The organism is Micromonospora sp. NPDC047465, assembly GCF_040643125.1.
GTDB lineage: Bacteria > Actinomycetota > Actinomycetes > Mycobacteriales > Micromonosporaceae > Micromonospora.
Genome location: NZ_JBEYTP010000021.1, coordinates 1 through 113254 on the forward strand (window position 1 = coordinate 1; position 113254 = coordinate 113254).

At 74.1% G+C, this 113254-nt stretch carries 101 protein-coding genes, 3 tRNA genes and 1 pseudogene; 51 read left to right on the forward strand and 54 right to left on the reverse strand.

Features of this window, described 5'->3' with window-relative positions; genetic code table 11:
- From ABZ793_RS19620 to ABZ793_RS19640, 5 genes are all read right to left on the reverse strand, one after another.
- On the reverse strand, window positions 1-1043 hold a 1043-nt coding region (locus ABZ793_RS19620), incomplete at its 3' end, for a polyketide synthase (protein ID WP_357459069.1).
- Complete coding sequence (locus ABZ793_RS19625; protein ID WP_357459072.1) at window positions 1040-4510, reverse strand: amino acid adenylation domain-containing protein; 3471 nt, start codon at window positions 4508-4510, stop codon at window positions 1040-1042. The genes ABZ793_RS19620 and ABZ793_RS19625, both read right to left, overlap by 4 nt.
- A 32-nt stretch (window positions 4511-4542) precedes the next feature.
- On the reverse strand, window positions 4543-6177 hold the full coding sequence (locus ABZ793_RS19630) for a PhpK family radical SAM P-methyltransferase (RefSeq protein ID WP_357459074.1): 1635 nt from the start codon (window positions 6175-6177) through the stop codon (window positions 4543-4545).
- A 78-nt stretch (window positions 6178-6255) separates the two neighbouring features.
- Window positions 6256-7011, reverse strand: a complete 756-nt coding sequence (locus tag ABZ793_RS19635; protein ID WP_357459077.1) for an alpha/beta fold hydrolase — start codon at window positions 7009-7011, stop codon at window positions 6256-6258.
- A 21-nt stretch (window positions 7012-7032) separates the two neighbouring features.
- Complete coding sequence (locus ABZ793_RS19640; RefSeq protein ID WP_357459080.1) at window positions 7033-7836, reverse strand: SDR family oxidoreductase; 804 nt, start codon at window positions 7834-7836, stop codon at window positions 7033-7035.
- A gap of 986 nt (window positions 7837-8822) precedes the next feature.
- Between ABZ793_RS19640 and ABZ793_RS19645 the strand changes: the two genes are divergently transcribed.
- Genes ABZ793_RS19645 through ABZ793_RS19660 form a run of 4 tightly spaced genes read left to right on the forward strand, consistent with a single transcriptional unit; the run spans window position 8823 to window position 16125 of the window.
- Window positions 8823-13658 (forward strand): SDR family NAD(P)-dependent oxidoreductase, encoded by a 4836-nt coding sequence (locus tag ABZ793_RS19645; RefSeq protein ID WP_357459083.1) that lies wholly within the window; start codon window positions 8823-8825, stop codon window positions 13656-13658.
- Window positions 13651-15003 (forward strand): acyltransferase domain-containing protein, encoded by a 1353-nt coding sequence (locus tag ABZ793_RS19650; protein WP_357459085.1) that lies wholly within the window; start codon window positions 13651-13653, stop codon window positions 15001-15003. Before ABZ793_RS19645 ends, ABZ793_RS19650 begins: the two co-directional genes overlap by 8 nt.
- Window positions 15000-15299 (forward strand): hypothetical protein, encoded by a 300-nt coding sequence (locus ABZ793_RS19655; RefSeq protein ID WP_350702778.1) that lies wholly within the window; start codon window positions 15000-15002, stop codon window positions 15297-15299. Before ABZ793_RS19650 ends, ABZ793_RS19655 begins: the two co-directional genes overlap by 4 nt.
- Window positions 15300-15324: 25 nt before the next feature.
- Window positions 15325-16125 carry an SDR family oxidoreductase gene (locus tag ABZ793_RS19660; protein WP_357459088.1) on the forward strand — a complete coding sequence of 267 codons (801 nt, stop codon included), beginning with the start codon at window positions 15325-15327 and terminating at the stop codon, window positions 16123-16125.
- Between the two features lie 156 nt (window positions 16126-16281).
- Here ABZ793_RS19660 and ABZ793_RS19665 read toward each other — a convergent pair whose 3' ends face one another.
- From ABZ793_RS19665 to ABZ793_RS19675, 3 genes are all read right to left on the reverse strand, one after another.
- Window positions 16282-16929, reverse strand: a complete 648-nt coding sequence (locus tag ABZ793_RS19665; protein ID WP_357459090.1) for an ATP-dependent Clp protease proteolytic subunit — start codon at window positions 16927-16929, stop codon at window positions 16282-16284.
- 513 nt (window positions 16930-17442) lie between these two features.
- Window positions 17443-18111: an NPCBM/NEW2 domain-containing protein gene (locus tag ABZ793_RS19670; RefSeq protein WP_357459092.1), complete on the reverse strand. Its 669-nt coding sequence runs from the start codon at window positions 18109-18111 to the stop codon at window positions 17443-17445.
- A 124-nt stretch (window positions 18112-18235) separates the two neighbouring features.
- Complete coding sequence (locus ABZ793_RS19675; RefSeq protein ID WP_357459095.1) at window positions 18236-18982, reverse strand: hypothetical protein; 747 nt, start codon at window positions 18980-18982, stop codon at window positions 18236-18238.
- Between the two features lie 298 nt (window positions 18983-19280).
- Here ABZ793_RS19675 and ABZ793_RS19680 point away from each other — a divergent pair, with 298 nt between their 5' ends.
- Window positions 19281-20567 carry a low temperature requirement protein A gene (locus ABZ793_RS19680; RefSeq protein WP_357459097.1) on the forward strand — a complete coding sequence of 429 codons (1287 nt, stop codon included), beginning with the start codon at window positions 19281-19283 and terminating at the stop codon, window positions 20565-20567.
- 225 nt (window positions 20568-20792) lie between these two features.
- Here the strand turns inward: ABZ793_RS19680 and ABZ793_RS19685 are convergent.
- Window positions 20793-20868, reverse strand: a tRNA-Lys gene (locus ABZ793_RS19685).
- Window positions 20869-21055: 187 nt separating this feature from the next.
- Between ABZ793_RS19685 and ABZ793_RS19690 the strand changes: the two genes are divergently transcribed.
- Window positions 21056-22312 (forward strand): Ig-like domain-containing protein, encoded by a 1257-nt coding sequence (locus ABZ793_RS19690; RefSeq protein ID WP_357459100.1) that lies wholly within the window; start codon window positions 21056-21058, stop codon window positions 22310-22312.
- Window positions 22313-22648: 336 nt separating this feature from the next.
- Window positions 22649-23941 (forward strand): Ig-like domain-containing protein, encoded by a 1293-nt coding sequence (locus ABZ793_RS19695; RefSeq protein WP_357459103.1) that lies wholly within the window; start codon window positions 22649-22651, stop codon window positions 23939-23941.
- 52 nt (window positions 23942-23993) lie between these two features.
- Here ABZ793_RS19695 and ABZ793_RS19700 read toward each other — a convergent pair.
- Window positions 23994-24066: transfer RNA gene (locus ABZ793_RS19700), tRNA-His, on the reverse strand.
- 97 nt (window positions 24067-24163) lie between these two features.
- On the reverse strand, window positions 24164-24754 hold the full coding sequence (gene orn / locus ABZ793_RS19705) for an oligoribonuclease (RefSeq protein ID WP_357459106.1): 591 nt from the start codon (window positions 24752-24754) through the stop codon (window positions 24164-24166).
- A 75-nt stretch (window positions 24755-24829) separates the two neighbouring features.
- On the opposite strand from orn, the gene ABZ793_RS19710 reads away from it, so the two are divergent.
- Window positions 24830-26098, forward strand: a complete 1269-nt coding sequence (locus ABZ793_RS19710) for a glycosyltransferase 87 family protein (RefSeq protein ID WP_357459109.1) — start codon at window positions 24830-24832, stop codon at window positions 26096-26098.
- A gap of 510 nt (window positions 26099-26608) precedes the next feature.
- Here the strand turns inward: ABZ793_RS19710 and ABZ793_RS19715 are convergent.
- The 4 genes and pseudogenes from ABZ793_RS19715 to ABZ793_RS19730 all read right to left on the reverse strand — a co-directional run.
- Window positions 26609-26824: pseudogene (locus ABZ793_RS19715) on the reverse strand (hypothetical protein); the annotation flags it as partial.
- Between the two features lie 683 nt (window positions 26825-27507).
- Window positions 27508-28230 (reverse strand): YcnI family protein, encoded by a 723-nt coding sequence (locus ABZ793_RS19720; protein WP_357459113.1) that lies wholly within the window; start codon window positions 28228-28230, stop codon window positions 27508-27510.
- A gap of 15 nt (window positions 28231-28245) precedes the next feature.
- Window positions 28246-29907, reverse strand: coding sequence for a copper resistance protein CopC (locus ABZ793_RS19725; protein WP_357459115.1), 1662 nt, complete (start codon window positions 29905-29907; stop codon window positions 28246-28248).
- A gap of 109 nt (window positions 29908-30016) precedes the next feature.
- Window positions 30017-30661: a zf-HC2 domain-containing protein gene (locus ABZ793_RS19730; RefSeq protein ID WP_357459119.1), complete on the reverse strand. Its 645-nt coding sequence runs from the start codon at window positions 30659-30661 to the stop codon at window positions 30017-30019.
- A 107-nt stretch (window positions 30662-30768) separates the two neighbouring features.
- Between ABZ793_RS19730 and ABZ793_RS19735 the strand changes: the two genes are divergently transcribed.
- The 7 genes from ABZ793_RS19735 (at window position 30769) to ABZ793_RS19765 (ending at window position 35298) form a co-directional block, all read left to right on the forward strand.
- The gene (locus tag ABZ793_RS19735) at window positions 30769-31353 is read left to right on the forward strand and encodes a sigma-70 family RNA polymerase sigma factor (protein ID WP_357459122.1); all 585 of its coding nucleotides are present in this window, start codon (window positions 30769-30771) and stop codon (window positions 31351-31353) included.
- Between the two features lie 49 nt (window positions 31354-31402).
- The gene (locus ABZ793_RS19740) at window positions 31403-31921 is read left to right on the forward strand and encodes a MauE/DoxX family redox-associated membrane protein (RefSeq protein ID WP_357459125.1); all 519 of its coding nucleotides are present in this window, start codon (window positions 31403-31405) and stop codon (window positions 31919-31921) included.
- Complete coding sequence (locus tag ABZ793_RS19745) at window positions 31914-32630, forward strand: thioredoxin domain-containing protein (protein ID WP_357459128.1); 717 nt, start codon at window positions 31914-31916, stop codon at window positions 32628-32630. The genes ABZ793_RS19740 and ABZ793_RS19745 overlap by 8 nt, the downstream gene beginning before the upstream one ends.
- Complete coding sequence (locus ABZ793_RS19750; RefSeq protein ID WP_357459131.1) at window positions 32627-33727, forward strand: hypothetical protein; 1101 nt, start codon at window positions 32627-32629, stop codon at window positions 33725-33727. The genes ABZ793_RS19745 and ABZ793_RS19750 overlap by 4 nt, the downstream gene beginning before the upstream one ends.
- A gap of 279 nt (window positions 33728-34006) precedes the next feature.
- Window positions 34007-34483, forward strand: coding sequence for a thioredoxin-dependent thiol peroxidase (gene bcp / locus ABZ793_RS19755; RefSeq protein WP_350702826.1), 477 nt, complete (start codon window positions 34007-34009; stop codon window positions 34481-34483).
- A 99-nt stretch (window positions 34484-34582) separates the two neighbouring features.
- Window positions 34583-34665 (forward strand) — tRNA-Leu (locus tag ABZ793_RS19760).
- A gap of 93 nt (window positions 34666-34758) precedes the next feature.
- Complete coding sequence (locus tag ABZ793_RS19765; protein ID WP_357459135.1) at window positions 34759-35298, forward strand: GNAT family N-acetyltransferase; 540 nt, start codon at window positions 34759-34761, stop codon at window positions 35296-35298.
- A gap of 53 nt (window positions 35299-35351) precedes the next feature.
- Here the strand turns inward: ABZ793_RS19765 and ABZ793_RS19770 are convergent, their stop codons facing one another.
- A complete protein-coding gene (locus tag ABZ793_RS19770) occupies window positions 35352-36185 on the reverse strand; it encodes a class I SAM-dependent methyltransferase (RefSeq protein WP_357459138.1) in 834 nt (277 codons plus the stop codon).
- Between the two features lie 176 nt (window positions 36186-36361).
- On the opposite strand from ABZ793_RS19770, the gene ABZ793_RS19775 reads away from it, so the two are divergent.
- The 6 genes from ABZ793_RS19775 (at window position 36362) to ABZ793_RS19800 (ending at window position 43891) form a co-directional block, all read left to right on the forward strand.
- A complete protein-coding gene (locus tag ABZ793_RS19775; RefSeq protein WP_357459141.1) occupies window positions 36362-37411 on the forward strand; it encodes an LCP family protein in 1050 nt (349 codons plus the stop codon).
- Between the two features lie 112 nt (window positions 37412-37523).
- Window positions 37524-39062, forward strand: coding sequence for a sugar transferase (locus ABZ793_RS19780; protein ID WP_357459144.1), 1539 nt, complete (start codon window positions 37524-37526; stop codon window positions 39060-39062).
- A 126-nt stretch (window positions 39063-39188) separates the two neighbouring features.
- Entirely contained in the window at window positions 39189-40145 is a 957-nt protein-coding gene (locus tag ABZ793_RS19785) for a glycosyltransferase (RefSeq protein ID WP_357459147.1), read from the forward strand.
- Entirely contained in the window at window positions 40145-41212 is a 1068-nt protein-coding gene (locus ABZ793_RS19790; RefSeq protein WP_357459149.1) for a glycosyltransferase, read from the forward strand. Before ABZ793_RS19785 ends, ABZ793_RS19790 begins: the two co-directional genes overlap by 1 nt.
- Window positions 41209-42573 (forward strand): oligosaccharide flippase family protein, encoded by a 1365-nt coding sequence (locus ABZ793_RS19795; protein WP_357459151.1) that lies wholly within the window; start codon window positions 41209-41211, stop codon window positions 42571-42573. The genes ABZ793_RS19790 and ABZ793_RS19795 overlap by 4 nt, the downstream gene beginning before the upstream one ends.
- Before the next feature lie 46 nt (window positions 42574-42619).
- The gene (locus tag ABZ793_RS19800) at window positions 42620-43891 is read left to right on the forward strand and encodes an O-antigen ligase family protein (RefSeq protein ID WP_357459154.1); all 1272 of its coding nucleotides are present in this window, start codon (window positions 42620-42622) and stop codon (window positions 43889-43891) included.
- Between the two features lie 119 nt (window positions 43892-44010).
- On the opposite strand, the gene ABZ793_RS19805 is transcribed toward ABZ793_RS19800, so the two are convergent.
- Window positions 44011-46221 carry a sialate O-acetylesterase gene (locus ABZ793_RS19805; RefSeq protein ID WP_357459157.1) on the reverse strand — a complete coding sequence of 737 codons (2211 nt, stop codon included), beginning with the start codon at window positions 46219-46221 and terminating at the stop codon, window positions 44011-44013.
- Window positions 46222-46408: 187 nt separating this feature from the next.
- Here ABZ793_RS19805 and ABZ793_RS19810 point away from each other — a divergent pair, with 187 nt between their 5' ends.
- Window positions 46409-47386 carry an acyltransferase gene (locus tag ABZ793_RS19810; protein WP_357459159.1) on the forward strand — a complete coding sequence of 326 codons (978 nt, stop codon included), beginning with the start codon at window positions 46409-46411 and terminating at the stop codon, window positions 47384-47386.
- A 60-nt stretch (window positions 47387-47446) separates the two neighbouring features.
- On the opposite strand, the gene ABZ793_RS19815 is transcribed toward ABZ793_RS19810, so the two are convergent.
- The gene (locus ABZ793_RS19815; RefSeq protein WP_357459162.1) at window positions 47447-49393 is read right to left on the reverse strand and encodes a trypsin-like peptidase domain-containing protein; all 1947 of its coding nucleotides are present in this window, start codon (window positions 49391-49393) and stop codon (window positions 47447-47449) included.
- Window positions 49394-49552: 159 nt separating this feature from the next.
- On the opposite strand from ABZ793_RS19815, the gene ABZ793_RS19820 reads away from it, so the two are divergent.
- The 6 genes from ABZ793_RS19820 to hutH all read left to right on the forward strand — a co-directional run bounded on the left by ABZ793_RS19820 (window position 49553) and on the right by hutH (window position 57575).
- On the forward strand, window positions 49553-50404 hold the full coding sequence (locus tag ABZ793_RS19820) for a MurR/RpiR family transcriptional regulator (protein WP_350702850.1): 852 nt from the start codon (window positions 49553-49555) through the stop codon (window positions 50402-50404).
- A gap of 13 nt (window positions 50405-50417) precedes the next feature.
- Window positions 50418-52073 carry a urocanate hydratase gene (hutU, locus tag ABZ793_RS19825; RefSeq protein WP_357459165.1) on the forward strand — a complete coding sequence of 552 codons (1656 nt, stop codon included), beginning with the start codon at window positions 50418-50420 and terminating at the stop codon, window positions 52071-52073.
- A 61-nt stretch (window positions 52074-52134) separates the two neighbouring features.
- Complete coding sequence (locus ABZ793_RS19830; RefSeq protein WP_357459342.1) at window positions 52135-53376, forward strand: allantoate amidohydrolase; 1242 nt, start codon at window positions 52135-52137, stop codon at window positions 53374-53376.
- A 106-nt stretch (window positions 53377-53482) separates the two neighbouring features.
- Complete coding sequence (locus tag ABZ793_RS19835) at window positions 53483-54841, forward strand: formimidoylglutamate deiminase (protein ID WP_357459168.1); 1359 nt, start codon at window positions 53483-53485, stop codon at window positions 54839-54841.
- The gene (hutI, locus tag ABZ793_RS19840) at window positions 54838-56040 is read left to right on the forward strand and encodes an imidazolonepropionase (RefSeq protein WP_357459170.1); all 1203 of its coding nucleotides are present in this window, start codon (window positions 54838-54840) and stop codon (window positions 56038-56040) included. The genes ABZ793_RS19835 and hutI overlap by 4 nt, the downstream gene beginning before the upstream one ends.
- Window positions 56037-57575 (forward strand): histidine ammonia-lyase, encoded by a 1539-nt coding sequence (gene hutH / locus ABZ793_RS19845; protein WP_357459172.1) that lies wholly within the window; start codon window positions 56037-56039, stop codon window positions 57573-57575. The genes hutI and hutH overlap by 4 nt, the downstream gene beginning before the upstream one ends.
- 49 nt (window positions 57576-57624) lie before the next feature.
- Here the strand turns inward: hutH and rdgB are convergent, their stop codons facing one another.
- The 10 genes from rdgB to ABZ793_RS19895 all read right to left on the reverse strand — a co-directional run bounded on the left by rdgB (window position 57625) and on the right by ABZ793_RS19895 (window position 65472).
- Entirely contained in the window at window positions 57625-58245 is a 621-nt protein-coding gene (gene rdgB / locus ABZ793_RS19850; RefSeq protein ID WP_357459175.1) for an RdgB/HAM1 family non-canonical purine NTP pyrophosphatase, read from the reverse strand.
- A 52-nt stretch (window positions 58246-58297) separates the two neighbouring features.
- Complete coding sequence (rph, locus tag ABZ793_RS19855; protein ID WP_357459177.1) at window positions 58298-59026, reverse strand: ribonuclease PH; 729 nt, start codon at window positions 59024-59026, stop codon at window positions 58298-58300.
- A 73-nt stretch (window positions 59027-59099) separates the two neighbouring features.
- Complete coding sequence (locus ABZ793_RS19860) at window positions 59100-59933, reverse strand: hypothetical protein (RefSeq protein ID WP_357459179.1); 834 nt, start codon at window positions 59931-59933, stop codon at window positions 59100-59102.
- A gap of 83 nt (window positions 59934-60016) precedes the next feature.
- Window positions 60017-60763, reverse strand: coding sequence for an MBL fold metallo-hydrolase (locus tag ABZ793_RS19865; RefSeq protein WP_357459182.1), 747 nt, complete (start codon window positions 60761-60763; stop codon window positions 60017-60019).
- 292 nt (window positions 60764-61055) lie between these two features.
- Window positions 61056-62021: a pyridoxal-phosphate dependent enzyme gene (locus tag ABZ793_RS19870; protein ID WP_350702866.1), complete on the reverse strand. Its 966-nt coding sequence runs from the start codon at window positions 62019-62021 to the stop codon at window positions 61056-61058.
- A 10-nt stretch (window positions 62022-62031) separates the two neighbouring features.
- Window positions 62032-62367, reverse strand: a complete 336-nt coding sequence (locus ABZ793_RS19875; protein ID WP_350702868.1) for a MoaD family protein — start codon at window positions 62365-62367, stop codon at window positions 62032-62034.
- A 73-nt stretch (window positions 62368-62440) separates the two neighbouring features.
- Window positions 62441-62929, reverse strand: coding sequence for a M67 family metallopeptidase (locus ABZ793_RS19880; protein ID WP_350676806.1), 489 nt, complete (start codon window positions 62927-62929; stop codon window positions 62441-62443).
- A 53-nt stretch (window positions 62930-62982) separates the two neighbouring features.
- Window positions 62983-63477 (reverse strand): DUF2017 domain-containing protein, encoded by a 495-nt coding sequence (locus ABZ793_RS19885; RefSeq protein ID WP_176737528.1) that lies wholly within the window; start codon window positions 63475-63477, stop codon window positions 62983-62985.
- Window positions 63478-63479: 2 nt separating this feature from the next.
- On the reverse strand, window positions 63480-63770 hold the full coding sequence (gene clpS / locus ABZ793_RS19890; RefSeq protein ID WP_350702872.1) for an ATP-dependent Clp protease adapter ClpS: 291 nt from the start codon (window positions 63768-63770) through the stop codon (window positions 63480-63482).
- A 148-nt stretch (window positions 63771-63918) separates the two neighbouring features.
- Window positions 63919-65472 carry a hypothetical protein gene (locus tag ABZ793_RS19895; protein WP_357459187.1) on the reverse strand — a complete coding sequence of 518 codons (1554 nt, stop codon included), beginning with the start codon at window positions 65470-65472 and terminating at the stop codon, window positions 63919-63921.
- 204 nt (window positions 65473-65676) lie between these two features.
- Between ABZ793_RS19895 and ABZ793_RS19900 the strand changes: the two genes are divergently transcribed.
- The 4 genes from ABZ793_RS19900 (at window position 65677) to ABZ793_RS19915 (ending at window position 71539) form a co-directional block, all read left to right on the forward strand.
- Window positions 65677-68352: a LuxR C-terminal-related transcriptional regulator gene (locus ABZ793_RS19900; protein ID WP_357459190.1), complete on the forward strand. Its 2676-nt coding sequence runs from the start codon at window positions 65677-65679 to the stop codon at window positions 68350-68352.
- Between the two features lie 16 nt (window positions 68353-68368).
- Window positions 68369-69655 carry a nicotinate phosphoribosyltransferase gene (locus tag ABZ793_RS19905; protein ID WP_357459193.1) on the forward strand — a complete coding sequence of 429 codons (1287 nt, stop codon included), beginning with the start codon at window positions 68369-68371 and terminating at the stop codon, window positions 69653-69655.
- A 13-nt stretch (window positions 69656-69668) separates the two neighbouring features.
- Complete coding sequence (locus tag ABZ793_RS19910; protein WP_357459195.1) at window positions 69669-70250, forward strand: isochorismatase family protein; 582 nt, start codon at window positions 69669-69671, stop codon at window positions 70248-70250.
- A 65-nt stretch (window positions 70251-70315) separates the two neighbouring features.
- Window positions 70316-71539 (forward strand): MFS transporter, encoded by a 1224-nt coding sequence (locus tag ABZ793_RS19915; protein WP_357459198.1) that lies wholly within the window; start codon window positions 70316-70318, stop codon window positions 71537-71539.
- A 469-nt stretch (window positions 71540-72008) separates the two neighbouring features.
- Here the strand turns inward: ABZ793_RS19915 and ctaD are convergent, their stop codons facing one another.
- From ctaD to ABZ793_RS19940, 5 genes are all read right to left on the reverse strand, one after another.
- Window positions 72009-73766, reverse strand: coding sequence for a cytochrome c oxidase subunit I (gene ctaD / locus ABZ793_RS19920; protein ID WP_357459202.1), 1758 nt, complete (start codon window positions 73764-73766; stop codon window positions 72009-72011).
- Window positions 73767-73919: 153 nt separating this feature from the next.
- On the reverse strand, window positions 73920-75026 hold the full coding sequence (locus tag ABZ793_RS19925) for an FAD-dependent monooxygenase (protein ID WP_357459205.1): 1107 nt from the start codon (window positions 75024-75026) through the stop codon (window positions 73920-73922).
- A gap of 353 nt (window positions 75027-75379) precedes the next feature.
- Window positions 75380-76342: an N-acetylmuramoyl-L-alanine amidase gene (locus tag ABZ793_RS19930; RefSeq protein ID WP_357459208.1), complete on the reverse strand. Its 963-nt coding sequence runs from the start codon at window positions 76340-76342 to the stop codon at window positions 75380-75382.
- Window positions 76342-76506 (reverse strand): hypothetical protein, encoded by a 165-nt coding sequence (locus tag ABZ793_RS19935; protein ID WP_357459210.1) that lies wholly within the window; start codon window positions 76504-76506, stop codon window positions 76342-76344. Before ABZ793_RS19935 ends, ABZ793_RS19930 begins: the two co-directional genes overlap by 1 nt.
- 186 nt (window positions 76507-76692) lie before the next feature.
- Window positions 76693-77481: an aldo/keto reductase gene (locus ABZ793_RS19940; protein ID WP_357459213.1), complete on the reverse strand. Its 789-nt coding sequence runs from the start codon at window positions 77479-77481 to the stop codon at window positions 76693-76695.
- Between the two features lie 96 nt (window positions 77482-77577).
- Here ABZ793_RS19940 and ABZ793_RS19945 point away from each other — a divergent pair, with 96 nt between their 5' ends.
- Window positions 77578-78627, forward strand: coding sequence for a DNA polymerase ligase N-terminal domain-containing protein (locus tag ABZ793_RS19945; protein ID WP_357459215.1), 1050 nt, complete (start codon window positions 77578-77580; stop codon window positions 78625-78627).
- 75 nt (window positions 78628-78702) lie between these two features.
- Complete coding sequence (locus ABZ793_RS19950) at window positions 78703-79896, forward strand: threonine synthase (RefSeq protein WP_357459218.1); 1194 nt, start codon at window positions 78703-78705, stop codon at window positions 79894-79896.
- A gap of 24 nt (window positions 79897-79920) precedes the next feature.
- On the opposite strand, the gene ABZ793_RS19955 is transcribed toward ABZ793_RS19950, so the two are convergent.
- The 3 genes from ABZ793_RS19955 to ABZ793_RS19965 form a co-directional block, all read right to left on the reverse strand.
- Window positions 79921-81717, reverse strand: coding sequence for a glycoside hydrolase family 15 protein (locus ABZ793_RS19955; protein ID WP_357459221.1), 1797 nt, complete (start codon window positions 81715-81717; stop codon window positions 79921-79923).
- 54 nt (window positions 81718-81771) lie between these two features.
- Window positions 81772-82176 carry a cupin domain-containing protein gene (locus tag ABZ793_RS19960; RefSeq protein WP_357459225.1) on the reverse strand — a complete coding sequence of 135 codons (405 nt, stop codon included), beginning with the start codon at window positions 82174-82176 and terminating at the stop codon, window positions 81772-81774.
- Window positions 82177-82459: 283 nt separating this feature from the next.
- Entirely contained in the window at window positions 82460-82948 is a 489-nt protein-coding gene (locus ABZ793_RS19965) for a septum formation initiator (RefSeq protein ID WP_357459227.1), read from the reverse strand.
- Between the two features lie 103 nt (window positions 82949-83051).
- Here ABZ793_RS19965 and ABZ793_RS19970 point away from each other — a divergent pair, with 103 nt between their 5' ends.
- The 4 genes from ABZ793_RS19970 (at window position 83052) to ABZ793_RS19985 (ending at window position 87019) form a co-directional block, all read left to right on the forward strand.
- Entirely contained in the window at window positions 83052-83744 is a 693-nt protein-coding gene (locus tag ABZ793_RS19970; protein ID WP_350676845.1) for a response regulator transcription factor, read from the forward strand.
- Window positions 83741-85015, forward strand: a complete 1275-nt coding sequence (locus ABZ793_RS19975) for a HAMP domain-containing sensor histidine kinase (RefSeq protein WP_357459230.1) — start codon at window positions 83741-83743, stop codon at window positions 85013-85015. The genes ABZ793_RS19970 and ABZ793_RS19975 overlap by 4 nt, the downstream gene beginning before the upstream one ends.
- Window positions 85016-85177: 162 nt before the next feature.
- Complete coding sequence (locus ABZ793_RS19980; protein ID WP_357459233.1) at window positions 85178-85672, forward strand: PepSY domain-containing protein; 495 nt, start codon at window positions 85178-85180, stop codon at window positions 85670-85672.
- A gap of 243 nt (window positions 85673-85915) precedes the next feature.
- Window positions 85916-87019 carry a hypothetical protein gene (locus ABZ793_RS19985; RefSeq protein WP_357459236.1) on the forward strand — a complete coding sequence of 368 codons (1104 nt, stop codon included), beginning with the start codon at window positions 85916-85918 and terminating at the stop codon, window positions 87017-87019.
- A 38-nt stretch (window positions 87020-87057) separates the two neighbouring features.
- On the opposite strand, the gene ABZ793_RS19990 is transcribed toward ABZ793_RS19985, so the two are convergent.
- Together ABZ793_RS19990 and ABZ793_RS19995 are read right to left on the reverse strand one after the other, a co-directional pair.
- Window positions 87058-87339 (reverse strand): adhesin, encoded by a 282-nt coding sequence (locus ABZ793_RS19990; RefSeq protein ID WP_357459238.1) that lies wholly within the window; start codon window positions 87337-87339, stop codon window positions 87058-87060.
- A 180-nt stretch (window positions 87340-87519) separates the two neighbouring features.
- Window positions 87520-88593 (reverse strand): NAD(P)-binding domain-containing protein, encoded by a 1074-nt coding sequence (locus ABZ793_RS19995; RefSeq protein WP_357459241.1) that lies wholly within the window; start codon window positions 88591-88593, stop codon window positions 87520-87522.
- Between the two features lie 166 nt (window positions 88594-88759).
- Between ABZ793_RS19995 and ABZ793_RS20000 the strand changes: the two genes are divergently transcribed.
- Both ABZ793_RS20000 and dacB read left to right on the forward strand, forming a co-directional pair.
- Entirely contained in the window at window positions 88760-89191 is a 432-nt protein-coding gene (locus ABZ793_RS20000) for a hypothetical protein (protein ID WP_357459243.1), read from the forward strand.
- Window positions 89192-89253: 62 nt separating this feature from the next.
- The gene (gene dacB, locus ABZ793_RS20005) at window positions 89254-90837 is read left to right on the forward strand and encodes a D-alanyl-D-alanine carboxypeptidase/D-alanyl-D-alanine-endopeptidase (RefSeq protein WP_357459246.1); all 1584 of its coding nucleotides are present in this window, start codon (window positions 89254-89256) and stop codon (window positions 90835-90837) included.
- A gap of 72 nt (window positions 90838-90909) precedes the next feature.
- On the opposite strand, the gene ABZ793_RS20010 is transcribed toward dacB, so the two are convergent.
- The 6 genes from ABZ793_RS20010 to ABZ793_RS20035 all read right to left on the reverse strand — a co-directional run bounded on the left by ABZ793_RS20010 (window position 90910) and on the right by ABZ793_RS20035 (window position 93451).
- Window positions 90910-91236, reverse strand: coding sequence for a hypothetical protein (locus tag ABZ793_RS20010; RefSeq protein WP_357459248.1), 327 nt, complete (start codon window positions 91234-91236; stop codon window positions 90910-90912).
- Window positions 91237-91363: 127 nt separating this feature from the next.
- Window positions 91364-91480: a hypothetical protein gene (locus tag ABZ793_RS20015; RefSeq protein ID WP_357459345.1), complete on the reverse strand. Its 117-nt coding sequence runs from the start codon at window positions 91478-91480 to the stop codon at window positions 91364-91366.
- Entirely contained in the window at window positions 91438-91710 is a 273-nt protein-coding gene (locus tag ABZ793_RS20020; protein WP_357459250.1) for a DUF1330 domain-containing protein, read from the reverse strand. The genes ABZ793_RS20015 and ABZ793_RS20020 overlap by 43 nt, the downstream gene beginning before the upstream one ends.
- Window positions 91711-91827: 117 nt before the next feature.
- Window positions 91828-92265 (reverse strand): nitroreductase family deazaflavin-dependent oxidoreductase, encoded by a 438-nt coding sequence (locus ABZ793_RS20025; protein ID WP_357459252.1) that lies wholly within the window; start codon window positions 92263-92265, stop codon window positions 91828-91830.
- 96 nt (window positions 92266-92361) lie between these two features.
- Window positions 92362-92811: a pyridoxamine 5'-phosphate oxidase family protein gene (locus ABZ793_RS20030; RefSeq protein WP_357459255.1), complete on the reverse strand. Its 450-nt coding sequence runs from the start codon at window positions 92809-92811 to the stop codon at window positions 92362-92364.
- A 46-nt stretch (window positions 92812-92857) separates the two neighbouring features.
- Window positions 92858-93451, reverse strand: a complete 594-nt coding sequence (locus tag ABZ793_RS20035) for a pentapeptide repeat-containing protein (protein ID WP_357459258.1) — start codon at window positions 93449-93451, stop codon at window positions 92858-92860.
- Between the two features lie 81 nt (window positions 93452-93532).
- On the opposite strand from ABZ793_RS20035, the gene ABZ793_RS20040 reads away from it, so the two are divergent.
- Together ABZ793_RS20040 and ABZ793_RS20045 are read left to right on the forward strand one after the other, a co-directional pair.
- A complete protein-coding gene (locus ABZ793_RS20040; RefSeq protein ID WP_357459261.1) occupies window positions 93533-94765 on the forward strand; it encodes a serine hydrolase domain-containing protein in 1233 nt (410 codons plus the stop codon).
- Between the two features lie 126 nt (window positions 94766-94891).
- Window positions 94892-95533, forward strand: coding sequence for an NAD(P)H-binding protein (locus tag ABZ793_RS20045; protein WP_357459263.1), 642 nt, complete (start codon window positions 94892-94894; stop codon window positions 95531-95533).
- Window positions 95534-95592: 59 nt separating this feature from the next.
- Here ABZ793_RS20045 and ABZ793_RS20050 read toward each other — a convergent pair whose 3' ends face one another.
- Both ABZ793_RS20050 and ABZ793_RS20055 read right to left on the reverse strand, forming a co-directional pair.
- The gene (locus ABZ793_RS20050) at window positions 95593-96057 is read right to left on the reverse strand and encodes a PPOX class F420-dependent oxidoreductase (protein ID WP_357459266.1); all 465 of its coding nucleotides are present in this window, start codon (window positions 96055-96057) and stop codon (window positions 95593-95595) included.
- A 17-nt stretch (window positions 96058-96074) separates the two neighbouring features.
- Window positions 96075-96716, reverse strand: coding sequence for a hypothetical protein (locus tag ABZ793_RS20055; RefSeq protein WP_357459269.1), 642 nt, complete (start codon window positions 96714-96716; stop codon window positions 96075-96077).
- A 304-nt stretch (window positions 96717-97020) separates the two neighbouring features.
- On the opposite strand from ABZ793_RS20055, the gene ABZ793_RS20060 reads away from it, so the two are divergent.
- Complete coding sequence (locus ABZ793_RS20060; protein WP_357459272.1) at window positions 97021-97836, forward strand: D-Ala-D-Ala carboxypeptidase family metallohydrolase; 816 nt, start codon at window positions 97021-97023, stop codon at window positions 97834-97836.
- A gap of 169 nt (window positions 97837-98005) precedes the next feature.
- On the opposite strand, the gene ABZ793_RS20065 is transcribed toward ABZ793_RS20060, so the two are convergent.
- Complete coding sequence (locus ABZ793_RS20065) at window positions 98006-98701, reverse strand: response regulator transcription factor (RefSeq protein WP_357459275.1); 696 nt, start codon at window positions 98699-98701, stop codon at window positions 98006-98008.
- Entirely contained in the window at window positions 98698-99936 is a 1239-nt protein-coding gene (locus ABZ793_RS20070) for a histidine kinase (protein ID WP_357459278.1), read from the reverse strand. Before ABZ793_RS20070 ends, ABZ793_RS20065 begins: the two co-directional genes overlap by 4 nt.
- Before the next feature lie 133 nt (window positions 99937-100069).
- Here ABZ793_RS20070 and ABZ793_RS20075 point away from each other — a divergent pair, with 133 nt between their 5' ends.
- The 5 genes from ABZ793_RS20075 to ABZ793_RS20095 all read left to right on the forward strand — a co-directional run bounded on the left by ABZ793_RS20075 (window position 100070) and on the right by ABZ793_RS20095 (window position 104630).
- Window positions 100070-100966 (forward strand): ATP-binding cassette domain-containing protein, encoded by an 897-nt coding sequence (locus ABZ793_RS20075; RefSeq protein ID WP_357459280.1) that lies wholly within the window; start codon window positions 100070-100072, stop codon window positions 100964-100966.
- The gene (locus tag ABZ793_RS20080) at window positions 100963-101757 is read left to right on the forward strand and encodes an ABC transporter permease (protein WP_357459284.1); all 795 of its coding nucleotides are present in this window, start codon (window positions 100963-100965) and stop codon (window positions 101755-101757) included. Before ABZ793_RS20075 ends, ABZ793_RS20080 begins: the two co-directional genes overlap by 4 nt.
- The gene (locus ABZ793_RS20085; protein WP_357459287.1) at window positions 101754-102503 is read left to right on the forward strand and encodes a hypothetical protein; all 750 of its coding nucleotides are present in this window, start codon (window positions 101754-101756) and stop codon (window positions 102501-102503) included. The genes ABZ793_RS20080 and ABZ793_RS20085 overlap by 4 nt, the downstream gene beginning before the upstream one ends.
- A gap of 39 nt (window positions 102504-102542) precedes the next feature.
- Window positions 102543-103094 carry a heme-binding protein gene (locus ABZ793_RS20090; RefSeq protein WP_357459290.1) on the forward strand — a complete coding sequence of 184 codons (552 nt, stop codon included), beginning with the start codon at window positions 102543-102545 and terminating at the stop codon, window positions 103092-103094.
- Between the two features lie 114 nt (window positions 103095-103208).
- Entirely contained in the window at window positions 103209-104630 is a 1422-nt protein-coding gene (locus ABZ793_RS20095; protein WP_357459292.1) for an amino acid permease, read from the forward strand.
- Here the strand turns inward: ABZ793_RS20095 and ABZ793_RS20100 are convergent.
- Genes ABZ793_RS20100 through ABZ793_RS20120 form a run of 5 tightly spaced genes read right to left on the reverse strand, consistent with a single transcriptional unit; the run spans window position 104597 to window position 108651 of the window.
- Window positions 104597-105337, reverse strand: a complete 741-nt coding sequence (locus ABZ793_RS20100) for a 4Fe-4S single cluster domain-containing protein (protein ID WP_357459295.1) — start codon at window positions 105335-105337, stop codon at window positions 104597-104599. The genes ABZ793_RS20095 and ABZ793_RS20100 overlap by 34 nt on opposite strands.
- Window positions 105330-106319, reverse strand: coding sequence for a hypothetical protein (locus tag ABZ793_RS20105; RefSeq protein WP_357459298.1), 990 nt, complete (start codon window positions 106317-106319; stop codon window positions 105330-105332). The genes ABZ793_RS20100 and ABZ793_RS20105 overlap by 8 nt, the downstream gene beginning before the upstream one ends.
- Window positions 106303-106515, reverse strand: coding sequence for a DUF2997 domain-containing protein (locus tag ABZ793_RS20110; RefSeq protein WP_357459301.1), 213 nt, complete (start codon window positions 106513-106515; stop codon window positions 106303-106305). Before ABZ793_RS20110 ends, ABZ793_RS20105 begins: the two co-directional genes overlap by 17 nt.
- Complete coding sequence (locus ABZ793_RS20115) at window positions 106515-106967, reverse strand: hypothetical protein (RefSeq protein WP_350702960.1); 453 nt, start codon at window positions 106965-106967, stop codon at window positions 106515-106517. Before ABZ793_RS20115 ends, ABZ793_RS20110 begins: the two co-directional genes overlap by 1 nt.
- Before the next feature lie 31 nt (window positions 106968-106998).
- Window positions 106999-108651: an AAA family ATPase gene (locus tag ABZ793_RS20120; protein ID WP_357459305.1), complete on the reverse strand. Its 1653-nt coding sequence runs from the start codon at window positions 108649-108651 to the stop codon at window positions 106999-107001.
- Between the two features lie 198 nt (window positions 108652-108849).
- Between ABZ793_RS20120 and ABZ793_RS20125 the strand changes: the two genes are divergently transcribed.
- The 3 genes from ABZ793_RS20125 to ABZ793_RS20135 all read left to right on the forward strand — a co-directional run bounded on the left by ABZ793_RS20125 (window position 108850) and on the right by ABZ793_RS20135 (window position 111079).
- Window positions 108850-109782, forward strand: coding sequence for an AAA family ATPase (locus ABZ793_RS20125; protein ID WP_357459308.1), 933 nt, complete (start codon window positions 108850-108852; stop codon window positions 109780-109782).
- Between the two features lie 312 nt (window positions 109783-110094).
- Window positions 110095-110322 (forward strand): Rho termination factor N-terminal domain-containing protein, encoded by a 228-nt coding sequence (locus ABZ793_RS20130; RefSeq protein WP_357459310.1) that lies wholly within the window; start codon window positions 110095-110097, stop codon window positions 110320-110322.
- A gap of 217 nt (window positions 110323-110539) precedes the next feature.
- Window positions 110540-111079: a DUF1697 domain-containing protein gene (locus tag ABZ793_RS20135; protein ID WP_357459313.1), complete on the forward strand. Its 540-nt coding sequence runs from the start codon at window positions 110540-110542 to the stop codon at window positions 111077-111079.
- Between the two features lie 70 nt (window positions 111080-111149).
- On the opposite strand, the gene ABZ793_RS20140 is transcribed toward ABZ793_RS20135, so the two are convergent.
- The gene (locus tag ABZ793_RS20140; protein ID WP_357459316.1) at window positions 111150-113105 is read right to left on the reverse strand and encodes a PQQ-binding-like beta-propeller repeat protein; all 1956 of its coding nucleotides are present in this window, start codon (window positions 113103-113105) and stop codon (window positions 111150-111152) included.
- Window positions 113106-113254: the final 149 nt, after the last annotated feature.

The following is a 113254-nucleotide window of genomic DNA, read 5'->3' on the forward strand; positions in this document are numbered from 1 at the left end:
CAAAACCCCACCCCATCCGCATCCACCCGAAAAGCCCGCGTCAACCCCGCCACCTCAATCGGATCCCCCAACGGCGTCCCCGTCCCATGCGCCTCCACAAAACCCACCGACGACGCCGACACCCCCGCCACCGCCAACGCATCCGCCACCACCTGCGCCTGACCCACCGCAGACGGCGCCGTAAAACCCGCCTTACCACCACCGTCGTTGTTCACCGCCGAACCCCGCACCACCGCATGCACCACATCCCCCGCCGCCACCGCATCCACCAACCGCCGCAACACCACGACGGCCAGTCCGCTGCCGTTGACGGTGCCGGCGGCGGCCCGGTCGAAGGCCCGGCAGTGCCCGTCCGGGGAGAGGGCCATGCCGTCCTGGTGGCGGTACCCCTCCGCCTCCTCGGCCCGGACGCCGACGCCGCCGGCCAGCGCCATGTCGCACTCGCCTGCCAGCAGCGCCTGGCACGCCTGGTGGATCGCCACCAGCGAGGTCGAGCACGCCGACTGGATCGTCATCGCGGGGCCGCGGAGGTCGAACTTGTATGCCACGCGGGTGGCCAGGAAGTCCTTCTCGTTCGCCATGAGCGCGCTCATGTCGGAGATCAGCGTCGGGTCCGCCGCGACCGCCCGGAGCAGATAGGAATTGACGGAGCTGCCCGCGTAGACGCCGATGCGGCCCGGGAAACGCGCCGGGTCGTACGCCGCGTCCTCCAACGCCTCCCACGCGCACTCCAGGAACAACCGGTGCTGCGGATCCGTCATCTCCGCCTCGTGCGCGCTGAACCCGAAGAACTCCGCGTCGAACAACTCCACGCCGTCCAACCGCGCCTTCGCCGGCACATACGACGGATGCGAATACACCGACTCCGGCACCCCCGCCGCCGCCAACTCCTCCGGCGAGAAGAACGTCACCGACTCCACCCCGGCGCACAGGTTCCGCCAGAACTCCGCCACGTTCGACGCTCCCGGGAAACGACCCGCCATCCCGACCACCGCCAGGGCGTTGTCGAACTGGTCGTCGAGGTGCGCAGGCAGCTCGGTCATCGGTCCGTCCCTTCCGCGAGGCGGCGCTGTTCGTGCGCCTGTCGACGACGTGCCAGGGCGCCACCGCGCACCGCCGCCCGGCGGAGCTGCGCGCGGCTGGCCGGCGACCCCGGGTCCTGCTCCCCGTCGGCCGGTTCCGGCGTGGCGCGGATCCGGTCCAGGTGGGCCGCGAGCGCGGCCACGGTCGGGAACTGGAACAGGTCGACCACGTTCAGCTCGACGCCGAGCCGCTCGGCGAGCTGCTGGCGGGCGCGCAGGGCGAGGAACGAGTGGCCCCCGAGGTCGAAGAAGTTGTCGGTGCGGCCCAACGGCGGTACGTCGAGCACGAGGGCCCACACCTCCGCGACCGCGCGCTCGGTGGCGCCGATCGGCGGCTCCGCCGTGGCCTCCTGGCGCAGCGGCCGGCCGTCCCGCCAGGACAGCCGGTCCCGGTCGAGCTTGCCGTTGGTGGTCACGGGCAGGGCGTCCACCGCGGCGAGGACCGCCGGCACCATGTAGCCGGGCAGGTGCCGCCGGGCCACGGCCCGCACCTCCTCGTACGTCGGCGCCGGCCCGTCCTCGAGGACGAGCAGGGCGGCGAGGTCCCGACGGTCCGGGTTGTCGCCGCGGACCACGACGGCGGCCTCGCGGACGGCGGGGTGGGTCACCAGCACCGCCTCGATCTCGCTCGGCTCGACCCGGAAGCCGCGCACCTTGAGCTGGCTGTCGAGCCGCCCGAGGAAGTCCAGCCGACCGTCGGGCAGCCAGCGGACGAGGTCGCCGGTGCGGTACATCCGGGCACCGGGCGTGGCCCCGAAGGGGTCCGGGACGAAGCGTTCCGCGGTGCGGCGGGGGTCCCTCAGGTAGCCCCGGACCACCTGGAGCCCGCCGAGGCACAGTTCCCCGGGCACGCCGACCGGCACCGGTCGCCCGGCCCTGTCCAGAACGTAGGTGGTGACGTTGGCGATGGCGCGGCCGATCGGCGGCGCGTGCACCACCGGCCCGTCCTGCGGGGGCACCGGGTCGGCCGTGGCCACCACGGTGTTCTCCGTCGGGCCGTAGTGGTTGACCAGCCGGGCGCGCAGCGCGGGCGGGGGCGTACGGGTCAGCGCGTCGCCCCCGGTGAGCAGCAGCCGCAGCGCCGAGCCGGTCACGGCCTCCTCCGCGAGCACCGCCTCGGCGACCGTGGTGGGCAGGAAGGTCACGGTGATCGCCTCATCGACCAGCCAGCGCGCCAGCCGGTCCGGTGCGACCCGGACCGGCTCGGGCGGCACGTGCAGCGCCGCGCCACCGGCCAGCGCCGCCCACAGTTCCCAGGTGCAGGCGTCGAAGCCGGGGCTGGCGACGAGGGTGGCCCGGTCCTGCGGCCCGACCCGGTAGGCGTCGAGGTGCCAGTGCACCAGGTTGGCCAGGCCGCCGTGGGTGACCTCGACGCCCTTGGGACGCCCGCTGGAGCCGGAGGTGTAGATGACGTACGCGATCTCCCGTGGGTCCGGCTCCGCGGGCGCGGCCACCCCGCCGGCCCCGGCGACGGCCTCGCCACCAGCGTCGGCGTCGGCGGAGACAGCGGTGGCGGCGGCGACGTCGAGCACCGCCGTCCGCGCCGCCGCGAACCTGCCGGTCAGGTCCTCGCTGGTCAGCACCGCGCAGGCCAGGCTGTCGGCCAGCGTGAAGGCGAGCCGGTCCGGCGGGTAGCCGGGGTCGAGCGGCACGTACGCCGCGCCCGCCTTGAGCACGGCGAGGAACGCGGTCACCAGCTCCGCTCCCCGGTCCAGGCAGACGGCCACCGGCCGGCCGGGCCCCGCGCCGACGGCCCGCAGCCGGGCGGCGAGGACGTCGGCGCGGCGGTCCAGCTCCCCGTACGTCAGCGTCCTGCCGTCGGCCCGCACGGCGGGGGCGTCCGGCGCCGTCCGGGCCCACCGCGCGACCAGGTGGTGCACCGGCCCGGTCGGGTATTCGCGGACCTGCCCGCTCCAGCGGCGCACGATCCGGTCCTCCTCCGCCGGGTCCAGCAGCGCCGCCGCCGACAGCCGCCGGTCCGGGCGCGCGCAGAGCGAGCCGAGGATCGCCCGGTACTGCGCCATCAGTTGCGCGATGCGGTCGTCGTCGAACAGCTCCGTGCTGAACTCGAACTCGCAGTCGATGTGCGTGTCGCCCTCGAACGCCATCACGGAGAGGTCGAACTTGGAGACCTCGCCGACCATGTCGAGCAGCTCCACCGTCAGCGGACCGACGTGCAGGCGCTCGAACGGGGGGAGGTTCTTCATCGCGAAGACGATCTGGAACAACGGGTGGCGGGCCGGGTCCCGGACGGGGCGCAGCCGCTCCACGAGCAGCTCGAACGGGGCTTCGTGGTGCGTCTGGGCGTCCAGCACGACGTCGCGCACCCGGGCCACCAGCTCGGCGAAGGTCGGATCGCCGGAGGCGTCGGTGCGCAGCACGACGGTGTTCACCAGCAGGCTGACCAGCGGCTCCAGCTCCACCCGGTCCCGGCCGGCGACGGGCGTGCCGAGCACGACGTCCGACTGCCCGGTCTGCCGGTGCAGCAGCGCGACGAATCCGGCCAGGAGCACCATGTACGGCGAGGCGGCGTGCCGGCGGGCGGCGGCGCGGACCAGGTCGGTCAGCTCGGCGTCGAAGCGTACGTTCCGTCGGCCGCCCCGCCAGCCCAGCACGGCGGGGCGCACCCGGTCGGGCGCCAGTTCCGTCGCCGAGGCGCCGGCGAGCCGCCGCTCCCACCAGGCCAGCTGGTCGTCGAGCTCACCGGCGCCGACGCGGTGGTGCTGCCAGCGGGCGTGCCCGGCCGGGTCGACGGGCGGCCGGGCGGGCTCGGTGCCGTGCCCGGTCCCCGCCGCGTAGTAGCGGACGAGGTCGTTGACCAGGACGCTGAGCGACCAGCCGTCGACGACGATGTGGTGCAGGTCGAGGAAGAGCCGGTGGTCGTCCTCGCCGAGCCGGAACAGCCGGGTCCGCAGGAGCGGCCCGCGCCGCAGGTCGAACGGGGGCTGCCGCTCGGCGGCGACCGCCTCGCGCACGCGGTCCTCCCGCTGCGCGGCCGGCAGGTCGGTCAGGTCGGTCACGTCGAGCCGGACGGCGGGCACGTCGACCGTCCGCTGTACCGGTTCGCCGTCGACGTCGTCGAACACGGTGCGCAGGGCGGGATGGTGCGCCACCAGCCGGTCCAGGGCGTCCCGCAGGGTGTCCACGGACAGCGGTCCGGTCAGCCGCAGCACCGCCGGCACGTGGTAGGCCGGGCTGTCCGGTTGGAACTGGTGCAGGAACCACAGGCGGCGCTGCGCGAAGGAGACCGGGGCCGGGGCGTCCGGGTCCGACGGGTGTCCGTCGGCCGCGAACAGCCGTGGGCCGTCGGTGGTCGCCGCGTCGTCGGGCAGGGGGTCGACCGTCGTGTCGTTGGCGAGGAACTCGGCCCCGGCCGCCAGCCGGCTGGCCAGCCGGGCCCGGACCGCGTCGGAAGGTGTTCGGCGCACGGTACCGCTTTCTGCTGGGACGGGCGGGACGGTCAGCTCACCGGCGACGGCGCCGGTCCCGGCGGGTTCACCGCCTCGAACTGGCTCGCCCGGCGCAACCGGTCGAGCAGCTCCGGCTGGGCGGCGCTGCCGCCGGAATGGCGCAGCTGGTCGGCCAGGACGCCGTTGAAGGCGCGGACGAAGTCCTTGACCTGCTCGCCGGACATCCCCTTGCGCTGGAGGTAGAAGGTGCTCCACTGCTCGAACCCGAACTGCGGCAGCCAGACGGAGCTGGTCACGTCGACGAAGAGGTCGTCGATGATCTGGGCGGCGGTGGACCAGTCCATCGTCTGGTGGCTCCAGTTGAACGCCTCGCCCTTGATGCCCAGCTCGTCCCGGCGCTGGTAGATCGGGGTGACCGGGTCGCAGTACCACAGCTGGGCCCGGAAGTAGTCCGGCCGGCCCTGGTCGAGCAGGTCCACGGTCTCGGCGACGGTCTCCTCCGTCTCGCCGGGGAAGCCAACGATCAGCGAGGCGTACGTCGAGATGCCGTGTTCGTTGAAGGCCCCGAGCGCGTCGATGTAGTCCGCCCGGCGGGCGGTCTTGTTCATCTGCTTGAGCAGCATGTCGCTGCCCGACTCGATGCCCAGGAAGACGCCCTCGCAGCCGGCTTCCTTCATCAGCTCGATGGTCGCGCGGTCGCCGTGGTCACTGCGATAGAAGCAGTTCCACTTGAACCCGTAGTCCTTGTCGATCATCATCCGGAGGATGTCCCGGAACCGGTTCTTGGGGACGTTGAAGGTGTCGTCGATGAACGTCACGGTGTTGACCGAGGGCAGCTTGCGGATGTTGTCCAGCTCCCGCTCGACGTGCGTCACGTCGAGGTAGGTGTACTTGCCGGCCCGCTGGGGGAAGCCGCAGAAGGCGCAGGAGAACGGGCAGGACTTCGCCGTCCGGGTGGTGACGAACTCGTTGAACGCGTCGGGGCCGAAGACCTGGTAGTCGACCAGTTCGTGCAGCGGGTTCGACTCGATCTCGGTGCGGGTGTGGACGAAGTCGCCGTCCGAGCGGTAGGCCAGGTTCGGCACGTCCCCGGGGTCGGTGCCGGAGCGCAGCGCCAGCGCCAGCCGGGCCAGGGTCAGCTCGCCCTCCCGGCCGGTGACGTAGTAGTCGGCGCCGAGGTAGTCCATCAACGCGTCCAGGTCGGGGCGCTTGAGCGCGGCCACCTGGTTGGTGATGAACGGCCCGCCGACCACGATGGACACCTTCGGGTTGTGTCGGCGGACGAACTCGACGATCTCGATGATCGGCTGCGGCGAGACGTACAGGGTCGTGGTGATCGCCACGAGGCGGACGTCGCCGTCCAGCTTTTCCCGCAACTGCTCCCGCTCGTGCTGGAACAGGTTGACGAAGTCGACGCTCAACCCCCGGCGGGCCAGGAAGCTGCCCAGCACGGTGACCACCGGCCAGAGGAAGTCCGCGTTGTGGAAGTACGGCTTCGGCGCGCCCGGCGGGCTCTCGCGCAGGTGACTCAGCGCGTCCAGCGCGCGCAGCGGTCGCCCGTCGAGGTCGATGTACGCCAGGCGCAGGTCGCGGAAGGCGCCGGAGTCGGCCCCCATGAGGCGCACGTCGCTGACGTAGCTGGCGAAGTCGACGTCGTTGAAACCGACGATCAGGCAGTCTGTCATGTGCCGCTCCGTTCCGGACAAAGAGACCGGGGACCTCGTCGCCCGCTGCCGGGCCCGTCGAGTTGGCGCACCGGGGCGCTACCGGGAATCGGCCGCCAGGTCGGCGGCGATGGCCCGCACCACCCCGGCGGGGTCGGTGATGTGGAAGAAGTGGTCGCCGCGCACGCTGTGGCCGCGGTACCCGCGGGAGGTCATCCGCTGCCACCCGGCCATCGCCTCGGTCGTGGCGATCGGGTCCTGGGTGCCCGCGAAGCCGAGGATCGGCACGTCGACCGGGCCGTGCGCGGCGTCGGCGTAGCGGTCGATCCAGCCGAAGTCGGCCCGCAGCACCGGGACGAGCAGGGCGGCCAGCGCCGGGTGGTCCAGGATCTCGGCCGGGGTGCCGCCCATCCCGACGACCTCGCGCAGGAACTCCTCGTCGTCGAGGCCGAGCAGCCGGCGGGCGAGTTCCGGGAGGTCGTCCGGGGGGCGGGACCCGCCGACGACGAGCCGCCGGGGCAGCGGGGCGCCGCGGCGCTGGAGTTCCGCCACGACGGCGTGCCCGACGAGGGCGCCGAAGCTGTGGCCGTACAGCGCGTACGGCCGGGTCTCGTCGGCCAGCACGTCGGCGACCTCGGCGACGTCGAAGACGGGCGGCTCGTCGATCCGGCTCTCCCGGCCGGGCGGCTGCAGGGGGCGTACCGCGATGCCCGGCGCCGCGGCCGGGATCCAGGCCCGGTAGGCGGTCGCCCCCGCCCCCGAGTGCGGCAGGCAGTACAACGCCACCGGCGCCTCCGGGGTGTCCGGGAAGAGGAACCACCGTGGTCGTCGGTCCGCCGAGTAGTGGACAGTCACCATTGATCCTTCCGCGGAGACTCAGTTGACGACGGCGACCGCGCCGCCGTCGACGCGGTGGTTGGCCCCGTTGACGAAGCCCGCAAGGGGGCTGGCGAGGAAGACGACCAGCGCGGCCACGTCGTCGGGTGTGCCGAGCCGGCCGGTGGGGTTGTCGATCGACCCGGCGAGGACGCGCTGCTCGATGTCGGACCAGTCGGTGCCCCAGCCCTGGTCGGCGGCGAGACCGCGGACGTACGCCTCGACCCGGGGGGTGACGACGATGCCGGGACTGACGGTGTTGACGGTGATGCCGGTGCGGTCCAACGCCCGGGCCAGCCCCGTCGTGAGGTTGACCAGTCCCGCCTTGGTCGTCGAGTACGCCACCGAGCCGACCTGCGGCTGGGTGGCGGCGCCGCTGGCGATCTGGATCAGCCGGCCCCAGCCCCGGCGACGCATGCCGGGGACCAGCGCCTGGGCGAGGCGGGCCGGCGCCACCACGTTGAGCTCGTGCAGCCGCCGCCAGTCCTCGTCCGTGGTGTCGTCCCACGGCCGGTCCAGGCCGGTGGCGGCGCAGTTGACCAGGATGTCGACGCCGCCGAGGTAGCGCTCGGCCGCGACCGCCAGTCGGTGCGGGCCGTCGGCGTCGAGCAGGTCCGCCACGATCGGTTCCGCGGCGCCGCCCCGGGCCCGGATGCCCTGGGCCACGGACTCCGCGGCGGGCACGGAGCGCCCGTGCACGACGACCGTCACTCCCTCGTCGGCGAGCATCTCGGCGATCCGCGCTCCGATGCCGGACGACGATCCGGTGACGAGCGCCCGCCGACCGTCCAATCCAAGATCCACTGGTTCCCCCCGTGACATGGTTCGAACGCCGCACCCGGCGCGGGGCGGCCCCTTACCCGGACCTGACGATCCGCCCGCGGCGGCCAGCTCAGCCGCGCCGGCGCCGTCCCGGCGAGCGGGCGCTCGACGCACCGCGGCAGGCGGTCGTCCGCCGCCCACTGTCGCGGTGCTCACACACCCGGTCGACAGGCCGGATCAGCACTTGGATGTCCCCGTTCCCCCGCGTTCTCCCTGCCCCAGCGGTGTCGCCGCCACGGCGGGTACGACACCGGCGTCCCGACCTCCCGGTAGACCACCCGGGAGCACTCCGGCGCATTTCCGCCAACCCCGTCGGGACTCGGGAAGCACATCATGGAGCCCGGACGGAGTCAATCCCTACCAATAAGTTCGGGGTCACCGACGTACGCATTAGCGCGGACAGGTCCGGCAATTAACGATCCCTTGGTCGCCACGCATTATCGTGGCTAGCTGCAGTTCCACGGGATCGAGTGACACTGATCACGGACTCAGCCCGGACGGCCGTCGCGCACGTCGCGGACCGTGGAACTTCCATGTCCGAGCACGCCAAAAGTGCCTACAAAACGGGCATCGGCTGCCAAAAACTGGCGGTTCGGGTGAGGATTCGATCACGGGTGGACACATACCGGCCGGTATGCAAGGATCGAGGAAACGCTTGCAAATCGAACGAGATCATTCGGAGGCAGGCAGGCACCAACCGATCTTGCTTGTGCCGACCCTCCGAACCCCGACTCGGGGTTCGCGTCTTTATAACTGGCACCAGACCGTCAGCGCCGCCCGTACGAAGCCACCGCGGCAGACCGCCGCAGCGCCACTGGCCGCAACCCATAAACGTCCGTCGCAACATTATGCGCATTCACGGACGTCGCCGCCGACGTGCCCTTTTCGAGTACGACCGCGCGTCCGCCCGTCACGAGTGGGACCGGGCGCGGGACGGGGACGGGATGAGGAAAGGATCCGGGCATTCCATGGACATCGCGATCGTGGGCATGGCCTGCGCGTTTCCCGGTGCCTCCGACGCGGCCTCCTTCTGGGCCAACGTCGTCGCCGGCACCGACGCCGTGGTGGAGGTCGACCCCGGGCGGTGGGACGCGGACCGCTACTACTCGGCGGACGTTCCCCGCCCGGGGGAGAAGAGCCCGTCCCGTTGGGGCGGCTTCCTGGCACCCGTGCCGTTCGACCCGGTGGCCCACGGCGTACCGCCCGCCGCACTCGGGAGCATCGATCCCGCGCAACTGCTCGCCCTGATCGTCGCCGAGCGGGCACTGTCCGACGCCGGCTACGCCGACCGCCCCTTCCCCCGGGCGCAGACCTCGGTGATCTTCGGGGCCGAGCCCGGCGCCGACCTCGCGACGGCATACGGGATGCGGGCGCTGCTGCCGACGTACTTCGCCGAGCCGCCCGCCGCGCTCGACGCCCACCTGCCCCGCCTGACCGAGGACTCCTTCCCCGGCATCCTGGGCAACGTCATCGCGGGCCGCATCGCCAACCGGCTCGACCTGGGCGGGGTCAACTACACCGTCGACGCGGCCTGCGCGTCCTCGCTGGCGGCGGTCGACCTGGCCTGCAAGGAGCTGGCCGTCGGCACGAGCGACATGGTGCTGTGCGGCGCGGTGGACGTGCACAACGCGGTGCACGACTACCTGCTCTTCGGTTCGGTGCAGGCACTGTCGCCCACCGGGCGGTGCCGCACCTTCGACCAGTCCGCCGACGGCATCGTGATCAGCGAGGGCGTCGCCTGTCTCGTGCTCAAGCGCCTGGCCGACGCGGAACGCGACGGCGACCGGATCCACGCGGTGATCGCCGGCGTGGGCGGCGCCAGCGACGGCCGCGGCATGGGCCTCACCGCCCCCCGGGCGCAGGGCCAGCGGCACGCGGTCGAGCGGGCCCTGCGGGCGGCGGGCGTCGCACCCGGGGAGATCGGCCTGGTCGAGGCGCACGGCACGGGCACCGTCGTCGGTGACCGCACCGAGCTGTCCGCCCTGTCCGAGGTGTTCGCCGCCGACGGGGCCGGGCCGGGCACCTGCTCACTGGGCTCGGTCAAGTCGCTGATCGGGCACACCAAGTGCGCCGCCGGCATGGCGGGCCTGATCAAGGCCGTCCGGGCGGTACAGACCGGGGTCCGCCCGCCGACCGGGCACCTCACCCGGCCCAACTCCTACTGGGACGCCACGGCCAGCCCGTTCGCCTTCGACGGCGCGGCCCGCCCCTGGCTCGCTCCCCCGGCCCGCCGCGCCGCCGGCGTCAGCGCCTTCGGCTTCGGCGGCACCAACTTCCACGCCGTGGTCCGGGCCCACCCCAGCACCGCCGACCCCGACCAGGCGTGGGAACGCTGGCCGGCCGAGCTCTTCCTGCTCCGCGCGGCCGACGAGCAGTCGACCGGGGAGGCGGCACGGGCCCTGTCCGCCCTGGCCGCCGACGCGCCGCCCGGGGACGGGGCGCTGCACGCCCTCGCGCTGGAGTGGTTCGGCCGCACCCGCGACGACGCCCGGCCGGTCCGGGCCGCCGTCGTGGCCGGCAGCCTCGACGAGCTGCGGGAGCGGTTGCGGCTGGCCGCCACGGGCACCGCCGACCCCGGGGCCGGGGTCTACCTGGCCGACCCCGGCCCGGCGGAGCCGCCCGTCGTGGCGCTGGTCTTCCCCGGGCAGGGCAGCCAACGCCCCGGCATGCTGGCCGACCTCTTCGCGGCCTTCCCCGCCATGCGGACCGACCTGTACGACGACCCGGCGCTGGCCGCGGTGATGTTCCCACCCACCTCGTTCGACGAGGCGACGGCGGCGGCCCGGGCGGCCACGCTCGCCGACACGCGCCACGCCCAACCCGCCCTCGGGGTCGCCGAGCTGGCCCTGCTGGAGCTGCTCGGCTCCCTCGGGGTCCGGCCCGACCTGCTCGGCGGGCACAGCTACGGCGAACTCGTCGCCCTGCACGCCGCCGGCGTCCTGTCCCGCCCGGACCTGCTGCGGCTGACCGCCGCCCGGGCCGCCGCGATGCACGCGGCCGGCGGGCGGGGCGGCGCCATGGCGGCCGTCGCCGCGAGCGCCGACGAGGTCGCCGCCGCCCTCGCCGGGGCCAGCCTCGACGACGCCGTGGTGATCGCCAACCACAACGCCCCGGAGCAGGTGGTGATCGCCGGCCCCGAGGCGGCGGTGGCGACCGCGGTGACCGGGCTGCGCGCCCAGGGCCGGTCCGCCACCACGCTCGGCGTCTCATGCGCCTTCCACAGCCCGGCGATGGCCGACGCCACCGAGGAGTTCGCCGCCGTCCTCGCCGACTGCCCGGTGCAGCCGCCACAGCGACCGGTCTGGGCGAACGCCTCCGGCCAGCGCTACCCGGAGGCACCGGACGAGATCCGCCGGCTCCTCGCCGGGCAGCTCGCCGCCCCGGTGCGGTTCCTGACCCAGATCGAGGACATGTACGCCGCCGGGGCCCGGGTCTTCGTCGAGGTGGGACCCGGACGGGTGCTCAGCCGGATGATCGGCCGGATCCTCGGCGACCGGCCGCACCGGGCGGTCAGCTGCGACGCGCCGAACGAACCGGGGCTGCCCCGCCTGCTGCACGCCCTGGCGGCGCTGGCCGTCGCGGGGGTGCCGGTGGACCCGGCCCGCCTCTTCGCCGGCCCACGGGCCACCTCGGCCGCCGCCCCCGCCGTCACCGGGTGGACGGTCGACGGGCACCTGGTGCGGGGCCCGGACGGCAAGCCGGTGCCGAACGGCCTGCGGCCCGCCGACGAGGCGCCCCGGCTGGCGGCGGCGGACAGCGCCGGCAGCGGGGATCCGCGCGAGACGGCGGTGCTGGAGTTCCTGCGCAACAGCCGGGAGCTGGTCGACGCCCAGCGCGAGATCGTGCTCGGCTACCTGGACCGGGAGCCCCGGCCGCGGCGGTCCGCACCGGACCCGACGCCGGTCGCCGTGGCGTCCACCGAGCCCGCCCGCGCCGAGGTGGCCGACGCCGGCCCGACCACCGTCCTCGGCCTCGCCGTCGACCTGTTGAGCGAGCGGACGGGCTATCCCGCGCAGATGCTCGCCCCCACCATCGACCTGGAAGCCGACCTCGGCATCGACTCGATCAAGCGGACGGAGCTGGCCGAGACGCTGCTGCGCCGGTTGGCGGTGCCGCGACCGGAGACGCGCGTGTCGACCCTCGTCGGCGCCCGTACGATCGCCGACCTGGTGGCGCTGCTTCCCCCGCTCGACCCGGCGGCGACCGGCCCGGCCGCGACACCGGGCGGCGTCCCGGGGCCGGCCGACACCCGGACGGCCGGCCGGGCCACGCACGACCCGGAGACGGCCGGCCGGTCCACGCCGGACGCCGGGACGTCCACCGGGCCCGCCCCGGGCCGGGCGCCGGACCGGTACGTCCCCGCCCTCCAGCCACTGCCCGCGCCGCCCCGCGCCGCCGCCGACCTCTCCGGACGCGTCGCGGCGGTCGCCGGCGGCGCGCCCGACCTGGCGGACGCGCTGCGCCGCCGGTTGGCCCGCGCCGGGGTCTCCACTGCCGACGCCGCGACCCCGCCGGGTGAGCTCGACCTGGCGATCCTGCTGCCGGTGACGGACGCCGCCGGCGAGCCGGCCCTGCCGGCGGCCTACGACCGGCTCCGCGCGCTGCTCACCGCAGGGGTGCCGGACATCACCGTGGTCACCACGATGGGCGGCCACTTCGCGCCCCTCGACTCGGAGACCGCCCCGGCCGGGCAGCACGCCGCGCTGGCCGGGATCGGCTTCGCCGGGCTGGTCCGCACCGTGGCCCACGAATATCCGGAGACCCGGGTCCGCCTGCTGGACGTGGACCCCCAGGGCGGCGCGGAGGCGGTCGCCGAGCGGATCGTCGACGAGGTGGCCGGTGGGACGCCCCGGGGGGTGGTCGGCCTGCCCGACGGATCCCGGGTGACCCGCCGCTACGTCCGGCAGGAGCTCCCCGCCGGGTCCGAGGCGCTGGACCTGGACTCCGACTCGGTGGTGCTGGTCACCGGCGGCGGGCGGGGCATCACCGCCCGGACGGCGGTGGCGCTCGCCGAGCGGTACGGCTGCCACCTGGAGATCGTCGGGCGTACCGCCCCGCCGCAGGGCGCGGAGGACGCCGCCACGGCCGGCCTGACGGATCCGGCCGAGCTGCGCCGCGCCCTGCTCGCGGCCGGCATCACCGGCACGCCGGCCGAGGTGGAGCGCCGGTTGCGGGCCCTGCTCGCCGGGCGCGAGCTGCGTGCCGTCCTCGACCGGCTCGAGGCGCACGCCGCGTCCGTGCGGTACCACCGGTTCGACATCCGCGACGACGCCCGCCTGACCGCCACTGTCGACGAGGTCTACCGCCGGCACGGCCGGATCGACGTCGTCGTGCACGGCGCCGGGACGCTCGACGACCGGCTCATCCGGGACAAGGACCAGGCCGCCTTCACCGCCGTCTACGACGCCAAGGTGCGCAGCGCCCGGGTCCTGCTGGACGCGCTGAAGCCGGACCTGCGCCTGCTGCTGTTCTTCTCCAGCGTCTCCGGGGTTTTCGGCAACCGGGGGCAGGCCGACTACGCGGCCGCGAACGACGCGCTGGACACCCTGGCGCTGGCCGCCGCGGACCGCTTCACCGGCCGCACCCTCGCCGTGGCGTGGGGCCCGTGGGCCGCCGCCGGCGGCGGCATGGTCTCCGCCGAGCTGGAACGGGAGTACGCGCGCCGCGGCATCGCGGTGATCGACCCGGAGGCGGGCGTCGAGGCGCTGATGCGCGAGATCGCCGAGGGCCCGCGGGACGCGCACCAGGTGCTGTACGTGGCCGGCGACCCGGCCCCGTTCCGGCCCGCCGGGTTCGATGACTGAGCCGGCCCGGTCGCCGTACCCCCGCCAGTCGGGACCGGCCGTCCTGCGCCTGGCGGCGTCCTCCCCGGCGGAACTCGCGGACCGGCTCCGGGCGGTGGCCCGGGGCGCGCGCCGCCCGACGGAGCCGGACGACCCCGGCCTGCCGTGCCGGCTGGCCCTGCTGACCCCGACCCCGGACCGGCTCGCCCTCGCCCAGGAACTCGTGCTGCGGGAACGGTCGTGGGCCGGCCCGGCCGACCTCTGGTACACCACCGATCCGGTGCTGCGGCCGGGCCGCCCCGGCCGGGTGGCGTTCCTCTTCCCAGGCCTGTCCGCGCACGACCGGCCACCGCTCGACGACGTGGCCGGGGCGTTCGGCCTGCCCGGCTACCAGCCGGACCGCACCGGGACGGTGGGCGGCCGGACGTGGGACCTGCTGCACACCGGGCGCCTGCTGGACGGCGCGCTGCGGCGGATGGGCATCCGGCCCGATCTCGTCGCCGGCCACAGCGCCGGCGAGTGGAGCGCCCTGTTCTCCGCCGGCAGGTGGGCGGCGGAGGCGTTCGACGAGTTCGCCCGGCGGATGGGGCCGGACGCCTACCAGCTGCCCGACGTGGCGTTCGCGGTGGTGGGCTGTCCGGTGGTCGAGGCGAGACGGCTCATCGACGGGGTGGCCGACGTGGTCATCTCCCACGACAACAGTCCCCGCCAGACGGTGCTCTGCGGCACCGACGCGGCGATCCACACCGCGTTCGCCCGGATCGCCGACCCCTCGGTGCCCCGGACGGTGCTGCCGTTCCGGTCCGGCTTCCACAGCCCGATGCTGGCGCCCTACCTCGACCCGGTGGCCGCCATCCTCCGGGCCGTCCCGCTGCGGGCCGCGACGGCGCCGGTCTGGTCGGCGACCACGGTGGACCGCTACCCGGACGACGAGTCGGCGCTGGGTCGGCTCCTGGTCCGGCACCTGGTCTCGCCGGTCCGCTTCCGGGAACTGGTGCAGCGCCTCCACGACGAGGGCACCCGGGTCTTCGTGCAGGTCGGCCACGGCAGCCTCGCCGCCTTCGTCCGCGACACGTTGCACGGCCAGCGGCACGTCGTCGCGAGCGCCTCGGAGGGGCGCCCCGACGGGCTGGCGGCGCTGGCCCGGCTCGCCGCGGCGCTGTGGGTGCAGGGCCTGCGACCGGACTTCGCCGCGCTGCCCGGCGCCGACGACGCCGCCCACCCCACCGGCCCACCGGCACCGGGTGCCGTCGACGATCCGGTGCTCGCGGCGTTCCAGGCCGTCCTCGACGAGGTCGCCCACGCCAGCCGCGAGGTGCTCGGCGGCTGGCAGCACCGGACCCGGGGTGACAGGGTGAGTCCATGACGGAACGAGAGCTTCCCGCGCTGACCCGCGCCGAGCAGGAGCTGGTGGACCGCTACCTGCGCATCGTCGACCTGGTCGCCCGTCTCAATCCGGCCCGGGACAGCGGCCACTTCGACGTGCGGGGATGCGTGCTGGCCGCGCAGGCGCTGATGGCGGAGGCCAAGGCGATCGGCGTGACGGCGGAGACCATGCTCGAACGCGGCGAGGACGAACTGCACGTCGCCACGCTGGCCCGGGCGATGCGCGCCCTGGACGGCGAACGGCGCATCGCCCGGCTGCGGCTGCCCCCGAACTGAACGTCGCACACCCAGGGAGGGCAGGTTGCACGGTAGTGGGCAGCGGCTGGCCGTGGTCACCGGCGCGGCCAGCGGGATCGGCGCGGCGCTGGCGCGGCGGCTGGTGGATGACGGGTGGCGCGTGATCGGCTGGGACCGTCGACCGTGCGACGCGGACGGCGTGACGGGGCGGCAGGTAGACGTACGCGACTACGACCAGGTGGCCGCGGCGGCGGCCGAGGTCGAGCGGGCCGACCTGCTGGTCAACAGCGCCGGCATCGGCGGGCGCGGGTTCGCCAGCGAACTGGCGCCGGCGGCGTGGGAGCGGGTCATCGGGGTCAACCTGACCGGGACGTACTACTGCTGCCGGGCGATGTTCCCGGCGTTGCGGCGGGCCGGCGGGCTGGTCGTCAACATCGCCTCCGTGGCGGCGCACCTGGCGATGGTGGAGGGGGCCGCGTACTGCTCCTCGAAGGCCGGTGTCGCCATGCTGACCGAGGTGCTCGGGGTGGAGTGGGCCGCGCAGAACATCCGGGTCATCGCGGTCAGCCCGGGCTACGTCCGGACGCCGCTGGTGATGGACGGCATCCACCGGAACCTCCTCGACGAGGAGACCATCGTGCGGGGCACTCCGCAGCGTCGGCTGGCGGAGCCGGCCGAGGTGGCGGAGCTGATCCGGGCACTGGCCGCAGACGAGCTGCGCTACCTGACCGCCACCACCGTGCGCTTCGACGGCGGGTGGACCGCGAGCGGGGGCTACCAGCCGCACCTCGCGGGGGACCTGCTGCCCGCGCTGGGCGACCCGCCGCCCACCCCCGACAGGGCCGGCGCGACAGCGCGGGACTGACCGGGACAGGTCGACGCGACCGGCGCGGGACTGGCCCGGGGGTCGGCGCTGCACGAGCGGGACTGACCGGACAGAGCCGGCGAGGCAGGGCCGGCGGCCGGACTGACCGGGCGGGGTCGACGGGCCGGTGGCGCCGTCGACCCCGGACGGGTCAGCTCAGCTGGCCGCCATCGCCGCCGCGCTCTTCTTCCGGCTGCGCAGGATCGTGTCGACCAGCCCGTAGGCCACCGCGTCGTCGGCCGTGAGGATCTTGTTCCGCTCGATGTCGCGGGAGACCTCTTCCTGGGGGCGGCCGGAGTACTGGGCCAGCATCTCCTCCATCTGGGTGCGCATCCGCATGATCTCCCGGGCCTGGATCTCCAGGTCGGTGCCCTGACCCTGGACGCCCTCGATGGCGGGCTGGTGGATCAGGATCCGCGAGTGCGGAAGCGCCATCCGCTTGCCCGGGGTGCCCGCCGCCAGCAGGATCGCGGCGGAGGACGCCGCCTGCCCCAGACAGACGGTCTGCACGTCCGGGCGGACGTAACGCATGGTGTCGTTGATCGCCGTCATGGCGGTGAACGAACCGCCGGGCGAGTTGATGTACATGGTGATGTCCCGCTCGGGATCCGTCGCCTCCAACGTGATGAGCTGCGCCATCACGTCGTTGGCCGCGGCGTCGTCGACCGGTGTGCCGAGGAAGATGATCCGGTCCTCGAACATCTTGCTGTACGGGTTGGTCTCCTTCATGCCGTACGACGTCCGCTCAGCGAACGACGGCAGGACATACCGCGCGTCCACGGACAGATTCGGCTTCCGGATCATGTTCGCCCTCTCTCCCTCGGAAATTGCTCCCCCGGCAAATTCACCCGTCGACCGGGCGACGCAGCGGAGATGATCCTCTGTCGACCCTATCCGCTTCCCGAGCCGAATGCCGCTCCCAAACAGGGGTGTTTACGCGAGCAGCAGAAGGCTCCACTGCGGACGGTCGGCGCTACCGGCTGCGCCGCGCCCACAACGGTTCGAGCGGCGACCGGGAGCGCCGGCGCGTCCGTGCGGCAGTGCGGTCGGTCCGGGCCCCGGAGACGCCGGTCGCCGAGGACGAGGGACGGCCACACAATTCGTCCGTCCAGTTCGGCGCACTTCCCTGACATGGGAATTCCGTGAGAGCACGTCGGCGAGTTACTCAGCGCTGATCGACGATGGTCAAATGCAGAAGCGGCGCCCGGCAGGCGGCGCCGATCGCCGGCGGGCCCCCGCCGGGCCCGGGCGGCGCACGCTGGCTGCCCCATCAGCCACGCAGAGCCGCGCCCGGCGGCGTGCGGCGGGCTTCGCCGCTCACCGACGCACCCGAGGGGCGATCCAGACGCCGATGCCGTCGCCGTGGCACTGGCCGAGGCTGGTGGTGCTGACCTGGAGGGACACGTGTGTCGCGTCGCTGATGTCCACTCTGACCGCGCGGGTCTTCCCGAGGCCGAGGGTGGTGGCGAAGACCGCCTTGCGGTCGGCCAGCACGGTGAACCGGAGCGGCAGCGCTTTCGCGGAGTCGTCCGCGATCCCCACGGTCGCCTCGAGGACCGCGTACTGCCGGCTGACCACGAACGTGGCCGTGAAGTTGTCGTTCAGCCAGCACGGAGACGCCGCGAGGACGGTCTCGCGCTGCTCGCCGGCCACGAGTCGCGGCTCCTGCTCCCAGCCGTCGAAGTCGTCCACCTCGGGCATCTCCGTCAACGAGCGCACCTCTGCCTCGCCGGCCGGCGCGGCGGGCGGAGCACTCGTACCGGGCACCGGGGACGGGCTGAGCCCGGTGGTGGCCGCCGGTGTGGTGGGCTGGGGCTGCACGGCGGACGGGGTGCCCTGTACCGACGGCGCACCGCCACGGCTGCCGGTGTCGCGGGTGAGCTCGAGCGCGACCGGGAGGGCCGCCGCGACCACCGTGGCCACCGCGGCGATGACCGCGCCGACTATCGCGGGAGGAAACCACCGACGCCGTCTCGGGATCGACACGGTCCGATTATGGCAACGCCCCGCACCACGGGCTGCCCTGGACGGCGCGCGGTGCGCGGTGGAGCGGGCGCGCTCGACGAAGACGGCGGGGCGGTCGGGCAGGCGGGACGAGACCGGCGGAAGGCTACGCCCACTCCCCTGCGAACAGCGGCTCGACCGGGCGATCCCGGCGTCCGATCCGCAGGTCCCCGAAGATCGTGCTCCGCGCCGCCCGCTCGACCTCCGCGTCCAGGTCGATCCGTAGCTCCTCGGAGGCGTCGTGGGCCGCGCCGACGAGGACGAGTTCGGTCCCGGGATGGTCGAGGAAGTCCGGCGGGTCGAGCGGGGCGAAACGACGGCCGTGGAACTTCCCCTGCAACTTAGCGGGCAGTTTGACCTTCTGGTCCCCGCGCAGTCCGACCCTGGGCGGGGAGGGTGCTTGCGGGTTCTTCACCGTGATGATGTAGCTCGCCTCCGGCTCGATGCTCAGCTCGTGCTGCGGCGCTCCGAGGCGCAGCGGGAGTTCGAGTTCGTACGCCAGATGGGTGTGGTCGTCGTGCCGGGCGATCACGTACGCCCCCTCCGCCACCGGCCGGGCCGGCGGCTGCTCCCGTCCGCCGCGGGTCTTTGTCCGGTACGCGCGCGCCTGGAGGGCCTTGTGCAACTGCTCGGGCCGGTCCACCACCTCGTCGACGAACGCCCAGAAGCGGTCGTGCTGGTCGATTCCGGGCAGGCGCTTGCGCCCGACCACGAGCAGCCGCAGGTGTCGTCCCCGCCACGGGTGCATCACGACCAGCAGCCGCTGCACCTCCTCCAGCGAGTCGACGTGCTCCTCCTCCACGCGTGGCCGGTAGAGGAAGTAGATGTCCCCGTCTTCAAGTACCTCCGCCATCCGTGCCGGGTACCCGCAACCACCGCCGGGCAACGCCGGCTCCGCACACAAGCCTCCGCACCGGTCCTTCGCAGGAACAGGGGTGCGGAGACCAGACCATCAGGTAGGCGAGTACGGACCGGCAAGGCCATGCCGAGTCGCCCAACCACATCCAGAGCAGTGATCCACCGGTTTGCGGCGGGTCGGCCAGGGTAGCCCCGGACAGCGGGTTGCCGCGACGAGGAGACGTGGATGCAACGCGGATGGCCGGCGGTCCAGCTCAGCCTGATCACGGGAGGCCTCTTCCATGGTCCAGAGGTTGCGCCCAGGCATTTGGCGGATCTCCGAACATTCTCGCGTCTCCACCGCAGAGCTCTTCTTCGACGTGGTGTTCGTCTTCGCGTTCATTCAGGTCACCACGCTGATGACCGCCGACAAGGGTGGGCTCGGTGTCGTGCACGGGCTGCTTGTCCTGGCCCTGCTCTGGTGGTTGTGGTCGCTCTTCGCCTGGCTGAGCAACCGGGTACGGGGAAACTTCGGCCTGGCCAGGCTCACCCTGCTGGCGACAACGCCGGTGTTGTTCGTGCTGGCGGCTGTCACGCTGGACGCGTTCAGGGATGTTCCCGGCGGCGTGGCAGCCCCTGTCGGGTTCGTTGGCTGCTACGCCACAGTCCGGCTTCTGTACCTGGGACTACGCTGGTACGCCACGCCGAGCCTGCGGGGCCACGAGATCGTGTCGCTCACCGTGCCGGCGCTCGCCGCCATCGGCCTACTGCTCAGCGCCGCGTTGCTGCCGCTGGGCGAGCTCGGCAGCACGACAACGCTGGCCGGCCAGATAGCCCTGTGGGTACTGGCCATCAGTATCGACTACGGCGCCGGGATGGCGCTGCCCGTGCGTCGGCAGATCTTCTCCGCCCGGCACTGGACCGAGCGACACAACCTGATCATCATCCTGGCCTTAGGCGAGGTGCTGGTGTCGATCGGCGTCACCGGCAGCTACCTGCACGCCACAGCGAGCTTCCTCATCGCCTCGGCGCTCGCCGCCGTCATCGCCTGCTCCCTCGAATGGATCTACTTCGACCTCTCCGCGCTCGTCGGAGAGCACGCACTGCGCACCGCCGACCCGCTCCACCGGGTACGACTCGCCCGGGACGCCTACACCTACCTGCACCTACCCATGATCGCGGGGATCATCCTGCTCTCCCTCGGACTGAAACACACGCCCGGCCTCATCGAGAGCGCCAACTCATACAACCGCGGCGACCCGCTCGACCGGACCGGCCGGTACGCGATGTACGGCGGCGTCGCCCTGTTCCTGCTAGCCCACGCCGCGTTCCACGGGCGGCTCGGTCACGGCATCCTCATCGTCATCTGGCCCCGACTCGCCGCCGCCACACTCCTACTGGCTCTACTGCCGGTCACCGCCTGGCTGCCCGCTCTGCAGGCCCTGGCCTGCCTCGCCGGGGTCTGCCTGGTGACGGCTGTCACCGAGTTCCTCATCAGCCGCCGGCACCGGTGGCGACTGCGCCAGACGCTCTTCGAGGAGGCGGAGGGCGAACCCACAGTCAGAGGCAACAGCGACTCGGGCGGAGGGGCTGTCCCGTAGGAGCTGACGCGGGCCGCCACCGGAACGCGTCGCTGACCATCAGCCGAAGCATCGAAGATGCTTGACAGACCTCGACGCGGCCTGGCTTGAATGCGCCTCCATGATCTACGTCCGCGCAGAGGTGACCCGGCAGTCCCAGCGGTCGACCACAGACAGGCCCGGTCGTAGGGGTCATCAAAAGGCCTCAGGGCCGGTCTGCACGACCGGCCCTGAGGGTGTTACTGCTGGTGCGCCGCCAGGGACTCGAACCCCGAACCCGCGGATTAAGAGTCCGCTGCTCTGCCAGTTGAGCTAGCGGCGCTCGCTGGCAACGGGGAGAACATTAGCACGGCCTCCGAGCCGGGTTCCAATCCGATCCCCGGCTCCCCCCTTCGGTCGAGCTTAAGGGGCATCCAAGGGCAAAACCACCAGTCGTACGACGACAGGGGCCTGAGGAGCGGGGTCCATGCGGCACGATGTGCGCCAGGTACGCGAGAACAGAGGTGGGGATGGGCAGGTTCGCGCGGGCCGGGGCGATGGTGGGCGCCCTCGGTCTGGTGGCGTCGCTGGCACTGACGGCCTGCGGCGACGAGCAGAAGAAGGCGGAGTTCGTCGGCGGCACCGCGCCGGCCACGGCGAGCGCGGCGGCCGATCCCGCCACTCCGGCGGCGCCGAGCGGTCCGCCGCTGGCGCTGAGCCCGGCCGACGGGGCGAAGAACAAGCCGGTCAGCTCCGAGATCAGCGCGGAGCTGCCCGACGGCGGCAAGGTGTCCGGCGTCACGCTGACCACGGCCGACGGCAAGCAGGTCGAGGGGCGGCTGCGCGCCGACGGCTCGTCCTGGGTGCCGTCGAAGCCACTGAAGTACGGCACCCGCTACACGGCCACGGTCACCGCCACCGGCGCCGACGGCGGGACCAGCCAGGGCACCAGCACCTTCACGACGATGGCGAAGCCCAAGTCCATGATCAGCTCGGGCCTGTACCTCTTCGACGACAAGACGTACGGCGTGGCGATGCCGGTGGTCGCCGAGTTCCACCCGGGCATCCCGAAGAAGGACCGGGCCGCCGTGCAGAAGCGCATGTTCGTGCACACCGACCCGCCGCAGCCGGGCGCCTGGCACTGGGTCGACAACGGCACCCAGGCCTACTACCGCGCGCCGGAGTACTGGAAGCCCGGCACCACCCTCACCGTCCGGATCGCGCTGGCCGGCATCCCGCTGAGCAACGGCCGTTACGGCAACGTCGACCGGGCGGCCACCGCGAAGATCGGCCGGGCGTTCGAGATGAAGGTCGACAACGCGACCAAGAAGATGACGGTGTACGAGGACGGCCAGGTGGTCCGCACCCTGCCGGTGAGCCTCGGCAAGAAGAAGACGCCCTCCTCCAGCGGCACGATGGTGGTGATGGAGAAGAAGGAGTCCACCGTCTTCGACACCCGGGACGACCCGGATCCGGAGAACCGCTACGTCACGGAGATCGACTTCGCGCAGCGGCTCACCTGGGGCGGCGAGTACATCCACGCCGCGCCCTGGTCGGAGCACGTGCAGGGCCGGCAGAACGTCTCGCACGGCTGCGTCAACGTCTCGACGGCGAACGCGAAGTGGCTGTTCGAGAAGACGAAGGTCGGCGACCCGATCACCATCAAGGGCACCGAACGCCAGCTGGCCGCCGGCAACGGCTGGACGGCGTGGAGCGTGAGCTGGTCCGAGTTCGTCAAGGGCAGCGCCCTGCCGGTGCCCGAGGGCGGTGCGGGGCCGGCGTTCTGACGCACCTCCACCCGACGATCCGGCGACCGGTCCGCACCCGCGGGCCGGTCGCCGCGTTCCGGGCCGGGTCGCACCCGACTCCGCCGTTCGTCACGACCCCCGACCGCGACGTCGTCGACCGAGTCGCCGCCCCGGCCGGCCCGCCGCCTTGTCGCCTCGTCGCCCCGGGGAACACGAAACCCCAGGGAACACGAACCCGCCTCGCAAAACCCTCGTTTTTATCAATATTCGGACAGGCTGCCCGACGTGTTTCGGTTCACCCTGAGGAACGGGTATCTGTCCGGATGCGTCAGTGAGGGACGATGGGCAACCGGGGACCACGACTGTGAGGGAATCATGCGAGCTGTCCAGGACCAGCTGATCCGGCGTGGGGACGACCGGCGGGGCGGGCGACGCCGTGGGATCGCGGCGGCGGTGCTCGCTGCGGCACTCGCCCTGACCTCCGCCTGCACCGACGGCGACGCAGGCAAGCCGTCCGGCTGGCAGGACGGCGGCGGCCAGCCCGCCGCGCCGAAGGCCGCGGCCACGATCGTCGAGCCCAAGGCCGACGCGAAGGACGTGCCCGCCTCGACCGGCATCACCTTCACCACGAAGGACGCCCAGGAGACCAGCGTCGAGCTCAAGGACTCGGCCGGCGAGGCCGTCGAGGGCAAGCTCGCCGCGGACGGCACGAGTTGGCTGCCCGCCGGCGCGCTGGAGTACGGCGAGACGTACACCGCCACCGTGACCGCGACCGGCGACGACGGCCGGCCCGCCACGGCGACCAGCACCTTCACCACCATGGCGAAGCCCGGCAAGCAGGTCCGGATCACCAGCTTCCTCGGCGACGACCAGGTGGTCGGCGTCGGCATGCCCCTGATCGTCAAGTTCGGCCGGGCCATCCCGAAGGACTACCGCGACGACGTACAGCGCCGGATGACGGTCACCTCCACCCCGGCGCAGGAGGGCATCTGGCACTGGGTCAGCCCGACGGAGATCCGCTACCGCCCGAAGGAGTTCTGGCAGGCCGGCAGCACCGTCTCCTACCGCGTCCAGGCCGGCGGCCTGCCGCTGGGTGACGGCTGGTACGGCCGGGCGGACCTCACCGTCGACATCAAGATCGGCGCCGCGGTGATCATGACTGTGGACAACAAGACCAAGCGGATGACCGTCACGAAGAACGGGTCTGTGGTCAAGACCATCCCGGTCAGCCTCGGCAAGAAGAGCACCCCCTCGTCGAGCGGCACCATGGTGGTGATCGAGAAGCTGCGCAAGACGGTCTTCGACACCTTCGACGAGCTGGGCCCCGAGGAGGGCTACCGCACGAAGATCGACTATGCCCAGCGGCTGACCTGGGGTGGCGAGTTCATCCACGCCGCGCCCTGGTCGGAGGGGCAGCAGGGCAGCGTGAACGTCTCGCACGGCTGCGTGAACGTCTCGATGGCCAACGGCGCCTGGCTGTTCGCCAACACGCGGATCGGCGACCCGATCACGGTCAAGGGCACCGAGCGCAAGCTGCAGAACGGCAACGGCTGGACCGACTGGAACATGAGCTGGGAGGAGTACGTCAAGGGCAGCGCCCTGCCGTACGAGCCGGCCGGGGCCGACCCGGACGCCAGCGGCGAGCCCGCGCCCAGCCCGACCGCCTGAGCACCGGAAACGCCGAAGGCCCCCTCCGCGAGGAGGGGGCCTTCGTCAACCGGGTGACTGATGGGAATTGAACCCACGACAACCGGGACCACAACCCGGTGCTCTGCCAACTGAGCTACAGCCACCATGCCTTCCGCGCCCGGTCGATCGCCCCGGGCGGGGTGCGGACCAATAATAGCCCCACCCCCGCCCGCCGCGTCCAGCGGGTTCTCCGCCCCGAAATCAGAGTTGGGCGGCGATCGCCTTGGCGGTCTCCACGTCGGGGCCGGGCAGCGGCACGAAGAGGGTCCGCCGGTAGTACTCCAGCTCGCGGATGCTCTCCCGGATGTCGGCCAGCGCCCGGTGCGCGAGCCCCTTCTGCGGCTGGCCGAAGTACACCCGCGGGTACCAGCGGCGGCACAGCTCCTTGATCGAGGAGACGTCGATCATCCGGTAGTGCAGGTGCGCGTCGAGGCGCGGCATGTCCCGGGCGATGAAGCCCCGGTCGGTGGCGATCGAGTTGCCGCACAGCGGCGCGGTGCGCGGGTCCTTGACGTGGCTGGCGACGTAGTCGAGGACCATGTCCTCCGCCTCGGCCAGGGTCACCGTCGAGCGCCGGACCTCCTCGGTCAGCCCCGACTTGCCGTGCATCGTGCGGACGATCTCCGGCATCGCCTCCAGCGCCGCCTCGTCGGCGTGGATCACCACGTCGACACCCTCCCCGAGCACGTTGAGATCGGGATCGGTGACGAGCGCGGCGACCTCGATCAGCTTGTCCCTGCCGAGGTCCAACCCGGTCATCTCACAGTCGATCCAGACGAGAAGATCAGCCACCGGCCCAGACTACGCGCAGCCCCGCCGGCCGCGCGCCCGCGCACCGTGGCGCGACCCGACCGCTAGGGTTTCCCCGTGCCAGCCGAACCCGCCGCACCGCCCGCCGTCACCGACGACGACCCGGGCGGCCGTACGGTCCGTCGGCTCGCCGCCGTGCTGGCACTGGCCGCCGTGCTGCCGGCGCTCTACCTGCCCGGGCTGGTACACGACTTCTTCGACCTGAAGATCTACATGCGGGCGATGGACTGGTGGGCGGCCGGCAACCCGCTCTACGACTACGTCCAGCCCGACCGGGTGCAGGGCGAGCTCTACTTCACCTACCCGCCGTTCAGCGCGCTGCTGCTGCGCCCGTTCGCGTTGCTGCCGCTGGGCGCCACCGTGACGATCTTCACGATCCTGACCGCGCTCGCGGTGGTGGTCACCACCCGTTGGCTGTCGGCGCCGGTGATCGCCCGGCACGGCCTGCCCCGTGTGTTCACCCTCACGGTGGCGGTCCTGCTCGTGCTGGCCGTGGAGAGCACGCGGGAGACGATCACCTTCGGTCAGATCAACATGCTGCTGGTCGTGCTGATCCTGGCCGACCTGCTCTTCGCCGTACCCCGGGCGGCTCGGTGGGCCGGCGTGGGTGTCGGGCTGGCGACGGCGCTCAAGCTCTTCCCGGGCATCTTCATCGTCTACCTGCTGGCCACCCGGCGGTGGCGGGCGGCGGCGGTGGCGAGCGCGACGGCCGCCGCCGCGACCCTGCTCGCCGCGGCGGTCGCGCCGCGTGACTCGTGGCGGTTCTGGACCCACGAGCTGTGGGCGACCGACCGGGTCGGCCGCACCGACTACACCGGCAACCAGTCGCTGTTCGGGCTGCTCAGTCGCATCACCGCCCCGGAGAAGCCGGACCGGATGCTCTGGCTGCTGCTGGTCGCGGTCGTCGCCGGGTACGGGCTGTGGCGGGCGGCGCGGGCCGCCCGGGCCGGGGACCCGCTCACCGGGCTCGCCCTCACCGGGCTGGTCGGCGCGCTGGTCAGCCCCATCACCTGGACCCACCACATCTACTGGTTCATCCCCGCGGTGGTGGTGCTGGCGGACGCGGCGATGAGCGCCGACCCCGGCACCGGCGAGGGCCTCCGCCGCCGGAACTGGCTGGCCGCGCTCGCCGTCGGCACGACCGCCCTGATCGTGTACGGCGTGGTGACCTTCTACGACTGGGGCGTCGCCCCGGTGCGCACCGACTCGCCGGGCGAGTTCCTGGTGCGCAACACGTACGTGCTGCTGAGCCTGCTGCTGCTGGTGGCGCTGCCGGTCGGGCGCCGGGCCGGGAAGTCACACCAAATGGACAGTCTTCCCGAGTAGCCCCGTTCACCGCTAATCTGGTCACAACTACCTCAGGTGTCTCTCGGGTAGCACCGATCCCCCGGTGAAGGTGGCCCTCCGCGTCGGCAGCGCGGAGGGCCACTCGCCGTCCGGGCCGCCCGGGCACGGTCAGCGCGCGGCGTCCGGGGAATCCGGGGCCGCCGGGGAGGCCGGGGTGGGCGGGGATTCTGGGGCCGCCGGGGTATCCGGGGCGGCCGGGGAATCCGCGGTGGGCGGGGAGTCCGCCGTGGTCGGGGAGTCCGGGCGGGGCCGTCCCTCTGTCGGGGCCGGCGCGGCCGTCGCCTCGGCAACGGTCGGCGGCCAGGCCAGGCTGAGGGTCACCTCGGGCGGGCGGACCGCCGGGTCGCCGCCGGCGAGGTCGGCGAGCGTCGCGGGGCGGCGCGCGGGCACCGGCCCGATGGCGGCCCGGGACGGCGCGGGGCCGGCGCCGACCGAGGCGAGCTGACGCCCGACGACCCGGGACCGGTCGCTGTCCCGGGTCGGCTGGGCGCCCAGCCCGCTGAGCGAGGTCACGCCGAGCCGCCCAGCCAGCACCGGCACCTGGTCCGGTTCGACCACGAAGACCACCTCGCGCGGGCGTACCGGGCGCAACAGCAGCAGCACGGCGAGCACCACCGCCAGCACCCCGCCGGCCAGCAGGCCCGCGGTCGCCGGGGCGGTCCAGCCGGCCCGCAGCCCGGCGCGCAGCTCCAGGGTCAGGTCGGCCCGCCCGTCGGGACGCAGCACCACCAGGCTCAGCCGCCGGTCGGCCAGCTCCTGCGGGGACCACTCCAGCGTGCCGATCCCCTCGCGTACCCAGAAGGGCTGACCGATCGGCGTGACGGCCGGCGCGGTGCCGGCGGCCGGTGTGGAGCCGGCGGCCGGCGCGGCGGGCTCCAGCCGGACCGGCAGCGGGCCCCGGGCCAGGGCCACCCGGCGGACCTCGGCGTGCGGCACCGGGTCGAGCCAGCGCCGCACCTCGTCGGCGGGGGCCAGCCCGACGAAGGCCGGGCCGTCGGCCGTGCGGGCGTCCAGCCGGAGCCGGGCCTGCCCAACCCGGGCGAACGGCGCCTCCGCGCGCAGCAGCTCGTCGAGGTCCCGGACGACCACCGCGTGCCCGGGGGTGTGCACGGTCTCGAACCGGGCGCTGAAGGCGCCTGCCGGGTCGGCGTGCCGGGTGAGCATCCCGAGCACACCGCCGGCGAGCAGCGCCGGAATCCCGATGGTCAGCAGCAGCACTCCGCCGAGCGCCCGCACGAACCGCATTCGCCTCGTCCCCCTCCGTAGCCGGATACCCCGGCCGACCTTACCGACGAGGACCGACTGATCAGCGGATATCCACGGCACCGGCCCGGAAAGCCGCCGGCCCGCCGGGTACGCCGACGGGCCGGTAAAGGGTGGGAAGAGGCTTACGCCTTCGGCGCGGGCTCCCGCCGGCTCCGCGCGAAGGCGAGACCGCCGAGCAACAGGCCCCCCGCCCCGGCGACCAGGCCGGCGATGCCGAGCCCGGTGGCCAGGCCGACGCCCTCGGCGTCGTCATCGTCGTCGGCCTGTGCCGGGGCGGCGCCGCCGGTGGGGGCGGCCGACGGCGAGGCCGCGGTGAGGGTGAGCACCGGGGCCGGGCTCTCCGGCTCCTCCCCGCCGGGGGTCGGCTCCTCGATCCAGCGCTGCACGTTGCCGTCGGAGTAGGTCTGCAGCGTCTTGAAGACCATCGTGTCGACCTGCGGCAGCGGACCCATCGAGACCGGGAACTCCTGGAACTCGCCGGGCTTGACCCCCGCGTTTCCGGTCGCCGTCCAGGTGAGCTTGGCGACGACCTCGGTGAGCTGGCTGCCGTGCACCTCGACCGGCGGGTCGACCTTGCGCTTCTCCACCGCCACCGTCCAGCCCGGCACCGGCATGGTCGACACGGAGCCCACCGGCGCGTTCTCGGGCAGCACCACCTCCACCTTGGTCGTGGAGGCGGTGTCGCTCTCGTTCGGCACCCGGAAGGCGAACCGGCCGTAGCCGCTCTGGGTCGCCTCCTGCGGGTTGACCGAAACGTGGGCGGAGGCGGGCGCCGCGAAGCCGAGGACGGCGGTGGCGACGGCGCCGAGCGCCAGGGCGGCTGCGGTACGCCGGAGACGGATCATCTGGGAGCCTTCCTGTTACCTGATCGGCACGGTGGCGGTCACCGTGGCCTGGTCGATGTCGGACGTGCGGACGGTCACGCGCAACTGCCACTCCCCCGCCGCCGGCAGGTTGATCTCGCCGGTGGCGTGGTTGTCGGTCAGCGGCAGCAGCGGGACCTCGATCGCTTCGATCCCGGCCGACGGCAGGGCCGCCGTGGCGCGCCACTCCACCACCGGCTGTGGCCGGTTGTCCTTCGTGTACGCGTAGAAGTGCACGGTGTTGTTGCCCCGCTCGGCCGGGTCCAGCTCCACCTGGAGGGAGTAGATCGGGCTGGACAGCGTCGTGGAGAAGTAACCGGGGGAACCGCCGGTCACGTCGGAGCCGGCGGTGCGGGCCGGGGTGGTCTGCACCAGGACGGCGGTCAGGCCGAGCACCACGGCGGTGATCGCCAACTCCGCCCAGACCGCCCGCCGCATCGGCGTCGGCCGCCCGGCCGCCGTGCGGCGCACCAACTGCCGGGAGTACGCGGCCACCACGATGACCAGCGCGAACAGCCCGATCTTGCCGAGCAGCAGCCGCCCGTAGGTGGTGTCGACCAGCGCGCCCGGCGTGGCGACCTCGATCAGCGCCTGGACGGTGCCGGCGAGCAGCAGCGCCGAGACGGCCAGCGTCGCCCAGCGCGACCAGATCGGCAGGATCGCGCCCAGTTCCCGCTCGTCGGCCCGGCGCAGCAGGAAGGCGGCGAGCATCACCAGCCCGCCCAGCCAGACGGCCATGCTGCCCAGGTGGACCGCGTCGACGACGACGGAGACCGCCGGGGCGGGCGAGGCCGCCGGGTGCCCGGCCAGCGGCCAGGTCAGCAGGGCCGCCACCCCGAGGATGCCCAGGATCACCAGGTCGGCGCGGCCGACCGGCCCGGCCAGCAGCGGCCGGAGCAGGAACGCCGCCGCGGCCAGCAGGCCCAGCCGCACCAGATGCGCCGCGCCGAAGGTGCTGCCCAGCACCGCGCTGAGCCCCTCGCCGGTCACGTCGAACACGCCCCCGCCGGCGGTGTAGGGCACCTGGAGCAGCAGGTTCGCCACGGTGGAGAGCACCACCAGGCCGAGCCCGGCCCAGGCCAGCCGCGCCGGGCCCTGCCGGGGCAGCCGCCGGGGCCACAGCGCGGCGAGGACCATCGCCGGGCCGACGAGCAGCAGCAGGCCGGCGTAGCCGACGTACTTGGCGACCTTGACCGCGTTGCCGACCACCGGGTCGGCCCGGCTGTCGTCCCCGGTGTCGACCGGGGGCGTGGAGGGCGCGCCGACGGAGTAGGTGAACGCGCCGGAGACCGGATGGCTGTCGGCGGAGATCACCCGGTAGCTGACCAGGTAGGTGCCGCGCCCCCCGGCCGAGTCGACCGGGATCGTGACCACGCTGCCGGAGAAGCTCGGCTCGCCCCGGTCGGCGCGGGAACCGTCCGGCGCGATCACCCGGATCTTGCCCGGCACCTTGCGGACGGACTCGCTGAAGGTCAGCACCACCTCGGCCGGCCCGCTCGACACCACCGCCGAGGCGACCGGGCTGCTGCTCACCAGCACCGCGTGGGCGCTGGCGGGGCCGGCGGGGGCGATCAACAGGGCGACGACGGCGATCAGCAGGCCGACGGCGGCGGTCAGCCGGGCGAACCGGCGACGGTTGGCGACACTCATGCCGGTCATGCTCGCGGACCCGACCCGCCGGGCGCGAGTCCGACCGTGCGGAACTGCCCGAGGCCCACCGGCCCGCGCGACTCCCTGCTCGGGCGTGCGTGCCCGGGGCGGAGCGTGGTCAGCCATGCCGGGCCCGGAGTGACGTCGACACCGGGCTGCCGGACTCGCCGCCGACCCGGCCCAGCGCCCACAGCAGCCCCGCCTGCACCACGGCGGCCAGGTGGCCGACCTCGTGCACGAGGGCGGTGGTGGAGTTGGCGATGTCGACGGCGCTGGTGCCGGCCAGGCACACCGCCAGCACCAGCGCCACCGGCACGAACGCGCGGGCCCGCTCCGGCCGCCACGCGGCCAGCGCGAAGCCGACGGCCAGCGCCACGTCGAAGGAGGCCATCTCGCGGCTGGTGTGCGGGTCGACGGTCACGTCCAGCCCGGCCAGCAGCACCGGCAGCGCGATCGACAACTGGGCGGCGGCGGCGACCGCGACGGCGACCCGCAGCACCTGACGGCGGGCCCGCCGGGTCGCCTCCGGCGCGCGCCGGGCCGCGACCGGGTCGGCGGCGACCGCCGCGAGCACCGAGGCCGTCAGGTCGGGCACCGCCACCGCCCGCACCCGGGCCAGCCGGGTCACCTGCTCGGCCCGGGCCAGCCAGGCGCGGCAGCCGGGGCAACGCGCCGTGTGCGCGTCCAGCACCGCCGACGCCGCCTGCGGGTCCTCGCCGTCCAGCCGCGCCGACAGCGCCGTGCGTACGTCGTCGCATGTCATGAGCGGGTAGTCGTGCGGCGAGCCGGGAAAGTTCCCGGCGTGGCGCAGGCCATGGAAGGGCCGAAGGACCCTGCCCCCTCCTGCCGTGCCGCGTAACCTGGGTTGTCGTGATCCCCGCCCCGCGCGACACCTCCGCCGTCGGTCCCACCGACGCCGCCGCCGCGCGCGAGTCGGCGACGGTGTGGGCGCTGGCCGCCCGCGACGGGGATCCCGTCGCCCAGGCCGCCTTCGTCCGGCTCACCCAGGCCGAGGTGTGGCGCTTCGCCGCCGCGCTGGTTGACCCGGACAGCGCCGACGACCTGACGCAGGAGACCTACCTGCGGGCGTTCCGGGGGCTGCCGGCGTTCGAGGGGCGGTCCAGCGCGCGGACCTGGCTGCTCGGCATCGCCCGGCGGGCCTGCGCCGACCACCTGCGCACGGTCGTGCGCCGCCGGCGGCTCGACGAGCGGCTCGCGGCCGACGCGGGGGCAGGCCGGTCGCACCCCGACCCCGCCGGCCAGCTCGGCGCCGCCGACCTGGTCCGCCGGCTCTCCGCCGAGCGGCGCGGGGCGTTCGTGCTCACCCAGTTGCTCGGCCTGTCGTACGCCGAGGCCGCCGCCGTGGAGGGGGTGCCGGTGGGCACCATCCGCTCCCGGGTGGCCCGGGCCCGCAACGACCTCGTCGAGGCGGTCGGCGACGCCCTCGCCGGATGAGCGGGAACGTGGCCGGGAACTTCCGTGGCGGACGCGACGTCCAATGATCGTGACCGCCCCCCGTACTCCGGCCGCCCGCTGGCCGGCCGTCCGCCCCTGGCTCGGCGTGGCCGCCCGGCTGGGCCTGGCCGCCGTCTGGCTGATCGCCGGCGGCAGCAAGGTCGGTGACCTGGCCGCCTCCGGTCGCGCCGTCAACGCGTACCAGGTCATGCCCTACGACGTCGCCACGGTGGTCGGCGCGGCGCTGCCCTTCGTGGAGCTGGCGTTGGGCGTGCTACTGCTCCTCGGGCTGGCCACCCGGCTGAGCGCCGCGGTCTCCGCGGCGCTGCTGGTGGTCTTCGTCGCCGGCATCGCCTCGGCCTGGAGCCGGGGCCTGGCGATCGACTGCGGCTGCTTCGGCAGCGGCGGCCAGCTCGCCGAGGGGCAGGCGCCGAGCTACCTCCCGGAGATCCTCCGGGACCTGGGATTCCTGGCACTGGCCGGATTCCTGCTGATCTGGCCCCGCACGCCCGTCTCCGTGGACGGCTGGCTGACGGGGGACGTACCCGTGGAGGACGAGAATGAGTAGTCGCAAGGGGCAGAAGGGCGCCGCGCGGGTGGTCCGCGAACAGCTCGCCCGGGAGCAGCGGCGCAAGCGGACGCTCTGGGTCTCCGTGGCCGCCGTCGCCGTCCTGGTGATCGCCGGCCTCATCGGCTGGAGCATCTACTCCAGCCAGCGCTCCGACGACTTCACCCCGCCGACCGGCGCGAACGAGGCCGGCACCGGCGTCGTCGCCGGCTCGGGCCCGGTCACCGTGGACATCTACGAGGACTTCCTCTGCCCGGCCTGCAAGCAGTTCGAGCAGGTCAGCGGCCCGACGATCGACCAGCTCATCAGCGAGGGCAAGGTCCGGGTCGTCTACCACCCCGTGGCCTACCTCAACCGCTTCTCCACCACCCAGTACTCGACCCGGTCCTCGGCGGCCTCCGGCTGCGCGGCCGAGAGCGGCCGGTACCGGGAGTACGCCAAGGCACTGTTCGACCGGCAGCCGCCGGAGGGCGGCGCCGGGCTCAGCGACGACGAGCTGGTGGACATCGCGGCGGGCGCCGGCGTCGACCGGGACGGGTTCGCCTCCTGCCTGCGGGAGGGCACCTTCAAGCCGTGGACGGAGCACGTGACCGACGAGGCCAGCAAGGCCGGCATCACCGGCACCCCGACCATCGTGGTCGACGGCCAGGAAGTCGCCGACCGCAGCCCGGAGGGGATCAAGGCGGCGGTGGAGGCGGCCGGCAAGTGATCCGTGACCTGCTGGCCCGCGCCGGCCTGGTGCTCGCCGCCGCGCTGGCCGCGACGCTCGCGCTCGCCGGGCCGGCGGCCGCGCACGGGGCGGACGCCCCCGACGGCACCGACTACCGCACCGAGGTGACGGCGGTCACCCCGGCCCGGGCGGGGCTGAGCGTACGGGTGGTGGAGGCGGGCGCCCGGCTGGAGCTGACCAACACCGGCGACCACGCCGTCGAGGTGGTCGGCTACTCCGGCGAGCCGTACCTGCGGGTGGGTCCCGACGGGGTGTACGAGAACGTCCGCTCCCCCGCGACGTACCTGAACCGGACCATCGCCGGGGACACCCGGCTGCCGGCCGAGGCGGACCCGGCCGCACCGCCGGACTGGCGGCGGGTCGACGATTCGTCCACGGCGCGCTGGCACGACCAGCGGGCGCTCTGGCGCGAGTCGGCGCCGCCGCCGCAGGTGCGGGCCGCCCCCGACCGGGAGCACCGGGTGCGGGACTGGGTGGTGCCGCTGCGCGCCGGCGCCGAGCCGATGGAGATCCGCGGCACCCTGGACTGGGTGCCGCCGCCGGACGCGTACGCCTGGTGGGTGGTCGCCACGGTCGGGCTGCTCGCGGTCGGCGCGCTGGGGCTGCTGCCGGCCGGGTCGGCGCCGGGCGCGCGGGCGCTGGCCGGGCTCGGCGGGCTGCTGGTGCTCGGCGGGGTGGCCGCGGTGGCGTTCACCGTGGGCCGGGAGCTCGACGCCGGGGCGCGGGGCGTCGGCGGCGTGCTGACCGGCCTGCTCGGCGGGCAGGTGTGGGCGCTGCTGACCGGGCTCGGCGCGATCGCCGCCGGGGTGTACGCGCTGGCCCGACGGCCGGCCGCCGACTTCGCGCTGGCGCTGGCCGGCGCCTGCCTGGCGCTCTTCGCCGGGGTGGCGAACGCCGCGGTCTTCGCCCGCGCCGTCGCCCCCGTCCCGTGGCCGGCGACGGCGGCCCGGATCCTGGTCGCCGTCGTCCTGGTCACCGGCGTCGGTGCCGCGGCGGCCGGCGCCCTCCGCCTCCACGCCGCCTCCCGCCGCCCCTCCCCCTCTCCCACCCCCAGCCCCACGGCGCCCCGCCCCTGACGACTCCGGGGCGGGGTGGGGGTCAGCGGGGCATCGCCAGCGTTTCCCCACGACCTCCCACGCATCGGCGGTCCGTCCGCGCCCCCCGCGGGGTCAGCGCATTTCCCGTACATCACTGTTTGCCGATATCCGGCAACCGCGCATGGCATCGATCACCGTCCGCCGCACGGACGTCGGGCCGGAGCGCACCGGACGCGGGCCGGAGGTACCGGACGCCGGGCGCGGTGCCGGCGCGTCGCCCGGGGCCGGCGGGCCGGCACCGGCGGTAGGGTCGTGACCATGACCGCGCCCGACCGCCTCTCCCCCGGTGACCCCGCCCCCGACTTCCGCCTGCCCACCGACACCGGCGAGACGCTCTCGCTGGCCGACCTGCGTGGCCGCAAGGTCGTGCTGTACGCCTACCCGGCGGCCATGACGCCCGGCTGCACGAAGCAGGCCTGCGACTTCCGCGACTCGCTCGCCTCGCTCCAGGCGGCCGGCTACGAGGTCGTCGGCATCTCGCCGGACAAGCCGGAGAAGCTGGCGAAGTTCCGCGAACGCGACGCCATCACCTTCCCGCTGGTCGCGGACACCGACAAGTCGGTGCTGATCGCGTACGGCGCGTACGGCGAGAAGCAGTCGTACGGCCGGACGGTGACCGGCGTGATCCGCTCGACCTTCGTGATCGACGCCGACGGGAAGATCGAGCGCGCGCTCTACAACGTCAAGGCGACGGGCCACGTCGCCAAGCTGCGCCGCGACCTCGGGCTCGACTGAGTCCGGCCGCCCTCGACCGGCCGCGGGGGCGTCTCGCCACCCGGCCGGCGAGGCGGGCTCGGCACCGTCGTGACCCGACGCTCTAGACTCAGCGGGTCGGCGGGAGTGGCGTAACGGCAGCCGCGGTAGGTTTAGGTCCTATTGTCCGAAAGGACGTGGGGGTTCGAATCCCCCCTCCCGCACTTCGGGGTCCACCCCGCCCGCACCACCGGCTGCGCTGTTGGACGCGTCACGATCGCGGGTCGGCGCGGGCCCAGCGCGGTCAGGATTGCCCGGTGACCCTGCGCTTCGTCCTCGACCCCGAACTGACCCCCGACCTGCGCGAGGCGATCGTCGCGCTCTGGGTCGACGTCACGAACGCCGGCGGGGCGGTCGGCTTCGTGCCGCCGGTCACCGCCGCCGACGTCCGGCGCACCGCGGAGCCGACGTTCGCCGGCATCGTCGATGGCCCGGACCGCCTCCTGCTCGGGTACGCGGGCGACCGCCTCGTCGCGGCGCTGATCTTCTGCGACAACCGGTTCAACCTGAAGGCGCACTGGTGCGTGCTGAAGCGGGTGATGGTCCACCCGGACACCCAGGGCCACGGGTACGGCCTGACGCTGATGCGCGAGGCCGAACGCCTCGGCCGCGAACTGGGCCGGGAGGCGCTGCACGTGACGGTCCGGGACGGGCTGGGGCTGGACCGCTTCTACCGGCGGCTCGGTTACCGGGAGATCGGGCGCCTGCCCGGCGCCCTGCGGGTCGCGCCCGGCGACGACCGCGACGAGATCCTCATGTGGCTCGACCTGACCGCCCCGCACGCGCCCGCGCGCTGACCGACCGCTTCGCCCACGGCCGCGCGCCGAGCCGACGGCTCAGCCGCGCCCGGTCACCAGGCCACGCCGATGCCGTCCCCCGGGTACCAGTGGTTGGCCGGGGTCTCCCGGTAGGCGAGGAACTTCCGGCCGGTGCGCTCGGCGTGCTCGGCGAGGACGTTGGTGGCGGTCACGTTGTCGGTGAGCAGGATCGCGCCCGGCGCGAGCTTGCCCTCGACCGCCTCGAACTCGCGCTTCTCGTGGGCCCGGCTGTGGTCGCTGTCGTGCAGGAAGAGGTCGACCGGCCGGTCCAGCGCGGCGATGGAGGCGATGGAGTCGCCGATCACCAGGTCGACCACCTCGGACCAGGGCGCGGTCCGGGCGAGGTAGCCGGCCTCGGGGTTGATGTCCAGCGAGGTGACCCGGCCGGGGTGCCCGTCGGCGGCGTTGCGCAGCAGCGCGGCGGCCAGGACGCAACTGCCGAGCCCCTTGTCGACGCCGGTCTCCACGACGTGCTGCGGTCGCGTGGCGCGGACGATCGCGTACCAGCCGATCCGGCGGGCGTAGCGGACGTGCCGGTCGGCGAGGCCCCGGCGGGCCGCGCCGGCGGTGGCGGACTCGATGTGCCGGCGCAGCACGTCGTCCGACTCGATCTCGCCGAAGTACGCGCGGACCTGCTTGACGGGCACGTCGCAGACCACGCTGACGAACCAGGCGAGGTGGTGCCGGCTCAGCTTGGTCAGCTCGTACGTGTAGTTGTGGTGCTCCCGGGAGGTGAACAGCCACCGGGCCGACGTGCGCAGCACCTTGGCGTCGTGGCGGGCGACCCGGGCCAGGCGCTTGGGGAAGGCGGCGACGGGGGCGACGGGGGTGCGGGCGATGGCTCGCCGGAGCTTCGTTGCGTCCACGAGAGGGTTCTACCAGGCGAAGGGAAACAGCCGCGGAAAAAGTTTCATCCATGGCCTTGGACGGCGGGGACACGAGGGCCAGCCGTCTCCATAGCGTTCTGACCGGTAGGAGGAGGGGCCATCCCCGGAGCGGATGAGGGTACGCGCGCACTCGCTTGCGTAAGTAGCATCGCGCCATGCCAGGTGCACACCAGTTCGTCGAGCCGGACCCCGTCGCTGACAACGCCGACACCCCGCGGGGAAGGCATGGCAAGCCGCGTCGTCGATGGCGGCGGATCGCCCTCATCAGCCTGCTGGTGGTGGCACTGCTCGGGGGTGCCGGCATGATCGCGGGCGGGCTCTACCTGCGCTCGGTGGAGTCGGACATCGAGCGGGTCGACGCCTTCGCGGGCGTTCCGGAGGAGGGCCGCCCGCAGGCGGTGGCCAAGGGCGCCATGAACATCCTGATCCTGGGCAGCGACACCCGCGATCCGGAGAGCACGTCGGGTTCCCGCACGGACACGATCATCCTGGCCCACCTGCCGAAGGACCGGTCCAGCGCCCAGCTCATCTCGATCCCCCGGGACACCTGGGTGGCCGTGCCCCGCGCCAAGGACGGCAACCACGGCGGCCGGGACGCCAAGATCAACGCCGCGTACGCGTGGGGCGGGGTGCCCTTGATGGTGCAGACCGTCGAGAAGTTCACCAGCGTGCGGATCGACCACGTCATGATGGTCGACTTCGCGGGATTCAAGGAGATCATCGACGCGCTGGGCGGCATCGACATCAACTCGGAGAAGAACTTCACCTCGATCCACCCTCCGTTCCGGACATTCCGCCAGGGCATGCAGCGCATGGACGGTGAGACGGCGCTCGACTACTCACGGCAGCGCAAGCAGTTCCCCGATGGCGACTTCGCGCGCATCCGCCACCAGCAGCAGGTCATCAAGGCGATCCTGGACCGGGCCGTGTCCGGGGGCATCGTGACGAACCCCGGCAAGCTGAACTCGTTCGTGAAGGCGACGTCGAACGCGGTGTCGGTGGACGAGGACATGTCGCTGCTCGGAATGGCGACCGACCTGCGCGGCCTGCGCGGCAGCAACCTCGTCTTCATGACCAGTCCGACGAAGGGCACGGGACGGGTGGGCAGCGAGAGCGTCGTGTTCGCGAACACGGAGAAGGCGAAGACCTTCTACGACGCGGTGCGGCGTGACGCGGTGCCGGAGATCCTGAGCACCGGAAAGTAGGAGGTCGGACTGACGTACCGGCTCTGGTGAGGCGACTGCCTCGGTCGTATCCTTCGTTCGCCTCGGGTCTGTCATGCAACGTACGGGGCAGTCAACGGGGGAAGGACCAACCATGTCCAGCCAACAGGCGACGGGCCCGGACGCCACCGCGGCGTGGTTCGATGACGCGCCGGCACGACGCGTGGTGACGACGGTGGCCGACGAGGACGCCGGCGCGACCGCCACGCCGAGGTCGGCTCCGCCGGCAGGTGGGCAGGTGGACGACGGCGCGTCGCGTCCGGGTCTCGACGTGACGGCGGTGCTGCCCTATGCCGGCTCCCGCGCGTCCACCCGCACCCGTGGGCTGCGGGCCTGGATGATGACGGCTCCCGTCGACGTCGCGGCCCTGCTGACACCCTTGCTGCTCACCCAGCAGTACTGGCGCGGGACGCTGGCCATGGCGGCCCTGACCGTGACCGTCTTCGCTGCCGGCGGGCTCTACCGCGCCCGCCGCCACGTGAGCATCCTGGACGAGCTGCCGAGCCTCTGCGGACGCCTGCTGGCCTGCGCGGCGGTGGTCACCATCATCGCGGCCCTGCGTCACGACTCCGCGGCGTACGTGGGCGGCTTCGCCCGCGGCGTGACGCTCGCGGCCGGGCTGGTCCTCGTCGGGCGTGCCTTCTCCCGGGAGTTCGCGACCATCGCGCGCAAGCGTCGGTGGGTGGAACACAACGCGGTCATCATCGGCAGCGGGCCGATCGCCGTGGAACTCGCCCGCCTCCTCCGGCGCTACCCCCAGTACGGGCTCCGCTTCGTCGGCTGCGTCGATTCCGCGCCCCCGCAGGCGCCGACGGCGCTCCCGCTGATCGGCACCCTGGACCAGCTCGAACAGCTCGTGCGGATCGTCGAGTGCGACGTGCTCATCATCGCGGACCCGAGTTGCCCGGAACTGACGCTGATGGAGTTCCTCCGCCGTCCGGGCAGCGCGAGCTGCGACCTGTGGGCGGTGCCCCGGCTCTGGGGCTCCCGCTCGCACGGCGACCACATCGGCGCGATCCCGATCGTCAAGGTCGGTGACATCACGCTGTCGGGCCCCCGGTGGGCACTCAAGCGCGCCTCGGACATCGTCTTCGCCGCCACGGCGCTGCTCGTACTGAGCCCGGTGCTCGCGCTCTGCGCGATAGCGACGTTCATCGACGGTGGTCGAGGCATCTTCTTCTACCAGGAACGGATCGGCCGCCACGGCAAGCCGTTCCACATCATCAAGTTCCGCTCGATGCGTCCCGTGGACGAACACGAGTCGCAGACGAACTGGTCGATCGCAAACGACCGGCGGGTTGGACCGATCGGACGCTTCATGCGTCGCACCTCGCTGGACGAACTGCCGCAGCTCTGGAACATCCTGCGCGGCGACATGAGCGTGGTCGGACCACGGCCGGAGCGGCCGTACTTCGTCGAGAAGTTCTCGGCCGAGTACCCCAACTACGCGATGCGCCACCGGGTGGCGGTGGGGCTGACCGGGCTGGCACAGGTCAGTGGCCTGCGGGGCGACACCCCGATCTCCGACCGCGCCCGGTTCGACAACTACTACATCGAGAACTGGTCTCTCTGGCTCGACGCCAAAGTGCTGATCCGCACGGTGGCCGAGGTCTTCCGCGGCGGTGGTCGCTGACCGGTTGGTGGGGCCGGTGAACCGCCGGCCAGACTGATCGACGAGTGCTACCCGCCCCGCAACACCACCTGCTGTCCCCCTTCTGCGCGCTCGCCGTCGACCGCGCGCCGACCGCTTGGAGAGTCGATGCCGGACGTTTCGGTCGTGATTCCGACCACGGGCAGGCCCAGCCTCGCCGAGGCGGTGCTGTCCGCCCGCGCGCAGGAGGGGGTGTCCGTACGCATCGTGGTCGTCTGCGACACGGCCGGGATACCCGCGTCCGTGCAGGAGCTGCGGGGGCAGGTGGACGAGATCGTCTGCACCGGCGGCGGACGACGCGGCTCCCACGCGCGCAACCTCGGGGTCGCCCACGCCGCCCCGGGCAGTCACGTGGCGTTCCTCGACGACGACGACGCCTGGCTGCCGACGAAGCTCGCGGTCCAGGTGCCGGTCGTCGACCGCCTGGCAGCCGCCGGCAGGCGGCCCGTCGTGTCGTCCCGGATCCTGCAACGCAAGGCCGGTGCCGCGCCGCTGCCGACGGCCGCCCCGGAGACGCTGATCGCCGAGGGCATGCTCCCCGAGGACTACCTCTTCCGCCGTCGGCACCTCGGCGTGGGCCGTCAGTCGTTGCCCACGTCGACGCTGCTCACGACCCACGAGCTGGCCACCCTGTGCCCGTGGGACGAGACGCTGCCGCGCCACCAGGACTGGGACTGGCTGGTGCGTGCCGCCCGCATCCCGGGCGCCACGATCGTGCAGGTCGAGGAGGCCACCGCCGTCTACACCGTCGGCAGCCCCGGCTCGATCTCCGCGCGCGCCGACTGGCGGCAGTCGTGGCAGTGGGCCAAGCGGTGGGAAGGGGTGTGGTCGCCGGAGACGTTCTCCGACTTCATCGCCGCGCAGACCCTCCGGTACGCCCTCCAGGCCAGGGACGGCGAAGGCGTACGGGAGATGGTGCGCGCGATCCGGCGGAACTCCGCCCCGTCGGCCCGCAACGCGGTGCTGGCCGCGCTCGGTCTCGTGCCGCGTGCCACCCTGGAGCGCGTGGCGATGCGCAAGTCCCGTGCGTCCGCCAGCTCACTGCCGACCGACGGAGCCCACTGATGCGTCTGCACTTCGTGCTGCCCCAACTGGAGCCCCTCTACGGCATGGAGCTGGCGGCGGCCCTGCTCATCCGTGGTCTCCAGGCGCACGGCGTGGAGGTTTCGGCGACCGTCCTGTCGCGGGGTGTCCCGGCCGGCCTGGAGGACCTCAGCATCGACACCCTCAACCTGGGCTCCAGGATCACCCGGCTGATGGAGGCTGTCCCGCCGTTGCGGCGACGGTTGCAGGCCCTGCCGGCGGACGTCGAGATCGTCGCGAGCGGGCTGTGGGGAAGCGTCCCGGTGGGCGCGGCGCTGGCCGGCGCCGGGCGGAGCTTCGTCGCGTGGGAGCACTCGCTGCTGCCCGAGCGGCTGCGCATCGACCGCCGGGTGCGGACGCTCGCCCGGATCACCCGGGTCGGCGCGCTGCGCCCCCGGCTCGTCGTCGCGGTCTCCGGGGGCGTCGCGCGGACCGTCCGGCAGCTCGTGCCGGGGCAGCCGGTCGTCACGATCACCAACCCGCTGCCGCCGCGTCCGTTCGTCGCGCCCCGCGACGTCGTCGACCGCCGGCGCATCCAGCTCCTCACCACTGCGGCCTTCCGCCCGTACAAGAACCATTCCTGCGCACTCTCCGCCCTGGCCCTCCTGCCCGACAACTACCACTTGACCCTCGCCGGCGACGGCGAGGAGCGGGAGCTGCTCCAGACGCAGGCGCGTGACCTGGGCCTGGAGGGCCGCGCGACGTTCCTCGGCAGGGTGCCGGGAGTCGGCGGGCTCCTCGCCGAAGCCGACCTGCTGGTACACCCCTCGCGGGCCGAGACGTTCGGGTTCAGCCTGGTCGAGGCGGCCGAGGCCGGTCTGCCCGTCGCCGCTCTGCCGGTGTCCGCGCTGGACGAGCTGATCCCGGCTCTGGTGCCGGGGGCGCTGGCGGCGGACACCACCCCCTCGGCCCTGGCCGAGACGGTGCTGAGGTTGACGCGGGGCGGGCGCCCCGGCCCCGCCGACTTCGAGAAGGCCTGGCACGCGCGCTGCGCCGCGCTCGATCCCGCCGAGGTCAGCCGCCAGTGGGTGGAGGCGTTGCAGCGGTGACCCTGGCTCAGGGAACGGCCGGCCCGGCGCAGGACCAGGACGACCGACGACGACGGCCGGGGTCACACCGGCGGAGGTCCGCCGTCGGGGGCCGGGGGGACAGCTTCCTCCGCAAGTCCGGCAAGTTCTTCACCGGCACGCTGCTGCGGACCGTCGCGCAGGGCGTGCTCTTCGTCCTCCTCGCGCGGGAGATGCCGATCGGCACCTACGGGCTGTTCGTCGGCGTGACCGCGCTCATCGCCCTGGTGTCGCCGTTCGCGTCGGCCGGCGCGCCGAGCCTGATCTTCCAGAACTACGCCGACTCGCCGGCCGAGTGGCCCCGGCACCTCGCCCGGGGCCTGCTGCTGTCCACGGTCTTCGGCGCGGGCGCGACGGTGCTGGTGACCGCCGCGGGTGTGGCCATCTGGGGCGCCCAGGTGAGCGTGGTCGACGTGGCCTGTCTCGCCTTCGCGGACCTGGTGGCGTGGCGTCTCGTCGAGGTGGTGGCGGCCTCGGTCCAGGCCCGGGGTCGGGTCTTCGTCGCGTCGGTCATCCCCGCCGTCCTGCACGTGGCGCGGCTGGCCGGGGCGGTGGCCCTGGGCCTGGCCGGCCCGGACCCGATGACGCTGCGCACCTGGGCGGTCACGTCGGCCGCGCTCTCCGCCGTCATCGGCCTGTTGGTGATCGGGTACGGGCTGCGCGGATCGGGAGGGTTCCCGTTCGACAGCCGCGGCGCATTCGCGCAGGCACGGGCAGGAATGCTCTTCGCCGTCGGCCTGTCGGCCCAGACGGTCTACAACGACCTCGACAAGGTCATGCTGTCGCGGCTGAGCACGCCGGAGAGCGCCGCCATCTACGCCGCGGCGTACCGGGTGGTCGACTTCGCCTACACGCCCGGCCGGTCCATGGCGGCGGTCGCCTACCCCAAGTTCTTCGAGGCCGGGCGGGGCGGTCCCCGCGCCGCGTTCGCGCTGACCCGGCGGCTGCTGCCGCGCTACCTCGGCTTCGCGGTGCCGGCGAGCCTGTCGCTCGTCGCGTTCGCCTGGGTGATGCCGTACGTCTTCGGGGCCGAGTTCGCGGCGGCCGAGACGGCGCTCCAGGGGCTGAGCGCGCTGCTCGTGCTGAAGGCGATCCACTACCTCGCGGCCGACACCCTGTCGGGAAGCCGGATGCAGGGCCGTCGGACGGTCTGCCAGATCGCGGTCGGCGTCGTCAACGCGGGGCTCAACGTCTGGCTCATCCCGGCCTACGGCTGGCAGGGCGCCGTCGTCTCCAGCCTGGTGTGTGACGCGCTCCTCGGCATACTGCTGTGGGGCTGCCTCCTCGCCTCGCTCCGCGGGCACCCGGGCGCCCGCGCGGCGACGGACAGTGAAAGGGTCTGAGTTGGTCAGCCTCTTCGGTTTCCTGTTGACGGCGAGTGGTGTCGCGGTGGCCGTCTGGCTGGTACGCGCCCGGCGGCGCGTCGCCGCGTCGTTCGGCGAAGGCGCCGTGGCAGTCGCGCTCATCGGGTTCGCGGTGCTCACGAACGCCGCGCCGGTGCTCGCCGGGGAACGCAGCTCGGCGCTCATCGGGCTGCTGGTGCTCTGCCTGCTGGCGTGGCTGATCGTCTCGGGCCGCCGCAGCCTGCGTGGCCCCGCCGACATCTGGCTCCGGATCTCGCTGCTGATGATCGGCGCGCTGCTCGCCTGGTGCTTCGCCGTCGACAGCCTCGTCGGCGCCGGCCTGTACGGCTCGCGGATCGCGGCGTACGCGGCCTCCGGGCTGCTGCTGCTCGCCCTGCTCCTGCTGTCCCGCCGTACCGCCCTGAACACGCGGGCGCTGGCCTTCACGGGGCTGGCCGTCCTGGCGGTGATGACGATCCCGACGCTGTTCACCGGGCAGGCGTGGCGGGCCTGCACCGCCGGGAAGCTGGAGAAGTGCTCGGTGGCGGGGGCCCTGTTCAAGAGCTTCTACGACTCCGAGAACTACGTGGCCATGCTCGCGTCGTTCACACTGGTCGCCAGCCTGTGTGCGATGCGGCGGCTGGAACTGCTGGCGACGGCCTCCTTCTGCCTGCTGATCATCGTCGCCACGGGCTCGCGCACCAGCTACCTGGCGATCGCCGCCGCCGGCGTCTGGGTGCTCGGCAGCCTCGTCCTCGAACGGCGGCGGCAGTTCCTCCGGATCAACTTCGCCCTCTGCGTCGCCCTGGTGGTGTCCGCCCTCGGGCTCGCCACCTACCTGACGTGGAGCGCGTCCAAGACGACCCTGAGCAACCGCGGCAACATCTGGATGGCCGCCCGCGAGTACATCGCCGGCGCCGAGGCCACCGGCGCCGGCGTGTCCAAGTGGTACTACCTGCGGGACATCGGCGAGGCGCCCACCCACTTCTTCCACTCGGGCTACGTCCTCGTCATCTTCTCCGGCGGTCTGGTGGCGCTGACCCTCTGGGGCCTCTGGGCGGCCACCCTGCTGCACGGGCCCGTCACCGACGGCCGGGCCTTCTCCGCGAAGGCGCCCGTCGTGCTGCTCGTCGTCTACTCGTTCACCGAGGTGGTCTGGAACCCGCTCTCCGTCGACGGGCTGTCGTGGATCTACGTGGCGCTCATGCTGACCACCTCGGCCTCCGCCACGGCGGATCCGGTCCCCGCTTCCGGGCCCGTTGACGCGGCCGACCGGCCGGTCGGCCGGCGGGCGGCGCGACGCCGACTGGCGTCCTAGACAGCCGCCGATCGGGCGCGCGGCGGTCTCCGTGGTCACCGAGCCGTCCGGCTGGGTCGGCCGGGGGCTGGCCGACCCGCCGCCTGAACCGGTGCCGCGGTAGCGCGGTGCCGTCAGCCTCAGGAGCCGGCGGCTGGCGGAGCGCTGCCGGCGATCGGCAGGTTGTGGAAGGCCAACAGTCCGGCGCCCGTCGAGGTGGCGATCCACGGTCCCGCCCCGGAGTGGCCCAGGTAGCTCACGCCGGTCGCGCCGGCGGCCGGGCCGGAAAGGGTCAGCACCAGTCGGCCGCCGTCCCGGTACGCGATGCCGGTGACGGTGACGGTGCTGCCGTTGATGCGGAAGTCCGCCTGCGCCCCCGGCTGGACCGTGAGCGGGTCGTCGTCGCGCAACTGGACGACCACCTCGGTGCGCTCGGCGTTGGCGAAGGCCGCCGCCCGCGGGTCGGGGGACGCCACCCCGTCGCCCGGGCCGCCGTACAGGTCGTGGGCCAGCACGCTGAAGACCCGATCGCCCAGCTCGCGGTAGCCCTGCTCCCAGGCGAAGTGGCAGCCCTCGTGGCCGGACAGGCCGTTGGTGGACAGCACCGTCACCCCGAGGCTGTCGCGCATCCGCCGTTGGGCCTCCCGCAGCCGTCCGGTGCTGCTGTCACCGCAGGGCGAGGTCCGCACCTGGAAGACGTAGTACCGGCTGCCGCCGGGGATGTCGATGCCGATCTCCCGCCGCCAGTCGCTGAGCAGGGCGGTGACGCCAGCCACGTGCCTGGTGGCGTTGTCGTTGTCCGACTCGCCCTGGTACCAGAGCACGGCCCTGACCCGCCCGATCACCCCGGCGGCTGTCAGGCGTTGCCGCAGCCGACCGTAGTTGGTGGCAATGTCGCCGGGGTTGGCGTCGTTGCGCTGGAAGAACGAGATGGGCTTCCCGTTCTCGGCGCCGTTGAGGACGGCCACCGGCACCTGGTAGGTGTCCGAAAGCCGGTGGGCCATCCGGATCCCCCACTGGCCGACCGAGCCTGGTTGCCGGATCGCCTCGCTGACCGCGTAGTTCCACCCCCGGTCGGACGCCGAGAACGTACGGTCCGCCGTGGACGATCCGTAGCTGCGGACGAAGGCGGACTCCTCCCCCGCGGACGATCCCCGGTACTTCGCCGAGACGGCGTTCGACTGGCCCTGGATGACGTAGACATCACCGGCCACGACGCCGTCCCAGAGGCCGACCCTTCGGCTCAGTCCGTCACCCAGCACGTGCAGTTCGAAGCGGTACTCCCGTAGCGCCGCGACGATGCGCCGGCGGAAGGTGAAGTCACCGCCGGTGGTGACCGGCAGGGTGTCCTCCCACCCCTCGGCCCCGCTGGTGACCTTCAGCCGTACGGCCCTGACCCGGGCGTCGTGCACCTTGCCGACAACGGGGACCACGGCGCCGCTCTCGGCGTCCCTCGGGTACAACTGCCGGTCGCGGGGATGCTGGTCGAGGGTGAGCACCGACGGCCGCGCGTACACCGTCAGCCGTCGCTCCGTGAAGGCGCCCGCGTTGTCGGACAGCGTCCAGTCGGGGTGGCCGTCCGGCGCGGTACCGATGCCGACCGACAACGGGTTCTTCTGCGAGGTGAACCCGTTGACCGCGAACACCGTCTGCGGCGGGACGCTGGAGGGGCGGGTGGGGGCGACCAGGTGGACCTGGAACGAGCCGTACCCGAGAGCGCCCCGCAGGTCGTCGTCGGCGTCGAAGCGGCCGTCGGAGGCGCCCGGTATCTGGCCGGACGCCCCGGCGTTGTACGAGTTGGGCCACATCTCCAGGTAGCCGGGAAGCCCCGTGCCGGCCGTCAGACCCTCGACGTTGGACGCGATCTCCAGGTCGCTGACCCGCTGCCGCACGATCTGGCCGCGCCGGGTCGGCAGCCCGAGGCGGCTGGCGTCGGCGGCGAACGGCGCCATCGCCGTCCACACCCACTGCCGGCCGGCCGGGCCGGTCAGCTCCAGGCAGTAGCCGACCCGGTCGAAGCCGCGGGCCACCTCGGCGGTGCGGTCGAACGCGTACGCCGGGTTGCGGTTCGCCCAGTTCGCGCGGACGGGCAGGTCCACCGCCGCGACCGGGGTGAAGTCGGCCATGCCGGGGACGTTCGCCGCGCAGCTCGTGCCGTCCACCGGGGCGACCGTCGGCCGCGCTGGGTCGCCGCCGGACGTCGACCACGCCGCCTGCGGTGTCCCGATCGGCGACGGGGGCCAGGCGACCACCGCCAGCGCGCAGACGAGCAGCCCGACCGTCCCCACGGCGATCCAGACCTTCCGGGGTACGGACCGGAGGCGCTGGAACGGGGAGAGAGGATCGGACACCCTCGGACCTCCACTGGTCGGGCGGTTCGTCGCGGCAAGGCTATGCGATGCGCGGCGACGGATCGTCCGCGCCCGGGACCCGCGGCCGCACCGCGCCCGGGCGTCATCGTCGGCGCCCGTCAGGAGGCTCGGCGGTCGGCACGGGGCGCGACATGACCGGACGTCGTTGTCTGCGATGATGCGCGCCATGGCCGCTACCACCTCCACGCCCACGGTGGGCACCCGGTCCGTCGGGATCGACACCCTCCGGATCGTCGGACTCGCGGCCGTCGTCGTCGGTCATGTCTGGATCGACGACACCACGCGGGCCGTCATCTACACCTGGCACGTCCCGTTGTTCTTCATCCTCACCGGCTACTTCTGGTCGGCCGGCCGCCCGATGGGCGGCGAGTTGCGCAAACGGTGGCAGACCCTCGGCGTGCCGTACCTCACCTGGCTGGTGCTCCTGCTCGCGATGCTCGCGGCCGTGGCGGCGGTGAAGGGTGGCGTGGGACCGGACGCCTTCAGTGGAGCGCTGTACGGCGGCACCGCCGCCGTACGGCCGTTCTCGGCGTTCTGGTTCATCTCGGTGCTGTTCCTGATCGCGGTCGCCTACCGGTGGCTGGAGCGGTTCGGGACGGCCGTCAGCTGGGGGGTGGCCCTGGTGGGGCTGCTGGCCGCCTACCTCGCCCCGGACGTGGTCACGGCCGGTCCCCTTGGTGTGTTCCTCGTCCCGGCCTGCCTGCTGTTCGTGCTCTGCGGTCGCCACCTGCGTCAGCTGCGGCCGCGGTTGTCCGCCGGGATGGGCGCCGGCATGGTGTCGGCTGGCGCCGGTCTGGTGCTGATCGGTGCGAGCGGCTCGCTGGACATCAAGGCCGGCGACTTCGGGAAACCGGTGTTCGGTGTGCTGACCGCGACCCTGCTCAGCTGCGGGTTCATTCTGCTGGCCGAGGCTCTCGACGGACGCGTCGGCGTGCCCGCGGCGCGCGCCGTCGGCCGACTCGCCGCGTGCGGCATGGCTGTCGTGCTGAGCCACGCAGCGGTGCTGTGGGTTCTGCGCACAGGCCCGAACGGCGGCTGGGTCGACCTGGCCGCGGCCCTCGTGCTGCCCTGGGCGTTCGCGCTGGCCGTGCTGCGGACGCGCTTCGGTCCCCAGCTGACCGGGGCGGGCGGACGCCGGCCGTAGGACGCGGTGCGGGGCCGCCGGCCCGGACCGGCCAACGTCCTGTACGCGGCGGGCTCGGCCCTACGCCTGGTTCCCCCGTCGGCTGAACACCATCGCGATCAGCGCCACGAGCCCGATCACTAGTACGACACCGGAGGCGACGAGCAACGGCACCGCCCAGGCCGGCCGGTCCGACGAGCCACCCTCGCCCCCGCCGCTGTCGACGGCCGCCTGACGGTACGCCTGCGCCAGCAGGTTGACCGGGGACTTCTCCGTCACGCCGTCGAAACGGGAGATCGCGGTGGACTCGTCGCCGGCGAAGTACGCGTCCAGACCGGAGCGGTAGAGAGTGTCGGCCTCACCGAGGCTGTTCTGCACCCCCGCCGCGTCGAGCAGACCGGTCATCGTGGAGACCGGCACGACCAGCCGGTTGGCCTTGTCGGGCCGAAGGATGTCGTTGTCGAGCAACCCGACGACGCGACCCTGCGGGTCGATCGCGATCCCGCCCCGGGAGTAGAGGCCGATGTCCTCGCTGATGCGGTACGCGTTGACCGGCGACTGGGCGTCCACTCCGGTCACCCGCACGGGCTTGGACAGCACCGTGTAGGTGGCGGACCGGAAGCTGGCGTCGGTGGTGCCGTAGCCCAGGATCAGCAGCGGAGTCTCCGGGCTGACGGTGGCGGAGGGGTTCAGCTCGGCGGCGGGCAGGTTCTGTTGGGCGAGCTTGACCAACGCGAGGTTTCCCTCTTCCAGGCTGAGTGCCTGGACGACGGTGCCGGGGATCGCCGGGCTGTCGGTGACGTCTCCCTTGGCCGCGTTCAACTGCCCGAAGATCTTGACCTCGGGGGCCGTCGTGGCCTCCGTGCCGGTGAAACGGGTCGTCTTCATCCTGGCCCGGGTGTAGCCGGGCACGTCCGCGGCGCCGAGCTCCTTCTCGCTGACGAGGACGTTGGCCAGGGCGGAGAGGGCACCCGCGAGCACGATGTCCTCGGTCGGCTGCACGCACTGTCCATTGGTGAGGACATGTCCGTCGTGGTTGACCACGAACCCGCTGCAGCGCCGGCTGAACGTGACGGGCGCCTCCCGCAGCAGGGCGTTGCTCTGCTTGTTCCTGACATAGCCGGTGAAGATGACCTCCACGAAGACCATGGACGGCGCAGCGGTCGCCAGCGCCCGCTCCTCGGCGCTGTAGAGGGCCGCCTGGGCCCAGGGCTTGAGGCCCGGGTTGACCGGGGTGGCGGTCGGGAAGGCGGTGGAGGCGGCCGTGGGCCGACTCGCCGGCTCACCCGAGCCGCCGGCCGTGACCGCCCAGGCCCCGACTCCGCCGCCCAATGCCGCCACCAGCAGAAGCGCGGCGACGGCGATCCAGCGCCCGGTGCGGCGCGGTGGCGGGCCGGAGGACTGGATCCGACGGACCGGTGCGGCGAACGGGTCGTGCGGTGGGACCTCGACCGGACCGCCCTGGGCGGCCTGCGGCTGGGCCGGGTCGGCGGCCGGCGCCGCCGAGGCCACGGTGTCGGCCCCGGCGGGCGAGGCGGGCGCGGCCGAAACGGGATGCGGGGCCGCCGACGCCGGCTGGGCGGAGACCGGGCTGGTGTGCATCGCCCACGGCACGTGCGGCAGTCCGGAGACCGGGTGCGGGACCCCGGACACCGGGTGCGGGACCCCGGAGACCTGCTGGGGAGGGGCCGAGACGGGGGGCGCGGCGGCCGGCGCGGGCTCGTACTCGACGCCGAGCGCCCGGAAGAGTTTCTCGGCCCCCGGACCCACCTCCGAGGAGTACGCCACCCAGGGCGAGGCGGCCGAGAAGTCCGCGTACGTGTACGGCAGAGCGTTCGGCGCCTGTGCCTGCGCGAGGGAGTTGGCGATTCCCGCGAACGCCTCCCGCCACCCGGGGGCGGCGGCGACGGTGGCGTCCAGGACTGCCACGGTGACGAGGCGGCCCTGTCCGTCGATGGCAGCCCAGGCCTTTCCGACCGGAGATCCGCCCAGCATGTGGGTGAACCTGTAGGGGCCTTCCGGCTGCATGTGCACTCCTCCGCTCAACTGCCGTGGGGATAGTACCGATGCAGGGCCAACTCTTCCCCTGCCGGTCGCTGGCCCGACACTCAGCGGGACGGGCGGCTCCCGCAGGGCCTCCGCGACGACGGGTTGCCATGTGAAAGTTTTCATGCATAGAGTCGCCGCGTGAATGAAGGAGCTGTCGTGGCGCCCACCGAGCAGGTGCTGGACCTGTTCCAGGGGGTCCGGCTCACGCCGACCCAGCGTCGGATCGCGCACTGCCTGGTGCAGCACGCGCCGACGGCGGCGTACCTGTCGGCGGCCGAGGTGGCCGAGCTGGCGGGGGTCAGCCAGCCGTCGGTGACCCGCTTCGCGGTGGCGCTCGGCCACGACGGCTACCCCGCGCTGCGCCGCCGGCTGCGCGAGCTGACCGCCGGCACGCCGGGCGGCCCCGCCGGCGCGGGCAACGAACTCCAGCAGGCGGTACGCGCCGAGATCGGCAACCTCGACCGGCTCGCCGGGCAGCTCGCCGACCGGGACCGGATCGCCGAGACCGGGCGGCTGCTGGCCGCCAGTCGCCCCCTGCCGGTGCTCGGCCTGCGGGCCGCCGCGCCACTGGCCGCGTACTTCGCCTACTTCGCGGCCAAGGTGCACCCCGACGTGCGGGTGCTCGACGACGGCGGCAGCCTGCTCACCGACCGCCTCGAACAGGCTGCCGCGGCCGGGGCGGGCGCCCTGCTCGCCTTCGTGCTCCCCCGCTACCCCCGGGAGACCCTGGACGCGCTGCGCGAGGCGCGCGCCGCCGGCCTGCGTGTCGTGGCCATCACCGACTCGCCGGTCAGCCCGGCCACCGAGCACGCCGACGTGGTGCTGCCCGCCGCGGTCGGCGCGCAGCTCGTCTTCGACCTGCACACCGCCCCGATGACCCTGGCCATGGTGCTGCTCCAGGCCATCTGCGACGCCGACCCCGCCGACACCCAACGCCGGCTGGAGGCCTTCGAGGCGTCCGCCGCCCGCCGCCAGTTGTTCCTCGGCTGAGAGGAGACCCGAGATGTCCCAGCCCGTCCGCGCCGCGCGCGGCACCGAACGCACCGCCCGTGGTTGGCCGCAGGAGGCCGCGCTGCGGATGCTGATGAACAACCTCGACCCGGAGGTGGCCGAGCGCCCCGAGGACCTGGTGGTCTACGGCGGCACCGGGAAGGCCGCGCGGGACTGGCCGTCGTACCACGCGCTGGTGCGTACCCTGACCGACCTGCGCGACGACGAGACCATGCTGGTGCAGTCCGGTCGGCCGGTGGGCGTCATGCGCACCCACGAGTGGGCACCCCGGGTGCTGCTGGCCAACTCCAACCTGGTCGGCGACTGGGCCACCTGGCCGGAGTTCCGCCGCCTGGAGCAGCTCGGCCTGACCATGTACGGGCAGATGACCGCCGGCTCGTGGATCTACATCGGCACCCAGGGCATCCTCCAGGGCACCTACGAGACGTTCGCCGCCGTCGCCGCGAAGCGGTTCGGCGGGACGCTGGCCGGCACGCTGACGCTGACCGCCGGGTGCGGCGGGATGGGCGGGGCGCAGCCCCTCGCGGTCACCATGAACGGGGGCGCCTGCCTGATCGTGGACGTGGACCGGAGCCGGCTGGACCGCCGGGTGCACGACCGCTACCTCGACGAGGTCGCCGACTCCCTCGACGACGCCGTCGAGCGGGCGCTCGCCGCGAAGCGGGACCGCCGCGCGCTGAGCGTCGGCGTGGTCGGCAACGCGGCCACGGTCTTCCCGGAGCTGCTGCGCCGGGGCGTCGCCGTCGACATCGTCACCGACCAGACCAGCGCGCACGATCCCCTGTCGTACCTGCCGGAGGGGGTGGAGCTGGCCGACGCCCGGGACTACGCGGCGGCGAAGCCGGCCGAGTTCACCGACCGGGCGCGGGCGTCGATGGCGAAGCACGTCGAGGCGATGGTCGGGTTCCTCGACGCCGGGGCGGAGGTCTTCGACTACGGCAACTCGATCCGGGGCGAGGCGAAGCTCGGCGGGTTCGAGCGGGCCTTCGACTTCCCCGGCTTCGTGCCCGCGTACATCCGGCCGCTGTTCTGCGAGGGCAAGGGCCCGTTCCGGTGGGCGGCGCTCTCCGGCGACCCGGCCGACATCGCCGCGACCGACCGGGCCATCCTGGAGCTGTTCCCCGAGAACGAGTCGCTGGCCCGGTGGATCCGGATGGCCGGCGAGCGGGTCGCGTTCCAGGGCCTGCCGGCGCGGATCTGCTGGCTCGGCTACGGCGAGCGCGACAAGGCCGGCGTGCGGTTCAACGAGATGGTCGCCTCCGGTGAGCTGAGCGCGCCGGTGGTGATCGGCCGGGACCACCTGGACTGCGGCAGCGTGGCCAGCCCCTACCGGGAGACCGAGGCGATGGCCGACGGCTCCGACGCGATCGCCGACTGGCCGCTGCTCAACGCGCTGGTCAACACCGCCAGCGGGGCGTCCTGGGTGTCGATCCACCACGGGGGCGGGGTCGGCATCGGGCGGTCGATCCACGCCGGGCAGGTCTGCGTCGCCGACGGCACCGCCCTGGCCGGGCAGAAGATCGAGCGGGTGCTCACCAACGACCCGGCGATGGGCGTGATCCGGCACGTCGACGCCGGCTACGACGCCGCCCGCGAGGTCGCGGAGGCCACCGGGGTGCGGGTGCCGATGGCGGAGGGTGCCGCGTGAGCGCGAGGAGTGCAGCGCAGCGGAGCCCCGCAGTCGCGAACAACAGGGGTGCCGCGTGACGGTGCAGCGGCGCGACGTCGGTGGCGGTGGTGAGCACCTCGCCGAGGCCGACCTCACCGACCGGTTCCGGACGCTGTGGGACGAGATCGCGCCGATCGGGCGGGACGACCGCAGCGGCGGCTACCTGCGGTACGCGCTGACCGAGCCGGAGCTGCGGCTGCGGGAGTGGTTCCGCGACCAGGCCGGCCGGCGCGGCATGCCGGTCACCGAGGACGGCAACGGCAACCTGTTCGCCTGGTGGGGTGAGCCGGAGGCCGGCGACGCGGTGCTGACCGGCAGCCACTTCGACTCGGTGCCGCACGGCGGGGCGTACGACGGGCCGCTCGGCATCGTCAGCGCGTTCCTCGCCGTGGACGAGCTGCGCGCGGCCGGTGTCGCGCCGGCCCGCCCGCTGGTGGTCGGCGCGTTCGTCGAGGAGGAGGGGGCGCGGTTCGGCGTACCGTGCCTCGGGTCGCGGCTGCTCACCGGGGAGATCGCGGTGGACCGCGCGGCCGGGTTGCGCGACGCCGCCGGGGTGAGCTTCGCCGAGGCGCTGGGCGCCCGACCGGCGGGCGCCCGACCGGAGCTGGTCGGCCGCTTCGCCGCCTTCGTGGAGCTGCACGTCGAGCAGGGCCGCGCGCTGGTCGACGGCGATGCGCCCGTCGCGGTCGCCAGCGCGATCTGGCCGCACGGCCGTTGGCGCTTCGAGTTCACCGGCGAGGGCAACCACGCGGGTACGACCCGGATGGCCGACCGCCGCGACCCCATGCTGACGTACGCCTTCACGGTGCTGGCGGCGAACAAGGAGGCCCGGCTGCGCGGCGCCCACGCCACCGTCGGCCGGGTGTCGGTGGAGCCGAACGCGACCAACGCGATCCCGTCGAAGGTGACCGGGTGGCTGGACGCCCGCGCCGCCGAGCCGGACACGCTGACCGGGCTGGTCGACGCGGTGCGTGCCAAGGCCGCCGAGCGGGCCCGCCGGGACGGTACGGAGGTGGCGCTGACCGAGGAGTCGGCCACCCCGCTGGTCGCCTTCGACGGCGGCCTGGCCGGCCGGCTCGCGGCCCTGCTCGACGCGCCGGTGCTGCCGACCGGGGCGGGCCACGACGCCGGGGTGCTCGCCGCGCACGTGCCCACGGCGATGCTCTTCGTGCGCAACCCGACCGGGGTCTCGCACTCCCCGGCGGAGTCGGCCACCGACGCCGACTGCGCCGCCGGGGTGACCGCCCTGGCCCGGGTCCTGGAGGAGCTGGCATGCCGGTGAACCTTGCGCCGGCGGCGGGGCGGCCCCGCCGGGACGCGCGACGGACGGCCGGGACGCCGGGGCCGGTGGTCTCATGGACGGGGCAGCTCGACAGGGGGCGAACGAGATGACCGCGACCCGCTGGCTGGCCGAGTACGCCTGGTTGCCCGAGCACGCCGAGCCCACCCCGGACGTGCTGATCGAGACCGCCGACGGGCGGATCACCGCCGTCACGCCGCTGGTCGGGGACGGCGCACCGACCGCCGGGGTCGAGGTCCTGGCCGACGCCGAGCGGCTGCCCGGGCTGACCCTGCCCGGGCTCGCGAACGCGCACTCGCACGCCTTCCACCGGGCGCTGCGTGGGCGCACCCACGGTGGACGCGGCGACTTCTGGACCTGGCGCGACCGGATGTACGCGGTCGCCGCCCGCCTGGACCCGGACTCCTATCTGGCCCTGGCCCGGGCGGTCTACGCCGAGATGGCGCTGGCCGGCATCACCTGCGTGGGCGAGTTCCACTACCTGCACCACAACCCGGACGGCACCCCGTACGCCGACCCGAACGCGATGGGCGGGGCGCTGGTCGAGGCCGCCGCGCAGGCCGGGATCCGGATCACCCTGCTGGACACCTGCTACCTCACCGCCACCGTCGACGGGCAGCCGCTCGCCGGGCCGCAGCGGCGGTTCGGCGACGGCGACGCGCTGCGCTGGGCGGAGCGGGTCGAAGCGTTCACGCCCGCCGGCGACCACGCCCGGGTGGGCGCGGCGATCCACTCGGTGCGGGCGGTGCCGGCCGGGCAGCTCGCCACCGTGGCCGGGTGGGCGGACCGGCAGGAAGCGCCCCTGCACGTGCACCTCTCCGAGCAGCCCGCCGAGAACGACGCCTGCCGGGCCGCGCACGGCCGCACCCCGAGCCGGCTGCTCGCCGACCACGGGGCGCTCGGCCCGCACACCACGGCCGTGCACGCCACCCACCTGACCAGCGGCGACCTCACGCTGCTCGGCGACGCCGGCACCGGCGTCTGCCTCTGCCCGACCACCGAGCGGGACCTGGCCGACGGGATCGGCCCGGCCCGGCGGATGGCCGATGTCGGGCTGCCGCTCAGCCTGGGCAGCGACAGCCACGCCGTGATCGACCTCTTCGAGGAGGCCCGCGCGGTGGAACTGGACGAGCGGCTGCGTACCCGCCGCCGTGGCCACTTCAGCCCCGCCGAGCTGCGCGACGCGGCCACCGTGGGCGGTCACGCCGCGCTGGGCTGGCGCGACGCCGGGCGGCTCGCGGTGGGGGCCCGCGCCGATCTGGTGACCGTACGGCTGGACAGCCCGCGCACGGCCGGCGTACCGCCGGTGGGGATGTGGTTCGCGGCGGGCGCCGCGGACGTCACGCACGTCGTGGTGGACGGCCGGACGGTGGTGCGCGACGGCCGGCACCTGACGGTCGACGTGCCGGCCGAGCTGACCGCGGCGATCGAGGAGGTGACGTCTTGAGCAGTCTGCTGGTCGACGACATCGGCGAGCTGGTGACCAACGACTTCGGGGGCGAGGCCGGACCGCTGGGCATCCGGCGCGACGCCGCCCTCCTGGTCGAGGAGGGGCGGGTGGCCTGGATCGGGCCGGCCCGCGACGCGCCGGCCGCCGACCGGCGCATCGACGCCGGGGGCGCCGCGGTGCTCCCCGGCTTCGTGGACAGCCACGCCCACCTGGTCTTCGCCGGGGACCGGGCCGCCGAGTTCGCCGCCCGGATGGCCGGGCAGCCGTACACCGGCGGCGGCATCCGCACCACGGTCGGCGCCACCCGGGCCGCCTCCGACGACGAGCTGCGGGCCACCGTGCGCCGGCTGCGCGACGAGGCGATGCGGCAGGGCACCACCACCATCGAGATCAAGAGCGGGTACGGGCTCACCGTCGCCGACGAGGCCCGCTCGCTGGCGATCGCCGCCGAGGTCAGCGAGGAGACCACCTTCCTCGGCGCCCACGTGGTCCCCGCCGAGTACGCCGACCGCCCCGACGACTACGTGGGGCTGGTGTGCGGGCCGATGTTGGCCGCCGCCGCCCCGCACGCGCGCTGGATCGACGTGTTCTGCGAGCGGGGCGCCTTCGACGCCGACCACACCCGGGCGATCCTGACCTGCGGCCAGGCCGTCGGGCTGGGCGTACGGGTGCACGCCAACCAGCTCGGCCCGGGGCCGGGCGTCCAACTCGGTGTCGAGCTGGGCGCGGCGAGCGTCGACCACTGCACCCACCTGACCGACGCCGACGTCGACGCGTTGGCCTCCAGCCGGGTCGACCGCACCTGCGCCGGGGGCGGGCACACCGCCACCGTCGCGACCCTGCTGCCGGGGGCCGAGTTCTCCACCCGCTCGCCGTACCCGGACGCCCGCCGGCTGCTCGACGCCGGCGTCACCGTGGCGCTGGCGACCGACTGCAACCCCGGCTCGTCGTACACCTCGTCGATGCCGTTCTGCATCGCGCTCGCCGTACGCGAGATGCGGATGACCCCGGCGGAGGCCGTCTGGGCCGCGACCGCCGGCGGTGCGCGGGCGCTGCGCCGCGACGACGTCGGGGTGCTCAAGCCCGGGGCGCGGGCCGACCTGATGATCCTCGACGCCCCGTCCCACCTGCATCTGGCCTACCGGCCCGGTGTGCCACTGATCCGCCAGGTTCTGCGCAACGGAGTGCCGCAATGACGACCGTGACCATTCTGCCCACCGGGATCTCCCCCGCCGACGTGCTCGCCGTGGCGCGCGGCACCGCCAAGGTCGTGCTCGACCCGGCCGCCGTGGACGCGATGACCGTCAGCCGGTCCATCGTGGACGGCATCGAGGCCGCCGGCCGGCCGGTCTACGGCGTCTCCACCGGCTTCGGGGCCCTCGCCAACACGTTCGTCGCGCCGGAACGGCGGGCCGAACTCCAGCACGCGCTGATCCGTTCGCACGCCGCCGGGGTGGGCGCGCCGATGCCGCGCGAGGTGGTGCGGGCGATGATGCTGCTGCGGGTCCGCTCGCTGGCGCTCGGCCGCTCCGGGGTCCGGCCGCTGGTCGCCGAGGCTTTGGTCGACCTGCTCAACCACGACGTGACGCCGTGGGTGCCGGAGCACGGTTCGCTGGGCGCCTCCGGCGACCTGGCGCCGCTCGCGCACTGCGCGCTGGTGCTGCTCGGCGAGGGCTGGGTGCTGGGCCCGGCCGGCGAGCGGATCCCCGCCGCCGACGCGCTGCGCCGGGCCGGTCTGCAGCCGGTCGAGCTGGCCGCCAAGGAGGGGCTGGCGCTGATCAACGGCACCGACGGCATGCTCGGCATGCTGCTGCTGGCGATCCACGACGCCGCGCACCTGTTCACCATGGCCGACGTCACCGCCGCCCTCGCGATCGAGGCGATGCTCGGCTCGGAGCGGCCGTTCCTGCCGGAGTTGCACGCCATCCGGCCGCACCCCGGGCAGTCGGCCTCGGCGGCGAACATCCACCGGCTGCTCCAGGACTCCCGGGTGATGGACTCGCACCGCGACGACCTGGCGCACGCGGTGCAGGACGCGTACTCGATGCGCTGCGCCCCCCAGGTGGCCGGGGCGGCCCGGGACACGCTGGACTTCGTCCGCACGGTGGCCGACCGGGAACTGGTCTCGGTGGTCGACAACCCGGTGGTGCTGCCGGACGGCCGCGTCGAGTCGACCGGCAACTTCCACGGCGCGCCCCTCGGCTTCGCCGCGGACTTCCTCGCCATCGCCGCCGCCGAGGTCGGCGCGATCGCCGAGCGTCGGGTCGACCGGCTGCTCGACGTCACCCGGTCCCGGGAGCTGCCGGCGTTCCTCTCCCCCGACGCCGGGGTCAACTCCGGGCTGATGATCGCCCAGTACACGGCGGCCGGGATCGTCGCGGAGAACCGTCGGCTCGCCGCGCCCGCCTCGGTGGACTCGCTGCCCACCAGCGGCATGCAGGAGGACCACGTCTCGATGGGTTGGGCGGCGGCCAAGAAGCTGCGCACCGTGCTGGACAACCTGACCAGCCTGCTCGCGGTCGAGCTGCTCGCCGCCGTACGCGGTCTCCAGCTGCGCGCCCCGCTCGACCCGTCGCCGGCCGGTCGGGCGGCCGTCGCGGCGCTCGGCGGGATCGCCGGGGAGCCGGGGCCGGACGTGTTCCTCGCCCCGCTGATGGAGGCCGCCCGGGACGTGGTGGCCGGGCGCGAGCTGCGCGCCGCGATCGAGCGCGAGACCGGCCCCCTCGCCTGAGTCCTGGGGAGATGACGGACGGGCGGGCCGGTGGCCCGCCCGTCGGCGTTCAGGCGGTGGTTGGGGGCAGCACCTTCGCCACCAGCTTGGCCAGCTCGCGCAGCGCCTTGCCGCGGTGGCTGACCGCGTCCTTCTCCTGCGGCGTCAGCTCGGCGTTGGTCCGCTCCTGCCCGTCGCCGAGGAAGATCGGGTCGTAGCCGAAGCCGCCGTCGCCACGTGGCGAGCGCAGCAGCCGACCGGTCTGCCGGCCGTCGACCAGGTGCTCCTTGCCGCCGGGCAGCACCAGCGCCACCGTGCAGACGAAGGACGCCCCCCGGTGCTCGTCGCCGAGGTCCGCGATCTGGTCCAGCACCAGCTGGAGGTTGGCATGGTCGTCGCCGTGCCGGCCGGCCCAGCGGGCGCTGAACACCCCCGGCATGCCGTTCAGCGCGTCGACGGCGAGGCCGGAGTCGTCGGCGATCGTCGGCATTCCGGTGCGCCGGCAGCCCTCCCGCGCCTTGATCAGGGCGTTCTCGCCGAAGGTGAGGCCGGTCTCCGGCAGCTCCGGGTATTCCTCGACGTCGTCCAGGCCGACCAGGGCGACGCGGTGCGCGCCGAGCGCGCCGTCGAGGATCCGCTGCAGCTCGATGAGCTTCTTGCGGTTACGGGTGGCGAGCAGCACCTTGTTCATCAGACCTCACCTTTGTTCGCGACTGCGGGGCTCGCAAGCTCACTCCTCGCGCTCACGACCCGAGAGCCTTCCGCTGGGCTTCGGCCAGTTCCACGCAGCCGGCGACGGCCAGGTCGAGCAGGGTGTCGAGCTGCTCGCGGGCGAACACGCCCGCCTCACCGGTGCCCTGCACCTCGACGAACTCCCCGGCGCCGGTGCAGACCACGTTCATGTCGACCTCGGCGGTCACGTCCTCGGCGTAGTTGAGGTCCAGCCGAGGCTCGCCGTCGATGACCCCGACGCTGACGGCCGCCACCGAGCGGTGCATCACCTTCTCCGGCTTGCCGGCCAGCGCCTTGCGCCCGGCCAGCCAGGTCACCGCGTCGTGCAGCGCCACGTACGCGCCGGTGATCGCCGCGGTGCGGGTGCCGCCGTCGGCCTGGAGCACGTCGCAGTCGAGCACGATGGAGTTCTCGCCGAGCGCCTTCAGGTCGATCGACGCCCGCAGGCTCCGGCCGATCAGCCGGGAGATCTCGTGCGTACGCCCGCCGACGCGCCCCTTCACGCTCTCCCGGTCGGAGCGGGTGTTGGTGGCGCGGGGCAGCATCGCGTACTCGGCGGTGACCCAGCCGAGCCCGGAGCCCTTGCGCCAGCGGGGCACCCCCTCGGTCACGCTGGCGGTGCAGAGCACCCGGGTGTCGCCGAACTCCACGAGCACCGAGCCCTCCGGATGGGTGCTCCAGCCCCGGGTCAGCGTCACAGGTCGGAGTTCGTCGGGTCGCCGCCCGTCAGGTCGTGCCATGCCTGCACCCTATGCGGTGCGATGGCCGGCCCGTTGCGGGGTGTCCGGGTGCCCGCCGTGGGTGCGTCCCTCCTCAGTCGCACTCCCGGATGCGGACGTTGAGCACGAGCGGTCGGTCCCAGCCGACCGGCACCTTGTCCAGCCCGGTCGTCGTCGCCGTCGCCCGGCACGCCTTCACCCGCCACGTCCAGGTGCAGGTGGGGCCGCCGTACTGGAAGCCCTGGGCCACGCAGCGCGTCACGTTTTCGATCTTCGCGTCCTGCGCGCCGGCCGCGACGAGCCACTCGTGCACCCGTTCGCCGAGGTCCACCGGGCACCGCCCCTGCGGGCAGGTGAACCGGTACACCTGCAGCGTCGCGTCGTCGCCCTCGACGAGGCCGTCGGAGGTGAAGCTGTGCGGCCGCCCCCAGTCCGCGAAGATCGCCCTTCGCTCGGCCATGTCCTGCCGGGGCGCCCACCAGCCCACGTACCCCGCGATGCCGCCACCGGCGCAGAGGCCCATCGCGAGCAGCCCGGCGAGCACCACGAAGAACGCCCGCAGCCCGGTGGACCGGCGCGGCGGCGCCGGGGCGGGCCCGGCCGCCGGAAGGGGGGTCGCCGCCGGGTACGCGACCGGCTGGCCGGCCGGCGGGTAGGGTCCGGCGGCGATCGGCGCGGACCCGGGAACTCCACCGGCGGCGGGCGACGGCGGGTACGGCGCGGCGACCGGCTGCGCCGCCGGCGGATACGGGTACGCGTGCGCCGGGGGTGCCGGCGGGTGCGGTCCGGCTGCCGTCGGCGGCTGGTGCGCCGGATGGCCCGGCCAGGACCCGGCCGGGCCGGGCGGGTACGGCGCGCCGGGCGGGCCCGCGGGAGGGGTCGGCGGGCGGGGCTGCCAGCCGGCCGCGCCGGAGGGGGAGTCGCTCACCGGCGAGATCCTAGGGGGACGACGTGTTTTTCGGGGGCCCCGCCCGCCGGACCACGGAGCGGCCGGGACGACGGGGCGCCAGGTCAGACGTCGTACGTCGCGCCGGCGCGGACCACCTCGAGCGGGCCGGCGTACGCCGCGCCGGCCGCCTCCACGGTCATCGCCTCGCTGCCCCAGGCGGCCACGAGGTGGGTCAGCAGCAGCCGGCCGACGGCCGCCTTGGTCGCCGCCTCGCCGGCCTCCCGGCCGGTCAGGTGCAGGTCCGGTGGGTTGTCCACGCCGTCGAGGTAGCTCGCCTCGCAGAGGAAGATGTCGGCGTCCTGGGCGAGCCGGAGCAGCGCGTCGCAGGGCGCGGTGTCCGAGGAGTAGCAGAGCACCCGGCCGCCGTGCTCCAGCCGGACGCCGTACGTCTCGACGGGGTGGTTGACCCGGTCGACGGTGACGCTGAACGGGCCGATGGGGAAGGTGCCGGGCTGGAGGGCGTAGAACTGGTAGACGTCCTCGACCGTGCTGTCCTCCTGCCCGTACGCGGCCGCCAGCCGGTCGGGCGCGCCGGACGGCGCGTAGACCGGCAGCGGCGGGTAGGGGCCGTCCGGGGCGTAGCGGCGGACCACCACGTAGGACGCGGCGTCGAGGATGTGGTCGCAGTGCAGGTGGGTCAGCAGGATGGCGTCGGGGGCGTGCAGCCCGGCGTAGCGCTGGAGGTTGGACAGCGACCCGGAGCCGAAGTCGACCAGGAGTCGGAAGCCGTCCGCCTCGACGAGGTAGGCAGAGCAGGGGGACTCGGGGCCGGGAAAACTGCCGGCGCAGCCCAGCACAGTCAGGCGCATCGAGCGGTCTCGCTGTCACGCTGCGTAGCGATCGCGCCGACGGTCGCTCTCTCGATGATCTTTACCGACGCGTGCGCCACGCTGCGCAGCCTACGCCGGCACGCGGGGCGGCAAGAGTCATCCACAGGAAGTTGTCACCAACGTGACACCCGCCCCGGGCCCGCCGCGCCACGCGCGGCCGGCGCGTGACGAGCCGAGACCCGACGGTAGCGCTGAGTGAGCAGGGGGCTCACCGTGGCCGGCAGCCGCCCGCAGGGCCACCGCGCGGGGCGGTGACCCTGCGGCGACGTCCTCAGGCCCAGAGCTGACCCTCCAGCGCCGCCTCGGCGTCGGCGAGGGTGCCGCCGTACGCGCCGGTGGAGAGGTATTTCCAGCCGCCGTCGGCGACCACGAACGCCACGTCGGCGCGGCGGCCGTCCCGGACCGCCTCGTGCGCCACCGCCAAGGCGGCGTGCAGGATCGCACCGGTGGAGAAGCCCGCGAAGATCCCCTCGACCTCCACCAGCTGCCGGGTCCGCAGCACGGCGTCCCGGGTGCCGACGGAGAAGCGCCGGGACAGCACGGTGGCGTCGTAGAGCTCCGGGACGTACCCCTCGTCGATGTTGCGCAGCCCGTAGACCAGCTCGCCGTACCGCGGCTCGGCCGCGACGACCTGGATCCCGTCGACCTTCTCGCGCAGGTAACGCCCGGTGCCCATCAGCGTCCCGGTGGTGCCGAGGCCGGCCACGAAGTGCGTGATGGTGGGCAGGTCGTGCAGCAGCTCGGGGCCGGTGGTCTCGTAGTGCGCCCGGGCGTTGGCCTCGTTGCCGTACTGGAAGAGCATCACCCAGTCGGGGTGCTCGGCCGCGATCTGCTTCGCCGTGGCCACCGCCTGGTTCGAGCCGCCCGCGGCCGGCGAGAAGATGATCTCCGCGCCGTACATCCGGAGCAGCTGCACCCGCTCGGTCGAGACGTTCTCCGGCATCACGCAGACCAGCCGGTAGCCGCGCAGCTTCGCCACCATGGCCAGGGAGATGCCGGTGTTGCCGCTGGTCGGCTCGAGGATGGTGTCGCCCGGGCGGAGCCGGCCGGCCTCCTCGGCCGCGCGGACCATGAACAGGGCCGCCCGGTCCTTGATGCTGCCCGTCGGGTTGCGGTCCTCGAGCTTGGCCCAGAGCCGCACCGGCGGCGCCCCCGCGGGCACCGTCGGGGAGAGCCGGGGCAGGCCCACCAGGGGCGTGCCCCCACAGGCGTCGAGGAGGCTGTCGTACCGCGTCATCGCGGCCGCCTCAGCCGGCGGCGACGGACGCGCGGTGGCCGGCGATCGCCGCGGCGGCGGCGAAGCCGAACGCGCCACCGGCGACGGCCGGCAGGATGGTCACGCTGTCGCCGTCGTTGAGCTTGGCGTCGAGCGCGCCGAGGAAGCGGACGTCCTCGTCGTTGACGTAGACGTTGACGAAGCGGTGCAGCGCCCCGGTGTCGGTGACCAGCCGGGCCCGGAGGCCGGCGTGCCGGGAGTCCAGGTCGGCGAGCAGGTCGCCGAGCGTGTCGCCGGCGCCCTCGACGACCTTCGCGCCGCCGGTGTAGCTACGCAGGATGGTGGGGATGCGAACCTCGATGGCCATGGTGTCGTGCTCCTCGGTGATGATCGGGTGTGCCGGAAGGTGACGGGACGTGGACGGGTGGTGCGGCGCTGGGTCAGCGGCCGGAACACTCGTAGTCGACCGTCGCCGGGCTCTGCCCGAACATGTAGGACTGCACGGCGTGCGGGTCCACCCCCGCGTCGAGGATGCGCACCGGCTCCTCGGTCACCACGCCGTCGACGATCCGGAAGGAGCGGATCTCCTCCGTGTCGGGCTCCCGGGTGGAGACCAGCAGGTAGTGCGCGCCCGGCTCGCCGGCGAAGGAGATGTCCGTCCGGGACGGGTAGGCCTCCGTGGCGGTGTGCGAGTGGTAGATGACGACAGGCTCCTCGTCCCGGTCGTCCATCTCGCGCCACACCCGCAACTGCTCCATCGAGTCGAACTCGTAGAACGTCATGGAGCGGGCGGCGTTGTCCATCGGGATGTGCCGGGTGGGGGTGTCGCTGCCGGCGGGACCGGCGACCACGCCGCACGCCTCGTCGGGGTGGTCCCGACGCGCGTGGGCGACGATCGCGTCGACGATCGACCGGTCGATGCTCAGCACGTGCTCCAGCCTAACGCGTACGGGGCACCAGCTTAAGGTGGTGCCGGTCACCCCTAGTCGATCAAGGCGTTGAGCAGGGACTCCTGGAGGTACCCGAGGTACGCGTAGACCGACAGTTGGAACACCCGGCTGGAGGTCGGGTCCTCGGCGACCGCGTCGTCGAGCTCCTCGCCGAGATCCGTGCCGTCCTTGATCTCCAGCCGTACGCCCATCGCCAACCGGGCGTCGTTGAGCGCCCGCAGCCACGCCTCGGCCGCCTCCGCGTCGAGGCGCACCTCGCCGCCGGCGGAGTCGGGCAGCGCGGCGAGGATCGCGCCGGCCTGGTCGATCTTGCCGGTCTTGAGGTCGCCCTCCGTGTAGCGGCGGAACTCGGCGGTGCCGGACGGGTCCTCCGGGTAGACGTCGGGGAAGAGCCGGCCGACCACCGGGTCGGAGTGGTCGAAGCCGTCGGTGAGCAGGCCGACCACCTCGGAGGCGACCTTGCGCAGCACCCGGACCTCGTCGACGGCGAAGGTGGCGACGTAGCGGTCGCCCTGGCGACGGAACATGCTCACGACCGGTCCACCGTCGCCCACAGCCCGTACGCGTGCAGCTGCGACGCGTCGTGCTCCATCCGCTCCCGGGCGCCGCTGGAGACGACGGCGCGCCCCTTGTGGTGCACGTCGAGCATGAGCTGCTCGGCCCTCTCCCGGCTGTAGCCGAAGAGCTTCTGGAACACCCAGGTCACGTAGGTCATGAGGTTGACCGGGTCGTCCCACACGATCGTCACCCACGGCCGGTCGGACGCCGGCACCTCATCGGTGTCCGGCGTCTCGACCGGTGCAACCTGCGGAGCCGCCATGCCCCCCATCGTGCCACCGGATCCGGCGAACCGAGGAACCGGAACGCCGGCCCGCCGTGGAACACCGCGTCCGGCCTGGCCGGGCGCGTCGGAGGCAGCCCGCGGCGGCCCCGGCGCGGGGCCGGCGGCGCGGACGACACGGTCGCCGTCAGGCGAGCAGGATGCCGTGGTCGACAGCATCGGAGAGCACCCCGTCCAGCGAGAGGCGGACCACCTCGAGCCGCCGGGACACCTCCCGGGACAGCTCCAGCTCGATCTCGCGCAGTGCGCGCTGGGCCCAGGCGCGGGCGGCGTTGGGATCGTGGTTGCCGGGGCTGCGCCAGTGCTGCCAGCAGCCGCCCGAGAGGGCCACCGCGACCGGCGGGAGCACCTCCTCGCGTTCGCCGCCCGGGCAGCTCGCCAGCGCGTCGGTGGCGCCGGCGCCGGTCAGCCCGGCCACGCCGCCGGTGCTGGTGACCAGCAGCACGCGGTCCAGCTCGTGGCCGGCCCGGTGGTCGGCCAGCCCCCAGCGCACCGCGAAGCAGAGGCGCCGGCGCACGCCTGCGGACAGCGGCGCGCCGAGGACGCGGCCGGCGGCCTCCTCGACGAGCCGGTGGACCGCGTGGTCGCACTGTGCGGTGGCCAGCAGCGACAGCGCCTCCATCTCCCGGTCGAGCAGCTGCGGCAGGCCGGCGCAGCCGACGCCGAAGACGATCTCCTGCACCACGCGCAGGTGGGCGTTGGCCAACTCCAGGGCGAGGTGCTGGCGGATGCGCTGGGCCCAGGAGCGGGCCTGGCCGTCGAGTCGCTCGGACCAGTCGCCCGGGTCGGCGGCCACCGGCACCCGGCCCTGCGCCCCGGGCAGCACCGGCGGGTCGGCGCTGGCCCGCCGCAGCCCCTCGTCGGCGGCCCAGCCCACCAGGGCCCGGCGCAGGTCCGCCCCGTCGCCGTCGGCGACCGCGAACCAGCGGGCGCGGGCGAGCCCCGGGACGGCGGCGAGCAGGGCTGCCCGGTGCGCCTCGACGGTGACCGCGACCGGATCCACCGGGGCCGGCGCGGAAGCCGACCCGACCGGCGCGACGGACGCCCCCGTGCCCTCCGTCGCCGCCGGGACCTCGGGCACCGGCGCCCAGCCGGCCGCGCCCGGGGTGACCGCGAAGAAGACCTCCACGCGGGCACGGGCCACCTCGGCGAGCAGGTTCAGCTCGACGGCGGTGAAGGCCTGGTCGGCGGCGGTGACGAAGAGCACCGCCCCGGCCCGGCCCGCCGCGTCGAGCAGCAGCCGGGTGCCGGCCGCCCCGAGGGCGCCCGTGTCCGGCGTGTCGACGAGGCTGAAGTGCCGCAGCAGCGGCTCGGGCACGCTCAGCTCGACTCGGCGCGGCGGACGGGCCAGCGCCGGGCCGGCGGCCAGCAGGTCGGCTCCGTACGAGTGCGGCTGGCGGTAGCCGGGCACGTAGGCGGCCCGGGTCGGCACCCGGGAGTGCCGGACCACCAGCCAGCTCCCGGCCGGCACGGTGAGCATGCCGGGATCCAGCCGGAGCACGCCGGCGAGCACCTCGGGCCGACCCGCGCCGGCCGGGCCGACGGCGACCACGGCCAGCGGTTCCTCCGGCCCCGGCTCGGTCACCCCGAGCCTGGTGGGCAGGGGACCGCGGTGGGGCAGCTTCGCGGCGCCGGCCATGTCATCGGGCACGTCGACCGCGGGGAGAGGACCGGGCTTCATTCGAGGGCGGCCTCCCGTGGCAGGCGACCGGCGGTGGCAGGCCGCGTGGAATCGTCCGGGTCACACCCCCGGATGCCGGAAAGACTACGGGCGACCAGGGCCCCTACCCGAACACCTCGGATACTTAGGAGTAATCACGGGATTACTCAACTTCGCTGCGTGACGATGCGGGCGCGGACGGATTTCGATGGATATGCTGCCTCGATGAGTCGGTGGAGTTTCGTCGGCAGAAGGGATGAGCTCAGCCGCCTGCTGTCGGCGGTGACCGGCGCGGAGGGGCGGGGCCTTCTCTTCAGCGGGAGCGCCGGCATCGGCAAGAGCCGTCTGCTGCGCGAGGGGGTGGCGGCGCTGCCCCGCGACGGGTACGCGGTGTGGTGGATCGCGGCCAGCGCCACCACCGCCGCGCTGCCGTTCGGCGGGCTGGTCCAGGTGCTCCCCGCCGAGCAGCCGCAGGGCCTGTCCCCCGCCGGCATCCTGCGCTGGGCGGTGGACGTGCTGCAACAGCAGGCGGCCGGCCGCCGGATCGTCCTCGCGATCGACGACGCGCACCTGCTCGACCCGCCCTCGGCCGCGCTGGTGCACCTGGTAGCCCGCGCGGAGAACGCCACGGTCATCGGCACGCTGCGCGACAGCGAGCAGCTCCCGCTGCCCATCCGCGCGCTGTGGACCGACGACCTCGTCGACCACGTCGAGCTGAACCCGCTGGCACCGGCCGAGACCACCCGGCTGCTCTCCGAGATGCTCGACGGCCCGGTCGACGCCACCTCCGCCGACCGGCTGGGCCGGCTCTCGGCGGGCAACCCGCTGCTGCTGCGCGAGCTGGTGTTCGCCGCCGACCGCGGGGAGCTGACCCGCACGTACGGGGTCTGGAAGTGGACCGGCCGGCTGGAGCTGGCGCCCAACCTGACCGACCTGATCGACACCCGGATCGGGCAGCTCACCCCGGGCGTACGCGCGGTGGTCGAGCTGGTCGCCTTCGGCGAGCCGCTCGGCCTGCACCTGCTCAACCAGGCCGTGGACCCGGCAGACGTGGAGTACGCCGAGGAGCGCGGGCTGATCGTCGTGGTGCGCGACGACCGGCGCGCCAACGTGCGGCTGGCGCACCCGCTCTACGGCGAGGTGATGCGCCGCCGCTGCCCGGTCAGCCGGACCCGCCGCCTGGAGGCCCGCCTCGCCGAGCTGCTGGAGCAGATCGGCAAGCGACGCCGCGACGACCTGCTCCGGGTGGCGGTCTGGCGGCTCGACTCCGGCACCGCCCAGGACCCGACCCTGCTGCTCGACGCGGCCGGGCAGGCGTTCGCCCGCTACGACGTACCGCTGGCGACCCGGCTGGCCCGCGCGGCGCTCGACGCCGGCGGCGGGTTCGACGCCGCGGAGCTGCTGGCCACCATCCTGATGTTCGCCGACCGGCCGGAGGAGGCGATCGCGGTCCTCGACGCGGTCTCCGCGGAGATCCACGGCGACCGGCGGCTCAGCCGCTGGCTGACCGTGCGGGGCATGGTCAGCTACTGGGGCCTGAGCCGGGAGTCCACGGTGGAGGAGATCGCGGCCCGCGGCTCGACGCTGGAGGACTCCGCCGACCAGGCCCGGGTGCTGGCCTTCGAGGGCATCATGCGGCTGCACCGGATGGACACCGGCCTCGCGCTGCGGCTCGGGCAGACGGTGCTGGACCGGCCGGCCGCCAGCGTCTCCGCCCGGGAGCTGGCCCGCAGCACCATCGCCTACCTCCAGGCGGCGCAGGGGCAGCTGCACCGCAGCGCCGCCGCGATCGACCAGGTGCAGGCCGAGGCGGGCCGCTGGCGGGCCGACATGCCGTACCTGCAACTGGCCCTGGAGCTGGCCCGGGGCACCCGGCTGGCGCTCGCCGGCGACCTGGCCGGAATCGACGCGATCGTGGCCGACGAGTTCGCCGACCTGGCCGGTGCCGGGGACTTCCGGCTCGGCACCGGCTACCTGGCCATCCTCCAGGCGTACGCGGCTCGGCTGCGCGGCCAGAGCGACGCGGCGCTGCGGACCAGTCTCGAGGCGTGCGCGGTGCTCGCGACCAGCCGGGTCTACGCCGGCCTGGCCCAGGCCGAACGGGCCCAGGCGGCGGCCCTGCGCGGCGACGCCGCGCAGGCGGCCGAGGCGATGGCGGAGGCCGACCGCACCCACGCCCCGGGCATGGCCGTGCTGTACCCGTGGCTGGAGCAGGCGCGCGGCGCGGTGCTCGCCGCCGGCGGCGACGTTCCCGGCGCCGCCAAGCACCTCGTCCAGCTCGCCGACCGGCTCCGGACGGACGGTTTCGCCGGTCACGAGGTGCACGTGCTGTACGAGCTGGTCCGGCTGGACCGGGCGACCGCCCCGGTCGGCCCGACCTGTTCCGACGGCAGCCGGCGCACGGTCGCGCAGCGGCTGGCGGAGCTCTCCGAACGGGTCGACGGGCTGCTGCCGCCGCTGCTGGCCCGGCACGCCCGCGCCGCCGCGGCGGGCTCCGCCGACGACCTGCTGGGGGTGGCCGACGGCTTCGAGGCGCTGGACCTGGCCGTCTACGCGGCGGAGGCGACCGCCGCCGCCCTGGACCGGCTGCGCCGACAGCGGTCCCCGGCGGCGGGCGCGGCCCGGGAACGCCTGGCCGCGCTGCTCGGCCGCTGCGACCTGATCCGCACGCCGGCGTTGCAGGCCGGGGCGCCCGCGCTGAGCGAGCGCGAGTGGCAGGTGGCCCGGCTCGCGGCGGACGGGGTGACCAGCCGGGTCATCGCGGAGCGGCTCTATCTCTCCGCCCGCACGGTGGAGAACCACCTGCAACGGATCTACAGCAAGCTCGGCGTGACCGGCCGGGCCGAGCTGCGGGCCGCGCTGCGGGCGATCCCGGGCCACGAGGGCGGCCTGGCGGAGTGAACTCTAGGCTGGGGCGGTGAGCACCCTTCGCCCCGCGCTGCTGACCGACCACTACGAGCTGACGATGGTCAGTGCCGCCCTGCGCGACGGCACCGCCGACCGCCGCTGCGTCTTCGAGGTGTTCAACCGCCGGCTGCCCGCCGGCCGCCGCTACGGGGTGGTCGCCGGCACCGGCCGGCTGGTCGAGATGATCCGCGACTTCCGCTTCGACGCCGACGAGATCGACTTCCTGCGCCGCACCGGGGTGGTCGACGAGCGGGCCGCCGACTGGCTGCGCGACTACCGCTTCACCGGCGACGTCGACGGCTACGCCGAGGGCGAGCTGTGCTTCCCCGGCTCGCCGATCCTCACCGTCTCCGGCGGCTTCGCCGAGTGCGTCGTGCTGGAGACGCTGGTCCTCTCGGTGCTGAACTACGACAGCGCGGTGGCGGCGGCCGCCGCGCGGATGGTCACCGCGGCGCGCGGCCGGACGCTGATCGAGATGGGCTCCCGGCGGGCGCACGAGGAGGCGGCCGTGGCCGCGGCGCGGGCCGCGTACCTGGCCGGGTTCCGGTTCACCTCCAACCTCGCCGCCGGGCAGCGGTACGGCATCCCGACCGCCGGCACCGCCGCGCACGCGTTCACCCTGCTGCACGACGACGAGCGGGCCGCGTTCGCCTCGCAGGTCGCCACGTTCGGCAAGGAGACCACGCTGCTGGTCGACACGTACGACATCAGTGAGGGCATCCGCAACGCGATCGCGGTGGCCGGGCCCGACCTGCGGGCCGTCCGGATCGACTCGGGCGACCTCGCCGTGATCGCCCAGCAGTCCCGCGAGCTGCTCGACTCGCTCGGCGCCACCGAGACCAAGATCATCGTCTCCGGCGACCTCGACGAGTACGCCATCGCCGCGCTCGCCGCCGAGCCCGTCGACATGTACGGCGCGGGCACCGCCGTCGTCACCGGCTCCGGCGCGCCCACCGCGGGGCTCGTCTACAAGCTGGTCGAGGTCGACGGCCGGGCGGTGGTCAAGCGCTCCGAGCGCAAGGGCACCATCGGCGGCCGGAAGGTGGCCGTACGCCGGCACAAGCCGACCGGCACCGCCACCGAGGAGGTCATCGTCCCGCAGGGCGTGCCCGACCGGCAGCCCAACGACCGGCTGCTGCAGCGGCCGTTCCTGGTCGGGGGCGAGCCGGTGGACCTGCCGACCCTGGACGAGTCGCGGGAGCACCTGCGGCAGTGCCTCATCTCGATCCCCTGGGAGGGGCTGAAGCTCTCCGGTGGCGACCCCGCCATCCCCGTCACTGTCGTACCGGCCGACTGAAAGGAGCCCTCCAGTGGGCAACGCGCTGATCATCGTGGACGTGCAGAACGACTTCTGCGAGGGCGGCTCGCTGGCCGTGGGCGGCGGGGCCGGCGTGGCGGCCGGCATCACCCGACTGCTCGCGGCCGAGCCGGGCCGCTGGGACCGCGTGGTGGCGACGAAGGACTACCACGTCGACCCGGGCGCGCACTTCGGCGACCCGCCGGACTTCATCGACTCCTGGCCCCGGCACTGCGTGGTGGGCACGCCCGGCTCCGAGTTCCACCCGGAGCTGGCGACCGACCGGATCGAGGCGATCTTCCACAAGGGCGAGCACGCGGCGGCGTACTCGGGCTTCGAGGGGCACGCCGACGACGGCGAGTGCCTGGCCGACTGGCTGCGCCGGCACGGGGTGGACACGGTCGAGCTGGTCGGCATCGCGACCGACCACTGCGTCCGGGCCACCGCCCTGGACGCCGCCCGGGAGGGCTTCGCCACCACCGTGCTGCTGGACCTGACCGCCGCCGTCGCCCCGGCGACCACCGACGTGGCGCTGCGGGCGATGGAGGGCGCCGGAGTCACCCTGCGCGGGGAGCCTGTGATCAGGGCCGCATGAGGCGGTAAATCGTTGGCGGGTGTCGTACCCCGGGCCGAGGATGTCCGGCGGAGGTACGCACCGACATGAACCTGAAGCCTTACCGGGAGGCGCTCGCCCTGCCCGGTCTCCGGTCGTTGCTGCTGGTGTCGGTGCTCGCCCGCGTCCCGCTCACCGCGACCGGGGTGACCCTGACGTTCTACGTCGTGCTCGACCTCGGGCGCGGCTACGGGGCGGCCGGGCTCGTCGGCGCGGCCATCACCGTGGGCGCCGCCATCGGCGGCCCGCTGCTCGGCCGGCTGGTCGACCGGCGCGGCCTGCGGCCGGTGCTCGTGCTGACCGGGATCGCCGAGGCGCTCTTCTGGTCCACCGCCCCGATGCTGCCCTACCCGCTGCTGCTGCCGGCCGCGTTCCTGGCCGGCTCGCTGGCCCTGCCGATCTTCTCGGTCGTCCGGCAGTCCATCGCGGCGATGGTGCCGCCGGAGCGGCGCCGCCCCGCGTACGCGCTGGACTCGATGTCGGTGGAGCTGTCGTTCATGGTCGGCCCGGCGCTGGCCGTGGCGGCGGTCACCGCGATCTCCGCCCGGACGACCCTCTATCTGGTCGGCGCCGGGATCGTCGCCTCCGGCATCGCGTTCTGGCTGCTGAACCCGCCCGTCCGGGGCGGCGGTGAGCCGACCGGGCCGCAGCCGAGGGTGCCCCGTCGGGCGTGGCTCACCCCGCGGCTGCTCGCCGTGCTGGCGATCAGCGCCGCCGGCACGCTGGTGCTCGGCGGCACCGACGTGGCCGTGGTCGCCGTGCTCCGGGAGAGCGGCGACGTCGGGTGGACGGGCGCCGTACTCGCCGTGTGGGCGGTCGCCTCGCTGGTGGGCGGCTTCGCGTACGGAGCCGTCAGCCGTTCCTTCTCGCCCCTGGCCCTGATGGCCGCGCTCAGCCTCTGCACCATCCCGGTCGGGCTGGGCGGGGCGCACTGGTGGCTGCTCTGCCTGGCGCTGATCCCGGCCGGGGCGCTCTGCGCGCCGACCCTCGCGGCCACCGCCGACGCGGTGAGCCGGCTCGTTCCCGCGTCCGTCCGCGGCGAGGCGATGGGCCTGCACGGCTCGGCGGTCACCGTCGGCATCGCGGTGGGCGCCCCGCTCGCCGGCGCCGTGATCGACGCCTCCGCCCCGGCCTGGGGCTTCGCGGTCACCGGCGCGATCGGCGCGCTGGTGGCGCTGGCCGTGCTCCCGATCGAGCTGCGTCGCCGCCGCGCCACCACCCCGGCCACCCCCGAATCCGAGCCCGAGCTGGCCCCGCTCGCCGCCACCTGACCCCGCCCTCGCCGACATCCCTGCCCTGCCGTAGGTGGCGTGGGCGGCGTGGGCTTCCGGCGCAGCGGTTCGTGGTTGCTCGGTGCTGGGCGGTGCGGCACGTCGCGGCCCCACCGTTCGGCCGGCCGCCGGCACGTCGGGCAGTTCGTCGACCAGGCCGGTGCCTTCTGGACGCCTCGGGGGTCCGGCTACGGGCCGTCGGACGGGATGCCCACCGGCGGCCAGCGCCGAAATCGGCGTCGACGCGCCTGACGTCCATCCGGCCGGGGCCGCCCCGATCCCGTCAGTGGATCGGTGCGGCCGGCCGGCGTCCCGGCCCGCCTGCCCGGTCCCGCCGCCGGCCGGCGCCGCGGACCCGTACCGCTCTCCGCGCCCCGGTCGGAAGGCGACCGGACGGCGTCACCCCCGACAACGGCGACGGGCGCCGCCCCTTGTGGGGGCGGCGCCCGTCGTACGTGGTGCGTGAGCGTCAGCGGCGGTCGACGTTGGAGGCGACGTCCTCCTGGTAGCTCGCGCCGCCGTCGGACTCGCTGGTCAGCGGCTTGGCGCCGCCCTCCGGCGGGCCGGCCAGCGTCTGCCCGGCGGCCAGCTCGGGGAACTTGAGGTCGAACGCCGGCCGCTCGGAGCGGATCCGCGGCATCCGGTCGAAGTTCCGCAGCGGAGGCGGCGAGCTGGTCGCCCACTCCAGCGAGTTGCCGTGGCCCCACGGGTCGTCGACCTCGACGACCGGCCCGGCCTTGTACGACTTCCAGCAGTTCCAGATGAACGGCAGCGTCGAGATACCGGTGAGGAACGCGCCGATCGTGGAGATCATGTTGAGGTTGGTGAACCCGTCCTCGGGCAGGTAGTCGGCGTACCGACGCGGCATGCCCTCGTTGCCCAGCCAGTGCTGCACCAGGAACGTGGTGTGGAAGCCGATCATGGTCAGCCAGAAGTGCACCTTGCCCAGCCGCTCGTCGAGCATCCGGCCGAACATCTTCGGGAACCAGAAGTAGATGCCGGCGAAGACGGCGAACACGATCGTGCCGAAGAGCACGTAGTGGAAGTGCGCCACCACGAAGTACGAGTCGTGCAGGTGGAAGTCGAGCGGCGGGCTGGCCAGCAGCACGCCGGTGAGACCACCGAAGAGGAACGTCACCAGGAAGCCGATCGAGAAGAGCATCGGCGTCTCGAAGCTGACCTGGCCCCGCCACATGGTGCCGATCCAGTTGAAGAACTTCATACCGGTCGGCACGGCGATCAGGTAGCTCAGGAAGCTGAAGAAGGGCAGCAGCACCTGGCCGGTGGCGAACATGTGGTGCGCCCAGACGCTCATCGACAGCGCGGCGATGGCGATGGTCGCGGCGACCAGGCCCTTGTAGCCGAAGATCGGCTTGCGGGAGAAGACCGGGATGATCTCGCTGATGATGCCGAAGAACGGCAGCGCGATGATGTACACCTCGGGGTGACCGAAGAACCAGAACAGGTGCTGGTAGAGCATCGGCCCGCCGGTCGCCGGGTCGTAGACGTGGGAGCCCATGATGCGGTCCGCGGCCAGCGCCATCAGCGCGGCGGCCAGCAGCGGGAAGACCAGGATCACCAGGAGGCTGGTGACCAGCATGTTCCAGGTGAAGATCGGCATCCGGAACATCGTCATGCCGGGCGCGCGCAGGGTCAGGATCGTGGTGATCAGGTTGACCGCGCCGAGGATCGAGCCCAGACCGGAGATGACCAGGCCGATCACCCACAGGTTGCCGCCGACGCCCGGGGAGTGCTCGACGCCGCTCAGCGGCGCGTACGCGGTCCAGCCGAAGTCGGCGGCCCCGCCCGGGGTGATGAAGCCGACCATCGTCATCGAGCCGCCGAAGAGGAACAGCCAGTAGGCGAAGCTGTTCAGCCGGGGGAACGACACGTCCGGCGCGCCGATCTGCAGCGGCACGATGTAGTTCGCGAAGGCGAACACGATCGGCGTCGCGAAGAACAGCAGCATGACCGTGCCATGCATGGTGAAGAGCTGGTTGTACTGCTCGGGCGACAGGAACTGCAGCCCGGGTCGGGCCAGCTCGGCCCGCATGATCAGGGCCATCAGGCCGCCGATCATGAAGAACACGAACGCGGTGACCATGTACATGATCCCGATCTGCTTCGCGTCCGTGGTCCGCAGCAGCCGCGCGATGGCCGACCCCTTGACCGGCGCTCGGACCGGCCAGGGCCGGGTCACGACCGGCTTGGGTGCGACGGTGGTCACGAGTGGCCTCCGGTTCTGGGTTGTCCCGCTCGGCACGCGCTGGTTATCTGCGGGCCGTCATCCGCAAGGAGGATAGTCCCCGGCAGGTGGCTGCGCCGCGTGGGGTGGTCGGGTAACCTGCGCCACCCGCTCTGGTGGGCGGCTCGCCGCGATCTACAGCGGGCCGAGCAGCAGTCGGTAGTGCTCGCCGAAGATCCGCCCGCCGCGCCCGCGCAGCAGCGGGTCGCGCAGCGCCGGCGGCACGTCCCGGGTCCGGTTGCGGTCGCGGGTCCGGTCCCGCACCCATCGCGTACGGGGGCGACGACGACTCTCGTACGCGGCCAGCGCGGCCTCGACGTCGCCGGCCGCCCGGAGCGACTCGGCGAGCACGACGGCGTCCTCCAGTGCCATCGCCGCGCCCTGGGACAGCGTCGGGGCGGTGGCGTGCGCGGCGTCGCCGACGAGCAGCACCCGCCCCCGGGACCAGCGCCCCAGCTCCACCTCCTCGGTGACCCCGACGTGCACCCGGTCCAGCACCTCCAGCACCTCCGGCACCGGCCCGCCGTAGTCGCCGAACAGCTCGCGCAGCCGGGCCAGCGGGTCGGCCGGCGCGACCGCGCCGGCCTCGTCGGCGTAGCAGTGCAGCCGCCCGGCGCCGAGCGGCACGGCCAGGAAGCCGGCGCGCTGGCCGAGCAGGGCGGTCCACTCCGCGATCCGGGGGCCGCCGCGCACCACGCTGCGGTAGACGACCTGGCCGGCGGGCTGGGGCGGGCCGCCGAGCGCGGCGAGGGCACGGACGGTGGAGCGCAGCCCGTCGGCGCCGATCACCAGGTCGTACTCGGTGGCGGTGCCGTCGACGAAGGTGACGCCGACCGACCGCGGCAGCAGGTCGAGGGTGCGCACCTCGACGCCGTGCCGGACGGCGCCGCCGGCCCCGGTGAGCAGCACCCGGTGCAGTTCCGACCGGGGCAGGGCCCGGCACTCCCCGACGCCGGCCCAGAGCGCGTCCAGGTCCACCTCGCACAGCGGCGCCCCGGCCGCGTCGAGGAACCGCTGGCGGTGGATGACCTGCCCGAGCGGGCGGACCGGCCCGTCGAGGTCCAGTCGGCGCAGCGCCCGGGCGGCGTTGCCGGGCAGGTAGAGGCCGGTCTCGGCGTTCTCGCCCGGGGGCAACCTCTCGGTGACGTCGGGCCGGAGGCCCACCATCCGTAGCGCCCGGGCCACGGACAGGCCGGCGATGCCCGCGCCGACGACGAGGATGCGCAGGGAGAAGCCACCCATGGTGGTGTACGCCTCCGGAGGGGTGCGGAACGCGTTGGAGGCAAGACACTACTCGGCGCAATCGGCACACACCAGAGTCAATCGTTCCACTCCGAAACATTCCTCGGCGGGCCGATCCCGTTGCGCGGTGGACCGCCTGCCCACCGCGGGGCCCGGGCGTGGCAAACCTCACCTACCTCTCGAATGCCCCGGGCCCGTTCCGCAGGGCAGATCACCAACACCGGGTCGAGCGCGGTCAACGGCTGGACGCTCGCCCACACCCTGCCCGCCTCCTGAGCACCGCGCGCGGACGCGCGACGTCCGCCAGGCCACCCCGGGAACCTGGCGGACGTCGTTACGGATCGGACCGGCGGTCAGACCCGGGTGAGTCGGACGGCGTCGGCGATGACGAGGCCGCTGGCGGAGCTCCACCGGCTGACGGCGACCCGGTTGGCGTCGCCGGCCGGCAGGGTGAAGGTGCCGAGGGTGCGCCACTGCCCGCCGGTGGCCCGCTGGTCGACGATGACCGTGCGGTTGCCGGTGGTGGTGGAGATGATGTACGGCGCGGCGGCGTTGTAGCCCGCGTTGGCCGGCCACCAGGCGTCGACCTGGTAGTTCGCGGTCGCCGGGACGTTGAACTTGTACCAGGCGGCGTCGCTGGCGGCGACGGGGTCCGCGAAGCGGTAGTCGGCCCCGTAGCGCTGGCCCGAGTACGTCGAGGTGCCCCAGCTGGAACTGGCGGTGAACCGGCCGGCGGTGGAGTTGTCCACCACGGAACTCCAGGTGGTGCCACCCGCCATCTTCGCGGCGACGTCGGAGCGCATCTTGTTCAGGTCGATGAACGACGGGTCGATCTTGCCGGTGGTGCTCGTCTCCCGGTGCCCGCGCGCGTAGCTGGAGTCCCGGCCCAACCGCTTGAGCACAGCCGCGGTGGCGGCGATCGACGCGTTGTACTGCGCCGCCGTCATCTGCTGGCTGACCCCGTTGTAGTCGATCTCCCAGCCGATCATCAGGGTGTTGCCGTCCCCGGCCGGGATCGGCCCGCTGCCGCCGCTGACGCCCGCGTGGTTGCAGCGGCCGGCGGAGATGACGTGGAAGACGCCGTGGTAGTCGACCAGGGCCTGGCAGAGCGGGCCGGGCAGGTCGGAGCGGCCGTTGATGCAGACGTTGAGCGCCGGGTGCGGGTTGGTGGCGCTGGAGGTCGCGGCGGTGTGGTGCCAGAGCACGCCGATCGGGTTGAAGTCGCCCGGGCGCATCCGGTTGAGCCAGTCGCCCTCGACGACGACCTGGACGCCCGCCCCCCGCAGGACGTCCACCAGCCAGGGAATGGTGGCCATCAGGACTCCCCGAACAGGTCGGCGAGGCACTCGGCCTTCGGCGCGGCGATCGGCGCGGCGCTGGCCGCGGCGGGCTTGGCGGCGACGACCACCGCGGTGGCCGCCAGGGCCGACATGCCCAGGAGCCTGCGGCGGCGCAGGCGGGCGGGTCGTGGCGCGTTCATGGGGGCTCCTTCAGCGAGGGCGGAGGGGTTCCGACTGACCGATGAACTGGTGACGCGCACGCTATATCGTCACGAGCATCTATGTCGATACCCTTCATCGTCCCTATCCGGGCTGAAGGAATTTGGCAACGCCGAACGCTGTCCGGGCCCCGCCGACCCCGCGACCAAGGGTCGCCGAGGGGGCTGTCAGGGGTTGCCGAGGGCGTCGATGTCGCGCATCTCCTCGGCGGTGAGCGAGAAGTGGAAGATGTCGGCGTTGGCGCGGATCCGGTCCGGGGTCACCGACTTGGGGATGACCACGATCTCGTGGTCGACGTGCCAGCGGAGCACCACCTGGGCCGGGGAGACGTCGTGCGCGGCGGCGATCCGGGTCAGCACCGGGTCGGCGAGGTCACTGGTCTTGAACGGGCTGTAACCCTCCAGCACCACGCCCCGGTCCCGGTGCTCCCGGTGCCGCTGCCGGTCGTACAGCGACGGGCTCCACCGGATCTGGTTGACCGCCGGGTTCTCCTCCGTCGCCTGGATCAGCTCGTCGATCTCGGCGGTGCTGTAGTTGCTCACCCCCACCGCCCGCGCGAGCCCCTCGTCCCGGGCGGCGAGCATCTCCCGCCACATCGGGATGCTGTCGCCCGGGTTCGACGGCGGCCAGTGCACCAGCCACAGGTCGACGCAGTCGGTGCCGAGCGCGGTCAGGCTCGCCTCGAGGGTCTCCCGCTCCCGGCCGACCCGGTCCGGCGGCAGCTTCGTGGTGACGAAGACGTCCTCACGGCGCAGCCCGCTCTCCTGTACCGCCCGGCCGACCTCCTCCTCGTTGCCGTACATGGTGGCGGTGTCGACGTGCCGGTAGCCGGCGTCCAGCGCGGCGAGCACGGCTTCGTACCCGGCCCGGCCGGTGGCCTGCCACGTGCCGAAGCCGAGCAGAGGCATCCGCACCTCGCCCGGGAGCGGAACCGTCGGCTGCTCCTGGTGGTCCATGCCGACGGGTCTACCCGTGCTGACCCCCGACATGCTCCGCCGATCCGGACAACCGGGCGCCCAGCGGGCCGACGCGGTTTGCCGGAGAATGCGGGAGTGGCTGACCGGCTGGAGGAGTACCGGCGCAAACGGGACGCGGCGCGCACCCCGGAGCCGGTGCCGAAGCGGCCCCCACGGCGGAAGAAGCCGGCCGAGGGGACGGCCCGGTTCGTCATCCAGCAGCACCACGCCCGCAGCCTGCACTGGGACCTGCGGCTGGAGCACGAGGGCGTACTGGCCTCCTGGGCGGTGCCGCGCGGGCTGCCCCGCGACACCGGCCGCAACCACCTCGCCGTGCACACCGAGGATCACCCGATGGAATACCTGGACTTCCACGGCGAGATCCCGGCGGGCGAGTACGGCGGCGGCCGGATGACCATCCACGACCGGGGCACGTACCGCTGCGAGAAGTGGCGCGACGACGAGGTCATCGTCGTGCTCAACGGGGAGCGCACCGCCGGGCGGTACGTGCTCTTCGCCACCGGCGGCAAGGGTGGCCGGGACTGGATGGTCCGGCGCACCGACCCGCCGCCAGAGGGCTGGACGAGCATGCCGGAGCTGGTCCGCCCGATGCGTCCCACGCCGGCGGCGAAGCTGCCGAGGGACCAGGCGGAGTGGGGCTACGAGCTGCGCTGGGACGGGGTGCGCGCGGTCGCGTACGTCTCCGGGGGACGCCTGCGGCTGCTCTCCGAGGACGACGAGGACATCTCCGGGACGTACCCATGGCTGCGCGAGATGGCCGAGGAGCTGGCCCCGGCGGAGGCTGTGCTGGACGGCGTCCTGGTCCGCATCGACACCGCCGGGAGGGTACGCCCCGCCCGCGGCGGACGCCGGACCCCGGACGCGCAGTACCTGATCTTCGACCTGCTCTGGCTGGAGGGCGTGACCAGCACAGACCTGCCGTACGCGCAGCGCCGGGAGCTGCTCGACGGTCTGGCGCTCGCCGGCCCGCACTGGCAAACTCCGCCCTGGTTCCCCGGTGCCGGCCCCGAGGCGCTGCGGACCGGGCGGGAGCAGGGGCTGCCCGGGGTGGTGGCGAAGCGGCTGGACTCGGCCTACGAGCCCGGCCGCCGCAGCCGGCGCTGGCTGAGCATCGACGCGGGCTGAGAAACGGGGCGGCCGGAAGCCGGGACACGAGCGGGACCACGATCCGCGACACGAGTCGAGACGGCGAGGAGCAGCGTGTACCTGACCCACCTGGAGTGCCCGCGCTGCGGGCGGGAGCACGACGCCGGCAAGCTGGTCAACCTCTGCGACTGTGGCTCGCCGCTGCTGGCCCGCTACGACCTGGCCGCGGTGGCGAAGGTGCTCACCCCCGAGCGGTTCCCGCTGCGCCCGGCCGACCTCTGGCGCTACCGGGAGCTGCTGCCGGTGGCCGACCCGCGGCACACGACCACGCTGGGCGAGGGCTGGACGCCGCTGCTGCGTACCCCGGCCTACGGCGCGGAGATCGGCATCCCGGACCTGCTGGTCAAGGACGAGGGGCTGACGCCGACCGGCTCGTTCAAGGCGCGCGGCGCGGCGGTGGGCGTCAGCCGGGCCCGCGAGCTGGGCGTGGAGCGGATCGCCATGCCGACCAACGGCAACGCGGGCGCGGCCTGGGCGACGTACGCCGCGCGGGCCGGGCTGGGCGCGACCATCGTCATGCCGCTGTCCGCGCCGGCCGTCTGCCGGCGGGAGTGCGTGGCCGCCGGAGCCGACCTGCGCCTGGTCGACGGGCTGATCGGTGACGCCGGCCGGCACGTCGCGCGGCTGGTCGCCGACTCCGGCGGCGCGGTCTTCGACGCCGGCACGCTGCGCGAGCCGTACCGGCTCGAGGGCAAGAAGACGATGGGGTACGAGATCGTCGAACAGCTCGGCTGGCAGGTGCCGGACGTGATCGTCTATCCCACCGGGGGCGGGGTCGGCCTCATCGGCATCCACAAGGCGCTGCACGAGCTGCGCGAGCTGGGCTGGATCGAGGACAGGCTGCCCCGCCTGGTCGCGGTGCAGTCGACCGGCTGCGCCCCGATCGTCCGGGCCTTCGCCGCCGGTGAGGAGCGGGCGCGGCCCTGGGCCGACGCGCACACCGTGGCGTTCGGCATCACCGTACCCACCCCGCTCGGCGACGAGCTGATCCTCGACGCGCTGCGGGCCAGCGCCGGCACCGCGATCGCGGTCGACGACGCCGAGATCCTGGCCGACCTGCGGGACTTCGCGGCGCGGGAGGGGCTGCTGCTCTGCCCGGAGGGGGCCGCCTGCCTGACCGCCGCCCGGCACCTGCGCGCCGGCGGCTGGATCCGGGCCGGCGAGCGGGTGGTGGTGCTCAACACCGGGTCCGGGCTGAAGTACCCGGAGACCGTGGACGTCGCCGACGTGCCGGTGCTGCCGGCCTGACGGGTCGCGCCTTCCTCACCGCCGTCAGTCCGTGGTGGGGTCGGTGAGGCGCCAGGCGGCGCTGACCAGGCCGATGTGCGACAGCGCCTGCGGGGTGTTGCCGAGCTGCGCGCCCGTACGCGGGTCGATCTGCTCGCTGAACAGGCCGACGTCGTTGGCGTGCCCGAGCACCCGCTCGAAGAGCGCCTCGGCGCGCCCCCGCTCGCCGGCCATCACCAGGCACTCCACCAGCCAGAACGAGCAGAGCAGGAAGCCGGCCGGGTCGGTGCCCCAGCGCCGGAGGAGACCGTCGCCGGCGTCCAGCTCTCGCTCGACCGCCTCGATGGTGGCGCGCATCCGCGGGTCGGTCGCCGGCAGGAAGTGCACCAACGGCAGCAGCAGCGCGGAGGCGTCCAGCTCGGGCGAGCCGAACGCCCCCGTGTACGCGCCGACCCGCTCGTCCCAGCCCTCGCGCAGCACGGCGGCCCGGATCTCGTCGCGGATGCCCGCCCAGCGCCGCGGGTCGGCCCGGTCGCCGAGCCGGGGCGCGAGCCGCACCGCCCGGTCGATCGCCACCCAGCACAGCACCTTCGACGACAGGTAGTGCCGGTCGGCGTCCCGGGTCTCCCAGATCCCCCGGTCGGGCAGGTGCCAGGTGGCCGCCACCTGCTCGGTCAGGCCGAGCACCATCTCGCGCAGTTCCTCGTCGAACGTCTCGCCCAGGTGGTCCCGCAACCGCCAGACCGCCGAGATCACCTCGCCCGGCACGTCGAGCTGGCGCTGCCGCCAGGCGTCGTTGCCGACCCGGACCGGCAGGCTGTCGGCGTAGCCGCGCAGGTGGTGGCACTCGTACTCGGAGATGTCCCGCTCCCCCTCCAGCCCGAAGAGCACCGGCACGGGAGCGGGGCCGATCCGGCCGATCGACCGGGCCGCCCAGGCGAAGAGGCGGGACGCCTCCGACGGGCACGCGGCCACCCAGAGGGCGCGCATGGTCATCGCGAAGTCGCGCAGCCACGAGTAGCGGTAGTCGTAGTTGCGGTCGCCGCCGGTCCGCTCCGGCAGCGACGTGGTCAGGGCCGCGGCGACCGCGCCGCTGCGGGCGTACGTGAGGCCGGTGAGCACGGTCGCGCTGTGCCGGACCTGGCCCGGGTAGCGGCCGTCGTAGTGGTGCGCCTCCCGGTACGCCTGCCACGCCCGCACCGTCTCGGCGAGCGCGGTCACCGGGTCCAGCCGGACCGGCGCCGCCCCGTACGCCCGCCCGTACGCCACGTCGAAGCCGACCACCTGCCCGGCGGCGACCTCGAAGTCCTGCCGGACGCGGTCCCGCTCGACGGTCAGCGGGAGCCCGCCGGCGCGCAGGCTCAGCACTACCGGGCCGGCCGCGGCGAGCACCCCGCCGTCGGGCCGCTCGTGCAGGTAGGGGGTGAGCAGGCCGTACTCCGGGCGGGGGCGGAAGTCCAGCGACATCCGCACCCGCCCGGTCAGCCCCTCGACCACCCGCAGCAGCACCGCCGGCGAGTTCATCCCCAGCTCGTGGCCCCGGGCGCCGAGTTCGGCGGCGAGCGCGTCGGTGACCGCCACGCTGCCCTCCGGGGTGTGGTGCACGGTGCGCAGCACCAGCGTGTCGGCGAGGTACGCCCGCTCTGTCCGGTGCCCGGGCAGCCCGGCCGCGACGGGCGCCAGCCGCCAGTGGCCGGCTGTCGGGTCGAGCAGCCGGCCGAAGACCGACGGGGCGTCGAACCGGTCGGGGCACCACCAGTCGATCGATCCGTCCCGGCCGACCAGTGCGCCCGAGCGGCAGTCGGAGAGGAATCCGTAGTCGGAGATCGCCGGCTGGTCCACCCGCTGCGGGTACCCCGTTCGGCCCGCCTCAGACAGCCCCGCCGGGGCACGGGGTCAGGAGGTGGGCGGCTCGTCCTCGCCGGCCTCCTCCGCCACGTCGGCCTCCTCCTTCGTCCGGTGCACCGCCTGGTCGGCGTGCTCCGGCGGACCGTAGACGGTGTAGAGCACCAGCGGGTTCGGGCCGGTGTTGACGAAGTTGTGCTTCGTACCGGCCGGCACCACCACCAGGTCGCCCTGGACGACCTCGCGCTTCTCCCCCGCCACCCGGGCCTCGCCGGTGCCGCTGACGAAGGTGAGAATCTGGTCGATGTCCTCGTGGACCTCCTCGCCGATCTCGCCACCCGGCGGGATCGTCATGATCACCAGCTGGGTGTGCTCACCGGTCCACAGCACCCGCCGGAAATCCGGGCTCTTCTCGGCGACGGTCGCGATCGTGTAATGCTCCATGCCGACGCACATACCCGCTCGGGCGCGACGCCACGCCGAGACGTGCAGATGGTGGAATTCCCCACTGATCCCAGGTTTGGTGCCTCCGTGGGCGGGGATCGAGACAGGGACGGGCGCACGGCGCCGGTCGAGCCAGGTCCCCGCTGACGTACTGCCGTACGGCTGCGGTGGTGGGAGACGGCCAGAGCGCGGCGACGTTCCGATCCCGAGGGGTCTGAGCGGCGCCGCGCGCTCGTGTCCCGCGCCAGGGCGGCGGAGCGCCGTCGTCGCGCGCTCCTCGATGGCGGTGGCGCGCTCAGTCGTCGTCCGCGGCCGCCACGGGCTCCCGGCCGACGCAGCGCACCTTCAGCTCGAACTCGCCGGCCGGGCCGGCGAACGCGACCTCCACGTCGTCGTCCGGCCCCCGGTCGACGTCGGAGACGCGGTAACCCTGCGCCGGCGCCCAGGAGACCAGCCGCACCCCGTCCGGCCCGCACTCGGCCACGGCCGTGCCGCCCGCCGTGACGAAGGCCCGGCGCTCGCCGTGCGGAGCGGAGCCGGTCGGTGCCGGCGACGACGGCCCCGCGCCGGAAATGGTCGGTGCCGGCGACGACGGCCCCGCGCCGGTGGCGGTCGACTCGGGCGAGGCCAGGGCGCGCTCGACCTCCTCCTGGCTCAGCACGACGCCGCCCGGGGTGCCGGCGATGCTCTCCCCCACCCACCGGATCGCGGCCACCCCGATCAGGGTGGCGACGGCGGCGGTGGCCAGCCAACCGGCGACAGCGAGGAACGAACGGCGGCGCATCCACCGAGTGTCCCCGATCCCGGGTTGGGCCGAGCCCTGGCCGAGGCTAAGGGACGGTTAAGGACCCGGGCCGGCGCGTCCGGCGGCGGCTACCCTGCCCCCTGTGGCCCGCCTGCTGCTCATCGAGGACGACCTGACGATCCGTACGCCGCTGCTGCGGGCGCTGCGCGAACGGGGGCACGCGGTGGCCGCCGCCTCGACGGCGATGGCCGGCCTGCGCGACGCGCTGGACGACCGGCCCGACCTCGTCGTGCTGGACCTGGGCCTGCCCGACCTGGACGGCCGGGAGCTGCTGCGGATGCTGCGCGCCGTCAGCGTCGTGCCGGTGATCGTGGCCACCGCCCGCGACGACGAGACCGAGATCGTCCGGGTGCTCGACGCCGGGGCCGACGACTACGTGGTGAAGCCGTTCACGGCGGCGCAGCTCGACGCGCGGATCCGGGCGGTGCTCCGGCGCGGGGCGGGGTCCGTCCCCGAGGACCCGGCGCTGGTCGTCGGCGGGCTGCGGGTGGACCCGAGGTCGCGGCAGGTCACCCTGGACGGCGAGCCCGTCGAGCTGACGCCGCGCGAGTTCGACCTGCTGCACCACCTCGCCGGCCGGCCGGGCCAGGTGGTCACGAAACGGGAGCTGCTCGCCGAGGTGTGGCAGATCCCGTACGGCGGCGCCGACAAGACCGTGGACGTGCACCTGTCCTGGCTGCGCCGCAAGCTCGGGGAGAGCGCCCAGGCGCCCCGCTACCTGCACACGGTGCGGGGCGTCGGGGTGCGGCTCGAAGCGCCCGGGAGCGCCGGATGAGGGCGCGGCTGGCCCTGCTGGTCGCCGCGGTCAGCGTGCTCACCCTGGTCGCCTTCCTGGTGCCGCTGGCGCTGCTGGTGCGGACCGTCGCCGAGGACCGGGCCACGGTGCGGGCCACGGCCGACGCGCAGAGCCTCGTCACCGTCGTCGGCACCGCCGACACCGCGACGATCCGGTTGACGGTGGAGCAACTGGCCGCGGAGTCCGACCGTCCGGTCAGCGTCTTCCTGCCCGACGGCACCGTGCTCGGCACCCCGGCCCCGCGGACGCCCGCGGTGGCGCTGGCGGCGCGGGGGCGGAGCCTCACCGCGGAGTCGGGGCGGGGACGCGAGGTGGTGATCGCGGTGCAGGGCCGCCCCGACGGCACCGGGGTGATCCGCACGGTGGTCCCGCCCGAGGAGCTGACCGCCGGGGTGACCCGCTCCTGGCTGGTCCTGGCCCTGCTCGGCGTGTTGCTGGTGCTGATCGGGCTGGCCGTCGCCGACCGGCTGGCCCGCACCCTGGTCCGGCCGATCGGTGAGCTCTCCGCGGTGTCGCACCGGCTGGCGAACGCCGAACTGGACGCGCGCGTCACGCCCGCCGGGCCGCCGGAGCTGCGTGAGGTGGCCGGCGCCCTCAACCACCTCGCCGGTCGGATCCAGGTGCTGCTGGCGCAGGAGCGGGAGGAGGTCGCCGACCTGTCACACCGCCTGCGCACCCCGCTGACCGCGCTGCGGCTGGAGGCCGAGTCGCTGCGCGACCCGGAGGACGCGGCCCGGGTGACCGCGGCGGTGGACGGGCTGGAGCGGGCGGTCACCGGCCTGATCCGGCAGGCCCGCTGGCGGGCGCCGACAGCCGGGGCGGCCAGCGCGGACGCGGCCACGGTGGTGGCCGAACGGGTCGCGTTCTGGTCCGTGCTGGCCGAGGACACGGGGCGCGCGGTCACGCTGGACCTGGCGCCGGGACCGCTGCCGGTGGGCGTGCCCGCCGACGAGTTGGCGGCGGCCGTGGACGCCCTGCTCGGCAACGTCTTCGCGCACACCCCGGACGGCACGGCGTTCGCCGTCCGGCTGACGGCCGGGGCGGGCCGGGCCGTGCTGACCGTGGCGGACGAGGGGCCGGGCATCGCGCCCGACACCGTCGACCGGGGCGCCAGCACCGCCGGTTCCACGGGACTCGGCCTGGACATCGCCCGGCGCGCCGCCGAGGCCGCCGGCGGCCGCCTCACCCTGCACACCGCGCCCTCCGGCGGCGCCGAGGTACGCCTCGAACTCGGCCCGCCGACGCCCTGACCGGGCAGCTCGCGCCGCGTCGGGCGGGGCGGTCGGGGTCCCGGCGACCGGACGCGGCGACCGGACGCGGCGACCTTAACCCGGGCTTAGCGTTCGGGCAGCGTGCCGCTATCCGGCCGGGCGCGATCCTCGTGGTCAGGAACCGAGGAAAGGCGAACCGAGATGAAGCGCAACCCCCTGATCCTGGCGTCGGTCGGCGGCATGGCCGTGCTCGCCGTAGCCGGCGCGGCCCTCGGCGTCGCGGCTGCCGACAGCGGTCCCGCCCAGGCGACCACCCTGACCGCCGCCACGACCGCCCCGACCACTGCCGCGACCCCGGACGACAACGCGACCAGCGCCCCGGCGACCGGCGGCACCTCGGCGGCCCCCGGCACGCCGTCGGGCAGCGGAGCCCCGGCGACCGGCGGGGACGCCGTCAGCGAGCAGCGGGCCCGCGAGATCGCGCTTGCCCGGGCGGGCGGCGGCCAGGTCGTCGAGATCGAGGCCGAGCAGGAGCACGGCCGGCCCGTGTGGAGCGTGGAGATCGTCGCCGGGCAGACCGAGCACGAGATCGACGTCGACCGGGAGAACGGCGCCGTGGTCAAGGCCGAGCAGGAGCCCGTCGACGACGATGACGACGACGACCGCGACGATGACGACGACTCCGACGACGACTGACCCCGGTGCCGCCGCCTCCCACGTCAGGGGGGCGGCGGCGGCGTCGGCCGGCCGGGTCGCGTCCGGACCTGCCGTCAACGGCGGACGGCGGCATCAGGCGTTCCGCGTACGGCGTCGGGCGTGCCGCGGACGGCGTGAGACGTCGGGCGTCCGGTGGCGGGCGTCGGCGGACGGCGTTCCGGGGCGTACAAGGGCGGGCCGATCGACCCTGTGACCGACACCGATGTCTGGCTACATTGGGGTATGGTGCCCGCCCACGGAGGCCGGGCGGCGGAACCGGTCTACCGCCCCATCCTCGCCAGTCGGCGGGGCGAGCTGGAGGCGCTCGGTCATCTCGACGACGTCGTCACCCCCCTGCTCGCCCCGATTCTCCAGGTGTCCATCCTGGACTCGTACATACTGGACGTTCTCGGTCGGCTGCCCACCGGGCTGCTCCCGGCCGTCGACGTCACCGGTCTGCCCGACGCTCCGGAGACCGAGCTGGCCCGCTGGGGCGTACCGCTGGTGCCGGTGATCGGGCTCGCGGACAGCGACCGGCGCCTGGTGGCGCACGGAGCGGCGGCGCGGTGCCACGCCCACCGGGCGGTGGTCCGGCTGCGGGTCGGCCAGGACCGGGCCGGCCCGGACGCGACCACGGCGGCGGTGGAGCGCGTCTGGCGCCTCACGCGCCTCGTCCCCGAGCAGTGCGACCTGCTCCTCGACGCCGGGGACGTGTGCTGCGCGGCCGACGTGCGGCTCGCCGAGCCGCGGCTACGCCGGCTGCTGGAGTGGGCCCGCCGGCACGCCTGGCGGTCGGTGAGCGTGGCGGCCGGCGGGATGCCGCCCGCGGTGTCTCGCCTCCCCACCGACGAGCCGGTACGCCTCGACCGCTGGGACTGGCGGCTCTGGCAGCGGCTGGCGGACCTCGGCGTCGGGTACGGCGACTACGGCGTCGGCTCGGCGGTGCCCGGCGCCGATCAGCCCGGCGACCGGCTGCCCACCGTGCGCTACACCACCGACGACGCCTGGTGGGTGTACCGCTGGTCGCGCCGGGGTGGGCGGGGCGACGACCGGTTCGCGGACCTGTGCCGCGCGCTGGTCTCGGCGCCGCACTGGCCCGCCGCCGGAGCCGACTTCTCCTGGGGCGACCACGAGATCGTCCGGCGCGCCCGGCGGGGCGCCGGTGCGGGCTCGGCCAGCAACTGGGCGGCGTGGAGCACGTCCCACCACCTGGCGCACGTGCTGGCGACGCTGGCGCGCCCCGGGCGGGAGGCCCGGCCGGGGCCGTGGCGCTCCGGTCAGCCGGCCGCCGAGCGGGGTCGGCCCGCCCGGCCGCACCGGGGCGGCGAGACCCGCCGGGCCGGCTGACCCGCTACCTCAGCGCCGGCGACCCCGCACGGGGCACGTCACTGCTTCTCAGTGAACCCGAACTGCACGATGCCCTCGTCGTCGACGGTCGCGTCCACCGAGGCGTCGCCGAGCAGCTCGGCGGCGTCGGAGTCCAGGAAGATCCGGGCGCCCTGGTTGTCGACCACGTGGTCGCCCTTGACCGGTTCGGCGACCAGCTCGACGGTGAGCGAGCCCGCCTGGGTGTCGGCGGCGATCCGCACCCCGCCGTCCTCGGCGACGTCCTGCTGGTTGGCGAGGTCTCGGATCACCATCACGGCGTTGTCGGTCATGGTGAGCATGGCGGAACTCCTCGTGGATTCTCGGATACGCGGTGCGGACCGGGATTCGGCCCGCGCACGAGCGCACGTGGGAGGCGATGGAAGGGCGACACGCACATCGCCGTCGCAGGTCGGGGCAGGTCAGGGCCCCTCCACGGCCTACGTTGCCTCCTGTCGGGGCATCCGTCAAATAGAGCGTGGTCAGTGCCCGGCGCCGGCCGGGGCGAGCAGTGCCCGGATCTCGCGTACCGCCGCGCGGCCGGCCCGGTTGGCGCCGACGGTGCTCGCCGACGGTCCGTACCCGATCAGGTGGATCCGCTCGTCGGCGACCACCCGGGTGCCGTCCATCGTGATACCGCCGCCCGGCGCGCGCAGCCGCAGCGGCGCGAGGTGGTCCAGCGCGGCCCGGAAGCCGGTGCACCAGAGGATCACGTCCGCGGGCACGAACCTGCCGTCGTCCCAGGCCACGCCGTCGGGCGTGATCCGGTCGAAGACGGGTAACCGGTCCAGCACGCCGCGCTCGCGCAGCCGGCGCAGCTCGGGCGTGAGCGGCAGTCCGGTCACCCCGACCACGCTGGCCGGCGGGCGGCCGGCGCGGACCGCCGCGTCGACCAGGGCCACCGCCGCCCGCCCCCGTTCGGGGGTGAACTCCTCGTCGCGGAAGTCGGGCGGGCGCCGGGTCACCCAGGTGGTGCCGGCCGCGACGGCGGAGACCTCGGCGAGCAGTTGGACGGCGGACGTCCCGCCGCCGACCACCACGACCCGCCGGCCGGCGAACTCCGCGGGACCCCGGTAGTCGGCCGTGTGCAGCTGGCGGCCCCGGAAGCCCGACCGGCCCGGGTAGTGCGGCCAGAACGGCCGGGTCCAGGTGCCGGTGGCGTTGACCAGGGCCCGGGTGGACCAGGCAGCGCCGTCGGTCAGCACGTCCAGCCGGCCGTCGGGCCGGTCGCGCACCTCGCGGACCCGCACCGGACGCCGTACCGGCAGGTCGAACTCGCGCTCGTACGCGGCGAAGTAGGCGCTCACCACCTCGGCCGCCGGCCGGTCGGGATCCGCCGCCGGGAACGGCAGGCCGGGCAGGTCGTGGAAGCCGTGCACCCGGTCGAGCCGCAGCGTCGGCCAGCGGTGCCGCCACGCCCCGCCGGGCCCGTCGTCCCCGTCGAGGATCACGAAGCCGTCACCGGGGGCGAAACCGGCGCGGCGCAGGTGGTAGCCGGCGGAGAGGCCGGCCTGGCCGGCCCCGATCACCAGCACGTCGACGGAGCGCTCGTCCATGCCGGGTACAACAACGCCCGCCCGCTCCGACTGCCCGCCGGGTGGCGTCTCGCCGCTCACACGGCGCGCCGCGCCGCCGGCGTCGTGGCGTTCCGGTTCGGTAGGAACCGGCCCGCCTCGCCCGGAGTCTGATCGGCGTACGGGCCGGGCTCGGGCGGGAGGCGGAATGGGTGGACGGCGGGGATGGCGGGCGCTGCTGCCGGCGGCGGCGATGGGCGTGCTGCTGAGCGGCTGCACGGGCGTCGGGGTGGCCGAGGCGCCGACCGAGGGCACGGCGTCGTACGAGGCGTGGGGGCTCAACGAGGCGTCGAGCGACCTGAGCGGCGGGGACCGGACGGTGGTGCTCAACGGCGACCTGGAGCACGACAGCAAGGCGTTCTTCAGCGTCGACGGGCGGTGGCGGGCCGACGGGTTCGTGCTGGACGACGCCTCGGCCGAGAAGGTGCGCGCCCTGGCCGGTCGGCTCCCCGACCGGACCGGCGACCCCGAGTGCCGGCGGCTGGTGCTGGTGGCGGAGGGGCTGGTCGACCGGGCGGTCGCCGTCCTCACCCCGGAGGCGTCCGGCGGGCCGGTCACCGCCGCGCCACTCGACGGCTGAACGGAAATTTTCTTTCGGTTGGCGGTCTTCTCTGGCGAATACCTCCGTGGCAGCATCAGCGCATGCATCGTCGTCTCTTCCCCCGGACGCTCGCGCTGGCGGCGCTGGTGGCCGCCGCCGCCACGGCTGGCGCCCCGACCGCCACCGCCGAGTCGCCGACCCCCGCGGCGACCCGCCTGAACGCCACCATCGACGCGATCCTCGCCGACTCCCGGCTGGCCGGGGCGCAGGCATCGGTGGTCGTGAAGGACGCGGCCACCGGCGAGACCGTCTACCACCGCAACGGCGACCGCCGTCTGGTGCCCGCCTCCAACACGAAGCTGCTGACCTCGGCCGCGGCGCTCGAACTGCTCGGGCCCGGGCACCGCTTCGCCACCGAGGTGCACACCACCGGCACCCGGCGCGCGGGCCTGGTCTCCGGCGACCTCTACCTGCGCGGCGGCGGCGACCCGACCATGCTCGCCGCCGACTACGACGCGCTGGCCGCGCAGGTCGCCGCCAAGGGCGTCCGGGTCGTCACCGGCAACCTGGTCGCCGACGACACCCGCTACGACAGCACCCGCCTCGGCCCCGACTGGACCTGGGACGACGAGCCCTACTACTACGCGGCGCAGGTCTCCGCCCTGACCGTGGCTCCCGACACCGACTACGACGCGGGCACCGTCATCGTGCAGGCCGCACCCGGCGCGAGCGCCGGCGCCCGCCCGGTCGTCACCACGACCCCGGCCACCGGGTACCTGAAGATCGACAACCGGGCCCAGACGGTCGCCGACGGGGAGACGTCGATCTCGTTCGAACGGGCGCACGGCGGCAACACGGTCGTGGTCACCGGGCAGATCGCGCTCGGCGACGCGCCGGAGAGCGACTGGGTGACCGTCTGGGAGCCGACCGGCTACGCCGCCGACGTCTTCCGCTCCGCGCTGCGCAAGCACGGCGTACGGGTGCTCGGCCGCACCGTGCTGGGCCAGGCCACCCCGAAGGACGCGGCCGAGGTGGGGCGGCACGAGTCGATGCCGCTGGCCCAGTTGATGGTGCCGTTCCTCAAGCTGTCCAACAACGGGCACGCCGAGGTGCTGACCAAGGAGATCGGCCGGGTGCTCTCCGGCACCGGCACCTGGACGGCCGGGCTGACGGCGATCAGCGAGTACGTCGCCGACGCGGGGATGGACACCGGCACACTGCGCCAACGGGACGGCTCGGGGCTCTCCCGGCGCAACCTGATCCCCGCCGACGAGTTCGTGGACCTGCTCACCGCCGTCCGGGCCGAGCCCTGGTTCGACACGTGGTACGCCGCCCTGCCGGTCGCCGGCGACGCGGACCGCTTCGTCGGCGGAACGCTGCGCAGCCGGATGCGCGGCACCCCGGCGGCGGGCAACGTGCACGCCAAGACCGGCAGCCTGACGGGCGTCTCCGGCCTCTCCGGCTACGTCACCGACGCCGACGGGCGGGTGCTCGCGTTCTCGATCCTGCTCAACAACTACCTGGCCTCGTCCGTGAAGGGGCTGGAGGACCAGATCGCGATCGCGCTCGCCTCGTACACCGAGAAGGGCGCCGCCGCGGCGCGGGTCGCGCCCCCGACGGCGCCCGACGCCCCCCGGGTCCCCGAGGGCCGGGAGTGCTCCTGGGTGAAGCCCGTCGCCTGCTGACCGGTCGGCGGGGCCCGGGCCGGGGCCCCGCCGGCGGGCCGGCGGGGCCGGGTGCGAGGGCCCCGCCGGCGCTCAGGCGCCCGGGCGCCGCAGCGGCTCGGCGGTCGGGTCGCCGCCCGCGATCAGCGCGGCGATGTCGGCGGGGCGCAGGCCGCGCTGCGCCAGCACCCGGACGCCCCAGCGGTGCAGCCGACACGGATGCGGGCTCGCGTCGTTGCGACAGACCGTCCCGCCGGACCAGTTTCGGGGCGCGTGCACCACCACCGCCCGGACGGCGAACTGCGCGTCCTCGGCGGTGACGTACGGCGGCAGCGGGATCTCCCGGAGCACCTCCCCGGACGGCTCCCCGGCGCCGCGTGGGGCGGGCGGACGGACGGTGCGGGCGATGGTGCTGCTCATCGGTCGAGCCTCCACAGAGGATTGTCGGACGTGGACAGCAGAAAGTTACGACACGGCGAACGCAGCGCGACGGACAAACTGTCCCGGCCCAGAAGAACGACTCTGGTCAGGCTCGGACTTCGCCGGATCAGCGGGCGGCGCGCTCCCGCAGCCGGGCCGCCGTGCGGCGGGCGTCGTAGTCGGGGGCGACCCCGTCGACGATCAGCGCCGCGCCCGGGATGTGCCGGGTGCGCAGCGCAACGATCTCCTGGTAGGCCGGCGAGTCGTACCAGGCCCGGGCGCGCGCTCCAGGTCGGGGAACTCCACGATGACCACGGTGCCGGGCCAGTCGCCCTCCTTGACCTCCACCTCGGCGCCGTGCACCCGGAACCGGCCGCCGAACGGGTCCAGCGTGGCCTGGATCCGCTCGATGTAGGTCAGGACGTCCTCGTTGATCTGCGGTGCGTACAGGTGGGCGAGCGCGAACGCGGGCACGGATCCTCCTCGTGGGCCTTCCGACCGGCCGGGTCGCCGGTGCGGTACGCCGAGTCTCGCGCCGGCGCCCGCCCGGCGTCGATTACCCACGGGGTAACGGCGACCCGCCGCCCCTGGTCAGACGCGGTCGAGCACGACGACCGGGATGTCCCGGTCGGTCCTCGCCTGGTACTCGTCGTACGACGGCCAGATGGCGGCCATCGTGGACCACATCCGCGGCTTCTCCTCGGCCGTCGCGGTACGCGCCCGCGCGGTGAACCGCTCGCCGCCCGCCTGCACCTCGACCAGCGGCTCGTCGAGCAGGTTCAGGTACCAGGCCGGGTGCTTCGGATCGCCGCCCTGCGAGGCGACCACCAGGTACGCGTCGCCGTCGCGGCCGTAGATGAGCGCGGTGCGCCGCAGCTTCCCGCTGCGCCGGCCCCGGGTGGTCAGCAGCAGCGTGAAGACGCCCGGCCGCCACTCGTGGCCCTCGGCGCCGTCGGTGTCGACGTACCGCCGGATGTGGTCGGCCACCCAGCCCTGCGGGCTGTCCAGCACCTGCTCGCCCGACGTCATCCGCCCTCCCGTTCGTCCGTGTCGTTCCTCGTCGCGCTCACGCTACCCCCGGGCGCGGCCGGTCACCGGGCGAACGCCCAGGGCCTCCCGCGGGGCTCAGTGTCGCTGGCGGCGGTGCAGCCCGCGGCCGGGGTGCCAGCTCTCGATGACCAGGTGGTCCGGCGGATCGCCGACCCGGGTCAGGACGACCTCGGTCAGCTCGATCCGGAACCGGTGCGAGCCGTCGTCGCCGGGCGGCTCCTCGTGCGCCCGGCCGGCGATCTTCGCGTCGCCGTCCCAGGACCGCGGATCGTCCTCGGGAGCGTCCTCCGTCGGGCAGTGCAGCGCCACCCGTGGGTCGCGGCGCAGGTCGAGGGCCTTGAGCGCGCCGGCCATGCTGCCCAGCCGCAGGTGCTCGGGGCCGAAGTCGAACTCCGTGCCGCTGATCCGGGGCGAGCCGTCCCGGCGCAGCGTCGCCATCGTGCCGTGCTTGCGGACCGCGAAGCGGGCACGCACCCGCTCGGCGAACTCGGGTTCCTCGCGGAGGAGGTCGGACCACCATGTCATGGGGCTCAGCGTGGCAGCCAATCCGGACAACCCGTGGCGGCTTTCCTCAGCGGATCTCGAACCCGAGCGCCTGCGCGATCACCACGGTCTGCGCCGGGTCGACGATCGCCCCGGCCCGCTCCACGACGGTCGGGTCCAGCGCGGTCAGGTCGCTGCCGCGCAGGTCGGCGCCGGACAGCCGGGAACTGTGCAGTTGCGCGGCCGAGAGGTCCACGCCGGTGACGGTGGCGCCGGTCAGGTTGGCCCCGGTGAGGTCGACCTCCCGCATCCGTACGTCGGTGATCCGCACGCCGCGCAGGTCGGCGCCGGGCAGCGCGACGAACGACCAGTCGCCGCCGGAGACCGTCAACGGTCGCAGGTCGCACTGCGCGAACGTGCTGCCCACCAGCTTGCAGCCGGTGAACTCGGCCTCGAAGAAGTTGCACCGCTGGAAGGTGCAGCGGGTGAAGGCCGAGTCGGTGTGCCGGGAGGCGTTGAACCGCACGTTGCCGAAGGTGCACCCGTCGAAGACCGCGCCCTGGCTGACCGCCTCGGTCAGGTCGACGTGGAAGAACGAGCAGCCGACGAAGTGCCGGTCCACCAACTCCTCGCCGTACCAGTCCTCGTTGCGGAAGGTCGCGTCCTCGGTCAGCTCGGGCATCGGGCCAGGCTACTCAGCGCGTACGACATGTGTGGCGGCCGGCTCTTCCGGCGCGGGGTACCGGCTAGTAGGTTCGGCGGCGTGAGTGTGGCACGCAGCATCGACCCGGACCAGATCGGCTTCGACCCGGCGCGCCTGGCGCGGATCGACGAGCACTTCGGCAGGTACGTCGACGACGGCCGGCTCGCCGGCTGGCAGGTGGTGGTCACCCGGCGCGGCGAGATCGCCCACTCGTCGACGTACGGGCTGCGCGACATCGAGGCGGGGGCGCCCGTCGAGGCGGACACCCTCTGGCGGATCTACTCGATGACCAAGCCGGTCACCTCGGTCGCCGCGATGATGCTCTGGGAGGAGGGCCGCTTCGAGCTGACCGACGAGATCAGCCGTTGGCTGCCCGAGTTCGCCGATTTGCGGGTCTACAGCAAGGGCTCGGCCCTCAAGCCGTACACCGTGCCGGCGGTCGAGCCGATCCGGGTCTGGCACCTGCTCACCCACACCGCCGGCCTGACGTACGGCTTCATGCAGACCTCGGTGGTCGACGGCCTCTACCGGGCCGCCGGTTACGACCTGTACCCGCCGGCGGACGTCGACCTGGCCAACGCCTGCCAGGCGTTCGGCGAGCTGCCCCTGCTGTTCCAGCCCGGCACCGCCTGGGGCTACTCGGTCGCCACCGACGTGCTGGGCCGGCTGGTCGAGGTGGTCTCCGGGCAGAGCCTGGACGCCTTCTTCGCCGACCGGATCTTCCGCCCGTTGGGCATGACCGACACCCACTGGTGGGCCGACGGCGACGCCGCGGACCGGCTCGCCGCGCTCTATGCGCCGGACCCGCGCACCGGCCGCGCGTTCCGCTACGACAAGCTGGGCGCCCTGGCGTACGAGAAGCCGCTGCTGCTCTCCGGCGGCGGCGGCCTGATCTCCTCCGCCGCCGACTACCACCGGTTCACCCAGATGCTGCTGCGCGGCGGCGAGCTGGACGGGGCGCGCCTGCTGGCGCCGCGCACGGTGCGCTTCATGACCCGCAACCACCTGCCCGGCGGGCGGGACCTGGAGACCCTCTCCGCCGGCGGCTTCGCCGAGACCACCCTCGACGGGATCGGCTTCGGGCTGGGTTTCGCGGTCGTGGAGGACCCGGTCCCGAGCCGGGTGCCGAGCAGCGTCGGCGAGTACTACTGGGGCGGGGTGGCGAGCACGGCGTTCTGGGTCGACCCGGTCGAGGAGGTCACCGCGCTGCTCTTCACCCAGCTCCTGCCGTCGAGCACCTACCCGCTGCGGCCGCAGCTGCGCCAGCTCGTCTACTCCGCCCTGGTCGACTGAGCCGTCGGATCGCCGGTTACCGCACCGGCCGGGCCACCCGCTCCATAACCTGGGAGGCGGACGGCAACCCGGCGGGCGGGCAGGCAGACGGTCACCGCCCCGGCCGGACGGGGGCGGGAGGCGGTCATGAGCAACATCGTCGTGTTCGGGGCGGGCGGCACCGCGGGCTCGCGGATCACCGCCGAGGCGGTCGGCCGGGGGCACCGGGTCACCGCCGCGGTGCGCCGCCCGGAGGCCACCTCGTACCTGCCGCCGTCGGTCAAGCTGGTCACCGGCGACGCCACCACCGAACGGAGCGTGCGGGACCTGGCGCCCGACACCGACGTCATGGTGGTGGCGATCGGCGGCGGGGAGCGCGGCCTCTGGCTCAACGCGGCGCGGACCCTGGTCGGCACGCTGCGGGGTCTGCCGGCCGCGCCCCGGATCATCCACGTGGGCGGCGGGTCGACGCTGCTCACCCCGAAGGGCACCCGCTACCTCGACGAGCCGGACTTCCCCGACGAGTACCGCGACGCCGCGCTGGGCCAGGCCGACGCCCTGGACTTCTACCGCTCGTCGGCCGACGGGGTGACCTGGACGTACGTCTCCCCGCCGCCGCTGGAGTTCCATCCGGGCGAGCGCACCGGGCACTACCGCACGGGCGGCGATCAGCCGGTCACCGACGACGAGGGCCGCTCGGTGCTCAGCTACGAGGACCTGGCGGTGGCGATCGTCGACGAGATCGAGACCCCGCGCCACACGAACGAGCGGTTCACCGCCGCGTACTGACGGCGGTTCCGCCCGCCGGGGTGACGGTGTGGACCGGGGAGCCGGGCCGACGCCGGGCGTCAGCCGGCGAGGCGGGCGGGGAAGCCGCCGGTGGCGATCGGCCCCCAGGCGTCGACGGTGACCCGGATCAGCGACTTGCCCTGGCGGACCATCGCCGCCCGGTACTCGTCCCAGTCAGGGTGCTCGCCGGAGATGCGGCGGAAGTAGTCCACGAGCGGCTCCAGCGCCTCCGGCAGGTCGAGCACCTCCGCGGTGCCGTCGACCTGGACCCACGGGCCGTTCCAGTCGTCGGAGAGCACGCACGCGGAGACCCGGGGGTCGCGGCGGATGTTGGCGACCTTGGCCCGCTCGGGGTAGGTGGAGATCACCAGCCGTCCCTCGCCGTCCACCCCGGCGGAGACGGGGGACGACTGCGGCCGGCCGTCGGCGCGGGTGGTCATCAGCACCACCCGGTGCCGGGGCCGGAGGAACTCGACCAGCTCGGCCCGGTCGACCCGGGTGTTCGTCGCGATGCCTGCCACCACCCGTTTCTACCAGTCGGTCAGCGCGGGCGGGGCGCGGCGCGGCCGGCGGCGGGCTGGGCGGGGACCCGGGGGCGGACCGAGGGCCGCCAGGCGCGGCCGTTGGCGTAGATGATCCGGAACCCGAGGTACGACGCGAGGGGCGCCCAGTGCGCCGAGCCCATCCGCAGCTCGGCGGCGTTGTGCCGCTGCCCGTTGGCCAGCACGTCGAGCAGTACGGTTTCGAAGGCAGCCGATTCCACCCAGTCCACTTCCCGGGTGAAACCGCAGATCAGCGCCGCTCCCGTGGCGGCCAGGAAGTCCCGCAGCGCGGCGTCGGAGGCGCGCAGCACCGAACAGCTGCCGAAATAGAGCCGTCGGCTCTCGCAACGGCCGGCCATCAGTTCGGCGACGTCGGCGAGTTCGACGGATTCCCAGTCGGTGAGGCAGAGCCGGCTCGGTTCGCCGTGCATCGCGAAGAAGCCCACCCGGTGGTCGGCGTACTGCTTGAGCAACCAACGGTCGACGAAGTAGAAGAGTTCGTCGCGGGTCGCCGCGTCCTTGTGGATGAAGCGGATCTTCCCGAGCCGTTCGAGCAGTTCGAGGGTGGGCAGGACGGAGCCGCGTTCGTTGAGGTCCCGGTGCCACTGGCCCTCGACGCAGAAGACGCCACCGCGCGCCACGCCGCCACCTCCCCGTTCCCGCCGGCGCTGACGTTACCGCGTCGAACCGCCCGCAGAACATCACCCTCGGTGTCGCCGATTGCGACACCGCGTGCCGTTCGCGGTTTTCTGCGGCCGGTTCGCAGCGATTGGGCGTTTCGCAAACGGGCCCGATGCCCGGGCAGGGCCCCGGAACCACCAATCGTGAGGACAATTCTCGTTAATTGCCGCCAAAGGGCCGCCCAGGTGTCAGGGTGGAAACACGGGACGCCCCGGTCGATGTCCCGAACGCTACCCCAATCGCACTCCTATCGGGAGGACTTCTGTGCGCGTTAACACCCTGAAACGGGCGCTTGTCGCATTCGCCCTGGCGATGCCGGGAGCCGCGATCGCCACGGTGGTCGCCGCGCCGGCGGCCCACGCCGACGCCTGCTACACGTGGAACCGCAACCTCTACCAGGGGCGCTCCGGCGAGGACGTCCGCCAGCTGCAGATCCGGGTCGCCGGCTGGGCCGGCAACCGGGACATCGTCGAACTCGACGGCCGCTTCGGGCCGAAGACCGCCGCCGCGGTCCGGCGGTTCCAGGCCGCGTACGGGCTGCGGGTCGACGGCGTCGCCGGGCCGCAGACGTACGCCAAGATCTACGAGCTGCAGGACAACGACTGCACCCCGCGGCACTTCAGCTTCGCGGAGATGGACGACGGCTGCGGCCGCGGCGGGTGGACCGGCGGCCCGCTGTCGGCCGCCCAGACCCGCCAGAACGCCCTGCAGACGATGTGGAAGCTGGAGGCGATGCGGCGCAGCCTCGGCGACAAGCCGCTCTACGTGAGCAGCGGCTTCCGCAGCCGCGCCTGCAACGACCAGGTCGGCGGGGCGTCGGACAGCCAGCACCTCTACGGCAACGCCGCCGACGTGGTCTCCCGCACCAGCTCGCTGTGCGAGGTGGCCCGGGACGCCCGCAACCGGGGCTTCAGCGGCATCTACGGGCCGGGCTACCCGGACCACGACGACCACGTGCACGTGGACTCGCGGCGGGAGAACGACAACGACCGCACGTCGAACACCACCAGCTGGTCCGCGCCGGACTGCGGGATCGGCGCCGCCAACACCCGAGCCAGCCAGGGGCCGGCGGACCGGTAGGACGGGCACGGCGACGCCGGCCGGGAACGGCCGGACAGGTGGAACGCGCCGGCCGGGAACGGCCGGACAGGTGGGACGTCACGGCGACGCCGGCCCGGAGCGCGGGTGGGGAAAACCCCGCGCCCCGGGCCGGCGTCGTGCTGCCCGGGTCGCCGCGAGCGGACGCGGGTCAGACCAGGCCGGCGTCGTGGACCAGCAGGGCGACCTGGACCCGGTTGTTCAGGTCGAGCTTGACCAGCAGCCGCGACACGTACGCCTTGACGGTGGCGACGCTCATGAACAGCTCGCCGGCGATCTCGGCGTTGGTCCGGCCCTGCCCGAGCGCGACGGCGACCTCGCGCTCCCGCTCGCTGAGCCCGGCGAGCTGCCGCAGCGCCCGCTCCCGGCGGGGTTCGGGGCCACCGGGCGCGCGGGGGGCCGTCACGTGGTCGATCAGCCGGCGGGTCACCGCCGGGGAGAGGGTGGCCTCCCCGGCCGCCACCCGGCGTACCGCCCGCACGATCTCGGCGGGCGGGGTGTCCTTGAGCAGGAAGCCGCCGGCCCCGGCCCGCAACGCCCGGAGCACCTGCTCGTCGGCGTCGAAGGTGGTCAGCACCAGCACCTCCGGCGGGTCGGGGGACGCCCGCAGCGCCTCGGTGGCGGCGAGCCCGTCGAGCCGGGGCATCCGGATGTCCATCAGCACCACGTCCGGCGCGCACGCGGCCACCGCGTCGGGCACCTCGCTGCCGTCGGCGGCCTCGCCGACCACGAGCACGTCCGGCACGCCGCCGAGGATCATCGACAGCCCGGCGCGGACCAGCGCGTCGTCGTCGACGATCAGCAACCGCACCGGCCCCTCGGTCGCGGCCGTCGCCGGCCCGGTCACGCCGGCCACGGCAGCCAGGCGGTCAGCCGGAAGTCGCCCGAGTCGTCCCGCCCGTGCTCCAGCCGACCGCCGGCCAGGCTGACCCGTTCGGCGATGCCGACCAGGCCGGTGCCCGCGCCGGGGATCTCCGGGCCGGTGACGCTGCCGACCGGCCACCGGTTGCGGATCTCCACGGTCAACCCGTCGCCGGGGCCGCCGCCGACGTCGACGGTGACCGCGGCCCCGGCGGCGTGCTTGCGGGCGTTGGTCAGCCCCTCCTGCACGATCCGGTAGACGCTGCGCCCCGCTGCCACGGGCACCTGTTCCGCCGCCGTTACCACGTCGCGGACGCTGACCCGTACCCCGGCCGACCGGGACTCCTCGATGAGCGCCGGCAGGTCGCCCAGGGTGGGCTGCGGGCGCTCCGGGTCCTCCTCGGCGGCGGTCTCCGCGCGGAGCACCCCGATCACCTCGCGCAGGTCCTGCAACGCGGCGTGCGCGCTGTCCCGGATCACGCCCGCCGCCCTCGCCACCTCCTCCGGTGCGGCGTCCGGCCGGAACTCCAGCGCCCCGGCGTGCAGGCTGAGCAGCGAGATCCGGTGCGCCAGCACGTCGTGCATCTCCCGGGCGATCCGGGTGCGCTCCAGGTGCCGGGCCTGGGTCACCCGCAACTGCTGCTCCGCCTCGGCCCGCTCGGCGCGCTCCCGCAGCGACACGACGAGCTGCCGCCGCGCCCGGACGAACATGCCCCACGCGAGCACGGAGAGGCTGAGCACCACGCCCCAGACGGTCGCCACCCAGTACGGCAGGTGGGGGTCGGGACGCAGGTAGCTGAAGAAGAAGTTGGTGACCAGACCGGCGGCGGTGATCCCCAGCGCGACGGCCGTACGGCGGTGCACCACGACGGTGAAGTAGATGATCAGCAGCGGGACCGCCGACGCCAGCGAGAAGGCGGTCAACGGCAGGGTCACGACGGCCAGCCCCAACGGCCACCGGCGCCGCACCCAGAGCAGCACGCAGCAGACGAGCCCGAGCAGGGCGTCGACCGGGACCATCCAGCGCTGCGGCAGCGGGGTGGCGAACTCCGGGTCGGGCGCGGCGGCGTCCGCCGTGACGAGCAGGACCCAGCCGAGGCCGAGCAGGAAGCAGAGGCTGTCGACGAGCCAGTCCCGGGTGGTCCGCCGACTCCGCCCGGCCGCCCCGGCGAGGGACCCCGGCAGCAGCCAGGGATGGTCGGGTACGGCCGCGCTGGTCACGCCGTCATGCTAGGCAGCCGCCCCGGACGCCGGCCAGCTACCAAAGTCGACACCTCAGCGTCGACCTAGGTAGCCGCCGGGCGAGACCCTCGGCCGCTGCGGACAGCCGGCCGACGCGGGCAGCCTGACCGACATGATCGACGTGGAACACCTCACCAAACGGTACGGGCGGCACACGGCCGTCGACGACGTGTCGTTCCGCTGCGAGCCGGGCACCGTCACCGGCTTCCTCGGGCCGAACGGCGCCGGCAAGTCCACCACCATGCGGATGATCTGCGGCCTGACCCCGGCCAGCGGGGGCGGCGCCACGGTCGCCGGCCGGCCGTACCGGGAGCTGCCCAACCCGGGCCGGGAGGTCGGCGTGCTGCTGGACGCCTCGGCCCAGCACGCCGGGCGCACCGGGCGGGAGGCGCTGGCCGTCGCCGCCGCGACCATGGGCGTGGACCGCCGGCAGGTGGCCGCCACGCTCGACCTGGTCGGGCTGAACGCGGTCGCCGCCGGGCGCCGGGTCCGGGCGTACTCGTTGGGGATGCGGCAGCGGCTCGGCCTGGCCCACGCGCTGCTGGGCGACCCGCGGGTGCTGATCCTCGACGAGCCGGCCAACGGCCTGGACCCGGAGGGGATCTTCTGGATGCGCGGCCTGCTGCGCGACTTCGCCGACCGGGGCGGCACCGTGCTGCTCTCCTCCCACCTGCTGCGCGAGGTGGAGGCGGTCGCGGACCGGCTGGTGGTCATCGGGGGCGGCCGGATCGTGGCCCAGGGCGACAAGGACGAGCTGCTGGCCGGCGGCGGCACCCTGGTCCGGGCGCGGGACACGGCGGCGCTGCGCGGCGCGCTGGACCGGGCCGGGCTCCCGGTCACCGAGGGCACCGACGGGCTGCTGGTCCGCGCCGGCGCCGAAACGGTCGGGCAGGCCGCCGCCGACGCCGGCGTCGCCCTCACCGAGCTGCGCGCCGCCGGCAGCGGCGGCCTGGAACAGCTCTTCCTCACCCTGACCGCCGGCGCGTCGACCCGGGAGGCCGTCCGATGACCACCACCACCGCCGTCGCCCCGCCCACCGTCGCACCCCACCGTCGTCCGGCGGTACGCCGACCGACGCTGCTCCGGCTCACCGGGGTGGAGCTGCGCAAGCTCGTCGACACCCGGGCCGGGCTGTGGCTGCTGATCACCATCGGGCTGCTCGCCGCCGCCCTCGTCGTGGTCCAGCTCGTCTGGGCGGCCGACGCCGACCAGACCTTCGCCAACTTCTTCGTCCCGACGCTGCTGCCGGTCGGGTTGCTGCTGCCGGTGCTGGGCATCCTGTCGGTCACCGCGGAGTGGTCGCAGCGCACCGCGCTGACCACGTTCGCCCTGGTGCCCCGCCGCGGCCGGGTGATCACGGCCAAGCTGGCCGCGATGGTGCTGGCCGCCCTGGCGTCGGTGCTGGTCAGCCTCGGCGTGGCCGCCGCGGGCACGTTCGTCGCGGGGGCCACCGGCGGCGCGGGCACCTGGCGCTTCGAGGGGTCGCTGCTGCTGCACGCGGTGGTGGTGCAGGTGGCCGGCGTGCTGATGGGTGCCGGCTTCGGCCTGCTGCTGCTCAACACGCCGCTGGCCATCGTCGGCTACCTGCTGCTGCCGGCCCTCTGGTCGATCCTCGGCGGGCTGATCCGGCAGTTGGAGGGTCCGGCGGGCTGGCTGGACACGGGCCGCACCATGGAACCGCTGTTCACCCCGGACGTGACCGCCGGACAGTGGGCGCGGCTCGGCGTGTCGCTGCTGGTCTGGCTGGTCGTCCCGCTGGTCGCCGGGCTGGTCCGCACGCTGCGCCGCGAGGTGTCGTGACGGTGGTCGGCCACGGCGCTCCCACCGTCGTCGACGGCGGCGTGGCGGAGCTGGCGCTGCTCTGGGGCGGCTGCCCGGCGCTCGGGGCGGGTGCCGGGTGGCTGCTCACCGCGGGCGCGGGGTGGCTCGCCGAGCTGCCCTGGGCGCCGGCACAGAAGCTGTTCGGGCTGGTCGCCGGGCTACCCGACCCGCAGGCGGGCATCGGCGGGCTGGCGGTCGGCGCGCTGGGCGGCCTGCTGGTCGCCGCCATCGGCACCGCCGAGCGGCTCGCCGTCACCGTCTGCGCCGGGCGGGTGGCGCTGCGCCGTGGCGGCACCCGCCGGGAGGTCGAGCGGCGGGGAGTGCGCGCGGTGTTCCTCGACGGCAGGGACCTGGTGCTGCTCGGCCCGGACGACGGGGAACTGGTCCGGGAGAAGTCCGACCTGGCCCCCGACCGGCTGCGCGCCGCCCTCCGCGCGCACGGCTGGCCGTGGGCGGAGGCCGACCCGCACCGGGACGCGTACCGGCGGTGGGTGCCGGGGCTGCCCGGCCTGCCGGCCGGCGCGGACGCGCTGCTGCGGGCCCGGCAGAGGGCGCTCGACGACGACCGGGGCGGCGAGGCCCGGGAGCTGCGCGGCGAACTGGCCCGCTCCGGGTTGGTGGTCCGGGACGAGCGCAGACGGCAGTACTGGCGGCTGACCCGGTCGGCCGTGCGTCCCCGGCCGGAGGACGCGACTTCGCCTGAGCCGGAGGTCGACGGACGGTAGCGTTGCGTTCGACGGGGCCCTGGGCACGGGGAGCGCGCGATGACCGAGCAGCAGCCGTACCGGGTGGTGACCCGGCACCCCGGCTTCGAGCTGCGCCGCTATCCGCCGTGCCTGGTCGCCGAGGTGCAGGTCGAGGGAACGTTCGAGCAGGCCGCCCGGGACGGCTTCCGGCCGCTGGCCGCGTACGTCGGGGGCGCCAACCGGCCCCGCGACGCGAGCGTGAACGCGGCGCGGGAGGCGGGCCCGCAGACGATCGCGATGACCGCGCCGTACCTCCAGGAGGAGGCCGACCGGCCGGGCTGCTGGCTGCTGCGGTTGGTGCTGCCGGCGGCCTGCGCCCCCGACACGCTGCCCGAGCCGACGGACCCCCGCGTCCGCACCCGGCAGGTCCCCGCGCAGCTCGCCGCCGCGGTCCGGTTCCGGGGCCGGTGGACGGCGCGGGCGTTCGACCGGCGGGCGACCGCGCTCGGCCGGGCGGTCACCGCGGCCGGGCTGCGCCCCACCGACGCGGTCCGGTACGCGCGCTTCGACCCGCCGTGGAAGCCCTGGTTCCTGCGCCACAACGAGGTGGTGCTGCCGGTCGCCGAGTGAGCCCGTGCCGCACCCCGGCACGGGCGTCCTCGTTGGAGATTTACCCGCGTCGTTCGCGGGTACCGGCAGGGACGCACGGGTGACCGCCCGGGCGGGTTCGGAAGGGGGACGACGATGACCTCCGCGGGAAGCGCTGCGGGCGACGGCGGCACGGGCATCTTCCGCCGCAAGCCGGTCGAGGAGATCGCCGACGAGCGCGGCGGCGGGCTGGCCCGATCCCTCGGCCTCTGGCAGCTCACCGCCATCGGGGTGGGCGGCATCATCGGCGCCGGCATCTTCGCCCTGGCCGGGGCGGTGGCGAACGAGACCGCCGGCCCGGCCGTGCTGATCTCGTTCCTGATCGCCGGGCTCGCCAGCGCGGCCGCCGCCCTGTCGTACGCGGAGTTCGCCGGCATGATCCCGAAGGCCGGCTCGGCCTACACCTACGGGTACGCGGTGCTCGGCGAGGCGGTGGGCTGGTTCATCGGCTGGGACCTGCTGCTGGAGTACACGGCGATCGTGGCCGTGGTGGCCATCGGCATCTCCGGCTACTTCTCGTTCCTCGTCACCGAGCTGGGGGCGGAGCTGCCGGCGTGGATGCTGGGCGCCCCGGGCACCGGCGACGGGCACGTGGTGGACCTCTTCGCGGTGATCCTCTGCCTGTTCATCGCCTTCCTGCTGAACCTCGGCATCAAGTCCGCCGCCCGCTTCGAGACGTTCGTCGTCGGGTTGAAGGTCGCCGTGGTGCTGCTGGTCATCGTGGTCGGCTTCTTCCACGTCCACACCGCGAACTACTCGCCGTTCTTCCCGTTCGGGCTGAGCGGGGCGTTCACCGGCGCCGCCACGGTCTTCTTCGCGGTCTTCGGCTACGACGCGATGAGCACCGCCGCCGAGGAGTCGAAGGACGCCCGTCGGCACATGCCCAAGGCGATCCTCTACTCGCTGGCCATCTCGATGGTCCTCTACGTGCTGGCCACCCTGGTGCTGACGGGCATGCAGAACTACCGCGACATCGACCCGGAGAGCGGCTTCTCCTCCGCGTTCGCCTCCGTCGGCCTGTCGGGCCTGGCCAGCGTGATCGCCGTCGGCGCGATCATCGGCATCCTGACCGTGATGTTCACCTTCATGCTCGGCGTCACCCGGGTGTGGTTCTCGATGAGCCGGGACGGCCTGCTGCCGGGCTGGTTCGCCAAGGTGCACCCGGTCCGCCGGGTGCCGAGCCGGGTCACCTGGATCGTCGGTGTCGGCTCAGCCCTGATCGCGGGCTTCCTGCCGATCCGGGAGGCCGCCGAGCTGACCAACATCGGCATCCTGCTGGCCTTCGTGGTGGTCTGCGTCGCGGTGATCGTGCTGCGCTACCGCCGCCCCGACGCGCCACGCACGTTCCGGCTGCCGGGCATGCCGGTGGTGCCGGCGATCGGCGCCCTCTTCTCCCTCTGGCTGATCACCTTCCTCGCCCCGGTGACGTGGCTGCGCTTCGCGGTCTGGTTCGTGCTCGGCGCGCTGATCTACGCCTTCTACGGCTACCGCCGCTCGAAGCTCGCCCGGCGGGGCTGAGGACGGGCCACCGACGCCAGCAGTTCGTCGAGGGCGTCGACCTCCGCCCAGCCGTTCACGGCGATCCCGCCGGCGGCGTCGACGGTGACCTCGACCCGGTCCGGGCTGCGCGACACCGCGTCGAGCAGGCCCGGGAAGTGGTCGCCGAGCAGCACGAACTCCTGGTTGGTGGAGCCCACCCAGGGTCGCCGGGTGTCGAGCCGGTCGGCCAGGAACGGCCCGGCGACGAGGAGGTCGGTCGCCGCGAGCAGCGCCGCGACGTCGTCCCGGCCGGCGTCGACCGCCCCGTCCAACTGTGCTTTGGTGTAGCCGGTGAAGGTCATCACCGAGCGCCCGGCGGCGCCTACGCCGGCGGCGACGGTCGCCAGCGGGGCCGCCTGGTCGAAGGGCTCGCCGCCCAGCAGCGTCAGCCCCTCGGTGCCGGCGTCGAGCACCCGCCGCACCAGGTCGGCCGGGGCCACCCGCTCACCGCCCCGGAAGCTCCACAGGTGCGGGTTGAAGCAGCCCGGGCAGCGGATGGCGCAGCCCTGCACCCAGACGGCGGTGCGCTCGCCCGGCCCCTCGGCCCGGGTGGCGCCGAGGAACCGGGCCACGGCGACGGTCTCCGGCCCGGCCGCCGCGCGGGGCGCCGGGCCGAGCGCCGCCCCGGATGCCGGGCGGAGTGCCGGCTCGGGTACCGCGCCGGGTGGTGGCGGACTCTCAGACATCGAGGACCCGGCCGAGCGGCGGTTGCTGCCCCGGCGCCGGGCCGGCGGGCGGGGCGCAGACCAGGACGTCCCGCAGGCGCGCGTACTCGTGGGGGGCCAGGTTGGCGGCGGCGGCGAACTCGGCCAGGCTGCCCCGCCGGTCCCGCTCGGCCAGCACCTGCCGGGCGCGGTGCGGGTCGAAGCCCGGCAGCGCGGCGAGGTCGTCGTGGCCGGCGGCGTTGACGTCCACCGGCCCGCCGGACGGCCGGGCCGCGACCGGTTGGCCGGGCCGGGGCACGGGAGCCGCGACCGGCCCGGTCCCGTAGTAGTCGACGGGCTGGTACGGCACCATCGTCGGGTCGGCCGGCGGCTGCGACCCCGCCGGCACGGGCGGGTGGGTCGGCGCGGAAGGCGGGTACGCCGGCGCCGACGGATACCCGGGTGCCCCCGGCGGAAAGGCCGGCGACGCGGGCGGGTACGCCGGCGACGCGGGCGCGTGGGCCGGCGACCCGGGCGGGTAGGGCCCGGTGGCGGGCGTGAACGCACCGGCGGGGGTCGACCCGGGGGGCGGGGCCAGCGGGCCGGGCGGGTACGGGCCGCCGGGCCACGGCGCCGCCGGCTGCGGGGCGTACCAGGGGCGGTAGCCGGCCCGCCAGCGCAGCCACGCCGAGTTGATCAGCAGGGCGTGCAGGATGCCGGCCGCCGTGACGGCCAGCAGCGCGCCGACGGCCCAGTCGCTGGCGGCGGCCTCCTTGTCGGTCTCGCCGACGACGACGAAGGCGGTCCAGCCCGCCACGGTGTAGACGATGCCGGGAATCCACCACGCCGGCCGCCCGGCGCGGAGCCCCACGTAGATAAACCCGAAGCCGCCGAGGCAGCTGCACCCGAACAGCGGCAGCAGCAGCCACCAGCTGTGCAGCAGCCGCCACCTCAGGCTCCCCACCGGGCCGGCCGGGCCCGGGGCGGTCGGGTGCGGCCAGCCCGGGCTAGGCGCGCTCGACATCGCGTTGCTCCTGCCGTTCGGTCACGGCGGCGCGGGCGTGGTCCGCCGTGTACGCGCTGCTCACCGCCCGCGCCGCCAGCAGGTCCTCCAGCACGGCGACGTAGTCGAGACAGCGGTCGCCGAGCACGTCCCGGGTCTCGGCGCTCACCACGCCCTCGCTGGAGACGGTGACCACGATCCGCGGCTGCTCACTCATCAGGACCTGCCCTCCACGGCGAACACCAGGCGGACGCTCGCGTCCTCGGTGACCTGCTCGGACTCCAGGCGCAGGCCGGCGACGGGGGCCTGCTCGCGCAGCCGGGCCAGCACGGCCCGCTGGACCTGCCGCCCGTAGGCGGCGTCGATCGCCCGCACCACCTCGACCGCCCGCTGTTCGTCGACCTCGCCGGTGAAGTGCGCCGCCCAGACGCCGTCCTCGCCACGCCGGAAGCTCGCCCGCACGCCGGCCCACTCCGCGGTGATCGCGTCCCCGTCGGTGCCGACCACCGCGTCCGTGTCCCGCAGCGCCGCGGCGAGCAGCGTCTCGTCCCGCATCCGGGTCTGCACCTGACAGACGACGCGGCCCTCCCGGTCCCGGCCCGCGGTGGCGCCATGGGTCGCGGCGACGGCGGCGACGGCCAGCGGCAGGAGTATCAGTGAGACGCTCATCGGGAACCTCTCCTTCCAGTCGAGGCACACACTAGAACTCGACCGCTCGTCCGCCCTGCCCCCGCTGCGGGGGAGGGCCGGGGCGGGAGCGCGGGCCGCCGGGACGGCCGCCGAGGTCCCAGTCCTCGGCGGCGGTGGCGGCGACGGCACGGGTGTCGGCCCAGGAGCGTACGGAGTCGATCCGTTCCGCCTGGGTGACGCTGAGCGGCACCATGCTGACCAGCGCCCGGACCAGGTCGTCGCGGCGCAGCGGACGCCGCTCGGCGAACGCGTCGAAGAGCCCGCCGACGACGGCCTGCTCGATCTCGGCCCCCGAGTAGCCCTCGCTGAGCCCGGCCAGCTCGCCGAGCAGGGCGTCGTCGAGGGCCAGGCCGCCGGCGACGGCCGGATTGCGCAGCCGCCGGGCCAGGTGGACCCGCCAGATCGACGCCCGCTCCGCGCGGGTCGGCAGGTCGACGAAGAAGATCTCGTCGAAGCGGCCCTTGCGGAGCAGCTCCGGGGGCAGCCCCTCGAAGTCGTTCGCGGTCGCGATGACGAAGACGGGCCGCGTCTTCTCCTGCATCCAGGTCAGGAAGGAGCCGAAGACCCGGGCGGAGGTGCCGGAGTCGCCGGCGCCGCCGGCGAAGCCCTTCTCGATCTCGTCCACCCACAGCACGCACGGCGCGGTCGCCTCGGCCGTCCGGATGGCGGTGCGCATGTTCTGTTCGCTCGACCCGACGAGCCCGGCGAAGACCCGGCCGACGTCCAACCGCAGCAGCGGCAGGCCCCAGGCCGCGGCGATCGCCTTCGCGGTCAGCGACTTGCCGCAGCCGGGCACGCCGGTGATCAGGACGCCCCGGGGCGCGGGCAGCCCGTACGCCGCCGCCTCGGCCAGCCAGGAACCGTCCCGCCGGGCCAGCCACCGCTTCAGGTTCTCCAGCCCGCCGACGTCGGCGAGGTCGACGGTGACGTCGACGAACTCCAGCAGCCCCGACTTGCGTACGGTCTGCCGCTTCTCCTCGTGCACCACGGCGAGGTCGCCGTCGTCGAGCACCCCGTCGTTGACCATGGCGCGGGCGAACGCGTTCTCCGCCTCGTGCAGGGTGAGCCCGAGCGCGGCCTTGACGAACCGTTCCCGGCCGAGGTCGTCCAGGCCCATCCGGATCCGACCGCTGGCCGAGTTGGCGGCGATCATCCCGTCCAGCACCCGCCGGATCTCCGCCTCGGTGGGCAGCGGGAAGTCGACGATGGTCACGTCCTTCTCCAGCTCCACCGGGATGTGCAGCACCGGCGAGACGAGGACGAGGGTGCGCGGCACCGGCCCGGCCTTGAAGGCCGCCGCCAGGTCCCGCAGCCGGCGGACCACCCCGGGGCCGCCCCGCTGGTCGCCGCCGCCGTGCGCGGGGTGCAGGTCCTTGAAGATCAGTACGCTCGGGTGGTCGACCCGCAGCGCCGCGTCGAGCGCGTCCGCGGGGTCGGTCGTGCCCTTGCGGGCGACGCCGTCGGGCTGCACGAGCCCTGTCGTCTGCGACCAGGTCCACACCGCGCGGGGCGTGCGGACCGCCATGGCGTCCTGGGCGACCGCGCAGACCTCGGCGACAACCCGCTGTTCCTCGAACGACTCGACGTAGAGGATCGGGAAGCGCGCCTTGAGCAGTTGTGACAGCGCGACCCGGAACGGCACCACCGTCGATCCCTCCCCCACGCCGCGCACCTGAGCAGCGCAGACTCTAACAGCCGGAGAGATCGGCGCCCGGCGGCCGATCGGGCGCGGAATCTCTGGTCCCCGCCGCGTCGACTGCCCTGCCCGCCCGGTGGCCCGTTCGGTGCCCGCGGGGGCCGGAGCGGGTTCCGCACGAAGATCGCCCGCCCGCTACCGTTCCCGGTCGGGGAGGTGCCGCCGATGTACGTGGTGTCCGTGATCAACTACAAGGGCGGGGTCGGCAAGACCACCGTCACCGCCAACCTCGGGGCCGAACTGGCCAACCGGGGCATGAAGGTGCTGCTCGTCGACCTCGATCCGCAGGCCAGCCTGACGTTCGGCTTCTACGAACCCGACGACTGGCGGGAGCGGCTGCGCGACGGCCGGACGGTGAAGCGCTGGTACGACGGGCTGCACGGGGACATCCCGGCGGTGACCCTGGGCGAGCTGGTCGTCTCCCCCGGCCCGGCCAACGCGCGACTCACCGGCACCGGCCGCCTCGACCTGATCGCGTCCCACCTCCAGCTCGTCGACATCGACCTGACCCTGGCCCGGGGCGTGGCCGACGGCGAGGAGTACGACGCCGAGCTGTTCCGGGTGCGCGGCTCCCTCGCCGAGGGGCTGCACGACGACGCGCTGGGCGGCTACGACCTGGTGCTCATCGACTGCCCGCCGAACTTCAACGTGGTCACCCAGTCGGCCATCATCGCCAGCGACCACCTGCTCATCCCCGCGAAGGCGGACTACCTCTCCACGCTGGGCATCGACTACCTGCACGGCAACGTCCGGGAGCTGGTCGACCACTACAACGCCGACGCCCGCCGGTTCGCCACCACCCGCCGGCACCACAAGGTCGCCCCCGGTGTGGCCGGGGTGGTGTTCACCATGATCCAGCTGATGGCGCAGCGGCCGATCGCCGCGCACCAGGGCTACATGGACCAGGTCCGCGCGCTCGGCCTGCCGGTCTTCCCCACCGCCCTGCGGGAAAACGTCACGGCGTTCGCCACGAACACCCCGCGCGGCGTGCCGGTGGTGCTGCGCGACCGGATCACCGCTCCGGTCGTCCGCGACGAGCTGCGTCAGTTCGCCACGGAGTTCCTCGAACACCTCCAGCCCGAGCGGGTCGTGTCGTGACCGGGCCGGGCCGCGACGTCACCGACCTGCTGAGCGCGCTGCTGCGGGAGCTGCCGGCCGCCGACCTCGCCGCCCTGGTCGAGGGGCGCGCCCGGCTCGCGGTGGTGCCGCTCGACGGCGCCCCGCCCGGTCCGCCCACCGCCGCGCGCCCGGTGCCCCCCCCCCGCCCGTCGGGCCGCCGTACCCCCGCGTCCGGCCGACCAGCCGGCGGGCCGGTCCGGCCCACCCGCGGATCCGGCCGGCCAGCCGGCACGTCCGGTCGCCCCATCCGCGGATCCGGCGGGCCCGGCCGCGCGGTCCGCCCGGGGGGCGGTGCCGGCGACCGACCCGGCCCGCGCCCGCGCCGCACTGGCGGCCATGTCCCGCCGCGCCGACGGTACGGCGTACCTCTCCGGCTGGACCGCCCGCGACCTGCGGGCGCTGGCCGCGGGCCTGGAGTTGCGGGGCGTCGCCGGGCTGCGCAAGGCGGACCTGGTCGATCGGATCGTGGACCGCACCATCGGCTTCCGCCTCGACTCCACCGCCATCCGCCGCCGCTGAGTCGCCGCTGAGCCGGCCCCCGGGCCGACGCCGGTCCGGCGCGCGAGCCGACGCCGACCCGGCACACGAGCCGACGCCGACCCGGCACACGAGCCAACGCTGAGCGGGCGCGCGAACCGACGCCAACCCGGCACGCGAGCCGCCGCCGACCCGGCGCGTGGGCCGGCCGGCGGGCCGCCGGCCCCTAGGCTGGCCCGTACAGGGGCGAGGAGGTCGCATGGACAGGTGGGTGGCGCTGTTGCGCGGGGTCAACGTCGGCGGCGCGAAGGTCGGCATGGCCGACCTGCGCCGGCTGGTCGCCGGCCTCGGGCACGACGACGTGAAGACCTACCTCCAGAGCGGGAACGTGGTCTTCGGCAGCACCGTGCGCGACGCCGACGCGTTGGCGCGGGGCATCGAGCGGGCGATCGCCGACGAGCTGGGGCTGACGGTGCCGGTGCTGGTGCGCGGCGGCCGGGAGTTGGCGGCGGTGGCCGGCGGCAACCCGTACGCCGACGGGGAGGACGACCCGACGCGGCTGCTGGTCGCCTTCCTCGCGACCGCGCCCGGGAAGTCCGCCGTGGACGCGCTGACCGTGCCCGGCGGCGAGAACGTCGCGTTCACGGTCACCGGGCGCGAGGTCTATCTGCACTACCCCGACGGGGGCTACGGCCGGTCGAAGTTCACGAACAACTACCTGGAGAAGAAGCTCGGCGTGGTGGCGACCACCCGCAACTGGCGGTCGGTGCGCGCCCTCGCCGAGCTGGCGACACCCTGACCCGACCAAACGTGGTCGGGGCGCGCCGCCCCCTGTCAGCGGCGCGCCCCGAGCGTGTGCCGGGGACCGGTCAGCTCAGGTCGACCCGGATCAGGTTGGTGCCGCGGGTGGTGAAGAGGGCGCGCACGCCGTCGGTGACCACCTCCGGGGCGCCGAACCAGGACTGGTTCAGCCCGTCCGCCAGCACCGTCAGCGTCGGCTGGCGGCGGCCCACGGGGACCGTCCAGAGGCGGGTGCCGTCGACGCCGAAGACCCGGTCGTCGATGACGGCCAGCTTGCCGCCGGCCGCGCCGACGTCGATCCGCCAGAGCACCTCACGGGTACGCGGATCCAGCGCGAAGAGTTCGCCCTCGCTGGTGACGCCGACCAACACCCGGCCGATCAGCTTCAGGTCCACGATGACGCCGCCCGAGGTGGGCTCGACGAGCCAGGCCAGGCGCTCGGTGCGGTAGTCGAAGTAGCCGAGCCGGGCCCGGCTGGTCGTCGGGGTGGTCCCGTAGCCGTTGCGGATGCTGCCGCCGAGGAAGACGCCGTGCGGGTCGGGGCAGAGCGACTGCACGGTCTGGTCCGGCAGGATGCCCCGCCAGCTGCGGATCCGCTGCCCGTCGTAGATGTTGAGCGCGCCCTCCCAGCGGCCGTAGTCCGGCTCGGTGGACATCAGCACCAGGCCGCGGCGCCGGTCGACGGTCAGCGACGTCGGCCGGGTCTGTTCCTGCCCGGCGTCGACCCGGGCCACCTCGGTGGCGGCCCGTCCGTCGACGGGCAGGGTGAGGTAGCGGGCCAGGGTGTAGACGCCCATGTGCACCAGGCCCCCGTACGTCTCCATGTCCTTCGCCTCGCCGCCGAACGGCACCCGGAAGGTGTCGAAGGCCGCAGTGGCCTCGGTGGAGACGACCTGCACGCCGAGGGTGCCGCCGACCACGATCCGGTCGCCCGCGTGGCAGAGGGACATCGGCCGTTCGGGGGTGGGGGCGAGGTCCGGCGAACTCATGTCCAGCGCCTCGGTGGTGCGGGTGTCGAGGTCGTAGAAGATGCCCCCGGCGGTCTGCACGGCCCAGAGCCGGCCGTCGTCGAGGAAGCCGATCCGGACGTTCGACGCCTCCGCGATCGGGACGCCGACCAGGGTGGGCGCGGTGTCGCCGAGCCGGAACCGGTAGAGCGAGCCGCTCGGGCGGGTGGTGTAGAAGATCTCGTCGCCGCGGCTGGTGATGCCGACGACGAACGAGTCGTTCGGGGTCTTGAGGATCTGGTGGCGGCTGTGGTCGCGGGTGTCCACGACGAGGATCTCGGCCGTGGGCGAGATGCCGACGACGAGGTGGTCGCCGGCGAGGTGGCAGACCGCGCCGAAGGTGCGGTCGCGCAGTGCGGCGGGGAGGATGTCGGTGCGGGTGCCGGTGGCCCGGTCGTAGGCGACGAGCCCGGCGTGGGACCCGATGCCGCAGTAGACGGTGGTGTCGGTGGCGACCAGGTCGCGAACGTAGGTGTCGTCGGGGTCCATCCGACCGTGGTCGGTGGCCCGGTCGGTCGCCGGGTCGTACTCCCAGAGCTTCGCCGAGGGGTAGGTGCCGACGAAGACCCTGCCGTCCGGGGACGCCTTGACGGTCCAGCCGACCTCCTCCTTCAGGTCGAGCACCCGGGTCACCTCCAGGGTGACGGTGTCCACCTTGAACAGCAGACCCGGGGAGTACGAGGAGACGAAGAGGTCGGTGCCGACCGCGTCGATGCCCCAGAGGCCGGGTACGCCGGGGATGAGGGCGGTCTTGGTGATCCGCCGCTGGGTCAGGTCGTACGCGGCGACCCGGGTAGGCAGGATCTGCCGGGTGGCGAACCAGATCTCGTCGCCGACGCGGACGCCGTTGCCGAAGTTGAGCACCCGGGAGGCCGCGCCGAGGTCGGTGATGGCGACGTCGAACGTCTCGCCGAGGTCGCCGTCCGGGGCGGCGAGGGCCGCCCGAGGGGATACGGCCGCTGCCGTTACCGCACCGAGCCCGGCGAGCAGTGCCCGCCGCGAGAGATTTCCCGTCATCATGCGCCCTTCCGGCTGGGTTCACCCTGAGTCGACCAAAGCCTCCACGGTTACGGCCCTGACCGTTAACGGGGAACCCTAGGACCGGGAGAGTCGGCCGTCAACGGGTGACGGACCGGTCGTGCGGTCGCGGCCCCGGGCCGCGACCG

Coding starts and splice junctions, on each gene's coding strand:
- ABZ793_RS19630 (WP_357459074.1), bottom strand. CDS start 6,177: ATGACAGACTGCCTGATCGTCGGTTTCAACGACGTCGACTTCGCCAGC.
- ABZ793_RS19645 (WP_357459083.1), top strand. CDS start 8,823: ATGGACATCGCGATCGTGGGCATGGCCTGCGCGTTTCCCGGTGCCTCC.
- ABZ793_RS19650 (WP_357459085.1), top strand. CDS start 13,651: ATGACTGAGCCGGCCCGGTCGCCGTACCCCCGCCAGTCGGGACCGGCC.
- ABZ793_RS19655 (WP_350702778.1), top strand. CDS start 15,000: ATGACGGAACGAGAGCTTCCCGCGCTGACCCGCGCCGAGCAGGAGCTG.
- ABZ793_RS19665 (WP_357459090.1), bottom strand. CDS start 16,929: ATGATCCGGAAGCCGAATCTGTCCGTGGACGCGCGGTATGTCCTGCCG.
- ABZ793_RS19675 (WP_357459095.1), bottom strand. CDS start 18,982: ATGGCGGAGGTACTTGAAGACGGGGACATCTACTTCCTCTACCGGCCA.
- ABZ793_RS19690 (WP_357459100.1), top strand. CDS start 21,056: ATGGGCAGGTTCGCGCGGGCCGGGGCGATGGTGGGCGCCCTCGGTCTG.
- ABZ793_RS19695 (WP_357459103.1), top strand. CDS start 22,649: ATGCGAGCTGTCCAGGACCAGCTGATCCGGCGTGGGGACGACCGGCGG.
- ABZ793_RS19720 (WP_357459113.1), bottom strand. CDS start 28,230: ATGATCCGTCTCCGGCGTACCGCAGCCGCCCTGGCGCTCGGCGCCGTC.
- ABZ793_RS19725 (WP_357459115.1), bottom strand. CDS start 29,907: ATGACCGGCATGAGTGTCGCCAACCGTCGCCGGTTCGCCCGGCTGACC.
- ABZ793_RS19730 (WP_357459119.1), bottom strand. CDS start 30,661: ATGACATGCGACGACGTACGCACGGCGCTGTCGGCGCGGCTGGACGGC.
- ABZ793_RS19745 (WP_357459128.1), top strand. CDS start 31,914: ATGAGTAGTCGCAAGGGGCAGAAGGGCGCCGCGCGGGTGGTCCGCGAA.
- bcp (WP_350702826.1), top strand. CDS start 34,007: ATGACCGCGCCCGACCGCCTCTCCCCCGGTGACCCCGCCCCCGACTTC.
- ABZ793_RS19775 (WP_357459141.1), top strand. CDS start 36,362: ATGCCAGGTGCACACCAGTTCGTCGAGCCGGACCCCGTCGCTGACAAC.
- ABZ793_RS19780 (WP_357459144.1), top strand. CDS start 37,524: ATGTCCAGCCAACAGGCGACGGGCCCGGACGCCACCGCGGCGTGGTTC.
- ABZ793_RS19785 (WP_357459147.1), top strand. CDS start 39,189: ATGCCGGACGTTTCGGTCGTGATTCCGACCACGGGCAGGCCCAGCCTC.
- ABZ793_RS19790 (WP_357459149.1), top strand. CDS start 40,145: ATGCGTCTGCACTTCGTGCTGCCCCAACTGGAGCCCCTCTACGGCATG.
- ABZ793_RS19810 (WP_357459159.1), top strand. CDS start 46,409: ATGGCCGCTACCACCTCCACGCCCACGGTGGGCACCCGGTCCGTCGGG.
- ABZ793_RS19815 (WP_357459162.1), bottom strand. CDS start 49,393: ATGCAGCCGGAAGGCCCCTACAGGTTCACCCACATGCTGGGCGGATCT.
- hutU (WP_357459165.1), top strand. CDS start 50,418: ATGTCCCAGCCCGTCCGCGCCGCGCGCGGCACCGAACGCACCGCCCGT.
- ABZ793_RS19835 (WP_357459168.1), top strand. CDS start 53,483: ATGACCGCGACCCGCTGGCTGGCCGAGTACGCCTGGTTGCCCGAGCAC.
- hutH (WP_357459172.1), top strand. CDS start 56,037: ATGACGACCGTGACCATTCTGCCCACCGGGATCTCCCCCGCCGACGTG.
- rdgB (WP_357459175.1), bottom strand. CDS start 58,245: ATGAACAAGGTGCTGCTCGCCACCCGTAACCGCAAGAAGCTCATCGAG.
- rph (WP_357459177.1), bottom strand. CDS start 59,026: ATGGCACGACCTGACGGGCGGCGACCCGACGAACTCCGACCTGTGACG.
- ABZ793_RS19865 (WP_357459182.1), bottom strand. CDS start 60,763: ATGCGCCTGACTGTGCTGGGCTGCGCCGGCAGTTTTCCCGGCCCCGAG.
- ABZ793_RS19870 (WP_350702866.1), bottom strand. CDS start 62,021: ATGACGCGGTACGACAGCCTCCTCGACGCCTGTGGGGGCACGCCCCTG.
- ABZ793_RS19875 (WP_350702868.1), bottom strand. CDS start 62,367: ATGGCCATCGAGGTTCGCATCCCCACCATCCTGCGTAGCTACACCGGC.
- ABZ793_RS19885 (WP_176737528.1), bottom strand. CDS start 63,477: ATGTTCCGTCGCCAGGGCGACCGCTACGTCGCCACCTTCGCCGTCGAC.
- clpS (WP_350702872.1), bottom strand. CDS start 63,770: ATGGCGGCTCCGCAGGTTGCACCGGTCGAGACGCCGGACACCGATGAG.
- ABZ793_RS19895 (WP_357459187.1), bottom strand. CDS start 65,472: ATGAAGCCCGGTCCTCTCCCCGCGGTCGACGTGCCCGATGACATGGCC.
- ABZ793_RS19900 (WP_357459190.1), top strand. CDS start 65,677: ATGAGTCGGTGGAGTTTCGTCGGCAGAAGGGATGAGCTCAGCCGCCTG.
- ABZ793_RS19915 (WP_357459198.1), top strand. CDS start 70,316: ATGAACCTGAAGCCTTACCGGGAGGCGCTCGCCCTGCCCGGTCTCCGG.
- ABZ793_RS19925 (WP_357459205.1), bottom strand. CDS start 75,026: ATGGGTGGCTTCTCCCTGCGCATCCTCGTCGTCGGCGCGGGCATCGCC.
- ABZ793_RS19930 (WP_357459208.1), bottom strand. CDS start 76,342: ATGGCCACCATTCCCTGGCTGGTGGACGTCCTGCGGGGGGCGGGCGTC.
- ABZ793_RS19935 (WP_357459210.1), bottom strand. CDS start 76,506: ATGAACGCGCCACGACCCGCCCGCCTGCGCCGCCGCAGGCTCCTGGGC.
- ABZ793_RS19940 (WP_357459213.1), bottom strand. CDS start 77,481: ATGGACCACCAGGAGCAGCCGACGGTTCCGCTCCCGGGCGAGGTGCGG.
- ABZ793_RS19960 (WP_357459225.1), bottom strand. CDS start 82,176: ATGTGCGTCGGCATGGAGCATTACACGATCGCGACCGTCGCCGAGAAG.
- ABZ793_RS19965 (WP_357459227.1), bottom strand. CDS start 82,948: ATGCGCCGCCGTTCGTTCCTCGCTGTCGCCGGTTGGCTGGCCACCGCC.
- ABZ793_RS19975 (WP_357459230.1), top strand. CDS start 83,741: ATGAGGGCGCGGCTGGCCCTGCTGGTCGCCGCGGTCAGCGTGCTCACC.
- ABZ793_RS19980 (WP_357459233.1), top strand. CDS start 85,178: ATGAAGCGCAACCCCCTGATCCTGGCGTCGGTCGGCGGCATGGCCGTG.
- ABZ793_RS19985 (WP_357459236.1), top strand. CDS start 85,916: ATGGTGCCCGCCCACGGAGGCCGGGCGGCGGAACCGGTCTACCGCCCC.
- ABZ793_RS19990 (WP_357459238.1), bottom strand. CDS start 87,339: ATGCTCACCATGACCGACAACGCCGTGATGGTGATCCGAGACCTCGCC.
- ABZ793_RS19995 (WP_357459241.1), bottom strand. CDS start 88,593: ATGGACGAGCGCTCCGTCGACGTGCTGGTGATCGGGGCCGGCCAGGCC.
- ABZ793_RS20000 (WP_357459243.1), top strand. CDS start 88,760: ATGGGTGGACGGCGGGGATGGCGGGCGCTGCTGCCGGCGGCGGCGATG.
- dacB (WP_357459246.1), top strand. CDS start 89,254: ATGCATCGTCGTCTCTTCCCCCGGACGCTCGCGCTGGCGGCGCTGGTG.
- ABZ793_RS20010 (WP_357459248.1), bottom strand. CDS start 91,236: ATGAGCAGCACCATCGCCCGCACCGTCCGTCCGCCCGCCCCACGCGGC.
- ABZ793_RS20025 (WP_357459252.1), bottom strand. CDS start 92,265: ATGACGTCGGGCGAGCAGGTGCTGGACAGCCCGCAGGGCTGGGTGGCC.
- ABZ793_RS20030 (WP_357459255.1), bottom strand. CDS start 92,811: ATGACATGGTGGTCCGACCTCCTCCGCGAGGAACCCGAGTTCGCCGAG.
- ABZ793_RS20035 (WP_357459258.1), bottom strand. CDS start 93,451: ATGCCCGAGCTGACCGAGGACGCGACCTTCCGCAACGAGGACTGGTAC.
- ABZ793_RS20045 (WP_357459263.1), top strand. CDS start 94,892: ATGAGCAACATCGTCGTGTTCGGGGCGGGCGGCACCGCGGGCTCGCGG.
- ABZ793_RS20075 (WP_357459280.1), top strand. CDS start 100,070: ATGATCGACGTGGAACACCTCACCAAACGGTACGGGCGGCACACGGCC.
- ABZ793_RS20080 (WP_357459284.1), top strand. CDS start 100,963: ATGACCACCACCACCGCCGTCGCCCCGCCCACCGTCGCACCCCACCGT.
- ABZ793_RS20090 (WP_357459290.1), top strand. CDS start 102,543: ATGACCGAGCAGCAGCCGTACCGGGTGGTGACCCGGCACCCCGGCTTC.
- ABZ793_RS20095 (WP_357459292.1), top strand. CDS start 103,209: ATGACCTCCGCGGGAAGCGCTGCGGGCGACGGCGGCACGGGCATCTTC.
- ABZ793_RS20100 (WP_357459295.1), bottom strand. CDS start 105,337: ATGTCTGAGAGTCCGCCACCACCCGGCGCGGTACCCGAGCCGGCACTC.
- ABZ793_RS20105 (WP_357459298.1), bottom strand. CDS start 106,319: ATGTCGAGCGCGCCTAGCCCGGGCTGGCCGCACCCGACCGCCCCGGGC.
- ABZ793_RS20110 (WP_357459301.1), bottom strand. CDS start 106,515: ATGAGTGAGCAGCCGCGGATCGTGGTCACCGTCTCCAGCGAGGGCGTG.
- ABZ793_RS20115 (WP_350702960.1), bottom strand. CDS start 106,967: ATGAGCGTCTCACTGATACTCCTGCCGCTGGCCGTCGCCGCCGTCGCC.
- ABZ793_RS20125 (WP_357459308.1), top strand. CDS start 108,850: ATGTACGTGGTGTCCGTGATCAACTACAAGGGCGGGGTCGGCAAGACC.
- ABZ793_RS20135 (WP_357459313.1), top strand. CDS start 110,540: ATGGACAGGTGGGTGGCGCTGTTGCGCGGGGTCAACGTCGGCGGCGCG.
- ABZ793_RS20140 (WP_357459316.1), bottom strand. CDS start 113,105: ATGACGGGAAATCTCTCGCGGCGGGCACTGCTCGCCGGGCTCGGTGCG.